The sequence below is a fragment of the Streptomyces sp. x-19 genome, from assembly GCF_046549115.1.
GTDB lineage: Bacteria > Actinomycetota > Actinomycetes > Streptomycetales > Streptomycetaceae > Streptomyces > Streptomyces albulus_C.
This window is the reverse complement of sequence record NZ_JAJPWK010000006.1, coordinates 230,686-345,709: the sequence shown is the minus strand read 5'-3', so window position 1 is coordinate 345,709 and position 115,024 is coordinate 230,686. Positions and strand designations below refer to the sequence as shown.

The following is a 115,024-nucleotide window of genomic DNA, read 5'->3' as shown; positions in this document are numbered from 1 at the left end:
CTCGTGATCGAGGACCTGACCGTGCGCAACATGGTCAAGAACCGGAGCCTGGCCCGCGCCATCTCGGATGCGGCGTGGTCGGATTTCCGGAGCATGCTGGAGTACAAAGCGGACTGGTACGGGCGGGAAGTGATCGCCGTCGACCGGTGGTTCCCCTCCTCCAAACTGTGCTCCCACTGCGGCGCTTTGGCCGACAAGATGCCGCTCAACGTCCGTGAATGGACGTGCGACTGCGGAACGACCCACGACCGGGACATGAACGCAGCGAAGAACCTTCTGGCCGCCGGACGGGCGGTTGCAGCCTGCGGAGCTGGTGTAAGACCTCAACGGAGAACTCCGGGCGGGCAGTCGGCGATGAAACAGGAAGTCTCACGGCGCGAGCCGTAAGAATCTCCCCCCTTCAGAGGGGAGAGCGTCAAGGACCAAGGCTGCCAAACGGCGTCTTAGAACGTTCTTAAGGCGGCGGACGAGCGTGGCGGCCATGCGCACACCACTCTCGGTCGTGATCGGTGCGGGCGGCACCGGCGGCCACATCTATCCCGGACTCGCCCTCGCCGACGCGCTGCGTCGGGCCGTACCGGACGCGGAGATCTCCTTCGTGGGGACCGACCGCGGACTGGAGACGCGGCTGATCCCGCAGGCCGGCTACCGGCTGCACACCGTCGACATGATCCCGTTCGACCCGGCGCTGGGCGCCAAACGCTATCTGCTGCCGGCCGCGCTGCTGCGCTCGGGCGCCCAGTGCCGGGCGATCCTGCGGGAGCAGGGCGCCCAGGTCGCCGTCGGCATGGGCGGCTACCCGAGCGCCCCGGTGATCGTCGGGGCCCGGATGGCGGGACTGCCCAGCCTGATCCACGAGTCCAACGCGGTGCCAGGCCGGGCCAACAAGTTCGCCGCCCGGCTCACCCCGCACATCGCGTTGGCCTTCGACCGCAGCCGGCCCCACCTGGCGGGCGGCGAGCGGGCCGAGACGGTGGGGATGCCGCTGTCCGGGCCGCTGGCCGCGCTGGACCGGGCGGCCCTGCGGCCGGTCGCCCGCCGGGCCCTGGGCGTCCCGGAGGAGGCCCGGCTGGTCGTGGTCAACGGCGGCAGCCTGGGCGCCGCCCGGCTCACCGAGGCCGCCGTCGACCTCGCGGGCCGCTACCTGTCCCGGACCGGCCTGCGGCTGCTGATCAAGACCGGCCCGGCGGCGCTGGACGCCGCCCGGGCCGCCCTGGAGGCGAACGGCGGGGCCGCGGTCGCCACGGCGGTGCCGTACCTGGACCGGATGGACCTGGCGTACGCGGCGGCCGACCTGGTGCTGTGCCGGGCCGGTTCGGCGACCGTCGCCGAACTCGCCACGATCGGCATGCCGGCCGTCCTCGTGCCCTACCCGCACGCGCCCGGCGACCACCAGACGCACAACGCCCGGGTGCTCTCCGACGCCGGGGCGGCGCTGCTGCTGCCCGACGCGGAGGTCACCGGCGCGCGGCTGGACGCCCTGCTCACGCCGCTGCTGGCCGACCCGGCGCGGCTCGCCGCGATGGGCGCGGCCGCCGACCCCGGCACGCACGCGCGGGCCGCGGACCTGCTGGCCGCCCGGACCCTGGCGCTGGCCGGCCACCCCCACGCGCACCACCTCGTCACCACCCAGAAGGAGTCAGCATGAGCACGAGCAGCACGAGCAGCACCGCGTCCCGGTCGTGGGCCGGACGGAAGGTCCTGGTCACCGGAGCCGAGGGGTTCATCGGGTCGACGCTGGTGGACCTGCTGGTGGCGGCCGGCGCCGAGGTGCGCGCGTTCGTCCACTACAAGCCGTACGCGGAGAAGGGCAACCTCGCCCGCTACCTGGAGCCGGGCGGGCCGGTCGAGATGCTCGCCGGGGACGTCCGGGACGCCGGCCGGGTGATGGACGCCGTCGCCGGTTGCGACACGGTCTTCCACCTGGCCGCGCTGATCGGCATCCCGTACAGCTACGACTCGCCGGGCGCCTACGTGCAGACCAACGTGGTGGGCACGGAGAACATCGCGGAGGCGTGCCGTCGGCACGGGGTGCGACGGATGGTGCACACCTCCACCAGCGAGGTCTACGGGACCGCGCGGACCGCGCCGATCGGCGAGGACCACCCGCTGCAGCCGCAATCCCCGTACTCCGCCTCGAAGATCGGCGCGGACATGATGGCGCTGTCGCACTGGCACGCCTTCGAGCTGCCGGTGACGGTCGTGCGGCCGTTCAACACCTACGGGCCCCGGCAGTCCGCCCGCGCGGTGATCCCGACGATCCTGGCCCAACTGCACGCCGGCGCCCGGCAGATCAAGCTCGGCTCGCTCACCCCGACCCGGGACTTCACCTACGTCACCGACACCGCGGCGGGCTTCCTGGCGCTGGCCGACTGCGACCGGGCCGTGGGCCAGGTCGTCAACCTCGGCAGCGGCCAGGAGATCACCATCGGGGCGCTGGCCGAGGCGCTGATCGCGGCCTCCGGGCGGGACGCCGAGGTGGTGGTGGACGCCGCGCGGCTGCGGCCCTCCGGCAGCGAGGTGGAGCGGTTGCTGTCGGACAACTCCCGGGCCCGCGAGTGGGCTTCGTGGCAGCCGGAGGTCACGCTCAAGGAGGGGCTGGCGCGGACGTCGGAGTGGGTGGCCGAACACCTGCACCTGTTCCGGGCGGACCGCTACCAGGTGTGAGGCGGGGGGCCGGGCCGGCGCCGGGGCTAACGCCCCAGCCCGGCCAGGCCGGCCAGCAGCAGGGTGGTGAACTGCCGGGCCCAGCCGGTGTCCACCGGCTCGGCGCTGACCAGCAGCCGGTGCACGACGGCCCCGGCGATCACGTCGAAGATCAGTCCGACGGTGTGCTCGGCGGCGCGTTCGCCCTCGGGCCCGCCGGCGTCCGGCGGCAGTTCGCCGCGCTGTTGGGCGCGTGAGCGGCCCAGGAGCACCAGCCGCTTCTGCCGTTCGACGATCGCCGAGCGGATCCGCTCGCGCAGCGCGTCGTCGGTGGTGGACTCGGCGACCACCGCCATCAGCGCGGTCTTGGTCTCGGGCCGGGCCAGCAGCCTGCCGAACTGGAGCACCACGCCCTCGATGTCCGACTGGAGGCAGCCCCGGTCGGGGAGTTCCAACTCGTCGAAGAGGACCGCGACGGCGTCCACGACCAGTTCGCTCTTGTTGGCCCAGCGGCGGTAGAGGGTGGTTTTGGCGACCCCGGCGCGGGCGGCGACCTCGCCCATGGTGAGTCCGCCCCAGCCGACGTCGACGAGCGCGGCGCGGGTGGCGTCGAGGATCGCGTGATCGGTTTCGACGCTGCGGGGGCGGCCCGGGCGGCCTTTCGAGGGGTGGGCGGACTGGTGCATGCGGGCGACCATACCGGCCAGTAGGGGAATTGGGACCCGGGGCGTCGCCGAGGTTCGTGAGGGAGATCACCAAGCGGCCGGCGGGAAGTGGTTGCCGGCCCGGGGCGCCCCCGAGTTACGCTACGACCTGTAGCGAAAGAGCGATGACCACTGGCTGTGGGTGGGGACCCATGGCCGCACGCGCACGGCCCTTCGGGGCATCAGTCGGGCACCGGATCCCGGGCGCGCACCGCATTCCAGCGGGGCGGGCCGGCGGACGGCGGGCCCGCTTTCCGGATCGCTTTCCGGAACCGGTCGCTCAGGGGGGAGGATGGACCCATGCAGCCACGCAACATGTCCATGAGTGGAGTCGTCGACCTCGCAGCGGTGAAGGCGGCCGGGGAAGCGAAGCAGAAGGCCGAGCAGGCCCGCGCCGAGGCCGCCCGCACGGGCGCGGCGCCGGCCGGGGCCACCCGCCTGGTGTTCGACGTCGACGAGGCGGGGTTCCAGGAGGACGTCCTCCAGCGGTCCACCGAGGTCCCGGTCGTCATCGACTTCTGGGCCGAGTGGTGCGAGCCGTGCAAGCAGCTCGGACCGCTGTTGGAGAACCTCGCGGCGGAGTACGCCGGCAAGTTCGTCCTCGCCAAGATCGACGTCGACGCCAACCAGATGCTGTTCCAGCAGTTCGGGGTGCAGGGCATCCCGGCGGTGTTCGCGGTCGTCGCGGGCCAGCCGATCCCGCTCTTCCAGGGCGCGGTCCCCGAGGGGCAGCTCCGTCAGGTGCTGGACCAGCTGGTGCAGGTCGCCGAGCAGCAGTTCGGCATCGTCGGCGTGCCGGTGGACCCGGCGGCGGCCGAGCAGGCCGAGGCCGCGGCGCCGCCGCCGGTCGGCCCGTACGACGCGGCGCTGACCGCGGCGGCCGACGCGCTGGACGCCGGTGACCTCGACGGCGCCGTCCGCGCCTACCGCAACGTCCTCGCCGACGACCCGACCAATCCGGAGGCCAAGCTCGGCCTGGCCCAGGCCGAACTCCTCCAGCGGGTGCAGGGCCTCAACCCGCAGACGGTCCGGCAGGAGGCCGCGGACCGCCCGACCGACGTCCAGGCGCAGATCACCGCCGCGGACCTGGACCTGGTGGGCGGCCACGTCGAGGACGCCTTCGGGCGCCTGATCGACGCCGTGCAGCGGACGGCCGGGGACGACCGGGAGGCCGCGCGGGTCCGGCTGCTGGAGCTGTTCGAGGTGATCGGCGCCGACGACCCGCGGGTGACGAAGGCGCGCACCGCCCTGGCGCGCGTGCTGTTCTGACCCGGCCCTCCTCTCCCGCCACCTGAGTACCACCCCCAGAAGGCGGCGCTACGCGCCACTTGCCCGTGGCTCCGGCGCTTTCCTGGGGAATATCCGTCCTGGCCCGGTTCGGCCCCGCGGGAACTCCCGCATGCGCGTCCGGCAAACGGAACAGCGGCCACGCTTTACTGAAACTTGGTAAAGGTGGCCGCTGTTACTTGGAGTAAGTCCAGGCGACCAATTTGCCGGTATCTGCCACCAATTACCCCTTGTTTGGTCATCGTTAGTGACGACGGTGCGTGCGCGGATGATCTCCGAGCGTCGCGGCGTGGTTATCGGCCCGTTACCCGCAAGTAACGAGGGCCTTGTGCGGCGGCCGGGAATGCACGACGATCGGCCACGCTCGGTCCATTTCCCGCAGCCCGGCATCCGGTCGGTGCAGCGGGGTATTTGGGTCCCCACCGAGTGGGTCGGCGGCAGTGGCGCCGGCCCTGGACAGGGGGGTCTTTGCCGTTCGGCAGAGCCTGTCCGGTGAGGTTGCGCGAGAGCGTGGCCAGTGGTTGTCGCTCGGGGGTGATCGCCGGTGTTCGGAAACACGCTGTGCCTCCGAGACGGGCGCTCTCCTTCCCGAGGACGTAGCACTTCTCCCATCCCAGGTGCGGCCTCCCTCAAGTGGGGCGGTACGTACCGGAGATGTACGTCCGAGAAGGAGGAAAGTCATGGAGTCCCTGACTCGTGGCGGGACCAGATGGAAGCGGTTCGCCGTCGTCATGGTGCCGAGCGTCGCGGCCACCGCCGCGATCGGCGTCGCCCTTTCGCAGGGCGCCCTGGCGGCGTCGTTCAGCGTGTCCGGCCAGCAGTTCAAGGTCAGCACGGACCGGTTGGACGGCACGGGCTTCGTGCAGTACGGCGCGGTCGATGCCCAGAAGAACGGCAAGAACGTCCCGGTGGCGGTCTCGGCGTTCTCCAACGCCACGATCCACAATCTGTGCCAGTCCGTCGTCGTGCCGGTCCCGGTCTTCGGCGACGTGTCGATGCAGCTCCGGGCCGGTGCCGGCAAGGACCCGGTGGAGGCCAAGAACCTCTACATCGACCTCGACCAGCTGAGCGCGGACGCGACCTTCAAGAACATCAACATCGGTGTTGCCGCGGGATCGTCGACCAAGGGCCCCGGCATCAAGGAGGGCGACAAGGCCGACCCCGGCTCCTTCGCCCAGGAGGCCGACACGGCCGTCCTGACCGGCGTCCACCAGCGTGCCTGGGCCACCACGGCCGGCACCTTCAAGCTCAGTGGCCTCAAGATGAGCGTCACCAAGGGCAAGAACGAGTGCTACTGACGCACTGAGCGTGCGGGCGCGGGGTAGGCAGTCGCACGGCGTGAGCCGTTCCCCGTGCCCGTACGCCGGGTAGCGCTGAGAAGCACCCACGGATCCACCGATTTGCCAGTCCCGAGGAGCCGGACGACATGAGTGACTGGAGCATGGGGGACGCCCCGGCCGGAGGCTGGGGGAGAGTCATCAACAGGTACGCGCGGCGCGCATGCGGGACCGCCGACCGTAGGGAGGCTGCGGCATGAGCGCAGAACGACCACAGCTGAACGAGACCCTCGGCCGGAAGCGGCTGGCCTTCCGGGAGTGGCGTGGGCAACGCCCGTTCTGGGGCGGCCTGCTGACCCTTCTCGCCGGCGCCCCGATCATGTACATCCCCTACGCGAACCTCACCATCGGTTCCCTCACCGTCCGTATGGCGACCACGGCCGGCGCCGGTTCGCTGATCATCGGCGTGCTGCTGGTGGTGCTCGGCCTGACCATGTGGTTCCAGCCGGCCTCCCGGGTCTTCGCCGGTGTCGCGGCCATCCTGCTCTCGCTGGTCTCCCTGGTCGTCTCGAACTTCGGCGCCTTCCTGATCGGCTTCCTGCTGGGGCTGATCGGCGGTGCGCTGGGCGTCTCCTGGGCGCCGGGCAAGCCCGTGCAGGGCGAGGACGGGGCCGACGAGCCGGACCGCGTCGTCGGACCGGTGGTCGCCACCAACCCCGCTCCGGCGGTCGGTGGTCCCGGGTTGGGCAACGGACTGGACAACCTGTCAGGAACGAGCCCGACCAACGGAAGGAACGGGAGGCACCGTGCCGGGTGACCAGCTGCCGGTGGGGGCACCCCCGCCGGAGGCAGGGGAAGAATCCGCAGCCACCGGGGCGAGAGGCGGGCCGCGGCACGCGGCGCCCCGCAAGCCGCTGCTGACCCGCCTGCATGTGCCCGCGGGCAAGGCGATCGCCATCGCGGCGATGCCGTCGGCCGTCCTCATGGGCATGGGGCTGACGCCCCAGATGGCGATCGCCAAGCCGGCGCCGCCCGAGAGCCCCTTCAGGAACGGTCCCTGCGTCACCGCCCCGGACACGTCCGGCCAGGACGCCAAGGCCAAGGACGGCAAGGCCAAGGACGACGCCAAGGACGGCAAGGCCGCCAAGGACCAGAAGGACGCCGGCAAGGACGGCAAGCCGTCGGCGGACCCGTCCGCCGCACCCTCGCCGTCGCCGTCCGCCAGCAAGGACGCGAGCACCACCAAGCCGTCGGCGGACCCGTCCGCCTCCGCGACCCCGTCGCCCTCCGCCTCCCCGGAGAAGAAGGACGACGGCGGGCTGCTGGGCGGCATCGGCGACGCGCTCGGCGGCCTCTTCGGCGTGCACAAGAAGTCCGAGGAGCCGACGGCCTCGCCGAGCCCCTCGCCGTCCGCGTCCGCCACGAAGTCCCCGTCGCCCTCGGCCGACCCGTCCGGCGAGGACGCGTCGTCGAAGGGCTCCGGGCCCGGCCTGGACGAGGTCACCAAGCCGGTCGGCGACGCGCTGAAGAACCCGTCGAAGGCGGTCAACGACACCGTGCACGGTGCCGTCGGCACCGTCGACAACGCCCTGCCCGGTGGCGGGCTGGACGGCAAGGACGCCAGCGGCAAGCCCGGTTACCCCTGCGTCGTCGAGAACAAGCAGGCCGGCAAGAACGAGCAGACGCCGGTCACCCTGCCCGACCTGCCCTGGCACCTGGAGTCCAGCGGGCTGACCCTGCGCGGTCTGGACTACGTGGGCGTCGTCAACGTCACGACGCAGAACGGCCACACCAAGCAGGTCCTGAAGTTCACCGCCGACAGCATCGACATCGCCGACCTGCACCAGATCGTCGACGACCCGGCCTCGGGCAAGCACTACCACGTGCGCTCGACACCGGGCTCCACGTCGACCATCCGCGACGGCAAGGTGACGCTCTACACCGAGCGGCTCCAGGGCAACCTGTTCGGTCTGATCCCGATCGTCTTCGACCCGGAGCACCCGCCGCCGATCAACGTCCCGTACGCCTACTTCAGCAAGGTGAAGCTGGACCAGGCGGGCCAGTTCGGCGGCAACCTGCACATCCCCGGCATGCGGGTGTCCATCGAGGACTGACCCGGCCGGCGCCGGTCCCGACCGTGCGGCAACGGAAAACGGCGGTGGGGCGCCCCCTGGTGAAGGGGGCGGCCCACCGCCGTTCGTGCGGGGCGGGACGGCGCGTCAGGCGCGCTGGCCGCCGAGGTGGTGCACCCGGACCATGTTGGTGGTGCCGGGGACGCCGGGGGGCGAACCGGCGGTGATGATCATGGTGTCGCCCTCGCTGTAGCGCTTGAGCTTGAGCAGCTCGGCGTCGACCAGGTCCACCATGGCGTCGGTGTTGTCGACGTGCGGCACGACGAAGGAGTCCACGCCCCAGCTCAGGGTGAGCTGGTTGCGGGTGGCGACGTCGGTGGTGAAGGCCAGGATCGGCTGGGCGGCGCGATAGCGGGAGAGCCGGCGGGCGGTGTCACCGGACTTGGTGAACGCCACCAGGGCCTTGCCGTCGAGGAAGTCGGCCATCTCACAGGCCGCGCGGGCCACCGCACCGCCCTGCGTGCGCGGCTTCTTGCCGGGCACCAGCGGCTGCAGGCCCTTGGAGAGCAGCTCCTCCTCGGCCGCCTCGACGATCTTCGACATGGTCTTGACGGTCTCGATCGGGTACTGGCCCACCGAGGACTCAGCGGAGAGCATCACCGCGTCGGCGCCGTCGAGGATGGCGTTGGCGACGTCGGACGCCTCGGCGCGGGTCGGCCGGGAGTTGGTGATCATCGACTCCATCATCTGGGTCGCGACGATCACCGGCTTGGCGTTCCGGCGGCACATCTCCACCAGGCGCTTCTGCACCATCGGGACCTTCTCCAGCGGGTACTCCACCGCCAGGTCGCCACGGGCCACCATCACCGCGTCGAAGGCCATCACGACCTCCTGCATGTTGGCGACCGCCTGCGGCTTCTCGACCTTGGCGATGACCGGGACCCGGCGGCCCACCTCGTCCATGACGCGGTGCACGTCCTGGACGTCCTTGGCGTCCCGCACGAAGGACAGCGCGACCATGTCGCAGCCCATGTGCAGGGCGAACTTCAGGTCGTCGATGTCCTTCTCGGACAGCGCCGGGACGTTGACCGCGGCGCCCGGCAGGTTGATGCCCTTGTGGTCGGAGATGACCCCGCCCTCGATGACGATGGTGCGCACCCGCGGGCCGTCGATCTCGACGACCTGGAGGGCGACGTTGCCGTCGTTGATCAGGACCGGGTCGCCCTTGGAGACGTCGCCGGGCAGGCCCTTGTAGGTGGTGCCGCAGATGTGCTTGTCACCGGGGACGTCCTCGGTGGTGATCACGAACTCGTCCCCGCGGACCAGCTCGACCGGGCCCTCGGCGAAGGTCTCCAGGCGGATCTTGGGGCCCTGGAGGTCGGCCAGCACGCCGACGGCGCGGCCGGTCTCCTCGGCGGCCTTGCGGAGGCGGTGGTACCGCTCCTCGTGCTCCGAGTGGGTCCCGTGGCTCATGTTGAAGCGGGCCACGTTCATGCCGGCCTCGATCAGCGTCTTCAGCTTCTCGTAGGAGTCGACGGCGGGGCCCAGGGTGCAGACGATTTTGGAACGGCGCATGTCTCGATCCTATCGGTTTGTTTCGGAGCGGAATATTTCGCTCTGCTTCAAAGGCCCTTTAGCCGAGGAGGGGCGACGCGGGCGGAGCGGGCGGATCCCGCGGCACTCCCCGCGGGATCGCGGCTTACGAGGCGGTGACCAGGGCGTATGTCTGGCGGGCGATCTCCAGTTCCTCGTCGGTGGGCACCACGGCGACCGCCACCCGGGCGTAGTCGGGCGAGATCAGCCGCGGCTCGTCGGACCGCACGGCGTTGAGCGAGGCGTCCACCGCCATGCCCAGTTCCTCCAGACCGGCGACGGCGGCGGCCCGGACCGGGGCGGCGTTCTCGCCGACGCCCGCGGTGAAGGCCACCGCGTCGACCTTGCCGAGGACCGCGGTGTAGGCGCCGAGGTACTTCTTCAGCCGGTGGATGTAGATGTCGAAGGCGAGCGCGGCCCGCTCGTCGCCCTCGTCGATCCGGCGGCGGATCTCCCGCATGTCGTTGTCGCCGCACAGCCCGAGCAGGCCGCTCTTCTTGTTGAGCAGCTCGTCGATCTCGTCCGCGGACATCCCGGCCACCCGCTTGAGGTGGAAGGTCACCGCCGGGTCGATGTCACCGGAGCGGGTGCCCATGACCAGGCCCTCCAGCGGGGTCAGCCCCATGGAGGTGTCCACGCAGCGGCCGCCCCGGACCGCGGACGCGGAGGCGCCGTTGCCCAGGTGCAGCACGATCACGTTGACCTCCTCCGGCGCCTTGCCGAGCAGTTCGGCGGTGCGGCGGGAGACGTAGGCGTGCGAGGTGCCGTGGAAGCCGTAGCGGCGGATGCGGTGCGCGTCGGCGGTCTCCACGTCGATGGCGTAGCGGGCCGCGGACTCCGGCATCGTGGTGTGGAAGGCGGTGTCGAAGACCGCGACCTGCGGGAGGTCGGGGCGCAGCGCCTGGGCGGTGCGGATCCCGATGATGTTGGCCGGGTTGTGCAGCGGGGCCACCGGCACCAGCCGCTCGATCTCCTTGAGCACCGCCGCGTCGATCACGGTCGGCGCGGTGAACTTCAGCCCGCCGTGCACCACCCGGTGTCCGATCGCGGCCAGCTCCGGGGAGTCCAGCCCGAGCCCGTCGCCGGCCAGCTCGTCGGCCACCGCCTTCAGCGCGGCCTGGTGGTCGGCTATCGGGCCGGTGGTCTCGCGGGTCGCGCCGCCGGCGGCCAGCGGGGTGTGGGCCAGGCGCGACGTCCCCTCACCGATCCGCTCGACGAGGCCGACGGCGAGGCGCGCACCCGCGGAGTCGCCGTCCGCCGCCTTCTCCATGTCGAGCAGTTGGTACTTCACCGACGAGGAGCCGGAGTTGAGGACGAGGACGCGGGTGGCGTTGGCAGTCATGAAGGGGCTTTCCGATGGGGGGGCGGGGTCAGGCGGTGGGGCCGGCGCCGGGCCGGGCGCCCTGGGCCTGGATCGCGGTGATGGCGACGGTGTTGACGATGTCCTGGACGAGGGCGCCGCGCGAGAGGTCGTTGACGGGCTTGCGCAGGCCCTGCAGGACCGGGCCGACCGCGACGGCGCCGGCGGAGCGCTGCACGGCCTTGTAGGTGTTGTTGCCGGTGTTGAGGTCCGGGAAGATCAGCACGGTGGCCTTGCCGGCGACCTCGGAGTCCGGGAGCTTGGTCCGCGCGACCGCCGCGTCCACCGCGGCGTCGTACTGGATCGGGCCCTCGACCAGCAGGTCCGGGCGCCGCTCGCGGACCAGCTCGGTCGCCTTGCGGACCTTGTCGACGTCGGCGCCGGAGCCGGAGGTGCCGGTGGAGTACGACAGCATCGCGATCCGCGGCTCCACGCCGAACTGGGCGGCGGTGGTGGCGGACTGGATGGCGATGTCGGCCAACTGCTCGGCGTTCGGGTCCGGGTTGACCGCGCAGTCGCCGTAGACCAGCACCCGGTCGGCCAGGCACATGAAGAAGACCGACGAGACGATCTGGGCGCCCGGCTTGGTCTTGATGATCTCGAAGGCCGGCCGGATGGTGGCGGCGGTGGAGTGCACGGCGCCGGAGACCATGCCGTCGGCCAGGCCCTCCTGCACCATCAGCGTGCCGAAGTAGGAGAGGTCGGCGACCACGTCGTAGGCGAGTTCGTAGCTGACGCCCTTGTGGGAGCGGAGCGTGGCGTACAACTCGGCGAACCGCTCGCGCAGCGGCGAGGTCTGCGGGTCGATGACCTGCGCGTCCGCCAGGTCGATGGCCAGGTCGGCGGCGCGCTTGCGGACCGCGTCCTCCTCGCCCAGCAGCGTCAGGTCGCAGACGTCGCGGCGCAGCAGCACGTCGGCGGCGCGCAGCACCCGCTCCTCGGCGCCCTCGGGCAGGACGACCCGACGGCGGCCGGTGCGGGACCGCTCGATCAGCTCGTGCTCGAACATCATCGGGGTGACCCGGCCGGAGCGGGCGACCGAGATCCGGTCGGTCAGCTCGCCGGTGTCCACGTGCCGCTCGAAGAGGCCGAGCGCGGTCTCCGCCTTGCGCGGCGAGGCGGCGTTCAGCTTGCCCTCGACGGCGAACAGCTCGGCGGCGGTCGGGAAGGAGCCGCCGGGCACCGAGACGACCGGGGTGCCGGGCGCGAGGCGGGTGGCCAGCGCCATGATGTCGGGGCCGGGGCGCTCGTCGAGGGTCAGCACCACACCGGCGATCGGCGGGGCGCCGGCGCTGTGCGCGGCGAGCGAGCCGATGACGAGGTCGGCGCGGTCCCCGGGGGTGATCACCATGCAGCCGGGGGTGAGTGCCTTGAGGAAGGTCGGCAGCATCGCCCCGCCGAAGACGAAGTCCCGGGCGTCCCGGGCGAGCCCGGAGTCGTCGCCCAGCAGGATCTCGGCGCCGAGCGCCTGCACGATCTGGCCGACGGTCGGCGCGGACAGCGAGCCCTCCTCGGGCAGCGCGTAGCAGGGCACCGGCAGCCGGGCGGCGAGCCGCTCCACGACGGCCGTGCGCTGCTCGGGCGCGACGCGGTTGACGACCAGCGCGACGACGTCGCAGCCCAGCGTGGTGTAGGCGCGGTGGGCGTTGCGGGCCTCGGCGCGGACCGATTCGGCGTCCTGGCCCTGGCCGCCGACGACGGGTATCACCGCGGCGCCGAACTCGTTGGCCAGCCGGGCGTTGAGCGCCAGCTCGTCCGGCAGGCTGGTGTCGGCGTAGTCCGAGCCGAGGACGAGGACGTACTCGTACTCCCTCGCCACGGCGTGGAAGCGGTCGACGAGCCGGGAGACCAGCTCGTCGGTGCCGCGTTCGGCCTGGAGGGCGGCGGCCTCCGCGTAGCTGATGCCGTAGACGGAGTCGGCGGGCTGGGTGAGGCGGTAGCGGGCCCGCAGCAGCTCGTACAGCCGGTCGGGCCCGTCGTGGATCAGGGGCCGGAAGACTCCCACCCGGTCGACGTGGCGGGTCAGGAGCTCCATGACTCCCAGCTCGATGACCTGGCGTCCGTCGCCGCGGTCGATACCGGTCACGTACACGCTGCGCGTCACGCGTGGTCTCCGTCCATCCGATGGCCGCGAAGCTCGTGCTCGCGAGTTTTCCCTGCTCACAAGGTCAAAATGACCCGTTATTGTGGGCTTGCCCCTCTTGACAATACCTGCGCCGCTGGATAAGTCGCTCTCCCAGTTTCCCTGTGGCGCCGGGGCCGGGGACAGTGGGGGTGGTCGCTCGGGTGCGGCCCGGGCCGGCCGTCCCGTGAAACAATCGGACCGGCTCACACGAACCGACAGCGAGCACAGGAGACACAGCACGATGCGTATCGGAGTCCTCACCGCAGGCGGCGACTGTCCCGGCCTCAATGCTGTGATCCGGTCCGTCGTCCACCGTGCCCTCGCCGGACACGGCGACGAGGTCATCGGCTTCGAGGACGGCTTCAAGGGTCTGCTCGACGGACGCTTCCGCAAGCTCGACCTGGACGCGGTCAGCGGCATCCTCGCCCGTGGCGGCACCATCCTCGGCTCCGCCCGCCTGGAGCGCGCCCGGCTGCGCGAGGCGTGCGAGAGCGCCAAGGACTTCTCCCGCGAGTACGGGATAGACGTCCTGATCCCGATCGGTGGCGAGGGCACGCTGACCGCGGCGCGGATGCTCGCCGACGCCGGCATGCCGGTCGTCGGCGTCCCCAAGACCATCGACAACGACATCTCCTCCACCGACCGCACCTTCGGTTTCGACACCGCCGTCGGCGTGGCCACCGAGGCCATCGACCGCCTCAAGACCACCGCGGAATCGCACCAGCGGGTGATGGTCGTCGAGGTCATGGGCCGGCACGCGGGCTGGATCGCGCTGGAGTCCGGGATGGCCGGCGGCGCCCACGGCATCTGCCTACCGGAGCGCGAGTTCGACGTCAACGACCTGGTGAAGATGGTCGAGGAGCGGTTCGCCCGGGGCAAGAAGTTCGCGGTGGTCTGCGTCGCGGAAGGGGCCCACCCGCTCGCCGGCACCATGGACTACAAGAAGGGCGCCATCGACCAGTTCGGCCACGAGCGGTTCTCCGGCATCGGCACCGCGCTCGCCCGCGAACTGGAGCGGCGCCTCGGCAAGGAGGCCCGCCCGGTCATCCTCGGCCACGTCCAGCGCGGCGGCACCCCCACCGCCTACGACCGGGTGCTGGCCACCCGCTTCGGCTGGCACGCCGTCGAGGCCGCGCACCGCGGCGACTTCGGCAAGATGACCGCCCTGCGCGGCACCGACATCGTCATGGCCCCGTTGGCCGACGCGATCACCGAGCTCAAGCGGGTCCCGGAGAGCCGCATGGACGAGGCCGAGTCGGTCTTCTGACGCCCCGGGGTCCGTCCGGCTGCGAGCCGCCGGACGCGCCCCGCCCCGTCAACACGCCGTCGGCGGCGCACCGTTGGGTGCGCCGCCGACGGCGTTTCGGGCCACGGCCCGGTGCCTCACTGGGCGCCGATGGACTCCAGCACGTTCAGCCGGGCCGCCCGCCGGGCCGGCCACACCGCGGCCAGCACCCCGACGACCAGGGCGATCAGCAGGAACAGGCCCAGCCGGCCCCAGGGCAACAGCATCTCGTAGGTCGGGAAGGACGAGCCGACCAGGCTGCCGCCGGCCCACGCCAGGAAGATGCCCAGGACCATGCCGAGGACCGCGCCGAAGAGCGAGATCACCACCGACTCCAGCCGGACCATCTGCTTGATGCCGCTGCGGGCCAGCCCGATGGCGCGCAGCATCCCGATCTCCCGGGTGCGCTCGAAGACCGACATGGCCAGGGTGTTCACCACGCCGACCACCGCGATGATCACGGCCATCCCGAGCAGCCCGTAGACCATGTTCACGATGGTGTCGATCTGCCCGGCGGTCTCCTTGCGCAGGTCGTCGCGGTCCTGGATCTTCAGCAGCGGGCTGTCGCCGAGCGCCTTGCGGATCTCCTTGACCAGCGCGGGGGACGTGCCGTTCGCCGTCTTCACCAGGAGTTCGTCGTTGCGGAGCCGGTCCAGGTGCGGATCGACCACGGCGGTGGGCGCGAAGGACGCGCCGAGGACCTCGTTGTCCGCGTAGACGGCGCCGACCTTCAGCTCGGCCTTCTTCTTGTCGTAGAACGTCACCTTCACGGTGTCGCCGGCGTGCCAGCCGTGCTCCTTGGCGCCGCTCTCCGAGATGGCGATCCCGCCGGCCCTGACCGCGCCCAACGACCCCTGGACGACGGTCAGGCGGGTGACCTTGCCGATCTGGTCCACGTCGGTACCGCGCAGGAAACCGAACCCGCTGTCCGCCCCCGGACCGGGGGCGGTGGAGAAGCCCGCGCCGCGGAGCGGAGCCATCGCCGCGACGCCGGGGACCTCGGCCACCTTCGCCGACAGCTTCGGGTCCAGGCCGACGTAGGTCGAGGTCTTGACCTGGTAGTCGGCGATCAGCCCGCTACCGGCCATCTTGTCCATCGCCACCTGGGCGGAGTAGCCCGCCACGGTCATCCCGGTGATCAGGGTCAGGCCGATCATCAGCGCCGAGCCGGTCGCCGCCGTCCGCCGCGGATTGCGCAGCGCGTTCTCCTTGGCGAGCTTGCCGCTCACGCCGAAGAACCGCGAGGTGACCAGGCCGGCCAGCGACACCAGCGGCCGGGACAGCAGCGGGGCCAGGATGATCGCGCCGGTCAGGGTGAGCATCGACCCGACCATGGCGATCGGCAGGTCGTCGCCGGAGGTGAGGGTGGAGACCCACAGCATCACCGCGACGCCGGCGCCGCCGACCAGCGCACCGAGGACGTTGCGGACGACCAGGCTGCGCGGGGTCGGCGGCGCCTCGACGGTGCTCAGCGCCTCCACCGGGGCGATCCGCGCCGCCCTGCGGGACGGCAGCCAGGCGGCCAGGACGGTCACCAGCACCCCCACGGCCAAGGAGGCGAGCACCGTGGTCGGGCTGATCACCACCGGGCCGTCGGGGAAGCCCGCGCCGTTCGCGTCCAGCGCGGCCCGCAGCCCCACCGCGATCCCGGCGCCCAACGCGAAGCCGACGACCGAGGAGACCAGCCCCAGCAGCGCCGCCTCGACGAGCACCGAACGCACCACCTGCCGACGGGAGGCGCCCACCGCGCGCAGCAGCGCGATCTCGCGGCTGCGCTGGGAGACCAGCATGGTGAAGGTGTTGGCGATGATGAAGACGCCCACGAACAGCGCGATCCCGGCGAAGGTCAACAGGGTGCTGCTGAGCGCGCTGTTCTGGTCGGCGATCAGCCGGGACTGCTCGGCCGCCAGGGCGCTCCCGCTGGTCGCCTCCGCGCGCTCGGCGGGCAGCAGCGCCCGGACCTTCGCGGTCAGCGCCTGCTGATCGGTGCCGGGCGCGGCCGCCACCACCAACTCGTCGAACTGGCCCGGGTGCAGGTACAACTTCTGCGCGGTGGCGGTGTCGAACAGCGCCAGGCTGCCGCCCGCGGTCACCGCCGGATCGTCGGTCACCACGATGCCGACCAGCTTCTTCGTCAGCACCGGGCCGTCGGTGGCGAACCGCACGGAGTCGCCGACCCGCACCCCCGCGGCCTTCGCGGTGGTCTCGGCCAACGCGATCTCGCCGTCGGACGCCGGGCCGCGGCCCTGCACCAGCGGATAGCGGCGGTCCTTGCCGTCCGCGTCCGGCTGGTAGTTGACGGCGCGGTTCTGCCAGCCGTTGCCGATCGGCTCGCCGTCCCGGCCGGCCAGCGTGGCCTCGCCGGTGACGTCGGAGCGCACCGACGTCACGCCCGGCAGGGCGCGGATCCGGTCGGCCAACCGCTGGTCGAGGGCGGTGGCCCGCTTGCCGTCCTTGGCCGGCTCCGGGCCGGTGCCGGGGGGCGAGGTCGCCTGGACGGAGACGGCCACGTCCTTGAGGTTCTTGGCCGAGGCGTTCTTGATCGCCTCGCCGACGCTGTCGCTGAAGATCAGGGTGCCGGCGACGAAGGCGACGCCGAGCAGCACCGCGAGTGCGGTCATCAGGAGGCGGGCTTTGTGCGCGAGGACATTGCGCAAGGCAGTGGTGAACATGGTGGTGTGTCAGTCCTGGGTACGGGGCCGGGGCTCGGATGCGGGGCGGCCGTCAGCGGTCGACTCGGTTCTCCGGCAGGTCGGTTGGGGGCGGCCCACCGCCGGTCGGCCCGCGCTGCGGGGCGCGGGACCGGCGGCCGGTGGTCCGGCCGGGGTGGCTGGCCGGCTGGCGGCCGGCGGTCCGGCCTGCGACTAGCTGGTCCGGCCTGCGGTCTCGAAGCGCCGCATCCGGTCCAGCACGCTGTCCGCCGTCGGGTCGGCCAGCTCGTCCACGATCCGGCCGTCCGCGAGGAAGACCACCCGGTCCGCGTAGGCGGCGGCGACCGGGTCGTGGGTGACCATCACCACGGTCTGGTCCATCGCCCGCACCGACTCCCGCAGGAAGCCCAACACCTCGGCGCCCGAGCGCGAGTCGAGGTTCCCGGTCGGCTCGTCCGCGAAGATGATCTCCGGCTGGGCGGCCAGCGCCCGGGCCACCGCGACCCGTTGCTGCTGCCCCCCGGAGAGCTGCGCCGGCCGGTGCGAGAGCCGGCCCGACAGGCCGACCGTCTCCACCACCCGGCCGACCCACTCCTGGTCCACGCGGCGGCCGGCTATGTCCATCGGCAGCGTGATGTTCTCCTGCGCGGTCAGCGTGGGCAGCAGGTTGAACGCCTGGAAGATGAAGCCGATCTTGTCGCGGCGCAGCCGGGTCAGCTGCTTGTCGTTGAGCGCCGCCAGTTCCACGTCGCCGATCCGGGCCGAGCCGGAGGTGACCGAGTCCAGTCCGGCCATGCAGTGCATCAGGGTGGACTTCCCCGAGCCGGACGGGCCCATGATCGCGGTGAACCGGGCCCGGCCGAACTCCACGTCGACGGAGTCCAGCGCGACCACCCGGGTCTCGCCCTGGCCGTAGACCTTGCTCAGATCCGTGGCGCGGGCGGCGACGGCCGCGGTGGTACGGGAGGGGAAGGCGGGACGGGGGACGGCGGCGTGCGGCACCACAACTCCTGGGGTGACGGAAAGGACGGGCGGACAGCGTGAAAGCGCTCCGTCCATCCTCGACGCGGGCGACCGGCCCGGTCTTCGGCCGGAAGGACCGAAAGCCGGACCGGCCGGAAGTGCCACGCCCGCCGTCCGCGTCATCCTCTGGACGGACGGCCGTCCGTCCGCAGGCCGACGGGGACGCGTCAGGGTCGGGTCCTCACGGGCGTCAGGGTGCCGGCTCGCCGACCCGCCGCCAGAACTCCGCCACGATGCCGTCGAGGAAGTCCCGGCCCGCCTTGCCGGCCTCGTCCGAGGCGTCCCCGCCGGTCCAGCTGAGCGACGCCGTCATCGTCGCGTGGTACTCCTCGTGCAGTTCCTGGAGCGCCTGCTGCAACCGCTCCTTGGGCAGCGGAGCGAGCTTGCCGACCGGACGGACGTAGCCCTGCCAGCGCGTGGTGGCCGCACTGATCAGCAGCTCCGTCAGCCGCTCCTCCTGGCCGGTGAAGCGGATCAGCGCCGGCAGCGGCAGCCGCAACTCCGCCGCCAGCGCCGCCGCCTGCCGGTCGGTGCCGGTCCACCGGCCGCCGGCCTCCAACCGCTCGTAGGTCGCCTGGTCCATGCCGACGCGCCGCGCGAGGTCGGCCGCGGCCAGGCCGAGCGCCAGCCGGAACTCGCGCAGCGTGCCGGGGGCGCCGAGGAGTTCGGCGGGCGCGCACCACAGGGCGCCGGCCAGCGCGGTCAGCTCGGCTTCGGTGGGGGCGCTTTCCCCCAATTCCCAGGACGCCACCGCGGCGGGCTCCAGCCGAATTCCGTAGGCGGCCCAGATTCCGTAGGCGACATGCGCGTGGGTCATGCCCAGGGCCTCGCGCAGCCGGCGGGCGGCGGCAGCGTTGAAAGGGGGCCTGCGTGCATCCCCGTCGTGCGTGTTCACTGCCACACGGTAAGTGACGGGGTGGCTTGGCACCTATCGTGCGGATATCCAAGTTTGTGGGTTGGAGGAAGCTACGGAGCCGTCGGTTGCCCTCGGCCAGCTTTCGGTGCTTTCTCGCCAATCCCGGCCGATCATGCCGCTGGTCAGGCGCTTTGCTCCAACGAAGCGGCTCGTTGCCGCACCGCGCGGCGGGCCGCCGCGGGCCCGCCGTTTGGAGATAAGGATGGGCAGTCGGATCGTCGGTGTCGAGTACCGGATCGGGAATCCGGGGAGTTTGCCCGAATTCCTCCGCCCGGGAATTCCCCGGAAAAGCGAATTCGCCGACCCGGGCCCGGAAGTCGCTCCGACGAGAACGGCACGATGAACGGGACGGAGAAATTCCGCCACGGCCCGGTGCCGGGCGGGTCGGTGCCGGGCGGGCGTTCCGGTCGCTCGGCGGCGGGCCGGCCCGCCGCCGGTCACCGCCCCGACCAGCGGTACCGCAGCTCCGGCCGGCCCACCTGCCCGTACTGCGGCGCCCGGGCGGCGCGGCCGCCGGCCACCAGGTGTTCCAGGTACCGGCGGGCCGTGATCCGGGAGATGCCCACGTCCGCGGCGGCCTCGGTCGCGGTCAGCCCGTCGGCGGCGGCCCGCAGCACCTCCGTCACCGCCCGCAGGGTCGCCGGGGTCAGCCCCTTGGGCAGCGCGGCCGGCTGCGGGGCGCGCAGCGCCGCCAGCGCCCGGTCCACCTCGTCCTGGCCGCTGGCCTCCCCGCTGGTGGCCCGGAACTCGGCGTAGCGCAGCAGCCGGTCCCGCAGGGTGGCGAAGGTGAACGGCTTCAGCACGTACTGCACGACGCCCAGGGAGACGCCCTCGCGGACCATCGCCAGGTCGCGGGCGGAGGTGACCGCGATGATGTCCGCGCTCTGGCCGGCCGCGCGCAACGTCCGCAGCAGTTGCAGACCGTGGCCGTCCGGCAGGAAGAGGTCCAACAGCGCCAGGTCGACCGGGTGCTGGTCGAGGTGGCGGCGGGCGCCGGCCCCCGAGTGCACGGTGCCGGACACCGCGAAGCCCGGCACCCGCCCCACGTACAGGGCGTGCGCGGCCGCGGCGACCGGATCGTCCTCGACGACCAGCACCCGGATGGTCCCGGTGCTCATCGGACTCCCGTCCCTTCCGCCGCCCGCAGGGGCAGCCGCACGGTGAACCGCGCACCGCCCTGCGGCCCCCGGGTGAGCCCGACCGTGCCGTCGTGCCGGTGCACCGCCTGCCGCACCAGTGCCAGACCCAGCCCCCGGGCCCCGCCGCCCGCGTGCTCCTTGGTGCTCCAGCCGCGCCGGAAGACCTCCTCGGTGGTCTCCGCGGCGACCCCCGGGCCGTTGTCCGCGACGCACAGCAGCAGTTCGCCGCCGTCGGCCCGCGCGGTGACCCGCACCTGGGGTGGCGCGTCGTGCTCCTGCGGCGGCGCGGCGGCGTCCAGGGCGTTGTCGATGAGGTTGCCCAGCACCGTCACCAGGTCGCGGGCGGGCAGGTCCGGCGGGATCACCCCGTCGTCGATCCGACTGTCCTCGGTCAACACCAGCTCCACGCCGTGCTCGTTGGCCTGTGCGGCCTTGCCCAGCAACAGTGCGGCCAGCACCGGTTCGGCGACCGCGCCCACCACCCGGTCGGTCAGCGCCTGCGCCAGCTCCAACTCGGCGGTGGCGAACTCCACCGCCTCGTCCGCCCGGCCCAGTTCGATCAGCGAGACCACCGCGTGCAGTCGGTTGGCCGCCTCGTGCGCCTGCGAGCGCAACGCCTCGGCGAAGCCCCGGACCGAGTCCAACTCGCCTGACAGTGCCTGGAGTTCGGTGTGGTCGCGGAGGGTGACGACGCTGCCGCGGCGCTGACCTCCGGAGACCGGCGAGGAGTTGACGACCAGCACCCGCTCGCCGGTCAGGTGCAGTTCGTCGACCCGGGGGCCGGCCGCCAGCAGCGCCGCGGTCAGCGGCTCCGGCAGCCCCAGCCCGTCCACCGGCCGCCCCACCGCGTCCCCGGTCAGGCCCAGCAGCTCCCGCCCGCCGTCGTTGATCAGCGCGACCCGGCCGGCCCCGTCCAGCATCAGCAGCCCCTCGCGGACGGCGTGCAGCGCCGCCTCGTGGTAGTCGTACATCCGGGCCAGCTCGGCCGTGTTCATCCCGTGGGTGTGCCGGCGCAGCCGGGCGTTGACCACGTACGTGCCCAGGCCGCCCAGCGCCAGCGCCGCCGCGGCCACCCCCACCAGCGCCAGGACCTGGTCCCGCAGCTGCTCGCTGATCGTGGCGATGGTGATGCCGGAACTGACCAGCGCGGTGATCGCGCCGCCCCGCTCGGGGTCGCGGACCGGGGCGACGACCCGCACGGACGGGCCGAGCACCCCCATGTGCGTCTCCGGGAAGACCTCGCCGCGCAGCGCCGGGCCGATGTGGCCGAGGTACTTCCCGCCGATCGCGGACGGCTCGGGGTGCGTCCAGCGCGTCCCGTCCGGCGCCATCACCACCACGAAGTCCACCCCGGCGTCCCGGCGCAGCCGCTCGCTGTACGGCTGGAGCGCGGCGGTCGGGTCCTTCGTGCGGGCCGCGGCCACCACGGCCGGGGAGTCGGCGACGGCGGTGGCCGCCGCGGTCGCCTGCCGCCGCGCGGTCTCCTCCGCCTGCCGTTCGGCGCTCACGTACGCGAAGACCGCGCAGCCCAGGACCACCACCGCCACCAGGACCACCTGCATGGCGAAGAGCTGCCCGGCGAGGCTGCGGGGGCCGCGCAGCCGCCGCGGCGGGCGGGAACGGGGGAGGTGCATGCAGAACAGTCTGCACGGTCACTTTTACGTGAACGAAATGTACGTAAGGGTGACGGGCGCCACAGCGCCGTGCATAGTCGCCGGGACCTGTTGTGCGCCGTGAGCCGCTTCACCGGCGCAGAACCATGGCCCCCGTCAGAAAGGTGGCAGCCGTGGCTGCACAGACCCCGTCGTCCCGGGGCACCGCCGAGGACGCTCCGCCGGCCAAGCGGGACCGGACCCACTTCCTCTACCTCGCCGTGATCGGCGCGGTCCTGCTCGGCATCGCCGTGGGCTTCGCCGCGCCCGGCGTCGCCGTCGAGCTCAAACCGCTCGGCACCGGGTTCGTCAACCTCATCAAGATGATGATCTCGCCGGTGATCTTCTGCACGATCGTGCTGGGCGTCGGCTCGGTCCGCAAGGCGGCCAAGGTCGGTGCGGTCGGCGGGCTGGCGCTCGGCTACTTCATGGTGATGTCCACGGTGGCGCTGGCCATCGGCCTCCTCGTCGGCAACCTCCTCGACCCCGGCTCCGGCCTGCACCTGACGGAGGCGCTCCGGCACGCCGGGCAGGCCCAGACCGCCGGCGGCCACGAGTCCACCACCGACTTCCTCCTCGGCATCATCCCGACGACGCTGGTCTCCGCGTTCACCCAGGGCGAGGTACTCCAGACCCTGCTGGTGGCCCTGCTGGTGGGCTTCGGGCTCCAGGCGCTCGGCCCGGCGGGCGAGCCGGTGCTGCGCGGCATCGGCCATGTGCAGAAGCTGGTCTTCCGGGTGCTGTCGATGATCATGTGGGCGGCGCCGGTGGGGGCCTTCGGCGCGATGGCCGCGGTCGTCGGCGCCACCGGGCTCGGCGCCCTGAAGTCGCTGGCCGTCATCATGGTCGGCTTCTACCTGACCTGTCTGCTCTTCGTCGTGGTCGTGCTCGGCGCGCTGCTCCGGCTGGTCGCCGGGGTGAACGTGCTGGCGCTGCTGAAGTACCTCGGCCGCGAGTTCCTGCTGATCCTGTCGACCTCCTCCTCGGAGTCGGCGCTGCCGCGGCTGATCGCGAAGATGGAGCACCTCGGCGTCAGCCGCCCGGTCGTCGGCATCACCGTCCCGACCGGCTACAGCTTCAACCTCGACGGCACCGCCATCTACCTGACCATGGCCTCGCTGTTCGTCGCCGAGGCGATGGACAAGCCGCTCTCCCTCGGTCAGCAGGTCTCGCTCCTCGTCTTCATGATCATCGCGTCGAAGGGGGCGGCCGGGGTCACCGGCGCGGGCCTGGCGACGCTGGCCGGCGGACTCCAGTCGCACCGGCCCGAACTCGTCGACGGCGTCGGCCTGATCGTCGGCATCGACCGCTTCATGAGCGAGGCCCGGGCGATGACCAACTTCGCCGGCAACGCGGTGGCCACCGTCCTGATCGGCACCTGGACCAAGGAGATCGACAAGGCCCGGGTCGCCGAAGTGCTCGCCGGCCGGCTGCCGTTCGACGAACGGACGCTGAACGCCGACGGCCACGGCGCCCCGTCCGACACCGGGGCGCCGGCACCGGCCGACGGCGGCAAGGCGCCCGCCGCGGTCTGACGCTCCGCCGGTCGACGCCGGCCGAGCGCCTCGGGGGCGCAGGAGGGGAGAAGGGGCGGGCGCCCGTGGCGCCCGCCCCTTCCGCGCGCCGCCCGCCCGGCCCCGCCCGGCTAGGCGGGCACCAGCCAGACGGTGGCCAGCGGGGGCAGCACCACCGCGATCGAGGTGCGGCGGCCGTTGGCGGCGACCGGCTCGGTCTTCAACGGATCGGGGTTGGTGACGCCGCTGCCGCCGAAGCGCGGATCATCGGTGTTGAGGACCTCGCGCCAGACCGGGACGTCCCCGGGCACCCCCAGCCGGTAGGCGTGCCGCACGACGGGCGAGAAGTTGCTGAGCGCGATCAGCGGGCTGCCGTCGGCGGCGTGGCGCAGGAAGGAGAAGACGTTGTCCTCGCTGGCGTTGCCGTCGATCCAGCCGAAGCCGGCCGGGTCGGTGTCGCGCTCCCACAGCGCGGGGGTCGCCGCGTAGCGGTGGTTCAGCTCCCGGACCAGGTCCCGCACGCCCCGATGGTCCGGCTCCGCCTCGTAGGACGGGTCCAGCAGCCACCAGTCCGGGCCGTGCTGCTCCGCCCACTCCGCACCCTGGGCGAACTCCTGCCCCATGAAGAGCAGTTGCTTGCCCGGATGGGCCCACATGAAGCCCAGGTACGCGCGGTGGGTGGCGCGCCGCTGCCACCAGTCGCCGGGCATCTTCGAGACCAGCGCCCGCTTGCCGTGCACCACCTCGTCGTGCGAGATCGGCAGCACGTAGTTCTCCGAATAGGCGTAGACCATGGAGAACGTCATCTCGCCGTGGTGGTACTTGCGGTGCACCGGCTCCTTCTCGACGTAGCCGAGCGAATCGTGCATCCAGCCCATGTTCCACTTCAGCCCGAAGCCCAGCCCGCCGAAGCCGTCCGGCCCCACGTGGTGCGTGGCGCGGGTGACGCCGTCCCAGGCCGTGGACTCCTCGGCGACCGTGACGACGCCGGGGCAGCGGCGGTAGACCGTCGCGTTCATCTCCTGGAGGAAGGCCACCGCGTCGAGGTTCTCCCGGCCGCCGTGGACGTTCGGCGTCCAGCCGCCCTCCTCGCGCGAGTAGTCGAGGTAGAGCATCGAGGCCACCGCGTCCACCCGCAGCCCGTCGATGTGGAACTCCTCGCACCAGTACACCGCGTTGGCGACCAGGAAGTTCCGCACCTCGGTGCGGCCGTAGTCGAACTCCAGCGTCCCCCAGTCCGGGTGGGCGGCCCGCGCCGGGTCCCCCGGCTCGTACAGCGGCCGTCCGTCGAACTCCGCCAGCGCCCAGGCGTCCCGCGGGAAGTGCGCCGGCACCCAGTCCATCAGCACCCCGATCCCGGCCCGGTGCAGGGCGTCGACCAGGAACTTGAAGTCGTCCGGGGTGCCCATCCGGGCGGTCGGCGCGTAGAAGCCGGTCACCTGGTAGCCCCAGGAGCCGCCGAAGGGGTGCTCGGCCACCGGCATGAACTCGACGTGGGTGAACTCCAGGTCCTTGACGTACGCGGGCAGCTGCGCAGCCAGTTGACGGTAGGTCAGGCCGGGTCGCCAGGACGCCAGGTGCACCTCGTAGACGGAGAACGGCGCGGCGTGCACGGGGCGCGCGCCGCGCCGGGCCATCCAGTCGGCGTCCTGCCACGCGTGGTGCGAGGCGTGCACCACCGAGGCGGTGGCCGGCGGACACTCGGTGCGCCGGGCCATCGGGTCGGCCCGGACCGTCCTCGACCCGTCCGGCCGGGTGATCTCGAACTTGTACAGCTCGCCCTCGCCCAGGCCCGGCAGGAACAGCTCCCACACCCCGGACGAGCCCAACGACCGCATCGGGGTGCCGGTGCCGTCCCAGTGGTTGAAGTTCCCCACCACCCGCACGCCCCGGGCGTTGGGCGCCCACACGGTGAACCGGGTGCCGCTCACCCCCTGGTGCGTCATGACCCGCGCCCCGAGCGCCTGCCACAACTGCTCGTGCCGGCCCTCGGCGAACAGATGCAGGTCCAGCTCCCCGACCGCCGGCAGGAAGCGATAGGCGTCCGGCACGGTCACGGTGGTGTCGTCGTACTCGACCAGCAGCGCGTACGCGGGGACCTCGGCGAGCGGCAGCACGCCCGCGAACAGCCCGTCCCCCTCGGAGTGCAGGGGTACCCGCAGCCCCGGAGCCACCACGGTGACGGCCCGGGCGAACGGCCGCAGGGCCCGCACCAGCAGCCCGCCGGACACCGGGTGCGCGCCGAGCAGGGCGTGCGGGTCGTGGTGCGCCCCGGCGAGCAGCCGCCCGCGGTCCTCGGCGGCCAGCGGCGCGGCCCGGCCCGCACCGGCCGGGGTCGGGCGGGTCGGGCGAGTCGGTCGGGCCGGGCCGGGCGGGGCGGCGCCGGATGCGGGCTCGGGGGCGGCGGAACGGGGGCGACGGGCGGTCACGGGTGGGCCTCCTCGGGGCGGGGGTCGATCAGTCGGTTCCGGCGGACGCGGTGCGACGGACGGCGGGGCGGGCGGGGCCGGCGCCCACCGCCCCGCGGGCGCGGGCTCAGCCGGACCCCTGCTCCCCGCAGGACGCCAGCCGCCGGATCGCCGCCATCGGCACCGCCAGCCAGTCCGGCCGGTGCCGGGCCTCGTACAGCACCTCGTAGACGGCCTTGTCGGTCTCGTAGGCCCGCATCAGTTCCGGCGCCGAGCGCGGGTCCAGGCCGCCCGCCTCGGCGTAGCCCAGGCAGTACGCGGCGCGGGTGCGGCGGGCCCACTCCAGCGCCCACGGGTCGCTGCCGGCCGGGCCGCTGCGCGCCGCGTAGTCGAACGAGCGGAGCATCGCGGCGACGTCACGGACGGCCGGCTGCGGACGGCGCCGCTCGGCCAGCGGCCGGGCCGGTTCGCCCTCGAAGTCGATCAGCGCCCAGCGGCCCCCTTCGACGGACCGCAGCGTCTGCCCCAGATGCAGGTCGCCGTGGATGCGCTGGGCGGCCCAGCTGCGGCCGTCGTGGCCCATCGCGGCAAGCGCGTCGAAGGCGGTCCGCAGCCGCCCCCGGTAGGGCTGGAGCACCGGCACCGCGCGGGCGGTGGCCTCCAGGCGTTCGTTCATCTGGGCGGCGATCGCGTCCAGCTGCGGGCGGCGCAGCTCGGTGGTGGGGAGCGCCTGGGCGAGCGCGGTGTGCACCTCGGCGGTGGCGTGGCCGAGGGCGCGTGCCGAACGGGTGAAGTCGGCGCGCACCGCGAGCGCGTTCAGGGCCAGCTGCCAACCGTCGCCGGAGCCGGCCAGGAAGGGCTGGAGGACGCCCAGTGTCGTCGCCTCGCCCGCCTCGTCGGGGGCCGCGGCCTCGAACCACGCGGCGGGCGCCGGCACCCGGGCGCACTTGGCGCCGGCCAGCGCCCGCGGCAGCTCCAGATCAGGGTTGACCCCGGGCTCGATCCGCCGGAAGACCTTCAGGATGAACGTATCTCCATAGACGATCGAGGAGTTGGACTGCTCCACCGCGATCGGCCGGGCCGGCAGTCCGGAGGGGATGTCGACGTCCGGTTCGCGGCAGAAGCGCAGCGCCCCGATCCGGCCGGGCACCCGCAACCGCTCCAGCAGCAGCGCGCACAGCCGGTTGTCCAGCAGCGCGTCGTAGACGGTGCGCCCGCGCAGCGGGCCGCCGGTCGGGCGGCCGACCACCGCGGGCGCCAGGTGGGGCGGCGGCGCGGGGTGGGTGCCCAGCAGCAGCTGGTAGCAGTCGCCGCCGGCCGGGGTGCGGCTGGGCGGCGCGCTCTGTTGGGCGCGGACGAGCAACTGGAGCAGGCCCGGCGTGCTGCCGCTGCCGGTGCACGGCAGTAGTTCGGTGGCCGCGACCAGCGTGAAGCCGGTGAGCAGCCGTCCCTTGCCGGCGAACCAGCGTTGGCGCGGTACCCACTCGGCCAGCAGTGGCGCCAGCGAGGAGAGCAGATCGGGTGCGGCGACGAGCGAGCGGTCAGGGGTGAGGCGGGTGGCACGGGTCGAGGCGGTGTCCGACATGGCGTCGCGTCCTTTCCCCGGGCACACGACAGACTGGGCAAAGTGTCCCGGAATGCGGCCTTTACGAGGCGGCCGTGCGGAACGTGTCGGGCGAGATCGTCCGTACGGCGTGGCGTTTTCGGCGTTTCTCGGCGTTCGCTTCGCTGTGCGGCGGTGCCTCCCCGAGCTCTGACGAGCAGGGGACCCTCACCCGGGTCGGGGGCCGGCATGGGCCCTGCGGACCACCCGGCCCGTGAGGTAGTAGGGAGGTTGCCCGAGCGAAAGGTCGAAAAACGCCCGTACGCGCCGGAGGGTCGCGTACGGGCGGGATTTCCCGGGGTCCGGTGGCGGCGCGGTCGCGGTCGCGGTGGCTCGTGGCCGGCCGCGCCGGCTCCACCGGACGGCCCTAACCGGCGTGGTGCGCGGTCCTGCGGAGCCGGAACCAGTAGAAGCCGTGGCCCGCCAGGGTCAGCAGGTACGGCAGCTTGCCGATCGCGGGGAAGCGGACGCCGCCGATGAGTTCCACCGGATGGCGGCCGCTGAACGCCTGGAGGTCCAGCTCGGTGGGCTGCGCGAACCGCGAGAAGTTGTTCACGCACAGCACCAGGTCGTCGTCGGCGTCGTCCTTGCCCGGGGATTCCCGGAGGTAGGCGAGCACCGCGGGGTTGGACGACGGCAGCTCGGTGTAGCTGCCGAGTCCGAAGGCGGGGTTCTGCTTGCGGATCTCGATCATCCGGCGGGTCCAGTGCAGCAGCGACGAGGGCGAGCTCATCGCGGCCTCGACGTTGGTGACCTGGTAGCCGTAGACCGGGTCCATGATGGTCGGCAGGAACAGCCGGCCGGGGTCGCACGAGGAGAAGCCGGCGTTGCGGTCCGGGGTCCACTGCATCGGGGTGCGCACGGCGTCCCGGTCGCCGAGCCAGATGTTGTCGCCCATCCCGATCTCGTCGCCGTAGTACAGGATCGGCGAGCCGGGCAGCGACAGCAGCAGCGCGGTGAACAGCTCGATCTGGTTGCGGTCGTTGTCGAGCAGCGGGGCCAGCCGGCGGCGGATGCCGATGTTGGCGCGCATCCGCGGGTCCTTGGCGTACTCCGCGTACATGTAGTCGCGCTCTTCGTCCGTGACCATTTCGAGGGTCAGCTCGTCGTGGTTGCGCAGGAAGATGCCCCACTGGCAGCCGGACGGGATCTGCGGCGTCTTGGCGAGGATCTCCGAGACCGGGTAGCGCGACTCCCGGCGGACCGCCATGAAGATGCGCGGCATGACCGGGAAGTGGAAGGCCATGTGGCACTCGTCGCCGCCGACCGCGTAGTCGCCGAAGTAGTCGACCACGTCCTCCGGCCACTGGTTCGCCTCGGCCAGCAGCACGGTGTCCGGGTACTGCGCGTCGATCTCGGCGCGCACCCGCTTTAGGAAGGCGTGCGAGGCCGGCAGGTTCTCGCAGTTGGTGCCCTCCTCGGCGTAGAGGTACGGCACGGCGTCCAGCCGGAAGCCGTCGATGCCCAGGTCGAGCCAGAAGCGCAGGGCGGAGATCATCTCCTCCTGGACCGCCGGGTTCTCGTAGTTGAGGTCCGGCTGGTGGGAGAAGAAGCGGTGCCAGTAGTACTGCTTGCGGACCGGGTCGAAGGTCCAGTTGGAGACCTCGGTGTCGACGAAGATGATCCGGGCGTCGGCGTACTGCTTGTCGTCGTCGGCCCAGACGTAGTAGTCGCCGTACGGGCCGTCCGGATCGGTGCGGGACTCCTGGAACCACGGGTGCTGGTCGCTGGTGTGGTTCATCACCATGTCGATGATGACCCGCATCCCGCGCTGGTGGGCGGCGTCCACGAACTCCACGAAGTCGGCCAGGTCACCGAACTCGGGGAGCACCGCGGTGTAGTCCGCGACGTCGTAGCCGCCGTCGCGCAGCGGGGATTTGAAGAACGGCGGCAACCAGAGGCAGTCCACCCCCAGCCACTGCAGGTAGTCGAGCTTGGCCGTGATGCCCTTGAGGTCCCCGATTCCGTCACCGTTGCTGTCCTGGAAGGACCGGACCAGCACCTCGTAGAAGACCGCCCGTTTGAACCAGTCGGGATCGCGGTCCTTCGCCGGGGTGTCTTCGAACGTGTCGGGAACGGGCTCATTGACGATCAATTGGGTGACCCTCCGATCGGTGAGGACGGTCGCAGCGACAGCACATGGGCCGGCGCGAGCGAGCTGCCCGGCTCCAGGCGCACATAGTTGTCCCTGCCCCAGTGGTAGGTGTCGCCGGTGAGCTCATCGCGCACCGGGAAGGACTCAAGCCGGCCGAGGCCGAGTTCCGGCATGTCCAACGACACCGTCGCCTCGTGGGTGTGGTGCGGGTCGAGGTTGACCACCGTGAGCACCGCGTCGTTGCCCGCGCGCTTGGAGTACGCGAGGACGGCGTCGTTGTCGACGCGGTGGAAGTGCAGGTTGCGCAGCTGTTGCAGGGCGGGATGGCGGCGACGGATGCGGTTCAGGGCGGTGATCAGCGGGGCGATGGTCCGCCCCTCGCGGGCCGCGGCCTCCCAGTCGCGGGGCCGCAGCTGGTACTTCTCCGAATCCAGGTACTCCTCGCTGCCGGGCCGCACCGCGGTGGCCTCGCACAGCTCGTAGCCCGCGTACAGGCCCCAGCTGGGGGAGAGGGTGGCGGCCAGGACGGCGCGGGACGCGAAGGCCGGGCGGCCGCCCTCCTGGAGGTGCGCGTGCAGGATGTCGGGTGTGTTCACGAAGAAGTTGGGCCGCAGGTAGGCGGCGCCCTCACCGGTCAGCTCGGTGAGGTAGTCGGTCAGTTCCTGCTTGGTGTTGCGCCAGGTGAAGTACGTGTACGACTGCTGGAACCCGATCTGGGCGAGGGTGTGCAGCATCGCCGGACGGGTGAACGCCTCCGCCAGGAAGAGCACGTCCGGATCGGTGCGGTTGATGTCGCTGAGGACCTTCTCCCAGAACGCCACCGGCTTGGTGTGCGGGTTGTCCACCCGGAAGATCCGGACGCCCTTGGCCATCCAGAAGCGCAGCAGGCGCTCGGTCTCCCGGACCAGCCCGCGGAAGTCGGCGTCGAAGGCCACGGGATAGATGTCCTGGTACTTCTTCGGCGGGTTCTCCGCGTAGGCGACCGAGCCGTCGGCGCGGTGGTGGAACCACTGCGGGTGCAGGGTGACCCAGGGGTGGTCCGGGGAGCACTGGAGGGCGAAGTCCAGCGCCACCTCCATCCGCAGGTCGCGGGCGGTCCGCACGAAGTGGTCGAAGTCCTCGAAGGTGCCCAGGTCCGGGTGGAGCGCGTCGTGGCCGCCCGCCGGCGACCCGATGGCCCAGGGGGAGCCGACGTCGTGGGCACCGGCCGAGAGCGCGTTGTTGGGGCCCTTGCGGTGGCTGGTGCCGATCGGGTGGATCGGGGGGAGGTAGACCACGTCGAATCCCATCGCGGCGACCGCGGGCAGCCGCTCGGCGGCGGTGCGCAGGGTGCCGCTGACCAGCGTGCCGTCCGGGCCGGGCACGGCGCCCTCGGAGCGCGGGAAGAGCTCGTACCAGGAGCCGTACAGGGCCCGGCGGCGCTCGACGACCAGCGGCATCGGGCGGGAGACGGTGAGCAGTTCGCGCAGCGGGTGGCGGTCCAGCGCCTCGGTGACCTGCGGGGCGAGCGCGGTGGCCAGGCGGGTGGCGGCCGGCAGGGTGGTGTCCCGCAGTGCGTCGACCGCGGCCAGCACCGCCTCCCGGCCGTCGCTCTTGGGGACCTCGGTCGCGGCCCGCTCGTGCAGCGCGGCGCCCTCGGTGAGGACCAGCTCGGTGTCGATCCCGGCCGGGACCTTGACCGCCGCGTGCCGGCGCCAGGTGGCGACCGGGTCGGACCACGCCTCCACGGTGAACGTCCAGCGCCCCTCGATGTCGGGGGTGACCTCGCAGACCCACCGGTCGGTGCCCGGTGCCTGCTCCCGCATCGGGGTCCACGGGCCGCAGCGGCCCGCCGGGTTGCGCAGCACCACGTTCGCGGCGACCGCGTCGTGGCCTTCTCGGAAGACCGTGGCGGAGACCTCGAAGGTTTCGTCCACCACGGCCTTGGCCGGGCGGCGACCGCAGTCGATCTGCGGGCGGATGTCCAGTACAGGGATGCGACCGATCATGGGCTCACCTGGGTTTGTGGTGCTTTGAGGGGTTTTGTCCTTTCTATCCGCTCCACGGTGAGGGGGCGGGGTGCGGGCATGGGCACTCCTGTCCGCTTTCACTCTGCTGGCGCATGGTGCGGCGGGCCGGATCGGCTCCCGCCGGCCGGTTGCGCGCGACGGCGCTCTTGGTGAGCCTTCCCGCGCACACGCGGGCTGAATGCCGCGGGAATGTGAACTACCGATGTGTAGCCCCTCACGCCGTGCGCTCCGGTGGGCGAGGGCCGCCGCTCTGGTGGGCGGCTGCGGCTCGGTGCTGACACGGTCGACGTTCGCCTCCTCAACTCGGTGTGATCACAGCGGAGTTGCGGTGTGCGGAAGTCCGTTGCCGCGCCGGGGCCCGTCGGCGCCACCCTCGCAGCCTCTCGCCGCGCGGGTGTCCGTACAAGAGCGCCTGAGGGGGTGGAATTGGCCATATCGACGGACCGGGCAGTACGGGGCGGTGGTCGCCGGTCAGCGTCGTGCGGCGGGCGACCCGCCGTCGGCGCGCGGGACGGCCCGACCGGCGACCGCCGCCGACCGGGGGCGGGGGTGCGCCGTGCGTCGGGTGGCCGGTGGGGTGCGCGGTCCGGAGTGTGGTGCGCCGGCGGGGCGGTGGGCCCGCGGGACAGGGGGCCGGCCGGGCGGAGCTGGCCGAAAAAAGCCGGCGTGGCCGGGGGAGTGTTCCCCCGGCCACGCCGGTGCGGTGCGGCCAACCGGCCGCGGTGGTGCCTTACTTGACGTTCACGCCGGTCCAGGCCGACTCGACGCCCTTGACCTCGGCGCTGTCCGCGCCGTAGAGGTCGGTGGCCGCCTTGACGGTCGCCTCGCGGGCCGCCTTGTAGTCGGTGGTCGAGGTCATGTACGCGGTCAGCGCCTTGAACCAGATCTTCTCGGCCTTGTCCCGGCCGATGCCGGTGACCTTGGAGCCGTCCGCGGTCGGGCTGTCGTAGTGGTCGCCGTTGGCGTCCTTCGGGCCGCTGCCCTCGGACAGCAGGTAGAAGAAGTGGTTGGCGATGCCGGAGGAGTAGTGGACGTCGACGTTGCCGGCGTCGGCGCTCCAGTTGTCCAGGGACTGGCCGTCCTTGGAGGGCTTGTCCATGTAGCGCAGCGGCTTGCCGTCGCCGTTGATGTCGATCTTCTTGCCGATGAAGTAGCTGCCCGGCTCCTCGGGGTTCTTCGCGTAGAACGCGACGGAGGCGCCGAAGATGTCCGACGTGGCCTCGTTCAGGCCGCCGGACTCACCGCTGTACTCCAGACCCGCGGTGGCCGAGGTGACGCCGTGCGACATCTCGTGGCCCGCGACGTCGAGGGCGGTCAGCGGCTTGTTGTTGCCCTCGCCGTCGCCGTACGTCATGCAGAAGCAGCTGTCGTCCCAGAACGCGTTGACGTAGTTCTGGCCGTAGTGGACGCGGGACGTGGCACCCTTGCCGTCGCCCTTGATGCCGCTGCGGCCGTGCACGTTCTTGTAGTAGTCCCAGGTCTCCTGGGCGCCGTAGGCGGCGTCGACGGCGGCGGTCTGCGGGTTGCTGGGCTTGCCGTCGCCCCACGTGTCGGTGGAGTTGGTGAACAGCTTGCCGTCGCCGCTCTCGCTGCCGCCCAGGTCGAACGTCGCGTGGCCGCCGCGGGAGTCGTCGGTCAGCTCGTAGCCGTTGGCGCCCTTCTTGGTCGTGAGGTCGACCTTGCCGGCGTACTCGCTGTTGCCGACGCCGTTCTCGATGCCCTGGTACTGGTAGAGCTTCTTGCCGGTGTCGGCGTCGGTGATGACGTGCAGCTGGTTGGGCGTGCCGTCCTTCTGGACGCCGCCGACCACGGTCTCGTAGGCCAGCACCGGGGTGCCCTTGGCGGCCCAGATCACCTTGTGAGGCGCCGGCGCGTCGACCTTCTTGGCGCCGATGGTCTTGGTCGCGGTCGACTCGGCGGCCAGCGCGGCGGCCTTCGGGGCGATCTTCGCGGTGGTGGAGGCGACCGCGACCTTCGCCTTGGTGGCCTTGCTGACGCCCTTGACGGCGCCGCCCTTGGCGGTGTGCACGACCAGGTCGCCGCCGAGCACCGGCAGGCCGGCGTAGGTGCGGTCGTAGCGGGTGTGCACGGTGCCGTCGGTGTCCTTGATGACGTCCTTGACGACCAGCTTCTCCTGCGCGCCCAGGCCCAGCGTCCTGGCGGTCTGCGCCGTGGCGGCCTGCGCGCCCTGCACCAGCTCCGCGTGGTGCGAGGTGCTGAGCGCGAGCGGGGCGCCGCCGTGGGGGGCGGGGGCGGCACCGGCGGTACCGGCGGCCGTGATGCCGGCGACGAGCAGGGCCGCGGCGGCGGCGACCGAACCGGTCACACGGGTCTTACGGGATATGTGGGGGGTCACGCGTGCTCCTTCAACTTTGCCAAGTGGTGGGGGTGCAAAGCGATGCGGGTGTGACATGCGTCGGGAAGACTGCCATTCGAACGCGTGCATGTCAGGGGGATGTTCGGAGGTTGGCCGAAAATCGTCCGTACAGAGGTGCTCGATGTCCGGATAACGGAGCGGGGCGCCGCTCCCGGGGATCCGGGGGCGACGCCCAACTCGACTGCTTGGTGGATCAGTTGTCCCGATCAGCGGGATATGTTCGGCTGGCGGCCTGCTCTGTCACATCGGGATGACGGGCATATTGCCGGTTGCTGTCAGAACGTCAGCTTCCAGCCGTTGAGGGTGCCCGAGTCGCCCGCGTAGACGTCCTGGACACGCAGCTTCCAGGTGCCGTTCGCGGCCTTCGTCGAGGCGTTGACGGTGTACGTGGCCTTCACGTCGGCGGCCGAGTCCGCGATGCTGGAGCTCTTCAGCCGGTACGCGGTGCCGTCCGGGGCCAGCAGGTCGATGACCAGGTCACCGCGCCAGCTGTGGGTGATGTCCACCGTCACCTTGAGGCCGCTGGGGGCGTTGCCGCTGCGGCTGACCGGGATCGGTGAGGTGATCGCCGCGCCGCCGTCCGGGATGGCGACCTTGGTGTTGTTCTCGAAGACGCTGCCGCCGCCGACCGGGTTGACGGTCCAGGTGAAGGACGTGGTCCCGGTCTTCTTGGCCGCGTCGGTGACCGTCACGGTGACCGTGGCGGTGCCGGCGGTGGTCGGGGTGCCCGAGATCAGGCCGGTGCCGGCGTTGAGGGACAGCCCGGCGGGCAGTCCGGTCGCCGCGTAGGACAGCGCGCCGGTGGTGCCGCTGTTGGCCTTGATCTGGAGGCTGGCCGCCTGGCCGACGGTGCTGGTCTGGTTGCCGGGGTTGGTGACCGAGACCCCGCCGTCGGAGACCCGGGAGCCGACGTTCACCGCCGCCCAGGTGTTGGCGACCGTGTTGTACGTGGCGCTGCCCTGGCCGAACAGGTCGGCGGCGGCCTGGAGGGTGGCGGTGCGCGCGCCCGCGTAGTTGGTGTTGGCGCTCATGTACTGGCTGAGCGCCTTGAACCAGACCTTCTCGGCGTTGGCCCGGCCGATGCCCGGCACCGGCTGGTTGTCGTAGGTCGGGCTGTCGTAGTGGACGCCGCCGATGTCCTTGGCGCCGCTGCCCTCGGACAGCAGGTAGAAGAAGTGGTTGGCGACGCCGGAGGAGTAGTGCACGTCCTTGTTGCCGACGGTGCTCGACCAGTAGTCGGCGGAGGCGCCGTCCTTGGAGGGCTTGTCCATGTAGCGCAGCGGGGTGCCGTCGCCGTTGATGTTGATCTTCTCGCCGATGAGGTAGTCACCGGGGTCGGCCGGGTTGTTGGCGTAGAACTCCACGGCGGCGCCGAAGATGTCCGAGGTGGCCTCGTTCAGGCCGCCGGACTCGCCGCTGTAGGTGAGGTTGGCGGTGGCCGCGGTGACGCCGTGCGACATCTCGTGGCCGGCCACGTCCAGGGCGGTCAGCGGGTCGGCGTTGTTGGCGCCGTCGCCGTAGGTCATGCAGAAGCAGCCGTCGTCCCAGAAGGCGTTGACGTAGCTGTTGCCGTAGTGCACGCGGGAGTAGGCGCCGACGCCGTCCCCGCGGATGCCGGTGCGGCCGTGCACGTTCTTGTAGTAGTCCCAGGTCTCCTGGGCGCCGTAGGCGGCGTCGACGGCGGCGGTCTGCGGGTTGCTGGCGGTGCCGTCGCCCCAGGTGTCGTCGGCGTCGGTGAACAGCGAACCGGTGCCGGACGAACCGTGGTTGAGGTTGTACGTCTTGTGGCCGCCGCGGGTGCCGTCGGTCATCGTGAAGTTCGGCGCGGAGCCGGAGGTCCCGATGGTGACCTTGCCGCTGTACTCGCTGTTGCCGATGCCGTTCTCGATGCCCTGGTACTGGAAGATCTTCGCGCCGGTGGTGGCGTCGGTGATGACGTGCAGCTGGTTGGGCGTGCCGTCGTCCTGGAGGCCGCCGACCACCGTCTCCCAGGCCAGTCGTGGGGTGCCGTCGGCGGCCCAGACGACCTTGCGCGGCGCCTGGTCGGCCGCGGTCTTCGTGGAGCCGAGCGACTTGGCCGCGGAGACCGCCTTGCCCGCGGCGGTGGCTGGGGCGACCTTGGCGGTGGTGGAGGGCACCGCGAGGGCCTTCTTGAGGGCCTTGGTGGTGCTCTTGACCGCACCGGTCTTCGCGGTGTGCACGACGAGGTCGCCGCCGAGTACCGGCAGGCCCTCGTAGGTGCGCTCGTAGCGGGTGTGCACGGTGCCGTCGACGTCCTTCTCGACGTCCTTGACGACCAGCTTCTCCTGGGCGCCGAGCTGGAGCCGCCGGGCGGTGGCGGCGGTGGTGCCGTTCGCCGTGCGGATCAGTTCGGCCCGCTGGGACGGGGAGAGCTTGGCGGGCAGCGCACCGGCGGCGGGGACCGCCTGCGGGCCCGGGCGGGCGGCGGGAGCGCCCTGCGGGCTGGCCGCCGCGCCGGTACCGGCCTGGACGCCGACGGCCAGCAGTGCGGTGACCGCGACCAGCGCGCCGGTCGCCACGGCGCGCCGCTGCGGGGTGGATCTATGGGGGGTGCGTCTCACACTGACTCCTTCTGCGGGGCCGCGACATGAGGGGGGCGGCCAAGGGGGACCGGGCGGCGGAGCGGCCGTCCGGGCAGAGCGAGGCAGAACTCGTGGAGCGTGTGTGGGGGGTGCGGTGCTGGTGGAGCTGGGGCGCGGCCGCCCGGCGCGGTGCCGTGGGGTCCGGGTGGCGGCTGCCGGGAAGAGTGCCACCACTGGCGAGTGGTTGTCAGGTGCTCATCAACTAAATGGCCGGAAAACGTCCGTTGGGCGAAATCCACGTCCGGAAAGCGGACGGGCGGGCGGGGTGTTCGGCCGAGGGGATCCGGGGCGCTCCGGTGCCTCCGGCGCGGCCGCCGGGTCAGCCCACGCTCTCCCGCCAGGCCCGGTGCAGCGCCGCGTACCGGCCGTGGCCGGCGGCCAGCGCGGCCGGGGCGCCGTCCTCCACGATCCGGCCGTCCGCCATCACCAGCACCCGGTCGGCGGACTCCACCGTGGACAGCCGGTGCGCGATCACCAGCGCCGTCCGGCCGTGCAGCACCGCGCCCATGGCCCGCTGCACCGCCCGCTCACCGGGGATGTCCAACGAACTGGTCGCCTCGTCCAGGAGGAGCACCGCCGGATCGGCCAGCAACGCCCTCGCGAATCCGACGAGTTGGCGCTGGCCGGCGGAGAGCCGGCCGCCGCGCTTGCGGACGTCGGTGTCGTAGCCGTCCGGCAGGGCGGCGATGAAGTCGTGGGCGCCGATCGCCCGCGCGGCCCCCTCGACCTCCGCACGGTCGGCGTCCGGGCGGCCCAGGGCGATGTTGTCGGCGACCGTGCCGGAGAACAGGAACGCCTCCTGGGTGACCATCACCACCGCGCGGCGCAGCGCGGCGCCGGACAGCTCGCGCAGATCGACCCCGTCCACCTCCACCCGGCCCTCCGAGGGGTCGTGGAAGCGGGCCAACAACCGGGCGAGGGTGGACTTGCCGGCGCCCGTGGCGCCGACCACCGCGACGGTGCTGCCGGCCGCCAGCGTCAGATCGAACCGCGGCAGCACCTCGCCGCCCGTGCGGTACCCGAAGCGCACGCCGCGGAAGGCCACCTCGCGGCCGGGCCGGCCCGGGGTCACGGGCGGCAGCGCCCGGGGCAGCGCCGGCTCGGGCACCGACGGCCGCTGGGCCAGCAACCCGGCGATCTTCTCCAGCGAGGCGGCCGCCGACTCGTAGGAATTCAGGAACACGCCCAGCCGGTCGATGGGGTCGTAGAGCCGGCGCAGGTAGAGCGTCGCGGCGGCCAGCACGCCCAGGGCGAGCGCACCGGTGGCGACGCGGTAGGCGCCCCACAGGACGAGGGCGGCGATCGCGACGTTGGCCGTCATGCGGGAGCCGACGACGAAGCGCGCCATCGCCAGGATCGCATCGCCGTTGAACTGCCGGTGGCGGGCGTTGAGGTCGGCGAAGGCCGCGTCGTTGGCGGGCTCGCGGCGGAACGCCTGCACCGGACGAATCCCGCCCAGCGTCTCGGTGAACCGCACGATGACGGCGGCGATGGCGGTGGACTTGGCGCGGTAGGCCCGGTGCGAACTCCGCTGGAACGCACGCACGAGGAGCGCCAGCGGCACCGCGGAGAGCAGCGCCGCGACGCCCAGGCCCAGGTCCAGCCAGAGCAGCAGCGCGCTGATGTAGAGCGTCGACAGGACGACCGTGACCAGCTCCTGGAGGCCCTCCTCCAGGAGTTCGCGCAGCGCCTCCACGTCGGTGGTGGCGCGGGATATCAACCGGCCGGAGGTGTAGCGCTCGTGGAAGTCCAGGCCGAGGTCCTGGGCGTGCCGGAAGATCCGGCCGCGCAGGTCCAGCAGCACGTCCTGGCCGGCCCGGGCGGACAGCCGGACGAAGACCCACTGGAGGCCGCCGGCGACCGCCGCGGACAGCGCCGCCGCCACGGCCAGGACCAGCAACGGACCGCGGTCGCCCGCCCGCAGGGCCGGCACCGCCCGATCCAGGGCGTAGGCGACCAACAGCGGGCTGGCCTGCGCGGCGGCCTGCTGGAGCAGCAGGGCGACGGTGGCGGCCCACACCCGGCCGCGGTGCGGGGCGAGCAGCGAACCCAGCAGGGCGCGCGAGGCGCCCTTGGGGGTGGGCAGCAGGTCCGCCTCGAAGGCGTCCGGGGCGCCGCCCGGCGGGACCGGCCGCCCGTCCGCGGCGGGCGGTGCGGCCGACGGGCCGGTGCCGCAGCCGTCGCCTCCCGGGCCGTCGACCGGTCGGCCGGTCTCCGTCGTCGTCATCGCCCGTCCTCCCCCTCGTGCCGCTCCGTGGCGCGCGCCGGGCCGCCGGACATCAACGCCGCGTAAAGCGCGTTCTCCCGCAGGAGTTGGTGGTGGGTGCCGACGGCGACGATCCGGCCGCCCGACAGCAGCGCCACCCGGTCGGCCAGCAGCACCGTGGACGGCCGGTGCGCGACCACCAGCGCGGTGGTGGTCGCCAGCACCTCCCGCAGCGCCGCCTCCACCCGGGCCTCGGTGTGCACGTCGAGCGCGGAGAGCGGGTCGTCCAGGATCAGGCAGCGCGGCCGGCCGACCACCGCGCGGGCCAGCGCCAACCGCTGCCGCTGCCCGCCCGACAGGGTCATCCCCTGCTCGCCGACCCCGGTGGCGGTGCCCTGCGGGAGGGCGGCCACGAACTCCTCGGCCTGCGCCACCCGCAGGGCCCGCCGCAGCGCCGCGGCGCGCTCCGCCGCCGGTCCGTCCGCCCCGCCCATCAGGACGTTCTCCGCCACCGTCGTGGAGAACAGGGTCGGCTCCTCGAAGGCCACCGCGACCAGCGTGCGGGCCTCCTGGCGGGTGAGCGTCGCCAGGTCCCGCCCGTCCAGGGTGATCCGGCCCGCGGTCGGGTCGTACAGCCGGGGGACCAGCGCCGTCAGGGTGGTCTTGCCGCTGCCGGTGGCCCCGACCAGCGCCATCGTCTCCCCGGGCCGCACGTGCAGGTCGACGCCCCGCAGCGTCGGCGGGGAGCCCGGGGGCGCGTCGGGGTAGCGGAACTCCACCGCTTCGAAGACCAGGCCCCCGCCGGGTCGTTCGCCGTCCGCGGTCCGGCCGCCGCGGGCGGCGCCGTCCTCGGCCACCGGCGGCTCGTCCAGCACCTCGAAGTACCGGTCGGCCGCGGTCGCCGCCGCACTGCTCATCGCCAGCAGGAAGCCGATCGAGTCGACCGGCCAACGCAGCGCCAGCGCCGTCGACAGGAACGCGACGAGGGTGCCCGCGGAGAGTTGCCCGTCGGCCACCTGGACGGTGCCGAGCACCAGCGCGGCGCCCAACGCCAGCTCCGGAAGGAGGGTGTTGACGCCCCAGATGGCGGCCAGCAGACGGGCCTTGCGCAGCTCGGTGCCGCGGACCGCGCCGGCCAGCTCGCCGAACGCCCGGGCCTGGGCGCGGTGGCGTCCGAACCCCTTGACGATCCGGATGCCGAGCACCGACTCCTCGACGACCGTGGTCAGGTCGCCGACCTGGTCCTGGGCCCGGCGGGCGGCCTGCCCGTACCGGGCCTGGAAGACCGAGCACACCACCATCAGCGGCAGCACCGGCGCCAGCAGCACCAGTCCGAGCGTCCACTGCTGGACCAGCAGGAGCACTCCGCCCACCACGATCGTCGCGCCGTTGACCAGCAGGAACGTCATCGGGAAGACCAGGAACAGGCGTAACAGCTGGAGGTCGGTGGTGGCCCGGGAGAGCAACTGCCCCGTGGCCCAGCGGTCGTGGAAGGCGACCGGCAGCCGCTGCACGTGGCGGTAGAGCGCCTCCCGCATCGCCGCCTCCACCGCGGCCGTCGGCCGGGAGACCAGCCACCGCCGCAGCCCGAAGAGCAGCGCCTCGGCGACCCCGAGCAGCAGCAGGTACCCGCCGCCCCGCCACACCCCGCCGGTGTCCCCGTGCGACACCGGCCCGTCCACCAGCCACTTGAGCACCAGCGGGATGACCACCGAGAGGCAGGACGCCACCACCGCCACCCCGGCGGCGAGGAACAGCCGCACCCGCACCGGGCGGACGAACGGCCACAGGCGGAGCAGCGAGCGCACCGCGGAGCGCCGTACCGCTCCGGTCCGCTCGCCGGGCGAGGTCGAACACGTGGTCGTGGCCATCACCGCGAGCGTACGGCGTGCCACTGACAGCGCTCACGTGGTTTTCGCCGAGGCGTCCGGAACGGGGTCGGGGCGGGGCCGGTTCCCGTCCTCGGCCCAAGTGGTGCTGATCTCCCGTCAGTTGGCACGGAAGTGGACGATGGCGCTCACCCCGGCACCGCCCGGAACAGCAGCACGGTCCGCCCCGGCACGGTGAGTTCGCCGCCGGCCGCGCACGTCGCCCGCTCCGGCGGCGGTTCGGCCTCCCCGTCCGGCGGCGGTTCGGTCGAGGTGTCCACCAGGAGCTCGTAGGAACCGGCCCACGGCAGGCCGGGCAGGACCACCGTCCGGGGCGCGGCGTCGGCGTGCAGCACGGCGAGGAAGCTGTCGTCGGTGACCCGGACGCCGCGGGCGTCGCGCTGCGGGATGTCGTTGCCGGAGAGGTACATGGTCAACGTGGCGCCGGGTGCGTACCAGTCCGCTTCGGTCATCTCGGCGCCGTCCGCACCGAACCACGCCAGGTCGCGCAGCCCGCCGCGGTGCTGCGGGCGGCCGGAGAAGAACGCCCGGCGGCGCAGCACCGGGTGGGTGCGGCGCAGCGCGATCAGCCGGGCGGTGAGCCCGGCCAGGGCACGCCAGTGGGGGTCGGCCAGCAGCGACCAGTCCACCCAGCCGGTCGGGTTGTCCTGGCAGTAGGCGTTGTTGTTGCCGTGCTGGGTGCGGCCCATCTCGTCGCCGGCCACCAGCATCGGCACGCCGGTGGACAGCAACAAGGTGGTCAGCAGGTTGCGGAGCTGGCGGCGGCGCAGCGCGGTGACGTCCGGGGCGTCGGTCTCGCCCTCGGCGCCGCAGTTGAAGGACCGGTTGTCGTGGGTGCCGTCCCGGTTGTCCTCGCCGTTGGCCTCGTTGTGCTTGTGCTCGTAACTGACCAGGTCGCGCAGGGTGAACCCGTCGTGCGCGGTGAGGAAGTTGACCGACGCGTACGGACGCCGGCCGCCCCAGGCGTAGAGGTCGCTCGACCCGGAGAGCCGGTAGCCCAGGTCGCGGACGTCCCCGGTGGCGCCGCGCCAGAAGTCCCGGACGGTGTCCCGGTAGCGGTCGTTCCACTCCGTCCACAGCGGGGGGAAGGCGCCGACCTGGTAGCCGCCGGAGCCGACGTCCCACGGCTCGGCGATCAGCTTGACCCGGCGCAGCACCGGGTCCTGGGCGATCACCGCGAGGAACGGCGAGAGCATGTCGACGTCGTGCATGGAGCGGGCCAGCGCGGCCGCCAGGTCGAAGCGGAAGCCGTCCACGCCCATTTCGGTGACCCAGTAGCGCAGCGAGTCGGTGATCAGCCGCAGCACGTGCGGCTGGACGACGTGCAGGGTGTTGCCGCAGCCGGTGTAGTCGGCGTAGCGGCGCGGGTCCCCCTGGAGGCGGTAGTAGCCGCGGTTGTCGATGCCGCGCAGGGAGAGGGTCGGGCCCCGTTCACCGGCCTCCGCGGTGTGGTTGTAGACGACGTCGAGGATCACCTCGATGCCGGCGTCGTGCAGCGCCCGCACCATCCGCTTGAACTCGCCGACCTGCTGCCCGCGGGTCCCGGTGGCGGCGTAACCGGCGTGCGGGGCGAAGTAGCCGAGGGAGTTGTAGCCCCAGTAGTTGCGCAGCCCCCGGCGCACCAGGTGGTCCTCGTGCGCGAACTGGTGGACCGGCAGCAGCTCGACGGCGGTCACCCCCAGCCGGGTCAGGTGCGCCAGTGCGGCCGGGTGGGCGAGCCCGGCGTAGGTGCCGCGCAGCCGCTCCGGGACGCCCGGGTGGCGCATGGTGAACCCGCGCACGTGCAGCTCGTACAGGACGGAGTCCGGCCACGGCGTCTTCGGGCGCCGGTCGTCCCGCCACTCGTCCTGCCCGTCGTCCTCCTCGCCGACCACCACGCCCTTGGGGACGTACGGTGCCGAGTCGCGGTCGTCCCGCACGGTGTCGGCGACCTGCTGCTCGGGCCAGTCGCGGACGTGCCCGTACAACGGGGCGGGCAGCGCCGGACCGCCCGGGCCGGTCTCGGTGCGGGCGCCGAAGTCCCCGTCCACGGCCCGGGCGTACGGGTCCAGCAGCAGTTTCGCCGGGTTCCAGCGGGCGCCGGTCCAGGGGTCCCAGCGGCCGTGCACTCGGTAGCCGTAGCGCTGCCCGGGGTGGACGCCGGGCAGGAAGCCGTGCCAGATCTCGTGGGTCAGCTCGGTGAGGGGGTGGCGCATCTCCGCCCCCTCGTCGTCGAAGAGGCACAGCTCGACGGCCTCGGCGCCGCCCGCCCACAGGGCGAAGTTGGTGCCCGCCGCCCCGTCCGGCCCGGTGCGGTAGCGGGCCCCCAGGGGCGTCGGGGTGCCGGGGCGGACGTCCGCGGGCGGGGCGAGCGGTTCGTCCGCCACCGCCTCCTGCTCGGGTGCGCTGGACACGTGCCGGCCTCCTGCGGCTCAAGGGCTCGTCGGGCGGCGGCGTCCGGGCCCGGGGGAGCCTTCCCCGCGCGAGCCGGGGGAGTGTCCCGGCCGGGTCCGGGGCCGTCGCCCGCGGTGCGGTGCATGAGGGTGCACCGTTGTTCTGCCCGCAACCGGGCGTTGCCTCACGCTTTCCGTCGTCGCGGACTCCCGTTGCCGCAGAGCGGCGCGGGCGGGCCCGGCGTGCGCCCCGCGCGCCCGCCCGGCCCACGGGACGGCGCAGCGATGACATTCCGTTTCGCGGCATACCGCCCAACTTGCGAATCATCCGTCACAATCCGGCGTATGACCGGCCATCACCAGCACCGACCAGGGGACGACACCGGCGGCCGCACCGCGGACCGCGCACCGGCGGCCGGCCGCGCGCCCCGCGGCACGACGACGCACCCGCCGTCCCGCCTCCGCCGCGCCGCCCGCACCCTGCTGGTCGTGCTCACCGGCGTGGCGGCGCTGGCCGGCTGCGGCGACCGGGACGTCCTCTTCGGCGGCGGACCGCCCAGCCCCGAGGAGATGATCCGGATCCTCCCGGGCGACGGCGCGCGCGGCGTACGGGCCAACGGGCGCCTGGAGGTCCGGGTCCCGGACGGCAAGCTGGAGCGGGTCGAGGTCAGCCGCACCGGCAGCGCCGGCCGGCAGCCGGTCGCCGGCCGGATCTCCCGGGACGGCACGATCTGGCGGCCGATCACCGACTCCCTCGAACTCGCCTCCCAGTACACCGTCGACGCGGTCGCCCGCGACGACACCGGCCGCCGCACCACCCGGCACACCACCTTCAAGACCTTCTCGCCCCCGCACCGGGTCATCGGCTACTACTCGCCGGAGAGCGGCGCCACGGTCGGTACCGGCCTGATCTTCTCGCTGGTCTTCAACCGGCCGGTCCTGGACCGCGCGGCGGTGGAACGCGCGGTCACCGTCAGCGCCCGCCCCGCCGTCGAGGTCGCGCCGCACTGGTTCGGCCCCCGAAGGCTGGACTTCCGGCCCCGCGAGCGCTGGCGGCCGGGCACCCGCCTCACCGTCGACCTGCGCCTGCGCGAGGTGCGCACCGGGCCGGGCGCCTACGGGATCCAGCGCAAGACCCTCCACTACCTGGTGGGCCGCGACCAGGTCAGCACCGTCGACGCGGCCCGGCACACGCTGACCGTCCGCCGCGACGGCCGGGTGGTGGCCACCCTCCCGGTCACCGCCGGCAACGCCGAGAACCCCACCTACAACGGGACGATGGTGATCCTGGAGCGGCACGCGGTGACCCGGATGGACGGCGACACCGTCGGCTTCGGCACCGAGTACGACATCCCGGACGTGCCGCACGCCATGCGGCTGACCCGGTCCGGCACCTTCCTGCACGGCAACTACTGGGCGCGGCCGGAGGTCTTCGGCGGCCTCAACACCAGCCACGGCTGCGTCGGACTGCGGGACGTCCGCGGCGGCGGCCCGGACACCCCCGCCGGCTGGCTCTACCGGAACTCGATCGTCGGCGACACGGTGGAGGTCCGCAACTCCCCGGACCGCACCGTCGCCCCCGACAACGGCCTGGGCGGCTGGAACCTGCCGTGGGCGGCCTGGCGGGCGGGCAGCGCGCGGCACTGAACCGGCCCGCGCCCGCGCGCGAGCGCAACACCCCCCGGCGCTCGTACGCATGCCCGCGCGGCCACCCGCGGCCCGGGACTAAACCCCTGTCCCCAGGGGGAGTTCACTGTCGGTGCGGTGTGGTTATCTAGCGGCACGCACCCGGCCGACAGCGTCCGGGCGCGGGGCACCGCGGGCCGTGCGAGGGGGAAGGGGCCAGTCGTGAACGTCCGATCGATGGCGGGGGAGCCGGAGTACCGGCGGCGGGTGCGCCGCCCGGGCGCGCCACTCGCCCTGTTGCTCGCTCCGCTACTGCTGTTGCTCGCCGCCTGCGGGGGCGACAGCGGCGCAGCGCCCTCCCGGCGGACCGGGGAGGACGCCGCCGCCTCACGGGCCGCCGTGGTGATAGCCCCCCGGGACGGCTCCCGCGACGTGACGACGAGCGGCGCGCTGCGGGTGACCGCCCAGAAGGGCAAGCTGCGCTCCGTGAGGGTCACCGACGCCAAGGGCCACGCGGTCGACGGGAAGATATCCGGCGACGGCGCCCAGTGGCAGCCCGCCGGCCACCTCGGCGCCTCGACGCGGTACACCGTCGACGCGGTCGCGGTGGACGATCGGGGCCGACAGGCCGCCGAGCACGCCACGTTCACCACGCTCGTCCCGAAGAACACCTTCATCGGCCAGTACACCCCGGAGAACGGCCAGCGGGTCGGTGTCGGGATGCCGGTCTCGATCCGCTTCACCCGCGGCATCACCGACCCCCGGGCCGTGGAGCGGGCCGTCACCGTCACGGCGCGGCCCGCCGTCCCGATCGCCGGCCACTGGTTCGGCAACGACCGCCTCGACTTCCGCCCGGAGAAGTACTGGGCGCCCGGCACCAAGGTCACCCTCCGGCTCGACCTCGACGGCGTCGAGGGCCGCCCCGGCGTCTACGGCACCCAGGCCAAGGAGGTCTCGTTCACCGTCGGCCGCAGCCAGGTGAGCACCGTCGACGCCCGGTCGAAGCAGATGACCGTGGTCCGCGACGGCAAGACCCTGCGGACCGTCCCGATCACCGCCGGCGCCCCGGGCACCGAGACCTACAACGGCCAGATGGTGATCAGCGAGAAGCACCCGGTGACGCGGATGAACGGCCAGACCGTCGGCTACGGCGGCGAGTACGACATCAAGGACGTCCCGCACGCCATGCGGCTGAGCACCTCCGGCACCTTCATCCACGGCAACTACTGGTCGGGCCGGGCGGCGTTCGGCACCCGCAACGCCAGCCACGGCTGCGTCGGCCTCTACGACCAGCGCGGCGGCGGCGACCCGGACACCCCGGCGGCCTGGTTCTACCGGAACTCCCTCATCGGCGACGTGGTCATCGTCAAGAACTCCCACGACCGCACCGTCCAGCCGGACAACGGCTTCGGCGACTGGAACCTCTCCTGGGAGAAGTGGCGCTCCCGGTGAGGCGGCGGCCCGAGCGGAAGGCCGGCCGGTGGCGGGGCGGCGCGCGACGTTAACGCGTACTAACCTGCCGGCATGACTGTGCATCTTGAGGTCGCCGACGGCGTCGGCACCATCCGCCTGGACCGCCCGCCGATGAACGCCCTGGACGTCGCCACCCAGGACCGGCTCCGCGCACTCGCCGAGGAGGCGAGCCGCCGGGACGACGTCCGCGCCGTCGTGCTCTGGGGCGGCGAGAAGGTGTTCGCGGCCGGGGCGGACATCAAGGAAATGCAGGCCATGGACCACGCCGCCATGGTGGTGCGGTCCAAGGAGCTCCAGGACTCCTTCACGGCGGTGGCCCGGATCCCCAAGCCGGTGGTCGCCGCGGTCACCGGCTACGCCCTCGGCGGCGGCTGCGAACTCGCGCTCTGCGCCGACTTCCGGATCGCCGCCGAGAACGCCAAGTTGGGCCAGCCCGAGATCCTGCTCGGCCTGATCCCGGGCGCCGGCGGCACCCAGCGCCTGGCCCGCCTGGTGGGTCCGTCCAAGGCCAAGGACCTGATCTTCACCGGCCGTCACGTCAAGGCCGCGGAGGCGTTGGCCATCGGCCTGGTGGACCGGGTGGTGCCCGCCGACGAGGTCTACGCGCAGGCGCACGCCTGGGCGGCGCGGCTGGCGGCCGGGCCGGCGTTGGCACTGCGGGCCGCCAAGGAGTCCGTCGACGCCGGCCTGGAGGCGGACATCGACACCGGGCTGACGATCGAACGCACCTGGTTCGCCGGGCTGTTCGCCACCGAGGACCGGGAGATCGGCATGCGCAGCTTCGTCGAGGAAGGCCCGGGCAAGGCCCAGTTCCGCTGAGCCGTGACCAAGTTCTGCTGAGGTCAATGGTGTTGATGGGATGTTTGGGGTTTGGCCGGTACGCCATGCCTCGTGTGGGCGAATTGCGGAAAACTTAATTACGCCTTAAAGAGGCCGGGTTGACGACTCCTGGTGGTCCGTCGCCCGTTCGAGGTCTGTGCAGGTCAGCGCCGTGTGGTCGCCCCCGGCTGCCGTTGGCATATGTCGCGCGGGGGGTGTGGAGCCACTGATTCCGGACAACGGATTCCCGAGGTTCCGCCCCCCGGTGCGGTAAGGGGCGGCCATTATGGAGGGCATGGCGGGCCTCGAAGGAATGGAGCAGCCGCAGCCGCGGAGTGAGGCGGCTGCCGCGCACGGGGAGTGCCCCGGTGTCGACGCGGAGACGGTCCCGGCCCCGGTCGGTCCGGCACCTGCCGCCCCCGACCTGGTCGGCGATCCGACCCTGGGCGAGGTCAGACTCCCCTCGCGCCCCCAGTCCGCGCGCACCGCGCGCCGGTTGACCGCCGCCATCCTCCTCAAACAGTGGACCCTCTCGCCGCAGCTCGCCGAACACGCGGTGCTCCTCGTCTCCGAGCTGGTCGGCAACGCGGTGCGGCACACCGGGGCCCGCACCTTCGGGCTGCGGATACTGCGCCGTCGCGGCTGGATCCGGGTGGAGGTGCGCGACCCCTCGCGCGGACTGCCCTGTCTGATGCCGGTCCAGGCGCTGGACGTCAGCGGCCGGGGGCTCTTCCTCGTCGACAAACTCTCGGACCGCTGGGGCGTGGATCTGCTGCCGCGCGGCAAGACGACCTGGTTCGAGGTCCGGGTCAACGACCGCTGACCCGGCCGGCCGCCCCTCGGGAAACGGCACTGGACCCCTCCCGTGAACGGGACTGGGGCCCTCCCGCGGGATGCCGCGGGGTGAGCCCCAGTGCCCGGCCGTGCGCGGGCGGAAGGGGTAGCCCGCGCGGCCGGCGGCGACCGGCCCGCCGTCGGCGGGGGCGCCGCGGACGACTATGGCAGGCCGGACCGCCGACGACCAAAGCCGACACATCGGGCATAAGGGGGCGCATCGGGATCAAATTCGGCGCGTTCTCGGGTGAGCTATGCCACCGCCGTCGCCCGGCGCCGGCGATCCGTAGGATAAGAGGTTCCCGACGACACGGACCGACAGCGAGGGGGAGGGACCATGCACCGGCTGCGCCGCTCGGCGACGCTGACCCTGCTGCTCCTCCTCGCGGTCGCCTTCGGACCGTTGCTGTGCCGGATCGGCGGCGACCAGGCATGGCTCGCCGGCCGCGCGGCCGCCGCCGCCGAGACCTGGCGGACCGGCCCCGCGGGCCCCGCGGGCCCCGCCGCGGCGTCCGCCGCGCGCCCCGCCGCCACCGCGCCGATCGCGGTGGCCGACGCCGTCAAGAACTGCTCCGGGCGGCACGCCCCGAGCCAGGGCGAGGCCGCCCCGCTGCCCGCCCCGCACCGCGCCGAGCTGCCCGCCCCGGACGCCACCGCCCCGGGGCCGCTCGCCGCCGACCTCCCCCACCGGTTCGCGCTGGCCCGCCCGCCCACCGGCGCCGCACCGGCCACGGACCACACCGCACTCCTGCCCGTACTGCGGATATAGGACGCCCGGCCGGCACTCCGGCCGCCCGCCCGTCCACACCCCTCCCGTACGACAGGAGCTTTCGCATGCCCACGTCCGCCTCACCCACCCGCAAGGTCGCCGCCGTCGGTGCGGTCCTCGCGCTCGTCGTCGCGGTGATCGCCATCGCCGTCGCGGTCGGCAAGGCCGTCGAGAACGGCCGGGACGCCTCCGCCGCGCCCACCGCCCCCGGAGCCGCCTCCGTCGAGCCGCAGGAGGACGCCGGACAGCAGAAGCTGTACGACGACCTCGCCGCCCGCACCAGCCGGCGCACCGCCGGTGACCCGCTCGCCGTCGGCAAGCCGGACGCCCCAGTCGTCCTCGTCGAGTACGCCGACTACCAGTGCTCGTTCTGCGGCCGGTTCACCCGGGAGACCCAGCCCGCGCTGGTCAAGAAGTTCGTCGACGCCGGCACCCTGCGCATCGAGTTCCGCAACTTCCCGGTCTTCGGCGCCGACTCCGAGCGCGCCGCCCGCGCCTCCTGGGCCGCCGGCCAGCAGGGGAAGTTCTGGCAACTGCACGACGAGCTCTACGCCGAGACCCGCAAGGGCGACGCGCTCGCCGAGGACAAGCTGGTCGAACTGGCCCGCACCGCCGGCGTCCCGGACCTGGCGAAGTTCCGGGCCGACCTCGGCGGCCCCGCGGCCCAAGCGGCGCTGAAGAAGGACCAGGACGAGGGCTACCAACTGGGCGTGCAGTCCACCCCGTCCTTCCTGGTCAACGGCCGGCCGATCGCCGGGGCGCAGGAGACCCAGGTCTTCGAGCAGGCGATCGAGCAGGCCGCTGCGCAGGCCGGCAAGTCCGGGAAGCACGGCGGTGCGGGGGCCGGGAAGTGACCACCGACATCGGCTACCTCGCCGCCTTCCTGGGCGGCGCACTGGCGCTGGTCAGCCCGTGCAGCGCCCTGCTGCTCCCGGCGTTCTTCGCGTACTCGCTGGCCAGCCCGGGCCGGCTGCTGGCCCGCACCGGGGTGTTCTACCTGGGGCTGGCCACCACGCTGGTGCCGCTGGGCGCGGCCAGCACGGCCGCCAGCCGGCTCTTCAACGGCCACCGCGACCTGCTGATCGCGGTCGGCGGCTGGGTCGTCATCGCGCTGGGACTGGCCCAGATCCTCGGCCTCGGCTTCGCCTCCCGGCGGGCCCAGGCGGCGGCCGCCCGGATCACCCCGCGCACCGCCCTGTCCACCTTCCTGCTCGGCTGCGTCTACGGTCTGGCCGGCTTCTGCGCCGGACCGATCCTCGGGGCGGTGCTGACCGTGACGGCGGTCAGCGGCTCCCCGCTCTACGGCGCCTCGATGCTCGCGGTCTACGCGCTGGGCATGGCGCTGCCGCTGTTCCTGCTGGCCCTGCTCTGGGACCGTTTCCGGCTCGGCACCCGGGGCTGGCTGCGCGGCCGCGAGCTGACCCTGGGCCGGCTGCGGCTGCACACCACGTCGCTGATCTCCGGACTGTTCTTCCTCGGCATCGGCGTGCTGTTCCTGAGCTTCAACGGGACCAGCGCGCTGCCGGGGATCCTGGACGCGGACACCGAGGCCGACCTGGAGGGCTGGGCCGCCCGGCTGGGCAACGGCGTACCGGACGCGGTGCTGCTCGCCCTCGCGGCGCTGGCCGTCGCCGCGGTCCTCGGCCGGATCGCCCTGCGGCCGGAACGCAAACCCGGCGGCGCCGAGGACCCCGGCCATGACCCGTCGGACACGCCCTAGGCGCCGCTAAGCGCTCAGCCGCCGGTGCCAGCCCGGGTGCGGCCGGGGGCGCGGGCGGGCGTGCGGGCGGACGTGCGGATGCTGCGCGTCCGCCCGGCGCCGGCGGTCGTTGCACAGCAGGCACTTGCCGTAGCCCGCCGGCAGCGGGTCTTCGGGGTCGCCGTGGAGCGGGTCCACCGCGCCGTTGGGGTGCAGTGCGCACCCCGTCGGGCCGGTGGTCAGGGCCCCCAGCGAACTGGCGGCGGTCAGCGCCTGGCGCAGGACGTCGACGAGGTGGTCGGCGTCGCGCCGGGACGGCGCCGCGCGCAGGGCGGAGGCGAGGTCGGAGGCAGTGGTCAGCGCGGTCTGGAGTTCGTGCAGGCGTGCGTCACCCATGCCGTGGAGAGTAAGCGGCCCCACTGACAGTTGATCTTCCGATCGCACTTCGTGGCTTCCCATGGCCGCATGCATGCCCGCTGCGGCCCACGGTTTAGCACCGGGCCGGTGACCGCTCCCTGGCCGGCGCATGACCGGACGGTGCGGGGCGCGACCGAGCGCGCCCCGCCCGGCTCAGGGCGCGAGCGGCAGGGCGCGCTTGTGGGCGGTGAGGCGGTACCGCCGCACGATCGCCTCGAAGGCGGCGTCCTCGACGGGCCGGCCCTCCAGGAAGTCGTCGATCTGGTCGTAGGTGACACCGAGGGCGTCCTCGTCGGGCTTGCCCGGGTCGAGGGTCTCCAGGTCGGCGGTCGGGACCTTGTGGACCAGTTCGGCCGGGGCGCCGAGCGCCTCGGCGACGGCCCGCACCCGGCGCTTGGTCAGCCCGGTCAGCGGGACCACGTCGGCCGCGCCGTCGCCGAACTTGGTGAAGAAGCCGGAGACCGCCTCGGCCGCGTGGTCGGTGCCCACGACCAGGCCGTTCTCCGCGCCGGCCACCGCGTACTGGGCGATCATGCGCTGCCGGGCCTTGATGTTGCCGTGCACGAAGTCCTGGTGGTGCGCGTCGCGGAAGGCGACGCCCCCGGCCACGGCCGCGGCCAGCGCCGCGTCACTGGCCGGCCGGACGTCCACGGTCAGCAGCCGGTCGGCCCGGAGGAACTCCACCGCCCGCTGCGCGTCCTTCTCGTCGGCCTGCTCCCCGTAGGGCAGCCGCATCGCGAAGAACGTCGCGTCGTGCCCCTCGGCGCGGGCCCGCTCCACCGCGAGCTGGCAGAGCCGGCCCGCGGTGGTGGAGTCGACCCCGCCGCTGATGCCCAGCACCAGCGAGCGCAGGCCCGTGGAGGTGAGCTGCGCTGTGAGGAAGGACACCCGGCGCTCGATCTCCCGTGTGGCGTCGAACTCCGCGGGCACCTGGAGTTCGCGGGCTATCTCCTGTTGCAGGGCCTTGGCCGCCGGGTCCGTCACGGGTGTTCCTCCACGCTCTTCGTCACGCACTGTCCGCCAGCCGCGCGATCGTGTCACGCGGAGTGTCCGCCAGGCGCATCCGGGTACTGCCGGAGAAGTTTATGCGGGATGCGCCCACTTCTTGAGCTCGGCATGGCTGCCGAAAGCCGCGACGTCCTTGTCGAGGGGCGAGTCGGTGTACTGGTGGATGCGCCACTTCGCCTTGATCCGCGGATGCCCGGCGGCGACGTAGTCGGCGATCCACAGTCCGTCCGCCGCGTACGACGTGTGGTCGCGGTTCAACCAGAAGTCACGGTTGCAGTAGAGCAGCACGCGGTGGGTGGGCCGGAGCTTCTTGACCTCCAGTAGGAACTGGTCCTTCTGCGCGTTGCTGGCGTAGGTGCCGGCACCGGTGGTCTCCCAGTCGGCGGCCAGCACGTCGCCCTGGGCCGAGGCGCACTTCTCCACGAAATAGCGGGCCTGGGCGGCGATGTTGCCCGGCCACAGGAAGTGGTAGAAGCCGACCACGGCGCCCGCCTCGCGGGCCCGTGCCGCCTGGGCGGACTGGTGCGGATTGACGTAGGAACGGCCTTCGGTGGCCTTGATGAAGACGAAGTCCAGACCCTTGGCGGAATATCCGGTGTTGTAGGAGCTGACATCGACACCGTGCAGCATGAGCGGCCCCCTGTCCGTCGGAGTTTCGGAATGCGAAGCGTCATCTGCTCGAAGTGGCAGTCGCCCCCTCAGCAGTTCAGCATGTTCACGACCGGAGACGCCAGATCGCCGCGCCGAAGTTCCGCTGGGCGCCGGCGAGTTGAGTAACGTACGGCACGGATGGGGCGGGAGGTGTGCAAGGGGCGGGAGTCCGGTTACACGGCGGGCGTCCGGCCGTTCAGGCCCGCTCGTTCCCCCGGGGCCCCGTGCGCAGGCGCAGCCCGATGCCGCCGAGCGCCCGGCGCACGGCCCGGGCCCGGCGGGTGGTCCGCAACTCCTCGAACAGCACCTGGTAGCGCGCGGCGGCCGGCCCCGGGCCGTGCCGGCGGGCGCTCTCCAGCGCGGCCGCCCCCAGGGCCCGCCGGCGCTCCGGGTCCTCGACCAGGTCCAGCAGCGCCCCGGCCAGTGCCCGCCCGTCGTCGCACGGCACCAGCACCCCGCCACCGCCCTGGAGGAGCTCCGTGGGGCCCGGCGGCCGGCCGGTGCCGACGACCGGGACGCCGCGCAGCATCGCCTCGACCAGGGCCGGGCCGGACGCCTCGGCGTCCGAGGCCGAGGCGGCGATGGACGCCCCGGCGAACTCCGCGCCGTCCGGTGACCGCGGCCCGGCCAGCTCGGCCCGGTCGGCCAGCCCGAGGCCGTCGATCAGGCTCCGCAGCCGGGCGCGTTCGGGGCCCTCGCCGTGAATCCGCAGCCGCCAGTCGGGGTGCTTGGCGCAGACCGCGGAGAACGCCTCGACCAGCAGGTCGAAGCGCTCGTCGGGGGCCAGCCGGCCGGCCGCGACGATGGTCCGCGGGGCGGTGTCGGCAGCTGCCCCGGGGACGGGCTCGGGCGCGGAGGCGGCCGCGGTGTCGGGGCGGGCGCCGTTCGCCGGCGGGCCGGGCGGATCCGCGGGCGGCGGGACGACGGCCGGTGCCGCCAGCACCCGCACGCCGGGCAGCGGCCGTCGGGTCCGCCAGTGGGCCGCCGCCTCGGCGGTGGTCACCAGGGCGTCCAACGCCCGGTAGGAGTGGGCGAGTTCGGCCCGCAGCAGGTCCTCGTGCGCGTCGTGACGGGGCGCCTCCTGGGCGATCCGGAGGGCGCGGCGGGGGCCGAAGCGGGCCAGGTAGGCGTTGATCCCGGGGCGGGTGCCGATCAGTACGTCGGCGTCGGTGCCGCGCAGGAACTCCGCGGCCCGCAGGTCGACCAGCCGGCTGTACTGGTGGTGGCGCCGGTCGGCGGTCGGGAAGTCCAGCGCCGGTTCGCCGAACAGCGGGTGCGCCATGTCGTCGCTGCCCACCCGGGTGTCCACCAGCGGCACCAGCCGCAGCCGGGGGTCCACCGCGCACCGCGGGACCTCGCGGTGCCGCAGCATCGAGACCACTTCGACGTCGTGCCGGTCGGCGAGCGCGGCGGCCAGGGCGAGGGCGGCGCGCAAGGGGGCGCCGACGGCGTAGGCGTTGTGCAGCAGGAGCGTGATCTTCATGCGGTGTCTTCCGGGTGGTGCGCCCACGGGTGGCCCGGGCGGTGCCCGGTGCCGGGCCGTCGTACTGCCGGCCGGACCGGTTCCGCGGCCGGTCCCCGCGGTCGGCCCGTCCGGCACCGGCCACCGTGGCGGGAGCGGGTAAGTCGAGGACGTGGCCCGGGTGAGAGACGGGTAAGAATGCGCCCCGCGGGCCGTCCGTCCGGGGGGACCGCACCCGCCCGCGGGAGCCCTTGGCAGACTTGCCGGGTGACTCACTCCGTGCTGCTCGCCGAGGACGACCGCCCCATCCGCACCGCGCTGGAACGCGCCCTGACCCTGGAGGGGTACCGCGTCACCGCCGTCGCCGACGGCATCCAGGCGCTGGCCGCCGCCCACCGCGAGCGGCCCGACGTCATCCTGCTGGACGTGATGATGCCGGGGATCGACGGGCTCCAGGTCTGCCAGGTGCTGCGCGCCGAACAGGACCGCACCCCGATCCTGATGCTGACCGCCCGGGTCGAGACCGCGGACCGGATCGCCGGCCTGGACGCCGGCGCCGACGACTACGTGGTCAAGCCGTTCGAGGTCGAGGAGGTCTTCGCCCGCCTGCGGGCGCTGCTGCGGCGCACCGCGCCGCCGGCCGGGGACGGCACCGGGACCGGTGAGGCCGGAGAGGGCCACGACCCCCGGGCGGCCGACAGCGGGCTCGTCGAGGCGGCCGACCTGCGGATCGACGGCCCCTCGCGGCGCGCCTGGCGCGGGACGCGCGAACTGGAGCTGACCCGCACCGAGTTCGAACTCCTGGAGCTGCTGGCCCGCAACGCCGGCATCGTCCTGGACCACTCCACGATCTACGACCGGATATGGGGCTACGACTTCGGCCCCGGCTCGAAGAACCTCGCGGTGTACGTCGGCTACCTCCGGCGGAAGGTCGACGTGCCGGGCAGCCGCCCGCTGATCCACACGGTGCGCGGCGTCGGCTACGTCCTCCGGGAGGACTGAGTGTCCGGGCGCCGCATCCCCCTCGTCCGGCCGTCGGCGGTCCGCCGGGCCGCGCGGTGGTCGGCGGCCTGGTTGCGCGCCCGCAAACCGGCCAGCCTGCGCACCTCCTTCGCGCTGGCCTTCGCCGCCGGCGCCGCCGGGGTGACCGTCCTGGTCGGCTTCCTCAGCTACGACTCGGCGGCCCGGCTGGTGCGGTTGGACGAGAAGTCCGTCTTCTCCGAGGTCGTCCGCGACCTGCGGGCCCAGGTGCGGGAGCGCCCGTACGTCCCCGCCGACTACACCGCCGACGCCGCCGCCGACTCCGGTGGGCCGCGCGACGAACTCGCCGGCGCCAGCCGCACCGACGTCCAGGTCCTGTCCGCCGGCGGGCGGATCGTCGAGGTCGGGCACCCCGCGCTGCCGGCCGGGGACCGCGAACGGCGGGTGGCCGCCCGGCCGGCCGCCGGGGACCACGAGGAGCGGGTGGTCGTCCTCGGCGACGCGGAGTACCACGTCGCCACCGTGGCGCTCGGCGGCGGGCGCGGCGCCGTCCAGGTCGCCCGCAAGCTCAGCGGCACCGAGGACCTGCTCTCCGCGCTCCAGCAGCGCACCGTGCTGCTGGCCGCCGGGGTGATCGCGCTGGCCGGCGCGGTCGGCTGGTGGCTGGCCCGCCGCATCACCGGGCGGCTGGTCCGGCTGACCGCGGTCGCCGAGAGCGTCGCCGCACGCGGTCGGGTGGACGTCGACGTGCCCGTCGAGGGGCGGGACGAGGTCGGCCGGCTCGGCCGGGCCTTCGACGACATGCTCGGGCGGCTGACCACCGCGGTCCACGACCAGCAGCGGCTCGTCCAGGACGCCGGACACGAACTGCGCACCCCGTTGACCTCGCTGCGCACCAACATCTCGCTGCTCAAACGGTTCGACGAGCTGCCGGCACCGGCCCGCGAGGAGCTGCTCGCCGACCTGGCCGGCGAGGCCAGGGAGCTGACCGACCTGGTCAACGAACTGGTCGCGCTGGCGGCCGGGCAGCGCGACGACGATCCGGCGTCGGACGTCCACCTGGCCGAAGTCGCCGACCGCGCGGCCGCCTCGGCCCGCCGCCGCACCGGCCGGCCGATCACCGTCCGCACCGAGCGCCCGGCGGTCGTGCAGGGGCGCCCGGCGGCCCTGCACCGGGCGCTCAGCAACCTGCTGGAGAACGCCGCCAAGTTCGACGCCGAGGGCACCGCGCCCATCGACATCGTCGTCACCGGGGCCCGCGTCGAGGTCCTGGACCGCGGCCCGGGCATCGCCGACAGCGACCTGCCCTACGTCTTCGACCGCTTCTACCGGGCACCGGCCGCCCGGGGCCTGCCTGGTTCGGGGCTCGGCCTGGCCATCGTCCGGGAGGTCGCGGTCGCGCACGGCGGCGGTGCCTTCGCCGCCGCCCGCCCCGGCGGCGGCGCCCGGCTGGGCTTCACGGTGGGCGCGGCCGGCCCGGAACCGGCCTCCGACGGGACGGCCGGCGGCACCGGTGGCCCGCGGTGACGCCCGGCCGCCCGGAACCGGGCCGTCCCGGCGCCGCTAGCGACCCGGTTGCTCGCCCTGGGCCGTTTCCACGGTCTGGTGCAGATCCGCCGCCGCGTCCACCGCGCCCGCCGCGGAGAAGGCGACGCAGGCCAGCAGAGCGGCGGCTATCAGTCGGCGGCCGACGGGCAGCAGCCGGCCGCGGGGGCGGTCGGCCGGCCGGTCGGGGCGGAGCAGCGCGGCGACCCGCCGCGGCACCGGGCCGCTGGTCGCGGCCGGGGCCGTACCCGGCCGTGGGGCGGCCGCGGCGTGCGTCCGGGCGGCCAGCGCGGCGCGGCCGATGGCCCGGGCGGTGAGCTGCCGGTCGCCCACCCGGGCGGCGGCGGACTCGTCGGCCCAGCGCTCCAGGGCGTACGCCAGCGGGGCGCGCAGCCCGCGGAGCAGCGGATGGCAGGCCCCGGCCAGCGCGGCGGTCAGCAGGAAGAGGTGGTGGCGGCCCACGAGGTGGGCGCGCTCGTGGGCGAACAGCGCCTCCCGTTCGGCCGGCGGCAGCGCCCGCAGCATCCCCGCGGTGACCACCACCCGCCCCGGGCGGCCCGGCAGGGCGTAGGCGTCGGGCTCCGCGTCCGGCAGGACGCAGAGGTCGCCGGCGAGGCCGTGGCCGTCGGCGGTGCGCCGGGCGGCGCGCAGCTCGGCGCGGTGCCGCAGGGCGCGGCGGGTGACCGCGACCGCGCAGCAGGCCAGCAGCGCGCCGGCAACCGGGGCCGCCGGGACGGTCACGGCCGCGTCGGTGCCCGGCAGGGCCCGCTCCAGATGGCCGAAGGCCGCGACCGGCGGCAGCCGCAGCGCCCCGGCGACCGCGAGCAGCCCCAGCGCCGCGGCGGTGCAGGCGGCCAGCGCGGCGGCGCAGCAGGCCAGCAGCCAGGCCGCGGCGCGCGGCGGCAACGACTCGGCGAGCCGACGGGCGGTCGGCACCGCCAGCAGCGGCATCACCAGCGGGAGCCAGACGGCGATGATCATGGGGTGGTCCCGGAGCCGGGGAGCGGGCCGCCCGCGGCGCCCGGCGCGTCCGCCTCGTCCAGCAGCGAGCGGAGCAGTTGCTCGTCCTCGCTGGTCAGCTCGGAGACGAAGCGGGCGAGCGCGGTGGTGCGGTCGTCCTGCTTGTCCAGCTCGCTGCGCATCCGCCGGGCGGTCAGGCCGGCGGAGTCGTGTATCGGTGAGTAGGCGAAGCCGCGGCCGGCCCGGGTGCGGGAGACCGCGCCCTTGTCGTGCAGCCGGCTGAGGATGGTGGTGACCGTCGTCCGGGCGAGCCGGCCGCCCAGTTCGCCCTGCACCTCGGCGGGGGTCAGTGGTCCCGCCGCCGCCCACAGGGCCGCCAGCACGCTCGCCTCCAGCTCGCCGGCGGGGCGGCGGGCCGCGGGTGAAGTCTCCGACATGGAACGCCCTCCACCATTCCTTCGTCTACAGTGCCGTAGACCGTCTACTGGTCTGTAGACGGTGGGAGTCGGCCGCTCGGCGGACACCCGCAACCCATTATGGGAGGGGCCACCGACATGGCCGTAATGGCCGCGGCACTGCACGCCAGCACCGTCACCGAGGCGGTCAACGTCCTCGACGCCGGTTCGCTGCTCGCCGCCTTCGGCGCGCTCGGCGTCGCCGTCGTCCTGTTCGCCGAGACCGGCCTCCTGGTCGGCTTCTTCCTGCCCGGCGACTCCCTGCTGTTCACCGCCGGACTGCTGTGCGCCCCCGGCGTCGGCGGCGCCGTCCACCTCGCCCTGCCGCAGGTGCTGACCGCCGCGGTCGTCGGCACCCTCATCGGCTCGCAGACCGGCTACTGGATCGGTCGCCGCGGCGGCCGGGCGCTGCTCGACCGGGGCCGGTCCCGCAAGCTCCAGGAGGGCGCCGCCCGCGCCGAGGAGTACCTGGCGCGCTACGGCCACGCCAAGGCGATCGTCCTGGCCCGCTTCGTGCCGATCGTCCGCACCGTGCTCAACCCGCTGGCCGGCGCACTGAACGTGCCGGCCCGCACCTTCGCCCTCTGGCAGGTCGTCGGTGGCCTGATCTGGGCGATCGGCCTCACCCTCGCGGGGTACGCCCTGGGCTCCTCGGTGCCCAACGTCGACCGCTACCTCCTGCCGGTCGTCGCCCTCGTGATCCTGGTGTCCCTGACCCCGATCGCCGTGGAAGTGCTTCGCAGCCGCAAGCAGCGCGGCACCGACGGGGCGGCCACCGAGCCCACCGATGCGCCGGATCACGCCACCGCGCCACCGGCACCCTGAACGACCCGGCACACTTGCTGGAGCGCACCGCGGCCGGCGCACCACCAGGGCCGCCCCGGCATCCAGCCCGCGCACCCCGCACCAATCCGCCAAGGAGTAAGCCCAGTGACCGACCTCGCCTTCGGCGGAGCCTCGATCGACGGCGGCCTGTACACCTCCGTGACCGGCTTCGCCCAGCAGATGCCGCACTTCCTCAACGTCCTGGTCTCCTACTGGACCGACCTCGGACTGAGCGTCTTCGCACTGCTGATGCTGGTCGGCTGGTGGCGCGCCCGCACGCGCCTCGGCGGCAGCACCCGCCGCCGGCTCGCCCGCAGTGAGGGACGCCACACGCCCGCCGTCCAGATGGCCATGGCCCTGGCGGTCCCCGTCATCGTGGTCCTGGCCTACGTGGTCAACGACGTGGTCAAGAGCTTCTTCCACGAGCAGCGCCCCTGCCAGACGCTGCACGTCGTCACGGTCGAGCCGTGCCCGGGGATCGGCGACTGGTCGTTCCCCAGCAACCACTCGGTGATCGCCGCCTCCGCGGCCATCGCACTGCTTCTGCTGGACCGCCGGCTGGGCGCCATCGCCGTCCCCGCCGCGCTCCTGATGGGCGCCTCGCGGGTCTGGGTCGGCGCCCACTACCCGCACGACGTCGTGGTCGGCCTGATCGTCGGCACCCTGGTCGCCGCGGTCCTGACGCCGCTCGCCCGGCGTGCCGCCCCCCTGGTCGACCGGGTCCGGGAGACCCCGTTGCGCCCGTTGGTCGCCGCCCGGTGACGCCCCCGGGGGTGCCACCGGAGCCGGCCGACGGCGCGCGCCGCGGCCCGCGCCTGGGTGCGCCCCCGCTCCGCCTGCTGCGCGCCGCGGCCCTCGGCGCCGCGCTCTTCGCCGCCGTCGCCGTCGTCATGGCCGTCCGCGACGGCGCCCCGCTCGCCCCCGAACGGGCCGCCCTGCACTGGGCCACCGCCCACCGCGGCGAACCGCTGCGCTCCCTGGCCACCGCCCTGACCGCCACCGGCACCGGCGTCGTGCCGTACCTGATGGCGCTCCTCGCCGGCCTGCTGGCCGGCCGGCGGGCCGGTGGCCGGATCCGCGCGGCGCTGGCCGCGGTGCTCGTCCTCGCCGCCTGCCAGGCGCTCCGCTACGGCCTCATGGAGCTCTTCGCCCGGCCCCGCCCGCCGGTCGCCGACTGGGCCGCCCGGGCCACCGGCCACTCCTTCCCCTCCGGCCACGCCACCACCTCCGCGCTGGCCGCCGGCCTCCTGGCCTGGGGCGTGCTGCACCACACCCGCCCCGGTACCGGCCGCGGGTGGTGCGCACTGCTCGCCCTCTGGGCCGTCGGCGTCGGCCTCACCCGCGTCTACCTCGGCGTCCACTGGGCCGGCGACGTACTGGCCGGCTGGCTGCTGGCCGCCACCCTGCTCGCCCTCGCCCTGCTCCTGGACCCCCTGGCCGTGCCGCCCACGGACCGTCCCGGAAGCTCCCCGCAGGGCTTGGACATGATTCGCTGACGAACGCCCCAGGTCTTCCCCAAGGCCGCATGGACCCCCGCCGCGGCGAGCACCACTGACGTGGGCACCGGTGACCGCGCCCGCCGTCACCGGTCCGCCTCCGCACCCGTAACCGCGCAGCACCAGGGGGACTGCCATGCACCAGTCGACGAGCGCCCCGCCCGCCGCCCGCCCGGCCACCCGGACCGCCGCCCACGACCGCTGCCCCGCCGCCGCGGCCGCCGACCCCACCCCGTGCGACGGCCCGCCCGACGCCGCCACCCTCGTCGACCGCGAAGGCCGGGAAGTGGCCGGCTGCATCCAACACTGCGCCCGCCTCCTGCCCGGCCTCGACGGCGCCCGCGTCCACCCCTTCGCCCCCACCGCCCGGGCCCTGGACATCTACTTCCGGGCCAGCGAACTCCCGCCGTTCGCCTGGGAGATCGGGCGGTAGCGGGCGTCGCCCACCCACACCAACGCCCCGGGCCCGCGCGACAGGAGTCACGCGGGCCCGGGGCGTCGTGGAGCGGGCCTCAGCACTCGATGATGTTCACCGCGAGGCCGCCGCGGGCGGTCTCCTTGTACTTGACGGACATGTCGGCGCCGGTCTCCTTCATGGTCTTGATGACCTTGTCGAGGGAGACGTGGTGGCGGCCGTCGCCGCGCAGCGACATCCGGGCGGCGGTGACGGCCTTCACGGCGGCCATGCCGTTGCGCTCGATGCACGGGATCTGGACGAGGCCGCCGACCGGGTCGCAGGTCAGGCCGAGGTTGTGCTCCATGCCGATCTCGGCGGCGTTCTCGACCTGTTCGGGGCTGCCGCCGAGTACCTCGGCCAGGCCGCCGGCGGCCATCGAGCAGGCGGAGCCGACCTCGCCCTGGCAGCCGACCTCGGCGCCGGAGATCGAGGCGTTCTCCTTGAAGAGCATGCCGATGGCGCCGGCCGCGAGCAGGAAGCGGACGACCCCGTCCTCGTCGGCGCCGGGGACGAAGTTGACGTAGTAGTGGAGCACGGCGGGGATGATGCCGGCCGCGCCGTTGGTCGGGGCGGTCACCACCCGGCCGCCGGCGGCGTTCTCCTCGTTGACGGCCATGGCGTAGAGGGTGACCCACTCCATGGCGCGGGCCGCTGCGTCGCCCTCGGAGCGCAGGGCGCGGGCGGCGTTGGCGGCGCGGCGGCGGACCTTCAGGCCGCCGGGGAGGATGCCCTCGCGGGACATGCCGCGGGTGGTGCAGGCCTCCATGACCCGCCAGATCTCCAGCAGGCCGGCGCGGATCTCCTCCTCGGTGCGCCAGGCCTTCTCGTTCTCCAGCATCAGGGCGGAGATGGACAGGCCGGTCTCGCGGGAGAGCCGCAGCAGTTCGTCGCCGGTGCGGAAGGGGTGCGTCAGGACGGTGTCGTCGAGCTTGATCCGGTCCTCGCCGACCGCGTCCTCGTCGACGACGAAGCCGCCGCCGACCGAGTAGTACGTCTTCTCCAGCAGGGGCGCGCCGGCCTCGTCGTAGGCGAAGAGCGTCATGCCGTTGGCGTGGTACGGCAGCGAGCGGCGGCGGTGCAGGATCAGCTGCGTGGGCTCGTCGAAGTCGATCTCGTGCGCGGTGCCTATCTCGGCGCCGAGCAGGCGCAGCCGGCCGCTGGTGCGGATGCGCGCCACCTCGTCGTCGGCGGATTCGACGTCGACGGTGCGGGGGGAGTGGCCCTCCAGGCCGAGGAGCACGGCCTTGGGGGTGCCGTGGCCGTGGCCGGTGGCGCCCAGCGAGCCGAACAGCTCGGCGCGCACCGAGACCGTCTGGGCGAGCAGACCGTCCTTCTTGAGCCGCCGGGCGAACATCCGGGCGGCGCGCATGGGGCCGACCGTGTGCGAGCTGGAGGGGCCGATGCCGATGGAGAAGAGGTCGAAGACGGAGATGGCCACGGGGGCTGACTCCCTTGTCTGCTCGTGGTGGACGGTGGAGCACATCGGGGCAGGATGGGGTGTTTCCGGCCCGACTCTTGAGCGTAACCCGCTCGTGGGGGATTGCCGCCGGCCGGGGAGCGGCGGGCGGGCGAAGGAGAGGTGAAGCCGGACGGCGCGGCGCCGGTGGGCGGGGAGGGGCGTCCGGGAAGGGAAGGGCGGCGGGGCGGGGCGGGCCGGGGCGGCCCGGCCGTGGGCCCGGTGTGCGGCGGCGGGCCGGAGGACCGGCCCGCCACCTGGTCACCGGGGGCCGTGACGCCCCGGTGACCGGCCCGTCACAGTGACGGGTACAGCGGGAACTTCTCGGCCAGGGCCGTGACCCGGGCCTTGAGGGCCTCGCGGTCGTAGGTGGGCTTGAGCGCCTCGGCGATGATGTCGGCGACCTCGCGGAAGTCCTCGGCCTGGAAGCCGCGGGTGGCCAGGGCCGGGGTGCCGATCCGCAGGCCGGAGGTGACCATCGGGGGCCGCGGGTCGTTCGGGATGGCGTTGCGGTTGACGGTGATGCCGACCTCGTGGAGGCGGTCCTCGGCCTGCTGGCCGTCGAGCGCCGAGTCGCGCAGGTCGACCAGGACGAGGTGGACGTCGGTGCCGCCGGAGAGCACCGAGACGCCGTGCTCCTTGACGTCGTCCTGGACCAGGCGCTCGGCCAGGATCCGGGCGCCCTCAAGGGTGCGCTGCTGGCGCTCCTTGAACTCCTCCGACGCGGCGACCTTGAAGGACACCGCCTTGGCCGCGATCACGTGCTCCAGCGGGCCGCCCTGCTGACCGGGGAAGACCGCGGAGTTGATCTTCTTGGCCAGCTCGGCGGTGGAGAGGATCACGCCGCCGCGGGGGCCGCCCAGCGTCTTGTGCGTGGTGGTGGTCACCACGTGGGCGTGCGGCACCGGGGAGGGGTGCAGCCCGGCGGCCACCAGGCCGGCGAAGTGCGCCATGTCGACCATGAGGTACGCGCCGACCTCGTCCGCGATCCGGCGGAAGGCGGCGAAGTCGAGCTGGCGCGGGTAGGCGGACCAGCCGGCGACGATCAGCTTGGGCCGGTGCTCCTTGGCGAGGCGCTCGACCTCCTCCATGTCGACCAGGTTGGTCTTCTCGTCGACGTGGTAGGGCACCACGTTGTACAGCTTGCCGGAGAAGTTGATCTTCATGCCGTGGGTCAGGTGCCCGCCGTGGGCGAGGTTCAGACCCAGGATGGTGTCGCCCGGCTTGATCAGCGCGAACATCGCGGCGGCGTTGGCCTGCGCACCGGAGTGCGGCTGGACGTTGGCCGCCTCGGCGCCGAAGAGCGCCTTGATCCGGTCGATGGCGATCTGCTCGACGACGTCGACGTGCTCGCAGCCGCCGTAGTAGCGGCGGCCGGGGTAGCCCTCGGCGTACTTGTTGGTCAGGACCGAGCCCTGGGCCTCCATGACGGCGACCGGAGCGAAGTTCTCCGACGCGATCATTTCGAGGGTGGACTGCTGACGGTGCAGCTCGGCGTCGACGGCGGCGGCGACGTCGGGGTCGAGCTCATGGAGGGAGCTGTTCAGAAGCGACATGGGACTTCCTGGAGAGAGGGGGCGGGCGGGGCGCCGTGGCCCCGCCGGTGCGGTGGCGGGGCCGCGGGCGCTCCCAGCGTGAGCTGGGGGAGTCAGCCGGCGGTGAAGGCGGTGTACGCGTCGGCCGTGAGCAGGTCCTCCGGCTCGCCGGTGATCTTCACCTTGAACAGCCAACCGCCCTCGAACGGGGCGGAGTTCACCAGCGAGGGGTCCGCGACGACGTCGTCGTTGACCTCGGTGATCTCACCGTTCACGGGCGAGTAGAGGTCGCTGACCGACTTGGTCGACTCCAGCTCACCGCAGGACTCGCCGGCGGTGACGGTGGCCCCGACCTCGGGGAGCTGCACGAAGACGACGTCGCCGAGGGCGTTGGCCGCGTGCTCGGTGATGCCGACCGTCGAGACGCCGCCCTCGGCGTCCGACAGCCACTCGTGCTCCTTGCTGTAGCGCAGCTGCTGGGGGTTGTCCATGGCTCGATTCTCCTGTACGCGCGGGTGTGATGGTGAATGGGGTCTTGCCCAGTGAGATGCGTGTGTCGGACGCGACGGCGCAGGTCCACGGCGGGCGCCGCGGACCGGCCGGCGCCGGCGGCTACTTCTGCCGCTTGTAGAAGGGCAGCGCGACGACCTCGTACGGTTCGTGCGAGCCGCGGATGTCCACCCGGACGCCCGCCGTGCCCGGCGCGGCGTGCTCGGCGTCGACGTAGGCGATGGCGATCGGCTTGCCCAGCGTCGGGGACGGCGCCCCGGAGGTGACCTCGCCGATCACCGTGCCGTCGGCCGCCACGACCGGGTAGCCGGCGCGCGGCACCCGGCGCCCCTCGGCGACCAGGCCGACCAGCTTGCGCGGCGGGGCCTGCTCGGCGCGCTCGGCGGCCGCCGCCAGCGCCGTGCGGCCGACGAAGTCGCCCTCCTTCTCGAACTTCACGACCCGGCCCAGGCCCGCGTCGAACGGGGTGAGCGCGGTCGTCAGCTCGTGTCCGTACAGCGGCATCCCCGCCTCCAGGCGCAGGGTGTCGCGGCAGGACAGGCCGCACGGGACCAGGCCGACGTCCCGGCCGGCCTCGGTCAGCGCCTCCCACACGGTGACCGCGTCCGCCGGGCGGACGAACAGCTCGAAGCCGTCCTCACCGGTGTAGCCGGTCCGGGCGATCAGCGCCTCGACGCCGGCGACCGTCCCGGGCAGTCCCGCGTAGTACTTCAGCCCGTCCAGGTCGGCGACGGGGGCACAGAGCTTCTTGAGGATGCCGGGGGACTCCGGGCCCTGCACCGCGATCAGTGCGTAGGCGTCCCGGTCGTCGCGGACCGCGGCGTCGAAGCCGGCCTGCCGCGCGGCCAGCGCGTCCAGCACCACCTGGGCGTTGGAGGCGTTGGCGACGACCATGAACTCCCGCTCGGCGAGGCGGTAGACGATCAAATCGTCGAGGATGCCGCCGTCGGGGGCGCAGATCATGGTGTAGCGGGCCCGCCCGACCTTCAGGGCGCCGATGTTGCCGACCAGCGCGTGGTCGAGCAGTGCACCGGCCTGGGGACCGGTGACGGTGATCTCGCCCATGTGGGAGAGGTCGAAGAGGCCGGCGCGGGTGCGCACCGCGACGTGCTCCTCGCGTTCGCTGCTGTAGCGCAGCGGCATGTCCCAGCCGGCGAAGTCGGTCATGGTCGCGCCGAGCGCGCGGTGCGTGGCATCCAGCGCGGTGCGGCGGGGGGCATCAGTCATCGTTCTGGGCTCCCAGGCATGGGTGACAAGACGGTCTCCCCATCTGTCATCGGAACCTGAGAGGTTCACCGGGAGTCCGCGCACGGACCCGGTTTGCACCTTGGGTGGAGCCGCCCCCTTCAGCCGGGCCGCGACTCGCTTTTCAGATCTGCCTCGCCCGCGCGGTATAGGGGCCTGAGAGATTCAAGGGAGGACTTGCTCCTTCGGCGCCCCGCCGTGGCGGCCGGGGACTCTCCCGCGCGGATTCAAGCGGCCGGTATGCAATTGGCTGGCTGTGCACGAGTGACCAGTGGTGGGCCCGTGGCGGCCACATCATTGCACGGGATCGCCGGATGCAGGAGTCCCGGCCGTCGCTCCGCGGCCGGTCACCCGTGCTCCGCGCGGCCCGCGGCCCCCGGCGCCGAGTCGCCCGACGGCGTCCCCGGACCGTCAATTCCGGTGCTGCGCTTGGCAATCGCCTTGCTGCTCATTACCTTTTCTTGACACTCTGCGGAAAGGTCGGGTCCTGATATCCGACCTGATCCGACGGGGAGGGGCGATCACGGTGCACAGCGAAGCGGCGTACGCGACGACGGCGGGGGCCGCCCCGCCGGAGCCCGCCCCGGTACCGGCGCCGATCGCGCCCCGGGCGACGCGCCGCCCCGCCGGCCGGCCGACCGCCGGGCCGCGGATCACCGACCTGCGCGGCGCCGACCGCACGCCGCGCACCGCGCTCCGCTTCCCGCCCGGCGACCTGATCGTGGTCTCCGGCCTGCCGGGCAGTGGCAAGAGCACCCTGATGGCCCGGGTGGTGCCGTGCCGCGACGGCCGCGGCGCCCGGGTGCACCGCGTGGACTCCCAGGACGCCCGGGAGCGCTGGCAGCGCGGCCGGCTGCGCCGCCTGCCCTACGCCCTGTACCGCCCGCTGGTCCGGGTGGCGCACTATCTGGCGTTGCGCCGCGCGGTGCGCTCCGGCGCGAGCGTGGTGGTGCACGACTGCGGGACGTTGGCGTGGGTGCGGCGCTGGCTCTCCCGGGCGGCGCTGCGCGACGGCCGACGGGTGCACCTGGTGCTGCTCGACGTGCCGCCCGAGGCGGCGCTGATCGGCCAACGGGCGCGGGGCCGGCGGGTCTCGCGGTACGCCTTCGCCCGGCACCGCAGGGCGGTGCGCCGGCTGGTCGCCCGGGCCGAGGCGGCCCGGCTCCCGTCGGGGTTCGGCTCCGCGGTGCTGCTGGACCGGCCCGCCGCCGGGGCGTTGGAGCGGGTCGCCTTCGGCTGAGCCGGTGGTGGACCGCCCGCGTCCGGTTCGGCTCCGGCGCACATCGGGGCCGCCGCCGGCTTCGGCGTGCGGCGCTTTCCCGGTTAGGGTCTGATCCACCGGGCGGGTCCGCGGGTCCGCCCCCAGGGTCAGGGGCCGGGGAGCGCGGCCAGTAATGGGTGGGTGAGATGAACTATCCGGACAATTACCCGCAGCACGGTGGTCCGGTGCCGGGGTGCGTCCCGGACGCGGGGATACCGCAGTTGGCCTGGCCGGCCAACGAGCTGGAGCAGGTGCTGGCCGCGTCGGTCGGACACCCCGAGGCCGGGGGACGGATCGTCGAGGTGCTGGGCCGCAGCCAGGTGTGGGTGCCGCTGCCCGAGGGCGGCGGCCCGGACAGCGCGGGTCCCGGGGCGGGCGGCCTCGACCTGCCGACCGTCGAGATCGGCGGCGCCGCGTACGTCCCGGTCTTCAGCTCCGAGCAGGAGTTCCTGAAGGCCGTCGGCGCGCACATGTCGTACACCGTCGCACCGGCCCGGGAGTTCGCCCGCGGGCTGCCGCCGCTGCTGGGCGTCGCGGTCAATCCGGGCGGCACGGTGGGCGTTCCGCTGCCGCCGCCCGCAGTGGCCGAATTGTGTCGGTCCGGGCGGTCGGATCTGGACGGCCCGCCGGCCGGCGGCGCCCGGGTGCGGCTCTTCGAGCCGGACTGGCAGGACGAGCCGGTGGACTTCCTCGCCGCCGCCGGCCTGGCGTTCTCGGCCGCCGGGTGCGTGCTGACCGCCCGGCGCGCGCTGGCCAGCGTCGAGGGTGACACGCCGGCGCTCTTCGTCGGAGTGCAGCTCGACGTCGCCCCCGAGCGGCTGCACGACGGAAGCGCCCGCGACGAGGCCCTGCACGCGTTGGGGCAGGCGCTGGGTCAGGTGCCGGTCGCCTGGCCGGTCCAGCTGGTGCTGCTCGACATCGCCCAGGGCGATCCGGTCGCCGACTGGATGCTGGAGCGCGTGCGGCCCTTCTACACCCGGGACCACTCGTAAGCTGGGGGAACGACGGGCGGGCGCAGGCCCTGCCGGCAGAAGGGACGGACCACGTGAGCGCGGGTGCGCATCAGGGAGCGGCGGCGGCCGACCAGGTCGAGCAGATGCTGCGGCAGGTCTCGCCCGGGCGCTACGACGCCTACGAGGCGTTGCTGGGGGCCCTCGCGCACGGGCAGGTCTGGATGCTCCTGTGGCACGGCCGGGCCGGGCAACCCGACGCGCAGTACGGCAACATGGAGGTCGACGGGCTGGGCTACGCGCCCTGCGTGACCTCCGCGGCCGAGCTCGCCGCCTCCGGCTGGACCCGTGACCACGAACTCGTCAGCGGCCCCGAGATCGCCGCCTCGCTCTTCCCGGACCGCTGGGGCCTGTGGCTGAATCCGCACGCTCCCGGCGGCGGGGTCGGCGTCCCCTGGCTCGACCTGCGCCGGATCGCCGCCGGCCTCGACCGCCTGCCGGCCGGGCCGCTGCGGATCTCCGAACCGGTCATCGACATCCCGCAGTTCTACGCCCTGCTCGCGCAGAACGCCCACCGGACGCCCCCGGTACGTTCGTTGCGCCGGGCATGGGTGCAACCCGCCCTCGGTGCCCCTTATCTGGCGATCGGCCTGGATCTGTACGACACCGGGCAGCCGTCGGTGGACGCCGCGCGGATGATGATCCAGCAGTCGATGGGCGCGGTGCCGGACGGACTGCCGGTCTCCACGGTCGCCATGAACGACGAGTACGACCCGGTGGGCATGTGGATGCGGGCCTGCGCCCGCCCGTTCTTCGACCGCGACGGCTACGCCCAGCCGCCCGCGCCCGGACCCACCTACGGGTACGGCTACCCCCGCCCCTACTGACGCCGGCGGGCGCCCGGACGGGCCCCGTCCGCCGTCGGCCTTGCGCCGAATTCCCCTCATCTGCACGCCGGTTGACGCCCCTCCCGAGCGCCCGGCGCACCGCTCAGTCCGCCCTGCTGTTCGTATAACGGAAAGCCGCGGACCACATCACAGTTGCGCATCCATTCACCGTCAGGGCTGGTGAGTGATCGCGACTCGGATGAAGACTCCCGGCATCGAGGACCTCGGTCCTTTGTACGAGCGTCGTCCCCGCCGTTGTCCTGCGCACCTTTGATCCGTCCGCAGTGCCAACTCCCGCGAGACCCGGAGGAGATGGCGGCAGGGGAACACCAGCGAGGTTACAGACCAGGCCGCTACCGCGGCGGGCACAGGCCGGCCACCGTCGGCCGGGAGGGGTTCTGAAGCACCGTGACCGCACCGATTGAGACCACCGGGGCGGCTGCTGAGGCGCAGCCGGAAGCGGTGCTGGAGGGCGTGGAGAGCAAGCGCATCGAGGGGCGCTCGCTGGGCCAGATCGCGTGGCTGCGCTTCCGCCGCGACAAGGTCGCGATGGCGGGTGCCATCGTTGTCATCCTGCTCATCCTGACCGCCGCGCTGTCCCGTCCGTTGCAGCACCTGTTCGGCCTGGACCCGAACCAGCCGCACCAAGACCTGATCGACCCCAACACCACCCTGCCCAAGGGCGACTTCGGCGGGATGAGCGCCGACCACCTCCTGGGCGTGGACCCCAAGTTCGGCCGCGACCTGCTCTCCCGGATCCTCGAAGGCTCCTGGGTGTCGCTGCTCGTGGCGTTCGGCGCGACGCTGCTGTCGGTGGCCATCGGCACCGTCTTCGGCGTGGTCGCCGGCTTCTACCGCGGGCGGGTGGACGCTTTCATCAGCCGGATGATGGACGTCTTCCTGGCGTTCCCGCTGCTGCTGTTCGCCATTGCGATCTCCGCGTCGTTGCAGGGCGGTGCGTTCGGACTGGACGGCCTGCCGCTGCACATCTCGGTTCTGATCTTCGTGATCGGCTTCTTCAACTGGCCCTACATGGGCCGGATCGTGCGGGCCCAGACCCTGTCGCTGAGGGAGCGGGAGTTCGTCTCCGCCGCCCGCGGGTTGGGCGCCCGCGGGCCGTTCATCCTCTTCCGGGAACTCCTGCCCAACCTCGTGGGACCCATCATCGTCTACTCGACGCTGCTGATCCCTTCCAACATCCTCTTCGAGGCGGCGCTGAGCTTCCTGGGCGTCGGCATCCAGCCGCCCCAGTCGTCCTGGGGCGGCACGCTCACCCAGGCGGTCAAGTACTACGAGGTCGATCCCCAATACATGATCGTCCCCGGCCTCGCGATCTTCGTCACCGTGCTCGCGTTCAACCTGCTCGGTGACGGTCTGAGGGACGCGCTGGACCCGCGCAGCCGGTGAGCGGCTGCCCGTCCGGACACCTCACCTTCTAGCCGTTTCGATCTGACGTTTCACGACGAACGAAGGGGTCACCGAGCATCATGCGAAGGTCACTTCCGGTCGCGACTGTCGCGGCCATCACCAGTGCGGGCCTTTTGCTGGCCGGCTGCAGCGGAAAGGGTTCCTCCGACAGCTCGGCCGGGGCCAACGCCGCCACCAAGGGCGTCGTCAACGCCTCGGACGAGAAGGGGGGCACCCTCACCTACGCGATGAGCGACGCCCCGGAGTCCTTCGACCCGGGTAACACCTACTACGCCTTCGTCTACAACTTCAGCCGCCTGTACGCGCGTCCGCTCACCACCTTCAAGCCCGGTGCCGGCACCAAGGGCGAGGAGCTGGTCCCGGACCTCGCCGAGTCGATGGGCAAGGCCAGCGACGGCGGCAAGACCTGGACGTACAAGCTGCGCAAGGGCGTGAAGTTCGAGGACGGGAACCCCGTCACCTCCCAGGACGTCAAGTACGCGGTCGAGCGCAGCAACTTCGCCCGCGACACCCTCTCCCTGGGCCCGAACTACTTCCAGCAGTTCCTCCAGGACAACGACGGCGGCTACAAGGGTCCCTACAAGGACAAGGGCAAGGAAGGGCTCAAGTCCATAGAGACGCCCGACGCCCAGACGATCGTCTTCCACCTGAACAAGCCGTTCGCCGAGTTCGACTACCTGGTCAGCGCGCCGCAGACGGCACCGGTGCCGCAGGCCCAGGACAAGGGCGCGGACTACACCAAGCACGTGATGTCCACCGGCGCGTACAAGTTCGAGAGCTACCAGGAGGGCAAGAAGCTCACCCTGGTCCGCAACCCGCAGTGGTCGGCCGCGACCGACCCGCTGCGCAAGCAGCTCCCGGACAAGATCGTCCTCAACCTGAAGGTCGCCCAGTCGACCATCGACAAGGACCTGCAGTCCGGCAACACCATGGTCGACATGGCCGGCCGCGGCGTCGACGGTCAGACCCAGGCCCAGTTGCTGACCGACCCGACGCAGAAGTCCCACACCGACAACGCGCTCGGCCAGCGCCTCGTCTACACGGCGATCAACACCAAGGTGGCGCCGTTCGACAACGTCGAGTGCCGCAAGGCCGTCGAGTACGCCATCGACAAGAAGTCCGTGCAGACCGCGCTCGGCGGCCCGATCCGCGGTGACATCGCCTCCACGGTCCTGCCGACGGACATCGCCGGCTACCAGAAGTTCGACCTGTACCCGCAGAAGTACGACGGCGACAACCTGGACCTGACCGAGGCCAAGGCGCACTGGAAGAAGTGCGGAGCCGGCAACGTCAACACCACGATCCTGGCCCGCAACGACCGGCAGGACGAGATCGACGCGGCCACCTCGGTGATCGGCTCGCTGAAGAAGATCGGCATCAACGCCAAGATCCAGTCGTACCCGACCAGCAAGTACTTCTCGGACTACGCCGGCGTGCCGGAGTTCGACAAGTCCAACAACGTCGGTCTGATGATGATGCAGTGGGGCGCCGACTTCCCGACCGGCTACGGCTACCTCCAGCAGATCCTGAACGGCAAGGCGATCAGCCAGTCCGGCAACTCCAACCTGTCCCAGCTGGACGACCCGGAGATCAACAAGCTGCTCGACGGCGCCATCGCCAACACCGACCAGGCCGCCCGCGAGAAGGCGTACGGGGACATCGACCGCAAGGCGATGGAGCAGGCGGCGATCGTCCCGCTGACCTACTTCAAGGTCCTGATGTACCGCTCGCCCAAGGCCACCAACCTGGTGTCCACCTCGGCCTTCAGCGGTGAGTACGACTACCTCAACATCGGCGTCAAGAAGTAGCAGCCCTGGAAGGCAGGTGAAGGCATTGGTGTCCGTGGGCCGGTCGCTCCCGGCCCGCGGCACCGGCGCCGCATCCCCGTGTTCTCGTACATCATCCGCAGGTTGATCAGCGCAGTGATCCTGCTGCTGATCGTCAGCGCGGTCACTTTCGGCATCTTCTTCCTGCTGCCGAAACTGGCCGGGCAGAGCACCGACCAGCTTGCCCAGCAGTACATCGGCAAGGCCCCCACGCCGGCGGACATCGCCGCGGTCAAGAAGAACCTCGGCCTGGACAAGCCCGTGTACGAGCAGTACTGGGACTTCCTCAAGGGCATCTTCGTCGGCGTCGACTACAAGTTCGGGCCCGAGGCGGCCCGGTGCCACGTGCCGTGCTTCGGGTACTCCTTCAAGACCCACCTGGAGGTCTGGCCGGAGATCCAGTCCCGGCTCCCGGTCACCCTGTCGCTGGCCGCCGGCGCCGCGGTGCTGTGGGTCCTCTCCGGCGTCGCCACCGGCGTGCTCTCCGCGCTCCGCCCCGGTTCGATCTTCGACCGGATGGCGATGGGCGTCGCCCTGGCCGGCGTCTCCCTCCCCATGTTCTTCACCGGCGCGCTGGCCCTGGCCCTGTTCACCTACCAGTGGCCGATCTTCGAACGCAGTGATTACGTCCCGCTGTTGGACGATCCGTTCGGCTGGGCCCGGACGCTGGTCCTGCCCTGGGTCACCCTGGCCTTCCTCTACTCCGCGCTCTACGCCCGGCTCACCCGGGCCGGCATGCTGGAGACGCTGAGCGAGGACTACATCCGCACGGCCCGCGCCAAGGGCCTGCGGGAGCGCCGGGTGGTCATCCGGCACGGTCTGCGGGCCGCGCTCACGCCGATCATCACCGTCTTCGGCATGGACCTGGGCCTGCTGCTCGGTGGCGCGCTCATCACCGAACAGGTCTTCTCGCTCAAGGGAGTCGGCGCCTTCGCGGTGGACTCCATCAACGCCAACGACCTGCCGAACATCCTCGGCGTCACCCTGCTCGCCGCGTTCTTCATCGTCATATGCAACCTGGTGGTGGACGTTCTGTACGCCGCCGTCGACCCGCGGGTGAGGCTCTCGTGACCGACTCTTCCGAGGACAAGACCACGGCGGCCGGGCAGCCCGCCGCCGAGGGGACCGCGCCGGCCGAGGCGTCCGGGGCAGCCACCGCCAAGGCGGCAGCGCCCGAGGCTGAGGTGCCCGAGGCCGAAGTCCCCGAGGCCGAAGCGCCCGAGGCAACCCCGTCCAAGGCGGCAGCGCCCGAGGCTGATGCCTCCGAGGCCGAAGCGTCCGAGACCGACGTGACCCCGGTCGAGGCCGAGCCCGAGGCCGAGCCCGAGGCCGCGCCCGAGCCGAAGGCCGAGGCCGCCCCCAAGCCCGTCGCCGAGCCCGTCGCCGCGTCCGGGGGCACCCCGTCCGCCTTCCTCGAAGTGCGGGACCTGAAGGTGCACTTCCCCACCGACGACGGGCTGGTGAAGTCCGTCGACGGGCTGACCTTCCGGTTGGAGAAGGGCAAGACGCTCGGCATCGTCGGCGAGTCCGGCTCCGGCAAGTCGGTGACCTCGCTGGCGATCATGGGCCTGCACCGGGCCTCCCGCCAGCAGCGCAGCAAGGTCCGGATGTCCGGCGAGATCTGGCTCGACGGCAAGGAACTCGTCTCGGCCGAGCCCGACGAGGTGCGCCGGCTGCGTGGCCGTCAGATGGCCATGATCTTCCAGGACCCGCTCTCCGCGCTGCACCCCTTCTACACGGTCGGCAGCCAGATCGTGGAGGCGTACCGGGTCCACCACGACGTCGACAAGAAGACCGCGCGCAAGCGGGCCGTCGAGATGCTCGACCGGGTCGGCATCCCGCAGCCCGACAAGCGGGTGGACGACCACCCGCACCAGTTCTCCGGCGGTATGCGCCAGCGCGCCATGATCGCGATGGCGCTGGTCAACAACCCCGAGCTGCTGATCGCGGACGAGCCCACCACCGCTCTGGACGTCACCGTCCAGGCGCAGATCCTGGACCTGATCCGCGATCTGCAGAAGGAGTTCGGCTCGGCGGTCGTCATCATCACCCACGACCTCGGCGTGGTCGCCGAACTCGCCGACGACCTGCTGGTGATGTACGGCGGGCGGTGCGTGGAACGGGGCCCCTCGGACAAGGTGTTCGCCACCCCGCAACACCCCTACACCTGGGGCCTGCTCGGCTCGATGCCGCGGATCGACCGTGACCAGACCGACCGGCTGATCCCGGTCAAGGGCTCGCCGCCCAGCCTGATCAACGTGCCGTCCGGCTGTGCCTTCAACCCCCGTTGCCCGTACGCGGACGTCCCCAAGGACAACGTCACCCGCACGGTGCGCCCCGAACTGCAGCAGGTCGACGGCCGGCACTACTCGGCCTGCCACCTGCCGCAGGAGGAGCGGCAGCGTATCTGGACCGAAGAGATTGCGCCGAAGCTGTGACCGAGACCCCCGAGACGACCGAGACCCCCGAGACCACCGGGACGCACGAGAAGGGCGAACCGGCCGCGAAGCCCGCACCGGCCGCCCAGGACCGGCCGCTGCTCAGGGTCCGCGGCCTGGTCCGCCACTTCCCGATCACCAAGGGCCTGCTCAAGCGCAAGGTCGGCGCCGTCCAGGCGGTCGACGGCATCGACTTCGACGTCTTCCCCGGTGAGACGCTGGGCGTCGTCGGCGAGTCCGGCTGCGGCAAGTCCACGATGGGGCGGCTGATCACCCGGCTCGACGAACCGACCGCCGGGGCCGTCGAGTTCGAGGGCCGGGACATCACCCACCTGTCCCCGGGCAAGCTGCGCCCGTTGCGCCGCGACATCCAGATGATCTTCCAGGACCCGTACGGTTCGCTGAACCCGCGGCACACCATCGGCGGGATCGTCTCCACCCCCTTCCGGCTCCAGGGCGTCGAGCCCGAGGGCGGGGTCAAGAAGGAGGTGCAGCGGCTGCTGGAGCTGGTGGGCCTGAGCCCTGAGCACTACAACCGCTACCCGCACGAGTTCTCCGGCGGTCAGCGTCAGCGCATCGGGATCGCCCGGGCGCTGGCCCTCAAGCCCAAGCTGGTGGTCGCCGACGAGCCGGTCTCCGCCCTCGACGTCTCCATCCAGGCCCAGGTCGTCAACCTCATGGACGACCTCCAGGAGGAGCTGGGCCTGACCTACGTGATCATCGCGCACGACCTCTCGGTCATCCGGCACGTCTCGGACCGGATCGCGGTGATGTACCTCGGCAAGATCGTCGAACTGGCCGACCGGGACGCGCTCTACGCCTCGCCCCGGCACCCGTACACCAAGGCGCTGCTCTCCGCGGTACCGGTGCCGGACCCCAAGCGGCGCACCAAGCGCGACCGGATCCTGCTCAAGGGCGACGTGCCCTCGCCGATCAACCCGCCGTCCGGCTGCCGGTTCCGCACCCGCTGCTGGAAGGCGACCGAGGAGTGCGCCACCACCGAGCCGCCGCTGGTCCAGTTGGCGACCGGGCACCAGGTGGCCTGCCACCACCCCGAGGAGGCGGACGGCGGAGTCGACGCCAACCCGGGCGCGGCGACCGAAAGTTCGGACGGTAAGGCACCAACCGGGCAGTAACTCCTGACGACTTGGCAAAGTCGCCGGTGGAGCCGGGCGGGAGAGTGCAGAGTCGGCGCGGTTGTTCTTCCCGCATCCGCGCAACCGAAGGGACGGCTCATGGCACTCTCCCGTTCTGCCCGTCGCTCCTCCCGCTGGCTCGCCCTGGCCACCGCGGTGGCCTCGGCCGCCACCATCGCCGCGGCCCCCGCCGCCACCCCGGGCGCCCCCGGGATCGGTGACCCCTACTTCCCCGGCCTGGGCAACGGCGGTTACACCCCGCTCCACTACGACCTGGGCGTCAGCTACCACCCCGACTCGGGTCGGCTCGACGGCCGGGCCACCGTCTCCGCCCGTGCCACGCAGGACCTCTCCTCCTTCGACCTGGACCTCCAGAAACTGACCGTCGACCAGGTCCGGGTCGACGGCCGGCCCGCCCGCTTCTCCAGAACCGGCGACGAACTCGTCGTCCGGCCCGGTCGCCCGCTCGCCCGCGGCGAGCGCTTCGCGGTCACCGTCGTCTACCACGGCGTCCCGCAACCGCTCAGCGGCCCGATCGTCTTCGGCTCCCAGTACGGCTGGATGAAGACCAAGGACGGGGTGTTCGTGGCCTGCGAGCCCAACGCGGCCTCGACGTGGTTCCCCTCCAGCGATCACCCGGACGAGAAGGCCACCTACGACATACGGATCGACGCCCCCAAGGGGCTGACCGGGGTCTCCAACGGGCGGCTGGTCGGCTCCGGCGAGCGCGGCGGCCGGTCCTGGTTCCACTGGCGCGAGAGCCGCCCGATGGCGCCGTACCTGGCCACCGCCACCATCGGGAAGTTCGACGTGCGCACCGGCACCACCCCGGGCGGCACCCCGATCTACGTCGCCACCGACCCGAGCCTGCCGACCGGCAAGGTCGACGTCTACGGCATCACCGCCGAGGCCACCGACTACTGGTCGAAGCTCTTCGGGCCGTACCCGTTCGAGGAGACCGGCGCGATCGTGGACGACATGCCGCAGGCCGGCTTCTCCCTGGAGGTGCAGTCCAAGCCGGCCTACTCCGCGGTGCGCAACGAGGGCACCATCGTCCACGAGCTGGCCCACCAGTGGTTCGGCGACTCGGTGTCGGTCCGGCAGTGGAAGGACATCTGGCTCAACGAGGGCTTCGCCACCTACGCCCAGTGGCTGTGGTCCGAACACCGCGGCACCACCACCGCCCACGACGCCTTCCGCAAGGCGTACCGGGCCGCCCCGGCCGACGACGCGTTCTGGAAGATCAAGGTCTCCGACCCGCAGCGGGACACCATGTTCTCCGACGCGGTCTACGAGCGCGGGGCGATGGCCCTCCAGGCGCTGCGCGAACGCATCGGCGACCGGGCCTTCTTCCGGCTGCTGCCCGCCTGGACCGCCCGGCACCGCTACGGCAACGCGGACACCGCCGACTTCATCGCGCTGGCCGAGAAGATCTCCGGGCAGCGCCTGGGCGACCTCTTCCACACCTGGCTGGACACCCAGAGCCGCCCCGCGCTGCCGGGGGAGTGACCGGCTAGTCGGCCTGCTTGCCGCCCCGGGCGCGCAGTTGCTGCGGTCGGGGCAGGTGCAGCCCCAGATAGAGGGCGCCCATCCGGAGCGCGAACACCAACCCCGCCGAGACCACCGCGGCGGGGTTGGCCCCGGCGCCGAGGCGGTCCATCAGCAGGTAGCAGCAGGCGCCGGCCAGCGCCGCGATGGCGTAGACGTCCTCCCGCAGCAGCAGCGGCGGGAACTCCCCGCACAGCACGTCGCGCAGGACCTCCCCGGCCACGCCGGTCAGCACCGCCAGGATGACCACCGCGAGCGGGGTGGCGCCCGCCGAGATCGCCGCCCGGGCACCGATCACGGTCACCACGGACAGTCCGATCGCGTCCACCACCAGGAGCGACTTGCGCGGCAGGGACCAGAAACGCAGGTAGACCATGGTGCCCACGCCGACGCAGATGATCACCGTCAGCAGCACCCAGTCGTGCGTCCAGTACAGCGGCCGCCGGTCGAGGATCAGGTCGCGCAGCGTTCCGCCGGAGATGGACGCGGCGAACGCGAGGACCAGACCGCCGAACGGGTCCATGTTGGCGCGGTAGGCCGCCAGCACGCCGCTCGCGGCGAAGGCCGAGACGCCGACCAGGTAGAGCACATGAAGCATGCGGTCATGATGGCAGCCGCGGAGTCGATCACTCCGGGCGCGTGCCGAGTCCGACTCCCGTCCCGTTCCTTGAAATTGACACTACCGGTCGGTAATGGATCCGTGTAGCGTGCCGCCATGGCATCGGTGACCGCAGGAAACAGCGAGTTCGACCGCGACACCGCGGTCACCCGGCGCGCCCCGGGCGTCTACGACGCCCACCTCTCCGCGGGCTGGACGATCATCAACGCCGTCAACGGCGGCTACCTCCTCGCCCTGCTGGGCCGCGCCCTGGGCGACGCGCTCCCGCACCCGGACCCGCTCACCCTCACCGCGCACTACCTGACGGCCTCCGCCCCCGGCCCCGCCGTCGTCCGCACCGAGGTGGTCCGCACCGGCCGCACGCTGTCCACCGGCACCGCCACCCTGGTCCAGTTCGCCGACGACGGCACCGAGGTCGAACGGATCCGGGTGCTCGCCACCTACGGCGACCTCGCCGCCCTTCCCGACGACGTCCGCACCACCGCCAAGCCGCCGGCCATCCCGCCCTACGAGCACTGCCTGGGCACGGACAGCGCCCCCGGCGACCGGCCGGCCATTCCCGGCAGCACCGCGATCACCGAGCGCCTGGACATCCGGCTGGACCCGGCGACTGTGGGCTGGGCGGTGGGCGCGCCCTCCGGCAAGGGAGAGATGCGCGGCTGGTTCGGCCTGGCCGACGGCCGCGAGCCCGATCCGCTCTCCCTCCTCCTGGCCGTCGACGGCCTGCCGCCCACCGCCTTCGAGATGGGCCTGAGCGGCTGGGTCCCCACCGTCGAGCTGACCTGCCACGTCCGGCACCGCCCGGCCCCCGGTCCGCTGCGGGTCTCCATCGTCACCCGCAACCTGGCCGGCGGCTTCCTGGAGGAGGACGCCGAGGTCTGGGACTCCGCCGACCGCCTGGTCGCCCAGTCCCGCCAACTGGCCCGCACGGTCCTGGCACAGTAACCGCCCGCCGGCCCCGGCGCGCCGGACCGCCCCGCGAACTCCCGCAACGCCACCGACCGTTCGCCCGGTGCCAGCCCCTGCATGAGCCGGCCCGCGCCCCCGATCGGCCGCAGCCGCGCCCCGGGGGCGCGGGCCGCCAAGGCGTGCCCCTTGGTGGCCGGGGCGACGGGCGCGGTGTCCCGTGCAGCAGCCCCACCGGCGCCGCCGCTTCGCCTCCGTCCCCGAGGACGGTCCACCGCACCTCGCCCGGGCACTGGGGAAAGTTCGGTCCGCGAGCCACTGTGTCATGAGCGTCAGGTGGGTGACTGCTTATCTCGGGTGTCGAGGGGTGGGTGCAGCGTGCGCCCTGGGGGATGCGCCCCCGCGCGGGGCACGCGCCCCCGGGGGGCTCGTAGAATCGGCGCACCATGGTTTACCTCGACCACGCCGCCACCACCCCGATGCTTCCGGAGGCGGTGCAGGCGATGACCGCCCAGCTGACCGTCACCGGCAACGCCTCCTCCCTGCACGCCGCCGGCCGGCGGGCCCGGCGCACCGTCGAGGAGGCGCGGGAATCACTCGCGTCCTCCCTGGGTGCCCGCCCCAGCGAAGTCGTCTTCACGGCGGGCGGCACCGAGGCCGACAACCTCGCGGTGAAGGGCCTGTACTGGTCCCGCCGGGCGGCCGATCCGGCGCGGACCCGGATCCTGGCCAGCCCGGTCGAGCACCACGCCGTCCTGGACGCCGTCGAATGGCTCGCCGAGCACGAGGGCGCCACCGTCGACTGGCTGCCGGTCGACGCCCTCGGCCGGGTGCACGCCGAGGCGCTGCGCGAGGCGCTCGCCCGCAACCCCGCCGACGTCGCACTGGCCACCGTGATGTGGGCCAACAACGAGATCGGCACGGTCCAGCCGATCCGCGAACTCGCCGAGGTGGCCCGGGAGTTCGAGGTCCCGCTGCACGCCGACGCGGTCCAGGCCGTCGGCCAGCTGGACGTCGACTTCGCCGCCTCCGGGCTGGCCGCGATGACCGTCTCCGGCCACAAGATCGGTGGGCCGTACGGGATCGGCGCGCTGCTGCTGGGCCGCGAGCACGCCCCCGTACCGGTGCTGCACGGCGGCGGCCAGGAGCGCCACGTCCGCTCCGGCACCCTCGACACCCCGGCCATCGCCGCGTTCGCCGCGGCCGGCCGGTACGCCGTCGCGCACCGGGCGGAGTTCGCCCGCGAGATCGGCGCGCTCCGCGACGACCTCATCAAGGCCGTGCGGGCCGCCGCGCCCGACGCCCTCCTGGGCGGCGACCCGGACCCGGCCGGCCGGCTGCCGGCCAACGCCCACTTCACCTTCCCCGGCTGCGAGGGCGACTCCCTGCTGCTGCTGCTGGACGCCCAGGGCATCGCCTGTTCCACCGGCTCCGCCTGCACTGCCGGCGTCGCCCAGCCCAGTCACGTCCTGCTGGCCACCGGGATGTCGCAGGACCTCGCGCGCGGCACGCTGCGCTTCTCGCTGGGCCACACCTCCACCGCCGAGGACGTCGCGGCGCTGGCGGAGGTCATCGGTCCGGTGGTGGAGCGGGCCCGCGGCGCCGGACTCAGCTAGCGGGGCCGGGCCGGCCGGGCGTCACGCCCGGCCCGCCGGCCGGCGCAGCTCCGCCCGGACCAGCGCCAGGTAGCGGTCCCAGTCCCAGTGCGGCCCGGGGTCGGTGTGGTCGGTGCCCGGCACCTCGACGTGCCCGACGACGTGCTCGCGGTCGGCCGGGAAGGCGTACCGGCGGCAGATCCCGGCGGTCAGCCGGGCCGACGCGGCGTACATGTCCGCGGTGAAGGACTCCGGCCGGTCCACGAACCCCGCGTGCTCGATGCCCACGCTGCGCTCGTTGTAGCCGCGGTTCCCGGCGTGGAAGGCCACGTCCAGCTCGCGGACGGTCTGCGCGACGTGCCCGTCACCGCGGACGACGTAGTGCGCCGACGCCTCGTGGAAGGGGTCCTGGAAGACCTTCAGCGCGGTGGCGAAGCTGCCCTGCACGACGTGCACCACCACCCGGTCGACGGTGTAGTCGTCCGGCCGGCTGGCCTGCCGGTAGTTGGCCGGGGACGCGGCCGACCACTGCGCCCCGGCGAAGTCCACCTCGCCCTCCTTGCGGGGCCGGCCGTTCCCCGGCAGCCGCCACCACCAGTACGCCAACTCCTCGCGGGCGGCGACCGCAGCCGCCCCGGCGGCCACCGCGGCACCGCCGCCGAGCAGCAGCGCCCGCCGCCGGGTGAGCCGCCGCCCGGCCGGCCGGGCGGCGCCCCGTTCCCCGTCTGCGGGCTGTCGTTCCCCGGCCGCAGGCCGTCGTTCCTCGCCCCGCGCCTCATCCGTCGCCGCCATGCCCTCCACAACGCTTTTCGGGCGCGTTCCGGTTCCGTCTACTCTTGAGGGGCTATGACTGATGCCGCCGCCCCCCGCCGTCTCCGCGTCCTCGCCGCCATGTCCGGCGGTGTGGACTCCGCCGTCGCCGCGGCCCGCGCCGCCGAGGCCGGCCACGACGTCACCGGGGTCCACCTCGCGCTGTCCGAGAACCCCAAGTCGTTCCGCACCGGCGCCCGCGGCTGTTGCACCATCGAGGACTCCCACGACGCCCGCCGCGCCGCCGACGTGATCGGCATCCCGTTCTACGTCTGGGACCTCGCCGAGCGCTTCCGCGAGGACGTGGTCGAGGACTTCGTCGCCGAGTACGAGGCCGGCCGCACGCCGAACCCCTGCCTGCGCTGCAACGAGAAGATCAAGTTCGCCGCCCTCCTGGACAAGGCGCTCGCCCTGGGCTTCGACGCGGTGTGCACCGGCCACTACGCCCAGGTGATCCTGCGCGAGGACGGCTCCCGCGAGCTGCACCGCGCCGCCGACATGGCCAAGGACCAGTCCTACGTCCTCGGCGTGCTCGACGACCGCCAGCTGGCGCACGCCCTGTTCCCGCTCGGCGACACCCCCACCACCAAGTCCGAGATCCGCGAAGAGGCCGCCCGCCGCGGCCTGTTCGTCGCCAAGAAGCCCGACAGCCACGACATCTGCTTCATCGCCGACGGCGACACGCAGGGCTTCCTCGCCAAGCGCCTGGGGGCCGCCGAGGGCCCCATCGTCGACGAGTCCGGCGAGGTCCTGGGTACCCACGACGGCGCCTACGGTTTCACGATCGGCCAGCGCAAGGGGCTGCGCATCGGTACCCCGGCCGCGGACGGCAAGCCGCGCTACGTCCTCGACATCTCCCCGGTGGACAACACCGTCACGGTCGGCCCGGCCGCCTCCCTCGACGTGACGGCGCTCACCGCGATCCGCCCTCGCTGGTGCGGCCGCCCGCCGGCGTCCGGCCCGGCCGGCTACACCGCACAGCTCCGCGCCCACGGCGGCGAGACCGAGGTCAGCGCGGAGGTCGTCGACGACACCCTGCGCGTCACCTTCACCGAACCGGTCCGCGGCGTCGCCCCCGGCCAGGCCGTCGTCCTCTACGACGGCACCCGGGTGGTCGGTTCGGCGACGATCGCCACCACCACGCGCCGCCCGGCCCCCGCCGCGGCGGCGCCGCAACAGGCCGGCTGACCCCACCGACACCACGGGCCGCACCAGGCCGTCCCACACCAGGGCCCCGGCCCGGCACTGACAAATGTCACCGCGAAGACGGGACGGCCGGGACTGCCGGCCGGGTGCCACGCTGCCGGAAGCTTGGGACGTCCGACACGGCGCACCCGGCGCCGTGCGGAGCCCAACTCGGGGGAGTCCGTGGTGAGTCAGCAGCAGTCCGCCGGCCGTCAGCTCGTGCAGGCCCTCACGCCGCTGGTGGTCGACGCCGGCATTCCGACGGCCGCGTACTACGTCCTCAGCGGCGGCTTCGGCATGTCCGACGTCGCCGCGCTGGCCTGGAGCAGCGTGGCCCCGGCGGCCCGCACGGCCTGGGGCCTGGTCCGCGAGCGCAGCGTCAACGGCCTCGCGCTGCTGATCCTCGTCGTCAACGCGGTGGGGCTGGCGACCAGCACCCTGACCGGTGACGCCCGGCTGATGATGGCCAAGGACAGCGGCGTCAGCAGCGTCGTCGGGATCGCGGTGCTGGTCTCGGTGGCCGCCGGCCGGCCCCTGATGAGCGCCGGGCTCAAGCCCTGGGTGACGAAGGGCGGCCCGGCGGCGGAGGCGGCCTGGGACCGGCTGCGGGGCGGGAGCGCGCGCTTCCGGCAGTTGGAGCGGCGGTTCTCGACGATCTGGGGGAGCGTGCTGCTGACCGAGTGCGGGGTCAAGATCGTCGGCGTCTACCTCCTGCCGGTCCACACCATGGTCTGGCTGGGCACGGTGCTCACGGTGGTCGCGCTGCTGCTGGCCATGGTGATCGCCGGCGGAGCCAGCGCAGCGCCGATGGAGCAGCTGGTCACGGCCGAGGCCGAGGCGGCGAACGGCCCCGGGGCCGGCTCCGGCACGCCCGGGGAGGCACCGCCCGCGCCGGCCGCCGCGCCCGCCGTCGTCTGAAACGGAGCGGCGCGGGAGTTGGGGAAATCGCGTACAGGTTGGCGTGGCGGGTACCCCCGCCCTCGATCCTCCGGGGCTCGGCGCATAAAGTCGGCGCAGCGCGACGGGACATCCAAGGCCCCGCGTCGACGGTTCAACGGCGATCCGGACGGCACGCGGCTTTCGTCGGCCACGAAGGGAACGGAAGTCATGTCGACTGTTCAATCTGAGGTCAAGCACGGTGGTCTGACCACCGGGCTGGCTTCCCTGCACGCCGAGTTGATCCGTCGGAACCCCGGCGAGGCGGAGTTCCACCAGGCGGCTCTGGAGGTCCTGGAAACCCTGGCGCCGGTGCTCGACGCCCGGCCCGAGTTCGCGGACGCCAAGGTTCTGGAGCGGCTGGTCGAGCCCGAGCGGCAGATCATGTTCCGGGTGCCCTGGCAGGACGACGCCGGGCGGATCCGCGTCAACCGCGGCTTCCGGGTGGAGTTCAACAGCGCCCTCGGCCCGTACAAGGGCGGCCTGCGGTTCCACTCCTCGGTCAACCTCGGCATCGTGAAGTTCCTCGGCTTCGAGCAGATCTTCAAGAACGCCCTGACCGGGCTGAACATCGGCGGCGGCAAGGGCGGCAGCGACTTCGACCCGCACGGCAAGACGGACGCCGAAGTGATGCGCTTCTGCCAGTCCTTCATGACCGAGCTCCAGCGCCACCTCGGCGAGCACACCGACGTGCCCGCCGGCGACATCGGCGTCGGCGGTCGGGAGATCGGCTACCTCTTCGGCCAGTACCGGCGGATCACCAACCGCTGGGAGGCCGGCGTGCTGACCGGAAAGGGCCTGGAATGGGGCGGTTCCAAGGCCCGCACCGAGGCCACCGGCTACGGCAACGTGCTCTTCACCGAGGAGATGCTCAAGCAGCGCGGTGAGGAGCTGGACGGCCAGCAGGTGGTGGTCTCCGGTTCCGGCAACGTCGCCATCTACACCATCGAGAAGGCCCAGGCGCTCGGCGCCAACGTGCTGACCGTCTCCGACTCGGGCGGCTACGTCGTCGACGAGAAGGGCATCGACCTCGCGCTGCTGAAGCAGATCAAGGAGGTCGAGCGCGGCCGGGTCAGCGACTACGCCGAGCGGCGCGGCGCCTCGGCGAAGTACGTCGCCGGCGGCAGCGTCTGGGACGTCGCCTGCGACGTGGCCCTGCCGTCCGCCACGCAGAACGAGCTCGACGCGGACGCCGCCCGGATCCTGGTCCGGGGCGGCGTCAAGGCGGTCTCCGAGGGCGCCAACATGCCCACCACCCCGGAGGCGGTGGCGTTCCTGAAGGAGGCCGGCGTCGCCTTCGGCCCGGGCAAGGCCGCCAACGCCGGCGGCGTGGCGACCAGCGCGCTGGAGATGCAGCAGAACTCCGCCCGTGAGGCGTGGACGTTCGAGCGCGCGGAGGGCGAGCTCGCCGCCATCATGCGCGGGATCCACGACACCTGCTTCCAGACCGCCGAGCGCTTCGGGCTGCCCGGCGACTACGTGGCGGGCGCCAACATCGCCGGCTTCGAGCGGGTCGCGGACGCGATGCTGGACCAGGGCCTGATCTAAAGGTCCGGTGCCGGGCCCGACCGCGGGGACCCCCGTGGCCGGGCCCGGCACCGTTCCCGCCCCTGCGGGGCGCCGGTACCACGCCCCGTAGGCTGAACGGCATGAACATCTGCGTCTTCTGCTCCGCCGCCGACCTCGACGACCGTTACGTGCAGCCCGCCCGGAAGTTCGCCGAGGCGATCGGCGAGGGCGGTCACGCCCTGGTGTGGGGCGGTTCGGACACCGGCCTGATGAAGGTCATGGCGGACGGCGTCCAGGAGGCCGGCGGCGCGCTCCTCGGCGTCTCCGTGGAGTTCCTCGCGCACAAGGTGCGGGCCGGCGCCGACGAGATGGTCGTCACCAAGGACCTCGCCGAGCGCAAGGCGCAGCTGCTGGCCCGTGCCGACGCCATCGTGGTGATGGTGGGCGGCACCGGCACCCTGGACGAGGCGACCGAGATCCTGGAGCTGCGCAAGCACGGGATGCACACCAAGCCGGTGGTGCTGCTGAACACCGCCGGTTTCTACGACGGGCTCAAGGCCCAGTTCGAGCGGATGGAGGCGGAGGGCTTCCTGCCGATCCCCCTCTCCGACCTGGTGTTCTTCGCCGACGACGGGGCGGCGGCGCTGGCCTACCTGGAGGAGCAGGTGCGCGTCCGGAAGTGACCCGCCGTCCCCCGGGCACGCCGTAGGATCGCTGCCATGGGTACGCACTTGATCACGGGCGCCGGATCCGGCATCGGAGCGGCGGTCGCACGGCGGCTGGCCGAGCGCGGCGAGGAACTCTGGCTGTTGGCCCGGGACCTCCGCCGGGCCAAGGAGCTGACCGAACAGTTCCCCGGGGCGCAGCTCCTCGTCGGCGACCTCGCCACCCCCGAGAAGCTCGACTGGGCGCTCGGCCACCAGAAGCTGCCGACCCGCCTCGACTCCATCCAGCACGTCGCGGGCGTCATCGAGTTGGGCGCGGTCGGCGACCTGCCGGCCAAGGCGTGGCAGCGGCAGCTCGCCGTCAACCTCGTCGCGCCGGCCGAGATCACCCGCCTGCTGCTGCCGCTGGTGCGGCTGGCGCAGGGGCACGTGGTCTTCGTCAACTCCGGGGCCGGGCTGGAGGCGCACGCCAACTGGGGCGGGTACGCGGCGAGCAAGCACGGCCTGAAGGCGCTCGCCGATGCGCTGCGCGCCGAGGAGCACGGCAACGGCGTGCGGGTCACCTCGGTCTACCCGGGGCGCACCGCCACGCCCATGCAGGAGAGCACCCACCGCCAGGAGGGCAAGGACTACGACCCGACCCGGTGGATCGACCCGGAGTCGGTGGCCACGGCCATCCTCACCGCGATCGACCTGCCGCGGGACGCGGAGCTCAAGGACGTGGTGGTCCGGCCGGGCCGGTGACCGTCTGCGGCCCCGGGGTCCCGGGACCCCGGGACGGCTCCGGCGGCCCGGCCGCCCCTCGCCCCCGTGCACCGCACGGGGGCGACGTACGCTTTCGGGGTGACCACGTCTAGGGCGAGCACCGAAGCGAAGACCTCCGCCGCGGCGGGGTGCGGGTTCCGGGAGATCCGGGGGCTCGTCACCGAGTTGGGCCGCCGCCTGGACGCCCACCAGCGCAGCCGGATCGCGGAGCTGGACCTGACGCCGACCCAGGCCAAGGCACTGGAGGAGCTGGGCGAGCCGAAGACCGCGCGGGAGCTGGCCGCGGTGCTGTGCTGCGAGCCGCCGAACGTCACCTACGTCATCTCCAAGCTGGAGAAGCAGGGCATGGTGGTGCGCCGCCCGCACCCCGCGGACGGCCGGGCCAAGCAGCTGGTGCTGACCGAGGCCGGTCGCGAGCTGCGGCTGGACCTGCTGCGGCGGATGGGCACCGCGTCGCCGCTGGACCACCTCTCGCACGACGAGCGCGGCGCGCTCCGCGACGAACTGCTCAGGGCGCTGGGCAGGATCGCCGGCTAGCCCGCTCCTCACCGGCCCCCGGGGCGCACTCCGGGGGCCTTTGGTATGCCTTCAGTAAAGTTATAGCTGTAACTATCACGGCGGCAATTAGATACAGCTATAACTAATTGCATGATCACTGAGACAGCGGCGCCGCGCGGCACGGCGAGCACCCCGACCCGTCCCGCGCCCGCCCGCGGCGGCGTCCAACTCGTCGTCCTGGCACTCGGGTTCGTGATGGCGAGCCTGGACACCGGCATCATGAACGTCGCCGCGCACGACCTCCAGGCCCGACTCGGACTGACCATGTCCGGCCTCACCTGGGTCGTCGACGGCTACGTCCTCTCCTTCGCCGCGCTGCTGCTGCTCGCCGGCTCGCTGGCCAAGCGGTTCGGCGCCCGGCGGACCTACCTCGCCGGGCTCGCCGTCTTCACCGTCGCCTCCCTGCTGGGCGCCGCCGCGCCGGGCGGCGGCGCGCTGGTGGCGGCCCGCCTCGCCCAAGGCGCGGGCGCCGCACTCTTCATGCCCAGCTCGCTGTCGCTGCTGATGAACGCCTTCCCCGAGCCGGCCCGCCGGGCGAAGGTGCTCGGCATCTGGTCCGCGATCGTCTCCACCTCCGTCGGACTGGCCCCGACCCTCGGCGGCCTGCTCGTCGGCACCCTCGGCTGGCGCAGCATCTTCCTGGTCAACCTCCCCATCGGCATCCTGGGACTGCTGCTCACCCGCCGGGTGATCACGCCGGTCCCGGGCACCGGCGCACCCCTCGGCGGCAGCGGCCACGTCCTGGGCCTGCTCGCCCTCGGCGCCCTCAGCTACGCGCTCATCGAGGGCCCCGCCACCGGCTGGACCGCGCCCGCCGTCCTCGCCGCCTTCGCGGTCACCGTCCTCGCCGCCGCCGGGTTCGTACTCCGGGAACGGACCGCCCGCACCCCCGTCCTGCCCGTCGCGCTCTTCGCCGACAGCCGTTTCAGCGCCGCCAACGCCGTCGGCTTCCTCTTCAACTTCGCCTTCTACGGCGCCCTGTTCGTCCTCGGCCTCTTCCTCCAGACCGGACGCGGCGCGAGCGCGGTGACGGCCGGCCTGCAGATGCTCCCGGCCGTCCTGGTCCTCCCGCTCGGCAACGTCCTCTACACCCGGATCGCCCCGCGCACCGGCAACCGGACCGCGCTCACCGCCTCCCTGGCCTTCTCCGCCGCCGGCTACCTGCTGCTCTTCCTCGTCCTGTCGCCGTCCCTGCCGTACGGGGTGATCGCCGCGGTGCTGGCCGTCACCAACCTCGCCGGCGGCATCAGCTCCCCGGCGATGACCGGCGTCCTGATGGAGGCCGCCGGCCGCGAGCACGCCGACATCGGCAGCGCGACCCTCAACGCCAACCGGCAGGTCGGCTCGCTGGTCGGCATCGCCGGCATGGGCGCGGTGCTGACCGGCGCGGGTGGCGCCTACCAGGGGACCGGATACGCCTTCGCCCTGACCGCCCTGGCCCTCGCGGCCGCGGCGCTGCTCGGCTGGCTCGGCCTCCGCCGGCGGAGCTGACCGCCCCACGGACCGGCCGGTCCCACCACCGGCGGACCGGGTGCGGGCCGGGTGCGGGCCGGGTGCGGGCCGGGTGCGGGCCGGGTGCGGGCCGGACGGGGCTGGGGCAGCCCGCCCGGCCCGCCGCCGCATACCCTTCCTGGGTGAGCGAGAACACCAGGCACAAGTGGGCCGCGGGCGCGGCGACCGGCATCGGATCGATGCCGGGCGGCGACGCGCGCGAAGCGGCGAAGACCGTCACCGGATCGCTGGAGGACTTCCCCCATCTGCCCGAACTCCCCGCCCGGGGGCCCGGCGCCGACATGATCGGGCGGACCCTGGGCCTACTCGTCGAGCTCTACGCACACGTGGAGCCCAGCGGCTGGCGGATCAGCGACCGGCCCGGCCGCGACACCCGGCGCTCGCGCTCCTGGCTCGGCGAGGACCTCGACGCCCTGGAGGAGTTCACCCAGGGCTACACCGGACCGCTGAAGGTCTCCGCGGTCGGTCCCTGGACGCTGGCCGCCGCCCTCGAACTGCGCAACGGCGAGGTGGCGCTCGGCGACCCCGGGGCCTGCCGCGACCTCACGGAGTCCCTCGCCGAGGGGCTGCGCGGCCACCTCGCGGAGGTCCGGCGCCGGGTGCCGGGCGCCGAGGTGGTCCTGCAACTCGACGAGCCGTCACTGACCGCGGTGCTCCAGGGGCGGGTGCGGACCGCGAGCGGTTACCGCACCCACCGGGCCGTGGACCGCGCGGTCGTCGAGGGCGCGCTGCGCGACCTCGTCGGGGTCGCGGACGGCGCACCGGTCGTGGTCCACTCCTGCGCCCCCGAGGTGCCGTTCGCGCTGCTGCGGCGGGCCGGCGCCACCGGCGTCTCGTTCGACGCCGCGCTGCTCACCGAGCGTGAGGACGAGGCGCTCGGCGAGGCGGTCGAGGGCGGGACCGCACTGTTCGCGGGCGTGGTGCCGGGCGTGGACGGTCGATTGTCAGACCCTGCCGGTAGCGTCATGGGTGTCCGGACGCTGTGGCGCAGGCTGGGGCTGGCACCGGGGCTCCTCGCGGAGTCCGTGGTGGTCACCCCGTCGTGCGGTCTGGCGGGCGCCTCGCCCGCCTACGCCCGAGAGGTCCTCGCCCACTGCGTCCGGGCGGCGAGGTCACTCGCGGACAACCCTGAGTGACCGCCCTGACAGGACACGGGAGGACAAGACGGTGGCTGGCGAACAGCACGCAGCGGCATCCGAGGTGCCCGCCGCGGCACGGGAGGAGCACGCGCAGCTCGCTGAGCAGATCGAGGAGCACCGCTTCCGGTACTACGTGAAGGACGCCCCGGTCGTCAGCGACGCGGAGTTCGACAAGCTGCTGCGCGCCCTGGAGGCCCTGGAGGAGACCCATCCCGGGCTGCGCACGCCGGCCTCGCCGACCCAGAAGGTCGCCGGCTCCTACGCCACGGAGTTCACCGAGGTCGCGCACCGCGAGCGGATGCTCTCGCTGGACAACGCCTTCGACGACGAGGAGCTGTCGGCCTGGGCCGAGCGGATCGCCGGCGAACTGGGCGGCGACCCGAAGGGCGCCGGCTACCACTTCCTGTGCGAGTTGAAGGTCGACGGCCTCGCGGTCAACCTCACCTACGAGCACGGCCGGCTCACCCGCGCCGCCACCCGCGGCGACGGCCGCACCGGCGAGGACATCACGCCCAACGTCCGCACCATCGCCGAGATCCCGCACCGCCTCACCGGCGACCGGGTCCCCGCACTCGTCGAGGTCCGCGGGGAGGTCTACTTCCCGATGGAGAAGTTCCTGGAGCTCAACGAGCGCCTGGTGGCCGACGGCAAGCCCCCGTTCGCCAACCCCCGCAACGCCGCGGCCGGTTCGTTGCGCCAGAAGGACCCCAAGGTCACCGCCACCCGCCCGCTGCACATGGTCGTGCACGGCCTCGGCGCCCGCGACGGCCTGGAGATCGACCGCCTCTCCGAGGCGTACGACCTGCTCCAGGAATGGGGCCTGCCCACCGCTTCGCACAACCGCGTCGTCGACTCGCTCGCCGCGGTGCGGGAGTTCATCACCCACTACGGCGACCCCGAGACCCGCCGCACCGCCGTCGAGCACGAGATCGACGGCGTCGTGGTCAAGCTCGACGAGATCCGGCTCCAGGGCCGGCTGGGCGCCACCTCGCGGGCGCCGCGCTGGGCGATCGCCTGGAAGTACCCGCCGGAGGAGGTCAACACCAAGCTGGTGGACGTCCGCGTCGGCGTCGGCCGCACCGGCCGGGTCACGCCGTACGCGGTCGTCGAACCGATCACCGTCGCCGGGTCCGAGGTGGAGTTCGCCACCCTGCACAACCAGGACGTGGTCAAGGCCAAGGGCGTCCTCATCGGGGACACCGTCGTCATCCGCAAGGCCGGCGACGTCATCCCGGAGATCCTGGGCCCGGTGGTGGACCTGCGGGACGGCACCGAGCGGGAGTTCGTGATGCCCGCCGAGTGCCCCGAGTGCGGATCGGCGCTCCAGCCCGCCAAGGAGGGTGACATCGACCTGCGGTGCCCCAACGCCCGGTCCTGCCCCGCCCAGATCCGCGAGCGGCTGTTCTACCTCGCCGGCCGCAAGTGCCTCGACATCGAGAACTTCGGCTACGTCGCCGCCACCGCGCTCAGCCAGCCCCTGGAGCCCGCCGAGCCGCCGTTGACGGACGAGGGCGGCCTCTTCGACCTCTCCATCGAGCAGTTGCTGCCCATCAAGTCCCACGTCCTGGACCCGGACACCGGTCTGCCCAAGCGCGATCCGAAGACCGGTGAGGAGAAGGTCGTCACCTTCTTCGCCAACCAGAAGGGCGAGCCGAAGAAGAACACCCTCGCCATGTTGGAGAACATCCAGGCCGCCAAGGAGCGCCCGCTGGCCCGGATCCTCACCGGCCTGTCGATCCGTCACGTGGGCCCGGTCGCGGCGCAGGCGCTGGCCCGGGAGTTCCGCTCGATCGACCGGATCCGGGACGCGAGCGAGGAGGAACTGGCCGCCGTGGACGGTGTCGGCGGCACCATCGCGGCGTCGCTCAAGCAGTGGTTCGCCGTGGACTGGCACCAGGAGATCATCGAGCGCTGGCGGGCCGCGGGCGTCCGGATGGAGGAGGAGCAGACGGGTGACGCGGGCCCGCGTCCATTGGAAGGCGTCACCGTCGTGGTAACGGGCACACTTCAGTCACACACGAGAGATGGCGCGAAAGAAGCGCTGCAGGCTCTCGGAGCGAAGGTGACCGGATCCGTTTCCAAGAAGACCGGATTCGTAGTGGTGGGCGACAACCCCGGTTCGAAGTACGACAAAGCCATGCAGTTGAAGGTCCCCGTGTTGGACGATGATGGCTTCGCTGTGCTGCTGGAGCAGGGTCCCGAGGCAGCACGAGCGGTAGCTGTCACTCCGCCTGAGGAGGAGTGAGGTGTCACCCCATCGGCGCATACCAGATTGATCCGGGAGGCCGGGTCGCATTCGGGCAACCGCTGCGGATCGCTGCCCGCAACAGCCTTCCGCGGCCTACTGTTGACGTGTGCGCCTGCCGTGGCGCGGGCACAGCCGGCTGTGAGAGGGATCGGAATGAAACCGACCGACAGCGCCGCTCCGGCGTCGCGGCTCCGCCGGCTCGTGGTGCCCGCGTTGCCCGCGGCCCTCGTCATGGCGGCGGGCGTGACGCTCGCCGCGGGAGTGCTGTACACCCTCGGCGGCGGCGAGCCGCTGTTCCCCTCCGGGCCCGTCGGTTGGGCGCTGGCCGTCCTGACCGGCGTCCTCGTCGGCCACCTGGTCGCCCTCGGCCGGGACCGGTGGTGGGGCGGCACCGGCTCCGGAGCCGCCCTGGCCCTCGCCGTACTGCTCCTCTACGGCTGGGTGCCGGCCGTCCTGGTGAGCCTCTCCGTCGTGATCCTGGTCGGCGTCGCCCGACGCCAGCGCTGGCGACAGGCCCTGGTCCACGGGGCCGTTGACGTCCTCGGCATCGGTGCGGCGGCGCTCGGCCTGGCCGTCTGCGGGGTCCACCCCGGCGTCCGCCAGCCCTGGACACCCGAGGCGTGGGACCTCTCGGTCCTGCCCGAGGTCGTCGTGACGGCGGGCGGCTACCTCCTCGTCAGCCGGGGGCTGCTCTGGTGCAGTCGGCTGCCGCTCGACGGCGGCCTGCCGGCCATCGCCCGCACGGCGGTGGTGCGCCAGGCCCTGGTCGGCGTCGCCCTGCTCGGCATCTCGCCGCTGATCGCGGTCTGTGCGGTGGGCGCCCCGCTGCTGCTCCCGCTGTTCGCGGTCCCACTGATCGCGTTGGACTCCACGCTCTGGATAGCCCGGGCCAGGGCCGAGGAGCAACTGCGCGACCCGCTCACCGGCCTGCCCAACCGTCAGTGGCTGCTGGAGCGCACCTGGACGGCCCTGGACGAGGCCGAGCGGGCCGGTACCCGGGCCGCCCTCGTCCTCATCGACCTCGACCGCTTCCGTTCCGTCAACGACACCCTCGGGCACCTCGCCGGCGACCGCCTGCTCCTGCAGATCGCCGACCGGCTGCGGCACGCGCTCCCGCGCGGCGCCGAGGCCGCGAGGCTGGGCGGCGACGAGTTCGCGGTCCTCCTGCCCGCCACCGACTCCCTGACCAGTTCCCAGCGGGTGGCCCGCAACCTCGTCGCGGCCCTCAGTTCCCCGCTGGACCTCGACGGACTGACCCTCGTGCTGGAAGCCAGCGCGGGGGTCGCGGTCTACCCCGAGCACGCGCTGGACGCCGAAGGGCTGCTGCGCCGCGCGGACGTGGCGATGTACCAGGCCAAGCGGGACCGCAGCGGCGTCGAGCTCTACGAGGCCAAGCGGGACGGCAACACCCCCGACCGGCTCGGCCTGCTGGGCGACCTGCGGCGCGCCCTGGACGCCGGCGACGTGGAGCTGCACTACCAGCCCAAGGTCCGCTTCGACGGCCACGTCTCCGGACTGGAGGCGCTGGTGCGGTGGGTCCATCCGGACCGCGGCCGGGTCCCACCGGACGAGTTCATCGCCATCGCCGAGTCCTCCGGCCTGATGCCCCGGCTGACCGAGTACGTCCTGGAGACCGCGCTCGCCCAGGTGGCGCGCTGGCGGGCGATGGGCCTGGAGGTGCCGGTCGCGGTGAACGTCTCACCGCGCGACGTGCACTCGCCGGGCTTCGCCGGTGCGGTCGCCGCCCGACTGGCCCGACATCGGGTCCCACCGGGCGCCCTCCAACTGGAGATAACCGAACACGTCCTGTTGGAGGACCCGCAGCGGGCCGCCGACACCCTGGCCGGGCTCACCGCCCACGGCGTGAAGATGTCCCTGGACGACTTCGGCACCGGCTACAGCTCACTGGTCCACCTGCGGCGCCTCCCGGTCAGCGAGCTGAAGATCGACCGGTCCTTCGTGGCTCGGCTGGCCGTCGACACCGAGGACGCCGAGATCGTCCGCTGCACCCTCGATCTCGCCCACTCGTTGGGCCTCCTGGTCGTCGCGGAGGGCGTCGAGGACGACGAGACCTGGGAGCGGCTGCGCGACCTCGGCTGCGACGCCGTCCAGGGCTGGCTGGTGGCGGCCGCGATGCCACCGGACGAGACCACGGCCTGGCTACGGGCCCGCGGTGAGCACGGGTGGCGCCGTGCGTCGGAGATGACCGCCCTCGCGGCGGAGAAGGCAGCCGAGCGCCCTTCGGGACAGGTCGTCAACTGACCCGGCCTCCGGCCGTCCCAACTCCCCGCTCCGACACCGCCGCTCAGCCCCCCGCCCCGGACCAGCCGGTCCCGGACCCGCCCGCACCGGACCGACCCGCCCCCGATCACCGCGAACCCGACCACGGCGCATCCGACCACCGCGCATCCGACCTACGCGAACCTGACCCACGCGAACCCGACCGAGCCGAACCGGACCGAGCCACGACCGGCGCAGCGCGACCCGACGAAGCGGCACCGAGCGAGCCGCCGGCCGGCACGCCGGCGGTGCCCGGGGCGGCGGACCCCGTGCCGGACGTCCCCGAGCCGGACGGTGCGGACTCGGACGGTGCGGACTCGGACGGTGCGGACTCGGACGGTGCGGACTCGGACGGTGCGGTACCGGACCGTCCCGGGCCGGACGCGCCGGGCGGTCCGGCACGAGCGCCGGCCCGTCCGCAGGAACCCGGTGCGGTCGGGGCGAGGACAAACGATCCGCCTCCGGGCGTCCCGGCGGCGGACACCGCCGTTCCGCCGGGTGACGAGCCCGGTCCCGCCGGCCTGGACGGGGGCCCTGGCGGCGGGTGAGGAGGCGCCGCGCGGGGCCGCGGGCGGGCCCCGTCGTCCGGCCCCGCGGGGCGCCGCCGTCCGGCCGTCCGAGCCCCCGCGGGGCGGTCGGGCGAAAGCGTTTCGCGGCAGCGTTCCCGTACGCCATAGGATTGGGCCGGAATACTCCGCCGGAGAATTCGCCCAGAAATCTCCTTCCGGAACACTCCGCCCAGAATTTTCGCCGAAAACACCAGAGGATCGCTGCATGCCTGGCATCACGCGCGAGGAGGTCGCCCACCTCGCCCGGCTGGCACGTCTGGAGCTGAAGGACGAAGAGCTCGACCACTTCGCCGGACAGCTCGACGACATCATCGGCGCGGTCGCCCGCGTCTCCGAAGTCGCCGGCCAAGACGTCCCTCCGACGTCCCACCCGCTGCCCCTGACCAACGTGATGCGGCCGGACGAGGTTCGTCCGTCGCTCACCCCCGAGCAGGCGCTCTCCGGCGCCCCGGCCCAGGAGCAGCAGCGTTTCAAGGTGCCGCAGATCCTGGGGGAGGAGTGACCGACATGGCTGACCTGATCAAGCTCACCGCCGCCGAGATCGCGGCGAAGATCGCCGCCGGCGAGGTCACCGCCGTCGAGGTGACCGAGGCCCACCTGGCGCGCATCGAGGCCGTCGACGAGAAGGTGCACGCCTTCTTGCACGTGGACCGGGAGGGCGCACTGGCCCAGGCCCGCGCCATCGACGACAAGCGCGCCCGCGGCGAGAAGCTCGGCCCGCTGGCCGGCGTCCCGCTGGCGCTGAAGGACATCTTCACCACCCAGGACATGCCGACCACCGTCGGCTCGAAGATCCTCGAAGGGTGGATGGCGCCGTACGACGCCACGCTGACCAAGAAGCTCAAGGACGCCGACGTCGTCATCCTCGGCAAGACCAACATGGACGAGTTCGCCATGGGGTCGTCGACGGAGAACAGCGCCTACGGGCCGACCGGCAACCCCTGGGACCTCACCAAGATCCCCGGCGGCTCCGGCGGCGGCTCCTCCGCCGCCCTGGCCTCCTTCCAGGCCCCGCTCGCCATCGGCACGGACACCGGCGGCTCGATCCGCCAGCCCGCCGCCGTCACCGGCACCGTCGGCGTCAAGCCCACCTACGGCGGGGTCTCCCGCTACGGCATGGTGGCCTTCTCCAGCTCCCTGGACCAGGGCGGCCCGTGCGCCCGCACGGTGCTGGACGCGGCGCTGCTGCACGAGGCCATCGCCGGCCACGACCCGCTGGACTCCACCTCCATCGACGCCCCGGTCCCGGCGGTCGTCGAGGCGGCGCGCAACGGCAGCGTGGACGGCATGCGGGTCGGCGTCGTCAAGCAGTTCCGCGGCGAGGGCTACCAGGCCGGTGTCCTGCAGCGCTTCGACGAGTCGGTCGCGCTGCTCACCGAGCTGGGCGCCGAGATCGTCGAGCTGGACTGCCCGTCCTTCGACCTGGCGCTGGCCGCGTACTACCTGATCGCGCCCTCCGAGTGCTCCTCCAACCTCGCCCGCTTCGACGCCATGCGCTACGGCCTGCGGGTCGGCGACGACGGCACGAAGTCCGCCGAGGAGGTCACCGCCCTGACCCGCGAGGCCGGCTTCGGCCCCGAGGTCAAGCGCCGCATCATGCTCGGCACGTACGCGCTCAGCTCCGGCTACTACGACGCGTACTACGGCAGTGCCCAGAAGGTCCGCACGCTGATCACCCGCGACTTCGAGCGGGCCTTCGAGCAGGTCGACGTGATCATCTCGCCGACCACGCCGACCACCGCGTTCCCGATCGGCGAGCGCACCGACGACCCGATGGCGATGTACCTCGCCGACGTGTGCACCATCCCCGCCAACCTGGCGGGCAACGCCGCCATGTCGCTGCCCTGCGGACTGGCCCCCGAGGACGGGCTGCCGGTGGGGCTGCAGATCATCGCCCCGGCCCTGGCCGACGACCGGCTCTACAAGGTCGGTGCCGCGGTCGAGTCCGCGCTCACCGAGAAGTGGGGCCACCCGCTCATCGAGGAAGCGCCGGCGCTGTGAGCGGAGCTGTCAACGACCTGCTGGAGGAGACGCTGTGAGTGGAAAGCTGGCCAAGGCCAAGAGCTTCAAGAAGTCCAAGCCCGGCACCTACCTGTCCATCGGCACCACGCTGTTCGGCGCGGTGAGCGTCGTCAAGCAGGCGAAGAAGGCCAAGGGGGAGCACGACACGCTCCAACTGGTCGACGCCGTCGTCTCCGCCGCCGCCATCGTCACCGGTGTCGCCCTGCTCGTCCGCGAACTGCGCCGTCTCAACGACGACGACGTCCTCGCGGGCTGACCGGCGCCGGACCTGAGAGGTTAGTTTCACCGTGACTGTCACCGACCTGGTGCCGTACGAGGACGCGCTGGCCACCTACGACCCCGTGATGGGGTTGGAGGTGCACGTCGAACTCGGCACCCACACCAAGATGTTCTGCGGGTGCGCAACCACCCTGGGCGCCGAGCCCAACTCGCAGACCTGCCCCACCTGCCTGGGCCTGCCCGGCTCCCTCCCGGTCGTCAACGCGACCGGCGTGGAGTCCGCCATCAAGATCGGCCTGGCCCTGAACTGCACCATCGCCGAATGGTGCCGCTTCGCCCGGAAGAACTACTTCTATCCGGACATGCCGAAGAACTTCCAGACCTCCCAGTACGACGAGCCGATCGCCTTCGACGGCTACCTCGACGTGCAGCTGGAGGACGGCGAGGTCTTCCGCGTCCAGATCGAACGCGCCCACATGGAGGAGGACACCGGCAAGTCCACCCACATCGGTGGGGCGACCGGCCGGATCCACGGCGCGCAGCACTCGCTGCTGGACTACAACCGCGCCGGCATCCCGCTCATCGAGATCGTCACCAAGCCGATCGAGGGCGCCGGCGAGCGCGCGCCCGAGGTCGCCAAGGCGTACGTGGCCGAGCTCCGCGAGCTGATCAAGGCGCTGGGCGTCTCCGAGGCCCGCATGGAGATGGGCCAGATGCGCTGTGACGTGAACCTCTCGCTGCGCCCCCTGGGCACCGAGAAGTTCGGCACCCGCTCGGAGACCAAGAACGTCAACTCGCTGCGCTCCGTGGAGCGGGCCGCCCGGTACGAGATCCAGCGGCACGCCGCGGTGCTCTCCTCCGGCGGCACGATCATCCAGGAGACCCGGCACTTCCACGAGGACGACGGCTCCACCACCTCCGGCCGGGTCAAGGAGGAGGCGGAGGACTACCGCTACTTCCCCGAGCCGGACCTGGTGCCGGTGGCGCCGGCCCGCGAGTGGGTCGAGGAGCTGCGGGCCACCCTGCCCGAGCTGCCGCGGGTCCGCCGCAACCGGCTGCGCGAGGAGTGGGGCGTCTCCGCGCTCGACATGCAGTCGATCCTCAACGCCGGGGCGGTCGACCTGATCGTCGCCACCACCGACGCCGGCGCGGACGCCGCCTCGGCCCGCAAGTGGTGGATGGGCGAGCTGGCCCGCCGCGCCAACGAGGACGGCGTGGAGCTCGGCGCGCTGCCGATCACCGCGGAGCAGGTCGCCCGGGTCGCCGCACTGGTCGCCGAGGGCTCGCTCAACGACAAGCTGGCCCGGCAGGCCATCGAGGGCGTGCTGGCCGGCGAGGGCGACCCGGACGCGGTCGTCGAGAAGCGCGGCCTGAAGGTCGTCTCCGACGAGGGCGCGCTCGGCACCGCCGTGGACGAGGCGATCGCCGCCAACGCCGCGATCGCCGACAAGATCCGCGGCGGCAAGGTCGCCGCCGCCGGTGCCCTGGTCGGTGCGGTCATGAAGGCCACCCGCGGCCAGGCCGACGCCGCCCGGGTGCGGGAGCTGATCCTGGAGAAGCTCGGCGTCGAGGGCTGATCCCGGCACGTCCTGCTCGCGCAGCGGCCGTTCCTCTTCGGAGGGGCGGCCGCTGCGCCCTATGCGGCCCGGGACGACGCCGCGGCTCGTGACCGGGCGGCCCGTGCCCCGCGCCGGTCCCGCCCTCCGGACGAACTCCCGATCTTCCTCCGCCGGCGAGGAATGCCACGGCCGCCGGGGACGCTGTCACTGGAAAAGGATCACCGGATGCGGACGCCCCCGGGGGCACCGTCCGCCGGACAGCGGAGGAACGAGCAATGGCGCAGCAGGACACACCGGTTCAGGACCCGCGTGCGATCGCCGGACGCCTCGGCCGGGTCGGAGTCTGGCACGGCGGACTCGGCCGGGTGTCGGCGGCGACGGAACGGGAGTTCGCGGCCGAGGTCGAGCAACTGGGGTACGGCGCGCTGTGGTTCGGTGAGGCGCAGGCCACCAAGGAGGCGTTCGCCCACGCCGGGCTGCTGCTGGCCGCCACCGAGCGACTGACCGTCGCCACCGGCATCGCCAACATCTGGGTCCGCGACGCCACCGCGATGAACGCCGGCGCGCACACCCTCGCCGAGGCGTACGACGGCCGGTTCCTGCTGGGCCTGGGCGCCAGCCACGCCCCGCAGGTCAACGGGCGCGGCCACGCCTACGCCAAGCCGCTCGCCGCGATGCGCTCCTACCTGGCGGCGATGGACGCGGCCACGTACGAGGGCCCGGTGGCCACACCGCCCGCCCGGGTGCTCGCCGCGCTGGGCCCCAAGATGGTGGAACTGGCGGGGGAGCGGGCCGCGGGCGTGCACTCGTACTTCGTCACGCCCGAGCACACCGCCGGCGCCCGCGAGATCCTGGGCGACACCCCGCTGCTCGCACCCGAGCAGGCCGTCCTGTTGGAGACCGACCCGGCGACCGCCCGGGCCCTGATCCGCGAGCACCACCTCGGCTTCTACCTTGCGCTGCCCAACTACGTGAACAGCCTGCGGCGGCTGGGCTTCGGCGACGACGACTTCACCGGCGGCGGCAGCGACCGCCTGGTCGACGCGATCGTGGCCTGGGGCGACGTGGACGCGATCCGGCGGCGGGTGCAGGAGCACCACGACGCGGGCGCCGACCACGTGTCGCTTCAGCCGGTCGCCGCCAACCGCGGCCTGGGCATCGACCAACTCCGGGAACTTGCACCGGCGTTGCTCGCCGACTGAGCTGCCGCGGGCCGGTGCCCCGGTCAGTGCCCGAGGCGGGCCAGGGCGGCGAGCGGGTAGCGCTCCCCGGCCACCGCGCCGTCGGGCACGGCCGCCCGGAGCCGGTCCGCCTGCTCCGGGTTGAGCACGAGGTCGGCCGCGGCGGCGTTCTCCTCCAGGTACGTCCGGCGCTTGGTACCGGGGATCGGCACGAGGTCCTCGCCCTGGGCGAGCAGCCAGGCGAGGACGGCCTGCGCCGGGGTGCAGCCGAGGGAGTCGGCGGTGGCGCGGATGGCCCGCACCAGCGCCAGATTGCGCGCGATGTTCTCGTCCGCGAACCGCGGCCAGCGGCGCCGGGCATCGTCGGCGGTGAGGTCGTCGCGGGAGGCCAGCGCGCCCGTCAGCATCCCGCGCCCGAGCGGTGCGTACGCGACGACGCCGACGCCCAACTCCCGGCAGGTCGCCAGCATCTCGCCCTCCAACACATCGCGGGTGAAGAGGGAGTGCTCCAGCTGGACGGCGCTGATGGGGTGGACGGAGTGGGCCCGGCGCAGCGTTTCCGGACTCACCTCGCTGAGCCCGAGATGGCGCACGGAACCCTCCGCGACCAACTCCGCCATGGCGCCGGCCGTCTCCTCGATGGGGACGGCCGGGTCGCGCCGGTGCATGTAGTAGAGGTCGATCCGGTCCGTGCCGAGGCGGCGCAGCGACGCGTGGCACGCCGTGCGCACCCAGGCGGCGGAGGTGTCGACCTCGTTCACCCGCCCGGTGGCCGCGTCGTGCCGCAACCCGAACTTGGTCGCGACGACCAGTCCGTCCCGCAGGGCGGCCGACCGGCTGCCCAGCCACCGCCCGAGGAACTCCTCGTTGGCGCCCCGCCCGTACGCGTCCGCGGTGTCGAGCAGCGTCACGCCGAGCTCGACCGCGCGGTCCAGGGTGCGGACGGACTCGGCGTCGTCCGGTACGCCGTACGACGTCGACATCCCCATGCAGCCCAGGCCGAGCGCGGAGACCGTCGGTCCGTGGGAGCCGAGCCGCCGCCGCCTCACGACCGCACGACGTCCGCGACGAACGCGCCCCAGGCACCGGCCGGGAGGGTGAGCACCGGCCCGTCGGGGGTCTTGGAGTCGCGGAGGTGGATGGTGGTGGTGCGGTCGCCGGGGGAGGGGCAGGTGGCCACTTCGAGGCAGTTGCCGCCTTCGTCGCTGCTGTAGCTGGACTTGAACCAGGCCAGATCGCTCATGCCTCTCCCGCCAGTTGGTCGAGCAGGCTGACGCTGTCTTCTGGTGTGAGTGCCTGCGATCGCAGCATCCCATATTTCTGTTGGAGCAGACTGACCTCATCTGGGGCGTCCACGAGGTAGCTGACGCGTTGACCTTCGATATAAGCCAGTTGGCCATGGTCCGATGTTTCGAGCAGGACGATCGGGCCGGCCAAGCCCGCATGCTTCTTGCGGCACGTGGCCATGACCTGGAGGCCGATGAACGGCAACTCCGCACACTGCCGCAGGTGCCTGATCTGCTCCCGCAGCACCTCCGCATCGCCGATCGGCCGACGCAGGACCACCTCCTCCAGGATGAAGTTCAGGACCGGCGGCGGGGTCCGTTGCAGCAGTCGCTGACGGTCGAGGCGGGCCGAGAGTCGTTCGGCGGCATCGGCTTCGCTGATGGGCGGAAAGAGGCACGAGAAGACGGCCTGTGCGTAGTCCGGCGTCTGGAGCAGGCCGGGCATGACGTGGTTCTCGTACGAGAGCAGGGAGATCGCGTCCGCCTCGTACTCGACGAAGTCCTGGACGAAGGCCGGAAAGCGCTCCCTGCCGGGGACTTTCTCCACCGCGACCGCCAACGCCCCCTTCGTGCCCAGGATTTCGTCGAACGCCTCGGCCAGGTCGATCTTCAGGGCTCTGCGGCCCTGTTCGATCGAGCCGATGGTGTCCTCGTGTACGCCCACGGCCTCGGCCAGTGCCGGTTGCGTCAACCTGGCGGCCTTGCGGAAGTGGCTCAGCTGGGCGCCGATCACGTGCCATGACGTGATCCGCTTCGGTTTGTTCGCCTGGTGCATGCGGCTTGCCTTCCCCCCGTCGTGACCGTCTGATGCGGCGTGAAGTCGTACATCGCATCTGTACGACTTCACGCTGTGGTCCAGCGTAGTCACGGGCAGTGACATTGGTGGCATGGAAGAGGAGATTCAGGCCGTCCGGGTCCGCACGGCGTTCTCTCGGCGGGAGCGCCGTTCCGTGTCGCTGGCCAGGGAGTTCGCGCGCAGCGCGCTCGCCGACTGGGACCGCGAGCGCGGGGCGGACGAGGTCGTGCTCTGCGTGAGCGAATTGGCCACGAACGCGGTGCTGCACGGGGTCCCGCCGGGGCGCGGATACCGGTTGTGGCTGGCGCTGGGGGCGGAGGACGGAGTATTGCGGGTGGAAGTGCACGACAGCGGGGACGGGGAGCCGCGGGTGTCGGAGCGGGGTGGCGCGGAGGACGCGGAGTGGGGGCGCGGGCTGCTGTTGGTGTCGGCGCTGGCAGACGCGTGGGGCGTCGAGGAGCGGGTGCCGGGCAAGATCGTGTGGTGCGAGTGGCGGTCGGCTGGGGGAGCCCGGGGCCTTCCGTGAGGGGGGCGCCGGCGAGCTGTTCCCAAAGATGTCACCCCGATACCTGTCGGATGTCACGGCGGTCCATTACCGTCCCCGTCGCACCATCTCAATGGGCCGACCGAAGACCATTGGAAGGCCGTTGACTGTCGACTGGGAGGTCGGGCGTGGCACCGGAGGTATCTCGTAGACGGGTACTGGGAGTTGGGGCGGCGGCGGCCGGCGCGGCGGTGGCCGGGTCGCTGCTGCCGCCGTCGCTCCAGCAGGCGCTGGCGCAGGACGCGGCCCGCCCCGCGTGGCACCGCGGGGGCGGGCTCCGCGACATCAAGCACGTCGTCGTGCTGATGCAGGAGAACCGTTCCTTGGACGGTCGGAGCCTCCTGGAAGCATAGACCGAGCGGCTGACCGGCACACAGAAGTGCCCCGCCCGAGCGCCAAGGTGCAGCGCAGGGACGGGGCTGGTGAGGGCGTCAGTCTTCAGGCGGGATGATGAAGCCCCGCGCAGGACCCGACTGTCGCTTCCCGGGCGGCTCCGGATTGGCCTCCCTGAACTTCGCCACGAAGGCGGCCAGGACGTCAGCGGTGATGTCCTGTCGGGTCGCGGGATCGGCACTGTCGTACACCCGCCACTTCCCCGCAGCGCGCTCCGGATCCTCCGGGCCAACAACTCCCAGGATGCCCAGCCGCCGGAGTGTGGCGTCCACCTGCCGGGCCTCTTCCGCGTTCATGAGCTCACCCTTCCGCCGTGCGTCCGGGGAGCCTAGTCACCATCCCCGCCGTGCGTGGCGCAGTTGCCGGGGTTGATCGGTCCGCAGCCTCCCGGCTGTGGCGTGTGGGAGCAGTTGGCCGCGACGGCCACCAGGGCTTCGGTCGGGCCGGTCCACAGTTCGTGGTCCACCTGATGTCCGGCTTCCTCGATCAGGGCCACCGTGCGTGTGAGCGCCTGCGGATCGTGGCGTTGGGCGTCGGGTCGCTCCGGGTAGTGGTGCACGAAGCGCCCCAGGCCGTTGCACAGCTTGGCGTACGGCCCGGTGTGCAGGATCAGGGCGTGCCAGCCCTCGTCCACCACGTTCGACGGTGTGATCCTCATGGTGGGGAACCTGGCGGCCGTGTGGACGAACTTCAGTGCTTCCGTGCTGATCCGGACCGCCGTAGCCTCGTCCATGCCGGGGTTGTTGTCGCGCACCGTTGCGACGACACCCCCGAAGGCGGCAGGGGTGCCGCGTCACGGCGCCCGGGGAGACCAGCCATTCGACGCCGCCACCCTCGGGGCGCAGGAAAGCGGTGGGGCGCTTACGGCGCCTCTGCGGCGGGTCGGCCGGGTCCACGTAGTCGGTGATCACGTCGCGCAGTACGCCGACTCTGCCCGATGTGTCCCCCACACGTCGGCCGATGTCCGCTTGGGTGATCACTTGTGCCCCTCGGGGTGCTTGCGGATGAGGACGTTGCAGTCGGTCACCGTCGTCATGTCGCCTCCGGCCCGCGCACGGTCGCGGACCTCGGCCAGTTCGGCGCATCCCGCGCAGCCCTTCATCGGAGCGGGCTCACGGCCCAAGGGAAGCGGCGGCTCAACGGCTTCCACGCGGTAGCGCGTCGGTTCGGTCATGACGGGATCGTGTCTCACCCTGGGGGACGTATTGGGCCCGCGCAGCGGGCAGTTGGGACGTTGGGCGCTACGGATCGGAGAAAGCCCAAAAGGTCGAGGCAGGGGGATTGACTTGAACGCTGCTCTTCAGTCAGCCATGGATGACGCGGGCCTGTCACCGCGTCAGCTTGCCTACCGGGTGGGGGTATCCGTGAAGCGGGTGGAACGATGGCTGGGCGACGCTGAACTGAGACCACACACAAGGAGTCGAGCGGACGCCTGCCGGGCGCTGGGAGTGGACGAAGAGATGTTGTGGCCAAAGGCCGTACAGGACCGCATGAAGACCGGCAGTGACCGTGAACTGGTCCACAGTTACCCCTACCGGTCCGCGTGCCCGTCAACGATCTGGACCGAACTGGTGGAGTCCGCGAGCACCGAGATCTTCCTCGCCGGCTACACGAACTACTTCTTCTGGACCCAGGTGCCCCACTTCGCGGACACGATCCGACGCAAGGCCGAATCCGGTTGCCGCGTGCGCTTCCTGGTCGGAGATCCGGACGGCGAGGTGACCCGCCAACGTGAGGAGATCGAAGACGTCGCGCTGTCCGTCTCCACGCGCATCCGGATCACACTGGAGCACCTGGACCGCCTCGGGCACGTGGAAGGGCTCGAAACTCGCATCTCCGCCCCACTGGACGCCGTCAACCACGTCGGCCTGTCGGTGTTCCGCTTTGACGACGCCGCCTTGGTCACGCCTCACCTCGCGCGCCTGGTGGGACACGACTCCCCTCTGCTCCACCTGCGCCGCCACGGAGACGGTGGCATGTTCGACCGCTTTGCAGAGCACGGCGACGAACTCTGGGAACGGGCGTCGGCGCGGGTACCTGAGACCCGCGCGTGAGCAACACTGCCAGCCAGGCATCCAAGGCGTGTAGCCGGTCGCGACATCGACCGCCCGCTGTCCGCTGGTACGTCTCCATGAGCGTCACGCGGGCCGCCTCCGCCGCGTCCTCTCCGGCCGGCTCCCGCTCCAGCTCCACCCGGGCCCGCCGTCGGGCGCCCTCCGTGGTGAGGAACCACCGCTTCGCAATGGGGTGCCAGCCGCCGGACGCCCCGGGAATCGTCGGGGACTTACCGGCCTCCGCCTTCACCAGGGTCGGACCCTCCGGTTCGTTGCGCCTCCCGCGCTGATCGCTTCGCTTCGGGACAGGGCCCGGCAAGGTGTCACCTCCATCAGCGCGAATCCAGAAACTGAGCGCTCGTCTGTGGTCAGCTCGGCATACCGGGACAGCGCAAGAGGCAGCGGCCCGCTGTGCATGAGGAGATCACTTCCGTACGAAAGAAACGTGATGAAGCTGGCTAATGCGGCAATGATCCGAGGCTTGCAAGGCATAGACGTCAAATTTTCCTGAGAGCGTATGCCCTGGTCAGCGCCTACCTCGCGACGATTCGCCATGTTTCGCCAGGGTGTGCCAGATGGCTTGCCACCGGTGGCCCGGGGTGAGATTTGCAGTACATCGCCCGAAGGGGGACCCATGACCACTCGCCGTGCAGACCAGCAAGACACGAGCCCACAATTCGAACTTCGCCTGGGTGGGCTCCACTTGACGATCCAACGCATTCCGGCATGGCTGCTCACACTGGTGGCCACGGCAACAGGTAGCGGAGTCGCTTGGTGGACCCGCTGATGAAGCAGGGTGGGCTGACCCCAACTGTCGCTACCACCGTCCCTCATGTCGACGGGAAGCCGCGCCTACTGGCACAGGGCGCGCGGTTGCACCGCGTCCGTGGCGACCTTGGAATCCGTACAGAAGCCGAGCCGCTATCACGCTTCGGTCTCCCTGCCGGACCGGAAGGGGTATCCCCCAGGTCGGGCCGCCAGCACTCCCTGTAGTTCTCACTCTGGAAGCAGAACGCGACGAAGACGCCGCGGATACCTCAGCCCAGCTCACCCGGATACCGCCCGACCGGCCGTCACCTGGACACCCACCTCCGCCGAGCCGCCGCACCCTCCGGGGACGACTTCCCCGCGTGATGCCAGCGGCGCAACGCTTGAAGGTTCGCCGGGTCGTGGTCGTCGCCGGGGACGATGTGGTCCACGTCGGTCGCCGGTGCCGTACACCGCGCCCCCGTGTCCCGCAGGATGGCCCGGCGCTGGAAGCCGTCCCGTTTCAGGACGGACAGGCGCCGGACCGGCCAGTCCGCGGGGAGGCGGGAGCGTCGGCTGCTGCCATGCCAGGACATGACGAACTCCTTCCCCAACATCCCGGAAGCGGGGGCAGCGGCCCGTATCGCGTCGTGACGGGCACCGGTCCGACCGCTTGTGAGATGGTGCAATCCTGGCTTACGAGAGCTGCCCGCGGAGGTCCATCGGGGCCTATCCCGTTGCAGCATGGATGCATACTCGAAAGGGTTTAACAAATGGCCAAGGCGACCGCACGTCACATTTTGGTCCCCAGCGAAGACAAAGCGAACGAGCTGAAGGCGCAGATCGAGGCGGGAGCAGATTTCGCAGAGGTAGCCAAGGTCAACTCCACCTGCCCTTCAGGTCGTCAGGGTGGTGACCTCGGATCTTTCGGTCCCGGGCAGATGGTCAAGGAATTTGACGCAGTCGTCTTTTCCGCACCGACCGGAACTGTTCAGGGGCCTGTGCAGACGCAGTTCGGCTACCACCTTATTGAGGTAACCAGCCGTCAGGACTGACGTGGCGTTCCGGGGCTGCGTCCCTGTGGCGCGGCCCGGTTTACCCACGCAAGGACCGGAATCCGACAGCCCCACAAGCGACCCCGACCGGAATCGAACCGGCGACCACCCGACCGACGATCGGGCACTCTCCCACTGAGCTACGTGGCCAGGGGCTCAACTCCCGCGCGGCATCCCGGAAGACACCGGGGCGCGCGGGAGGAGCCGGGGCAGGCGGAGTGCTCACGCCTCCACGTCGAACGCTGGAGTCCGGGGCACGGGCCGGCCTTCGCATGCATTAGCTGGGGGTCGTGACAGCCTTGTTCGCCAACGGGTCGGCCTCGCTTTCCTTGAGGGTCAAAAAAGCTGCCCTTTACTCCTTCTTTTTCGTGTGAGTCATAAGAAAGAAGGAGCAAAGGGCAGCTTTTTTGACCCCTAGACCTCTGGCCTGGCGACGCACTGTCAGTGCGCAACCGCAAAGAGGGAAGGGGGTCGAATCCGTGGTGGCTCCGACCCCTCCCTCGCTAATGTTGTGGACGTGAACACGTCGCACTTGTAGTCAGTTGATCAAGCCTTGCTGAGGCTGATGTGCTGAATAGCTGCCGGCTGCGGGAACGCATGCGCCACTCGCATGGTGGCCTTGATGGCGACCTGGTCGCTGGTGAACCGGGCGTGCTTGGACACGTCCAGGGTCACGTTCCGGCGCATGACGACCGTGACGCGGTCACGCGGGATGCCTCATACGGTTCCGGGAGTCACGGTGTTGGAGACGTACAGCGGGACGCCGAGGACGGTTCGCCTGGTCGGGGTGGTCGGGTCGCTGCCCAGCAGTGGGACGTTGCTGTCCTTGGCCTGCTTGAGCTTGGCCAGTGTCAGGGCGTCCGCAGGGTTCGCGGCGAACGCCGTGATGGTGGCGCCCACGTCTTCCGCGCGGTTGATGGCTTCCTGGAACGCATCCAGGTTGGAGAACGTGGCCCCGGCGTCCACGGTGCCCACGCCGTCGACGTTCTCCAGTCCTTTCGGAGCGCGGGCGGGCAGGCTGTTGAAGAACGAGTGGTCCAGGACGCGGGCGATCGACCGGGCCAGGCCGTCGCCTAGGAGCTTCTGGGCGTCCGGGTCGCTGTCCTCCGCCAGTTCGGAGGAGACGATGGACAGGCCGGCGCACGTGGCGGGCCTGACTTCCAGCTCTCCCATGGTGGCGTCCGTGGGAGCGATTTCATCGCCTTCCAGCACGAATGAGGCGCCCGCGTCGGTGTGGACCATCGGGATGTGCACCTTCGTGCTGTTGGTCTTGAGGGTGCTGGCCACTTGGAGCGCGACGCTCTGCCGTTCCACGGGTTGGACGATCAGCGGGCCGTAGTCATCGGGGGTGATGCCGGAGACACCGGCGGTGGTGGTGAAGAGTGACAAAAAGGTTCCTTTGCGTCGGAGTTGGCGAGATCAGAGGGCGGAGCGGAACAAGCCGTCCCAGGTGGCCCGGCGCTCCTGGGCCGGGGTGAGTCCACCGCGTCCCATTCCCGGTGGGTTCAGGGCCGTGTGCATGGCTTGGTTGATGGCAGCGGCCACGGCCTCCACACGGTCCGCAGGGAGGTCTTCGGGGAGGGATTGGACGATCTCCTCCGAGATGTAGTGAAAGCGGCGCACGGCAGCTGTCAGGGTCTCCGAGCGGAACCGCTCGGCCTTCTCTGCTGCCAGTTGGTCCCGCTCCGCCTCCAGCTCCCGTACGCGCGGCCGGCCCCGCCCTTGGAGGCGCGCCGCACTCTGCCCGGTAAGGGGTATTTGGCACGGTATTTGACGGTAGTAACCGGCCCATAAGCAGGCGAGGTTGCCTCCGGCGCCGTCTCTGTGGGGAAGTCCACAAAGAGGACAAAGGATCTCTTCCGGCTGACACTCTGCACTCGGAAGCGGGGCCCGGGCGCCGGCGACGACCGCCGCGGTCCCGCGCCGTCCCCCTTCCCCGACCCCGTCCGTCCGCGTTCGGCACCACCCGCTCCCGGGAGATATCGGCGCACGACCCGGAAGCAGCCCGTGACCGCTCTGGCTCGCTGGTGCCTCAGGCGCCGCCTCCTGGTGATCCTGCTCTGGCTCGCCGCCCTCACCGGGACGGCCGTCGCCGCGGGCGTCGCCGGGAGCGCGTACTCCACCGACTACGCGGTCCCCGGCACCGAATCCGGGCAGGCCGGTGCCCTCCTGGCGAAGGCGTTCCCGGACCGCGCCGGCGACGCCGACACCGTCGTCTGGCACACCCCGGACGGCACCGTCCGCGCCACCGCGGTCCGCACGACCATGACGCGGACGCTCGCCAAGGTCGCCCGGCTGCCGGGCGTCGCCGACGTCCAGGGCCCCTACGGGCCGGGCGGCGCCGGGCAGATCAGCCACGACGGGCGCACCGCCTACGCCACGGTGACCTTCCGCAGTTCGCCCGACGACCTGCCCGCGGCGCAGGCCCGTGCGGTCGTCAGCACCGCCCGGGCGGCGGCCGGCCAGGGCCTCCAGGTGGAGTCGGGCGGCAGCGGCGCCGCCCTCACCCAGACCCCGCACGAGCGGCTGCCGGAACTCATCGGCCTGGCCGTGGCGGCCGTGGTGCTCTTCCTCGCCTTCGGGTCGCTCGCCGCGACCCTGCTGCCGCTCGTCACCGCGCTGGCCGCCGTCGGCACCGCCGCCTCCGGCATCAGCCTGCTCGGCCACGTGATGACGGTGGCGGACTTCGCCCCGATGCTGGGCATGCTGATCGGCCTCGGCGTGGGCATCGACTACGCGCTGTTCATCGTCACCCGTCACCGCAAGGGGCTGCGTGCCGGACTCGGTGTCCAGGAGTCCGCCGAGCGCGCGCTGGCGGTGTCCGGGCGGGCGGTGGTCTTCGCCGGAGCCACCGTCTGCATCGCGCTGCTCGGCATGCTCACCCTGCGGCTGGACTTCCTCAACGGCGTCGCCCTGGCCGCCTCGCTCACCGTCGTCCTCACCGTCGCCGCCGCCGTCACCCTGCTGCCCGCGCTGCTCGGCGTGATCGGCACCCGTGCCCTGGGCCACCGCGAGCGCCGCCGACTGGCCGCCGAGGGACCCCGACCCGACCCGGGCACCGGTCCGGCCGTCCGCTGGGCCGGCTTCGTCGAACGCCACCCCCGCCTGCTCGGCGCCGTCGCGGCGGCCGTCATGCTCACCCTCGCGCTGCCCACCCTCGGCCTCCGCCTGGGCACCTCCGACCAGGGCAACGATCCGGCCACCGCCACCACCCGCAAGGCGTACGACCTGCTGGCGGACGGTTTCGGGCCCGGCTTCAACGGGCCGCTGACGCTGGTCGGTTCGCTCGACGGCGCCACCGACCGGCTCGCCTTCGACGAGCTCCCGCACACCCTCCGCGACACCCCCGGCGTCGCCCGGGTCAGCGGTCCGGAGTTCGGCGCCGGCCACGCCACCGGCGTGATCACCGTCGTGCCGGACAGCGCACCGCAGTCCGAGCGGACCTCCGACCTGGTCGACCGGCTGCGCACCACAGTGCTGCCGGCCGCGGCGGACGGCACCACGCTGAAGGTGCGGGTCGGCGGCGTCACCGCCGGCTACGACGACTTCGCCGCCGTCATCGTCGGCAAGCTGCCGCTCTTCATGGGCGCCGTCATCGGCCTCGGCTCGGTCCTGCTGCTGCTCGCCTTCCGCAGCATCGGCATCCCCCTCAAGGCCGCGCTGATGAACCTCGCCGCGGTCGCCGCGTCGTTCGGCATCGTCGTCGCGGTCTTCCAATGGGGATGGGGAACCGAGGCGCTGGGCCTGGGCAGCGCCGGCCCCATCGAGCCGTTCCTCCCGGTCATCATGGTCTCGGTGCTCTTCGGGCTCTCCATGGACTACCAGGTCTTCCTGGTCAGCCGGATGTACGAGGAGTGGCGGCGCACCGGGGACAACCGGCGGTCGGTGCGGGTCGGCCTCGCCGAGACCAGCCGGGTGATCAACTCCGCCGCGGTGATCATGATCGCGGTGTTCGGGGCCTTCGTCCTCAGCGGCGACCGGATCATCGCCATGTTCGGCATCGGCCTCGCCGCCGCCGTCGCCCTGGACGCCTTCGTCCTGCGCACGCTGCTGGTCCCGGCCCTGATGCACCTGCTGGGCGGCGCCAACTGGTGGCTGCCGGCCTGGCTGGACCGCCGACTCCCGCGGCTGAGCATCGAGCCGCCGGCGGAGCCCACCGCGGAACGGACGGTCGGGCGGAGCGACGCGCGGGCACCCCAGGAGGTCTAGGGGCGGGCCCGTCCCCCTCAGAGTTCGTCCGCGTGCGGTGGGTTTTTCCCCGCCGACCGCCCCGACGCCAGCCAGGACCGGGCGGGCCGGGCCGCACGGGCGGTGTCCACAGTGAGGTGGAGGCGGGTTCCGCCATCGTTGCCCGCCGGGTAGCTGCGCTGTTCGGTGGTCGCGTAGTTGCGGCGCAGGTTGTCGGCGACCCGGCGCGCGGCCTCCGGTGTCGCGGCGACGATGCGGACCTCGGCCTGGCTGCTCCGGGGCAGGGGCTCGGCGGACTTCGTGGCGGCCTCGTGGTCGGGGGGCGGTGAGCCGGCGGCGTCGGCCGGGGGCGTCAGCACCCTGCCGCGGTGGAACGTCGCGCTCCGGGCGCTCGGCCCGACGCCGAGCAGTTGGATCAGGAAGCCGGCAGCGATGATCATGACGATGATCGCGGTCACCGTGACGGTGTTCGTCATGTCCTCACGTCCTTCGGGCGGTGTGCGGGATCCGGGACCGGCTGTGCGTGCACGCTCGCGGCGCAGCCGCCGCCGCACGGCCCTCCGGCTCCCACGTCGGCTCGCGCCGCGTCCCGCGGGACGCACGGGACGCACGGGACGCCGAGCGTGCGGACACGCTCCCCGGTGGTGCCGCACGGTCAGTGATCAGAGTCATGGCGCGAACCCGTCCCCAGGCCCGCTCCCCGCCACGGCCCCGGTGTCGTCGCTCGCCGGAAACGACACCCGCTGCGGAGCCGGTGTACGACGTGCCTCCGGTTTTTCCACCGTACTCCGGCACGGCGTGCCGGCTGCCTGTCTGGGCAGCGCCCCTTACCGGGACGTGCCCGCGGAGTACGGTGAAGCCACCGAGACTTCCCGACGTCGGCAACCCCGCCGGCGGGGCACGGGCGAACGGCGGCACATGTACCTGTACCGCAGGCGGGCGGACCACCATGACCGGCAACACGGACACCCCGGACACGCCGAAACTCCTACCGGATGCGCTCGATCAGACTGTCGAACCCGGTACGGCCCTGCTGAGGCTGGCGACCACCCGGTCCCGCGAAGGGATCCTCGACGGTGCGTGGTGGCCGCGCTCCCGCGACATCGGCGCCGAGTTGCCCGGCCTGATCACCGCACTGACCCGGCACCTGGGACCCGTGTTGCGCGTCGGTCTGGACGCGAGCGCCTGGGAGGATCTGCCGACCCGGCTCACCATCGATGACCGGATCGTCCACATCGACTCGTTCCCGATCGGCGACGACACCGCGCTCATCACCCGCGGCGACCGCGACCACTTCTCCCTGCTGGTGGTCCCGCCGGAGACCCCGCCGGACGCGGCCCGCGCCGCGATGGGCCGGGCCGTCCGGGCGGACAACGTCACCGAGGCCCAGCAGATCCTGATCGACACCACCACCGGAGCGGCCCGCCAGCGCCCCGTGCAGGGCCCGCGCACCGACCGGGACCACGGCCAGATGGCCTGACGGCCGGCGGTCAGGCCAGGGACCGGCGCCCGCCGCCCCTGTTATTGAGCCATTCCCCGCTCGGCACCCCTCGCGCGCAGCGGCTCTCATACGACTCTCAGACGCGGCCCCTACGGTCGCGCCCATGGGAACGACGACCGACAAGCGAACCGACGACGAGACGACCGGCGCCGAGGACACGGGGACCGCGGCGGCCGGAAAGGCCACGGAGACCACGAAGACCACGAAGACCACGAAGACCACGGGGCAGACCCCGCAGGCCGGGGCAACAGCCGCGGCGGAGGAGAAGCCGGAGGCCGGCGGGGAACCCGAGACCACCGGGGCATCCGTGACCGGTGATGCGGCCGACGCGGCGGAGGCCGGGAGCGGCGCCGCCGAGGACGACCAGGAGGAAGCCGGCGACGAGACCGCCGACGAGACCGCGGCCGACCCCGCCGGAGCCCCCGCCACCGGTGCGGCCGCCGGCGCCGGTGCCGTGGTCGCCGCCGGACTCGGCCTGGCCTCCGTCACCGGCACCTGGCTGAGCACCCTGCTCGCCGAACGGCAGACCCTGCTGGGCCAGATCAAGCTCCAGTCCGGCAAGGCCACCGACCAGATCGCCGCCGTCTACGGCGCCCCCTGGCACACCACCGCCCTGGTCAACGGGGTGTTCGCGGTGCTCGCCATGCTCGTCGCCGCGGTGGTGCTGACCGGACGGCGCCCCGCGTGGGTGCGGGCCGTCGCCTGGGGCGGACTGGTGCTCGGCCTGCTCGGGCTGGTCATCTCGGCGGGCATGTACCTCGACCTGTTCGCCAGCATGCCCAGCCTTCCTAAGGGGGCCGGCGGCGGCGCCTGAGCCCTCCTGAGGACCGCGGCGGGCACCGCCTAAGGACCCCCGCGCGTTCCGGAGCGTTTCTAAGGCGCCGGGTGGCCGGGACGCGCGTTCCTAAGCTCCCGGCCGCCCACCGCCCCGGAACCCGGGCCCCGAACCGGCCCGAAGATCGGGAACCCGCCCGATGTGGCGGACCCCCCTGCGCAACGAGAGTGGAGGCCATCGGCGCCCGGCGAACGGACCGGGCACCGCCACCACCTCACCCAGGGGGAACCACCATGTACACCTCCGAACTGGAGATCCGGATCCGCTACGAGGAACTGCGCCGCGAGGCCGACCGCCGCCGTCTGGTGCGCGAGGCCACCCAAGGCGCGCGCGGCGCCGCCGTCTTGGCGAGCGACGACCCCGAAGGGCGGGTGAGACCCTCCCGGGCCCGGCGCTGGCGCGTGCGCCGCGCCGCCGCCTGACCGGCCCGCCGCCGCCAGGACCCGCGCACCATGACCGTGCGGACCAGCGGGAACGGCCCCGGTGTGCCGGAAACCACTGCCGCAGTGTCGGACCCCTGTGCGATGCTCGGCACCGTGGAGAGCAGACCCATCAGCCCCGTCTTCGTCGGCCGCGCGCCCGAACTCACCGAGTTGGGCGACGCGCTGGCGCGGGCCGGCGCGTCCCGCGAGCCCCAGGCCCTGCTGATCGGCGGCGAGGCCGGGGTCGGCAAGACCCGCCTCATCGAGGAGTTCTGCGAGACGGCCCGCGGCAGCGGCGCGCAGGTCGCGCTCGGCGGCTGCATCGAAATCGGCTCCGAGGGCCTGCCGTTCGCCCCGTTCTCCTCGATCCTGCACACCCTCAACGCCCACCTGCGCGACGAACTCGCCGCGGCCGTCGCGGGCCAGGAGGGCGAACTGGCCCGCATCCTCCCGGAGCTCGGCGAGACCGCCGGGGAGATCAGGGACGAGGAGATCGGCCGGGCCCGGCTCTTCGAGCTCACCGCCCGCCTGTTGGAGCGGCTCGCCACCCACCGCACCCTGGTCATCGTCGTCGAGGACCTCCACTGGGCCGACCGCTCCACCCGCGAACTGCTCGCCTACCTCCTGCGCGCCCTGCACGACGCCGGCATCGTCCTGATCGCCACCTACCGCTCCGACGACATCCACCGTCGCCACCCACTGCGCCCCTTCCTCGCCGAGATCGACCGGATGCGCACCGTCCGCCGCATCGAACTGGGCCGCTTCAACCGCGACGAGGTCCGCTCCCAGATCGCCGGGATCCGCGGCAGCGAGCCCGCGGAGGACACCGTCGACCGCGTCTTCAAGCGCTCCGAGGGCAACGCCTTCTTCGTCGAGGAACTGGCCCGCGGCCTCGCCGACGGCTGCCTCTACGGCCTCAGCGACCCGCTGCGCGACCTCCTGCTGGTGCGCGTCGAGGCGCTGCCCGAGGACGCCCAACGGGTGGTGCGGATCGCCGCCGAGGCCGGCTCCACCGTCGAGCACGAACTCCTCGCCGCCGTCTGCCAGATGCCCGAGGACGACCTCATCGAGGCGCTCCGGGCCGCCGTCGGCAGCAACACCCTCGTCCCCACCCAGGACGGCACCGGCTACCGCTTCCGGCACGCCCTGGTCCGCGAGGCCGTCGTCGACGACCTGCTGCCCGGTGAGCGCACCCGCCTCAACCGCCGCTACGCCCAGGCACTGGAAGCCGACCCCGGCCTGGTCCGCGCCGAGGTCGGCGCCACCCGCCTGGCCAGTTACTGGTACAAGGCCCACGACGCCGCCAAGGCACTGCCCGCCGTCCTCGCCGCCTCCGTGCAGGCCCGCCGCCGCCACGCCTACGCCGAGCAACTGCGCCTGCTGGACCGCGCCCTGGAGCTGTGGGACGACGCCCCGCCGGAGGTCCGCCGGGGCGTCCGCCCGCTCGACTACGCCGAGGGCTACCCGGCCTGCGGCTGCGACGACGACGCCCTGCGCTTCCTGGACCTGCTCGCCGAGATCGCGGTGGCCGCCCGCCTGTCCGGCGACAGCGAGCGCGCCTTCATGATCACCAAGCGGGCGCTGCGCCGACTGCGCACCGAGAACGACCCCCTGCGCACCGCCTGGTTCCTGATGCAGCGCTCCCGGCTCTGCCAGGGCACCGGCCGCGGCGACGGCTGGGAGGACCTGGGCCGCGCCCAGGAGCTGATGCGCGGACTGCCGCCGTCCTCCGTGCACGCCACCGTGACGGCCGCCGTCGCCAGCTGGCAGATGCTCCACGAACCGGGCCCCGGCACCTTCACCACCGCCGAACGGGCCGTGGAACTGGCCCGATTGGTGGGCGACGAGGAGGCCGAGCTCAACTCCCGGGTGACGCTCGCCGGACTGTCGGTGGACGCCGGGGACGTCGAGGCGGGCCTCACCGAGTTCCGCACCGCCCTCGACCGGGCCGTCGAGCGCGGCTACTTCGCCGTCATCGGCCGCGGCCACGTCAACCTCCCCGGCACCCTGGAGGGCGTCGGCCGCTCCCGCGAAGCCGTCGAGGTCACCGACCAGGGCACCGAACTCACCACCCGCTACGGCCTGAAGAACTCCACCAGCTGGGTGCTGAGCAACCGCTCCGAATCGCTCCAGTCCCTCGGCCGCTGGCCGGAGGCCGGGCAGGCGGCCACCGAAGCCCGCCGCCTCGCCCAGAACTCCCTCGCCCTCGCCCTGGCCGCCAGCCGCCTCACCGTCCTCGCCCTGGACACCGGCGACCTCACCGCAGCCGAGCGCGAACTGGCCTTCGCCCAGGAGCACTACGGCACCCACGACCCCCAGCCACAGCACGCCCTGCCCATGGTCCGGCACGCCCTGCGGCTGGCCGCCCGACAGGGCCGGATCCTCGACGCCCGCACCCTCCTCGTGCGCTCCGCGCTGGACGC

General features: G+C 72.7%; 94 protein-coding genes, 1 tRNA gene, 2 pseudogenes and 1 riboswitch (2 of these 98 running past the window's edge). Of the genes and pseudogenes, 57 read left to right on the top strand and 40 right to left on the bottom strand.

Features of this window, described 5'->3' with window-relative positions; all coding sequences use genetic code 11:
• The 3 genes from ACLJT4_RS18585 to ACLJT4_RS18575 form a co-directional block, all read left to right on the top strand.
• Positions 1-387 carry the 3' end of an RNA-guided endonuclease InsQ/TnpB family protein gene (locus ACLJT4_RS18585; RefSeq protein WP_411123381.1) on the top strand. Its footprint begins 810 nt before the window's first position, so the window shows 387 of its 1,197 coding nt (coding positions 811-1,197); its start codon lies beyond the left edge, outside the window; it ends in the stop codon at positions 385-387.
• A gap of 94 nt (positions 388-481) precedes the next feature.
• The gene (locus ACLJT4_RS18580) at positions 482-1,648 is read left to right on the top strand and encodes a UDP-N-acetylglucosamine--N-acetylmuramyl-(pentapeptide) pyrophosphoryl-undecaprenol N-acetylglucosamine transferase (RefSeq protein WP_411123380.1); all 1,167 of its coding nucleotides are present in this window, start codon (positions 482-484) and stop codon (positions 1,646-1,648) included.
• Positions 1,645-2,667: a GDP-mannose 4,6-dehydratase gene (locus ACLJT4_RS18575; protein WP_411123379.1), complete on the top strand. Its 1,023-nt coding sequence runs from the start codon at positions 1,645-1,647 to the stop codon at positions 2,665-2,667. The genes ACLJT4_RS18580 and ACLJT4_RS18575 overlap by 4 nt, the downstream gene beginning before the upstream one ends.
• 26 nt (positions 2,668-2,693) lie before the next feature.
• Here ACLJT4_RS18575 and ACLJT4_RS18570 read toward each other — a convergent pair whose 3' ends face one another.
• A complete protein-coding gene (locus tag ACLJT4_RS18570; protein WP_411123378.1) occupies positions 2,694-3,332 on the bottom strand; it encodes a TetR/AcrR family transcriptional regulator in 639 nt (212 codons plus the stop codon).
• A gap of 318 nt (positions 3,333-3,650) precedes the next feature.
• On the opposite strand from ACLJT4_RS18570, the gene ACLJT4_RS18565 reads away from it, so the two are divergent.
• The 4 genes from ACLJT4_RS18565 (at position 3,651) to ACLJT4_RS18550 (ending at position 8,028) form a co-directional block, all read left to right on the top strand.
• Entirely contained in the window at positions 3,651-4,619 is a 969-nt protein-coding gene (locus tag ACLJT4_RS18565) for a tetratricopeptide repeat protein (RefSeq protein ID WP_411123377.1), read from the top strand.
• Between the two features lie 698 nt (positions 4,620-5,317).
• Positions 5,318-5,935, top strand: a complete 618-nt coding sequence (locus ACLJT4_RS18560; protein ID WP_411123376.1) for a DUF6230 family protein — start codon at positions 5,318-5,320, stop codon at positions 5,933-5,935.
• A 235-nt stretch (positions 5,936-6,170) separates the two neighbouring features.
• On the top strand, positions 6,171-6,731 hold the full coding sequence (locus ACLJT4_RS18555) for a DUF6114 domain-containing protein (RefSeq protein WP_411123375.1): 561 nt from the start codon (positions 6,171-6,173) through the stop codon (positions 6,729-6,731).
• Entirely contained in the window at positions 6,721-8,028 is a 1,308-nt protein-coding gene (locus ACLJT4_RS18550; protein WP_411123374.1) for a hypothetical protein, read from the top strand. Before ACLJT4_RS18555 ends, ACLJT4_RS18550 begins: the two co-directional genes overlap by 11 nt.
• 105 nt (positions 8,029-8,133) lie before the next feature.
• Here the strand turns inward: ACLJT4_RS18550 and pyk are convergent, their stop codons facing one another.
• From pyk to pta, 3 genes are all read right to left on the bottom strand, one after another.
• On the bottom strand, positions 8,134-9,561 hold the full coding sequence (pyk, locus tag ACLJT4_RS18545) for a pyruvate kinase (protein ID WP_016578696.1): 1,428 nt from the start codon (positions 9,559-9,561) through the stop codon (positions 8,134-8,136).
• Positions 9,562-9,685: 124 nt separating this feature from the next.
• Positions 9,686-10,921 (bottom strand): acetate kinase, encoded by a 1,236-nt coding sequence (locus ACLJT4_RS18540; protein ID WP_411123373.1) that lies wholly within the window; start codon positions 10,919-10,921, stop codon positions 9,686-9,688.
• Positions 10,922-10,949: 28 nt separating this feature from the next.
• On the bottom strand, positions 10,950-13,043 hold the full coding sequence (gene pta, locus ACLJT4_RS18535; protein ID WP_411123372.1) for a phosphate acetyltransferase: 2,094 nt from the start codon (positions 13,041-13,043) through the stop codon (positions 10,950-10,952).
• Between the two features lie 262 nt (positions 13,044-13,305).
• Here pta and ACLJT4_RS18530 point away from each other — a divergent pair, with 262 nt between their 5' ends.
• A complete protein-coding gene (locus tag ACLJT4_RS18530; protein ID WP_016578699.1) occupies positions 13,306-14,331 on the top strand; it encodes an ATP-dependent 6-phosphofructokinase in 1,026 nt (341 codons plus the stop codon).
• Between the two features lie 116 nt (positions 14,332-14,447).
• Here ACLJT4_RS18530 and ACLJT4_RS18525 read toward each other — a convergent pair whose 3' ends face one another.
• From ACLJT4_RS18525 to ACLJT4_RS18505, 5 genes are all read right to left on the bottom strand, one after another.
• Positions 14,448-17,021 carry an ABC transporter permease gene (locus ACLJT4_RS18525; RefSeq protein ID WP_411123371.1) on the bottom strand — a complete coding sequence of 858 codons (2,574 nt, stop codon included), beginning with the start codon at positions 17,019-17,021 and terminating at the stop codon, positions 14,448-14,450.
• Between the two features lie 192 nt (positions 17,022-17,213).
• Positions 17,214-18,002, bottom strand: a complete 789-nt coding sequence (locus ACLJT4_RS18520) for an ABC transporter ATP-binding protein (RefSeq protein WP_411123370.1) — start codon at positions 18,000-18,002, stop codon at positions 17,214-17,216.
• 211 nt (positions 18,003-18,213) lie between these two features.
• Entirely contained in the window at positions 18,214-18,924 is a 711-nt protein-coding gene (locus ACLJT4_RS18515) for a helix-turn-helix domain-containing protein (protein ID WP_411123369.1), read from the bottom strand.
• Between the two features lie 452 nt (positions 18,925-19,376).
• Positions 19,377-20,057 carry a response regulator gene (locus ACLJT4_RS18510; RefSeq protein WP_411123368.1) on the bottom strand — a complete coding sequence of 227 codons (681 nt, stop codon included), beginning with the start codon at positions 20,055-20,057 and terminating at the stop codon, positions 19,377-19,379.
• Positions 20,054-21,712, bottom strand: a complete 1,659-nt coding sequence (locus ACLJT4_RS18505; protein WP_411123367.1) for an ATP-binding protein — start codon at positions 21,710-21,712, stop codon at positions 20,054-20,056. Before ACLJT4_RS18505 ends, ACLJT4_RS18510 begins: the two co-directional genes overlap by 4 nt.
• Positions 21,713-21,864: 152 nt before the next feature.
• Here ACLJT4_RS18505 and ACLJT4_RS18500 point away from each other — a divergent pair, with 152 nt between their 5' ends.
• Positions 21,865-23,265 (top strand): cation:dicarboxylate symporter family transporter, encoded by a 1,401-nt coding sequence (locus ACLJT4_RS18500; protein WP_411123366.1) that lies wholly within the window; start codon positions 21,865-21,867, stop codon positions 23,263-23,265.
• 110 nt (positions 23,266-23,375) lie between these two features.
• Here ACLJT4_RS18500 and glgB read toward each other — a convergent pair whose 3' ends face one another.
• The 9 genes from glgB to glgX form a co-directional block, all read right to left on the bottom strand.
• Positions 23,376-25,673 carry a 1,4-alpha-glucan branching enzyme gene (gene glgB / locus ACLJT4_RS18495; protein WP_411123365.1) on the bottom strand — a complete coding sequence of 766 codons (2,298 nt, stop codon included), beginning with the start codon at positions 25,671-25,673 and terminating at the stop codon, positions 23,376-23,378.
• Positions 25,674-25,779: 106 nt separating this feature from the next.
• Positions 25,780-27,237 (bottom strand): maltokinase N-terminal cap-like domain-containing protein, encoded by a 1,458-nt coding sequence (locus ACLJT4_RS18490; protein WP_411123364.1) that lies wholly within the window; start codon positions 27,235-27,237, stop codon positions 25,780-25,782.
• 385 nt (positions 27,238-27,622) lie between these two features.
• Complete coding sequence (gene treS / locus ACLJT4_RS18485; RefSeq protein WP_411123363.1) at positions 27,623-29,350, bottom strand: maltose alpha-D-glucosyltransferase; 1,728 nt, start codon at positions 29,348-29,350, stop codon at positions 27,623-27,625.
• Positions 29,347-31,338 carry an alpha-1,4-glucan--maltose-1-phosphate maltosyltransferase gene (locus ACLJT4_RS18480; RefSeq protein WP_411123362.1) on the bottom strand — a complete coding sequence of 664 codons (1,992 nt, stop codon included), beginning with the start codon at positions 31,336-31,338 and terminating at the stop codon, positions 29,347-29,349. Before ACLJT4_RS18480 ends, treS begins: the two co-directional genes overlap by 4 nt.
• A 751-nt stretch (positions 31,339-32,089) precedes the next feature.
• On the bottom strand, positions 32,090-33,715 hold the full coding sequence (locus ACLJT4_RS18475) for a M4 family metallopeptidase (protein ID WP_411123361.1): 1,626 nt from the start codon (positions 33,713-33,715) through the stop codon (positions 32,090-32,092).
• Between the two features lie 296 nt (positions 33,716-34,011).
• The gene (locus ACLJT4_RS18470; RefSeq protein WP_411123360.1) at positions 34,012-36,276 is read right to left on the bottom strand and encodes a M4 family metallopeptidase; all 2,265 of its coding nucleotides are present in this window, start codon (positions 36,274-36,276) and stop codon (positions 34,012-34,014) included.
• A gap of 382 nt (positions 36,277-36,658) precedes the next feature.
• Positions 36,659-38,566, bottom strand: a complete 1,908-nt coding sequence (locus ACLJT4_RS18465; RefSeq protein ID WP_411123359.1) for an ABC transporter ATP-binding protein — start codon at positions 38,564-38,566, stop codon at positions 36,659-36,661.
• Positions 38,563-40,416, bottom strand: coding sequence for an ABC transporter ATP-binding protein (locus ACLJT4_RS18460; protein WP_411123358.1), 1,854 nt, complete (start codon positions 40,414-40,416; stop codon positions 38,563-38,565). Before ACLJT4_RS18460 ends, ACLJT4_RS18465 begins: the two co-directional genes overlap by 4 nt.
• A gap of 146 nt (positions 40,417-40,562) precedes the next feature.
• Positions 40,563-42,827, bottom strand: a complete 2,265-nt coding sequence (gene glgX / locus ACLJT4_RS18455; RefSeq protein ID WP_411123357.1) for a glycogen debranching protein GlgX — start codon at positions 42,825-42,827, stop codon at positions 40,563-40,565.
• 324 nt (positions 42,828-43,151) lie between these two features.
• On the opposite strand from glgX, the gene ACLJT4_RS18450 reads away from it, so the two are divergent.
• The 7 genes from ACLJT4_RS18450 to ACLJT4_RS18420 all read left to right on the top strand — a co-directional run bounded on the left by ACLJT4_RS18450 (position 43,152) and on the right by ACLJT4_RS18420 (position 50,047).
• Positions 43,152-44,453 (top strand): Ig-like domain-containing protein, encoded by a 1,302-nt coding sequence (locus ACLJT4_RS18450; protein ID WP_411123356.1) that lies wholly within the window; start codon positions 43,152-43,154, stop codon positions 44,451-44,453.
• Positions 44,454-44,654: 201 nt separating this feature from the next.
• Positions 44,655-45,884, top strand: coding sequence for a L,D-transpeptidase (locus tag ACLJT4_RS18445; protein WP_411123355.1), 1,230 nt, complete (start codon positions 44,655-44,657; stop codon positions 45,882-45,884).
• A 72-nt stretch (positions 45,885-45,956) separates the two neighbouring features.
• Positions 45,957-46,724: an enoyl-CoA hydratase/isomerase family protein gene (locus ACLJT4_RS18440; protein ID WP_233658394.1), complete on the top strand. Its 768-nt coding sequence runs from the start codon at positions 45,957-45,959 to the stop codon at positions 46,722-46,724.
• A 295-nt stretch (positions 46,725-47,019) separates the two neighbouring features.
• Entirely contained in the window at positions 47,020-47,547 is a 528-nt protein-coding gene (locus ACLJT4_RS18435) for an ATP-binding protein (protein ID WP_411123354.1), read from the top strand.
• A 348-nt stretch (positions 47,548-47,895) separates the two neighbouring features.
• Entirely contained in the window at positions 47,896-48,327 is a 432-nt protein-coding gene (locus ACLJT4_RS18430) for a hypothetical protein (protein ID WP_411123353.1), read from the top strand.
• 65 nt (positions 48,328-48,392) lie between these two features.
• Complete coding sequence (locus tag ACLJT4_RS18425) at positions 48,393-49,181, top strand: DsbA family protein (RefSeq protein WP_233658398.1); 789 nt, start codon at positions 48,393-48,395, stop codon at positions 49,179-49,181.
• Positions 49,178-50,047, top strand: coding sequence for a cytochrome c biogenesis CcdA family protein (locus tag ACLJT4_RS18420; RefSeq protein ID WP_411123352.1), 870 nt, complete (start codon positions 49,178-49,180; stop codon positions 50,045-50,047). Before ACLJT4_RS18425 ends, ACLJT4_RS18420 begins: the two co-directional genes overlap by 4 nt.
• A gap of 6 nt (positions 50,048-50,053) precedes the next feature.
• Here the strand turns inward: ACLJT4_RS18420 and ACLJT4_RS18415 are convergent, their stop codons facing one another.
• The 4 genes from ACLJT4_RS18415 to ACLJT4_RS18400 form a co-directional block, all read right to left on the bottom strand.
• Positions 50,054-50,422 (bottom strand): hypothetical protein, encoded by a 369-nt coding sequence (locus ACLJT4_RS18415; RefSeq protein ID WP_411123351.1) that lies wholly within the window; start codon positions 50,420-50,422, stop codon positions 50,054-50,056.
• Positions 50,423-50,596: 174 nt separating this feature from the next.
• Positions 50,597-51,427, bottom strand: coding sequence for an ammonia-dependent NAD(+) synthetase (gene nadE, locus ACLJT4_RS18410; protein WP_411123350.1), 831 nt, complete (start codon positions 51,425-51,427; stop codon positions 50,597-50,599).
• Positions 51,428-51,526: 99 nt separating this feature from the next.
• Positions 51,527-52,081, bottom strand: a complete 555-nt coding sequence (locus ACLJT4_RS18405) for a GH25 family lysozyme (RefSeq protein WP_411123349.1) — start codon at positions 52,079-52,081, stop codon at positions 51,527-51,529.
• Between the two features lie 217 nt (positions 52,082-52,298).
• Positions 52,299-53,585, bottom strand: coding sequence for a glycosyltransferase (locus tag ACLJT4_RS18400; protein ID WP_411123348.1), 1,287 nt, complete (start codon positions 53,583-53,585; stop codon positions 52,299-52,301).
• A 246-nt stretch (positions 53,586-53,831) separates the two neighbouring features.
• Here ACLJT4_RS18400 and ACLJT4_RS18395 point away from each other — a divergent pair, with 246 nt between their 5' ends.
• The gene (locus ACLJT4_RS18395) at positions 53,832-54,566 is read left to right on the top strand and encodes a response regulator transcription factor (protein WP_411123347.1); all 735 of its coding nucleotides are present in this window, start codon (positions 53,832-53,834) and stop codon (positions 54,564-54,566) included.
• Positions 54,567-56,072 (top strand): ATP-binding protein, encoded by a 1,506-nt coding sequence (locus ACLJT4_RS18390; protein ID WP_411123346.1) that lies wholly within the window; start codon positions 54,567-54,569, stop codon positions 56,070-56,072.
• Positions 56,073-56,108: 36 nt separating this feature from the next.
• Here ACLJT4_RS18390 and ACLJT4_RS18385 read toward each other — a convergent pair whose 3' ends face one another.
• A complete protein-coding gene (locus tag ACLJT4_RS18385; protein WP_411123345.1) occupies positions 56,109-57,071 on the bottom strand; it encodes a M56 family metallopeptidase in 963 nt (320 codons plus the stop codon).
• The gene (locus ACLJT4_RS18380) at positions 57,068-57,487 is read right to left on the bottom strand and encodes a BlaI/MecI/CopY family transcriptional regulator (RefSeq protein ID WP_016575105.1); all 420 of its coding nucleotides are present in this window, start codon (positions 57,485-57,487) and stop codon (positions 57,068-57,070) included. Before ACLJT4_RS18380 ends, ACLJT4_RS18385 begins: the two co-directional genes overlap by 4 nt.
• Positions 57,488-57,613: 126 nt before the next feature.
• On the opposite strand from ACLJT4_RS18380, the gene ACLJT4_RS18375 reads away from it, so the two are divergent.
• The 4 genes from ACLJT4_RS18375 (at position 57,614) to ACLJT4_RS18360 (ending at position 60,259) form a co-directional block, all read left to right on the top strand.
• Positions 57,614-58,330 (top strand): DedA family protein, encoded by a 717-nt coding sequence (locus tag ACLJT4_RS18375; protein ID WP_411123421.1) that lies wholly within the window; start codon positions 57,614-57,616, stop codon positions 58,328-58,330.
• 105 nt (positions 58,331-58,435) lie between these two features.
• The gene (locus ACLJT4_RS18370; protein ID WP_411123344.1) at positions 58,436-59,092 is read left to right on the top strand and encodes a phosphatase PAP2 family protein; all 657 of its coding nucleotides are present in this window, start codon (positions 58,436-58,438) and stop codon (positions 59,090-59,092) included.
• An 11-nt stretch (positions 59,093-59,103) separates the two neighbouring features.
• Entirely contained in the window at positions 59,104-59,826 is a 723-nt protein-coding gene (locus ACLJT4_RS18365) for a phosphatase PAP2 family protein (RefSeq protein WP_411123343.1), read from the top strand.
• A 136-nt stretch (positions 59,827-59,962) separates the two neighbouring features.
• The gene (locus ACLJT4_RS18360) at positions 59,963-60,259 is read left to right on the top strand and encodes a hypothetical protein (RefSeq protein ID WP_411123342.1); all 297 of its coding nucleotides are present in this window, start codon (positions 59,963-59,965) and stop codon (positions 60,257-60,259) included.
• A gap of 79 nt (positions 60,260-60,338) precedes the next feature.
• Here the strand turns inward: ACLJT4_RS18360 and ACLJT4_RS18355 are convergent, their stop codons facing one another.
• The 4 genes from ACLJT4_RS18355 to gcvT all read right to left on the bottom strand — a co-directional run bounded on the left by ACLJT4_RS18355 (position 60,339) and on the right by gcvT (position 65,011).
• Complete coding sequence (locus ACLJT4_RS18355; RefSeq protein ID WP_411123341.1) at positions 60,339-61,721, bottom strand: L-serine ammonia-lyase; 1,383 nt, start codon at positions 61,719-61,721, stop codon at positions 60,339-60,341.
• Positions 61,722-62,035: 314 nt separating this feature from the next.
• Positions 62,036-63,295, bottom strand: coding sequence for a serine hydroxymethyltransferase (gene glyA / locus ACLJT4_RS18350; RefSeq protein ID WP_038521861.1), 1,260 nt, complete (start codon positions 63,293-63,295; stop codon positions 62,036-62,038).
• 92 nt (positions 63,296-63,387) lie between these two features.
• On the bottom strand, positions 63,388-63,765 hold the full coding sequence (gcvH, locus tag ACLJT4_RS18345) for a glycine cleavage system protein GcvH (RefSeq protein WP_016578057.1): 378 nt from the start codon (positions 63,763-63,765) through the stop codon (positions 63,388-63,390).
• 121 nt (positions 63,766-63,886) lie between these two features.
• Complete coding sequence (gene gcvT / locus ACLJT4_RS18340) at positions 63,887-65,011, bottom strand: glycine cleavage system aminomethyltransferase GcvT (RefSeq protein WP_411123340.1); 1,125 nt, start codon at positions 65,009-65,011, stop codon at positions 63,887-63,889.
• Between the two features lie 152 nt (positions 65,012-65,163).
• Positions 65,164-65,259, bottom strand: a riboswitch (glycine riboswitch).
• A 296-nt stretch (positions 65,260-65,555) separates the two neighbouring features.
• Here gcvT and ACLJT4_RS18335 point away from each other — a divergent pair.
• The 9 genes from ACLJT4_RS18335 to ACLJT4_RS18295 all read left to right on the top strand — a co-directional run bounded on the left by ACLJT4_RS18335 (position 65,556) and on the right by ACLJT4_RS18295 (position 76,464).
• On the top strand, positions 65,556-66,269 hold the full coding sequence (locus ACLJT4_RS18335; protein WP_411123339.1) for an AAA family ATPase: 714 nt from the start codon (positions 65,556-65,558) through the stop codon (positions 66,267-66,269).
• Positions 66,270-66,436: 167 nt separating this feature from the next.
• Entirely contained in the window at positions 66,437-67,282 is an 846-nt protein-coding gene (locus ACLJT4_RS18330; RefSeq protein ID WP_411123338.1) for an enhanced serine sensitivity protein SseB, read from the top strand.
• Between the two features lie 53 nt (positions 67,283-67,335).
• Positions 67,336-68,127 (top strand): enhanced serine sensitivity protein SseB C-terminal domain-containing protein, encoded by a 792-nt coding sequence (locus ACLJT4_RS18325; RefSeq protein WP_016571849.1) that lies wholly within the window; start codon positions 67,336-67,338, stop codon positions 68,125-68,127.
• Between the two features lie 408 nt (positions 68,128-68,535).
• The gene (locus ACLJT4_RS18320; RefSeq protein ID WP_411123337.1) at positions 68,536-69,534 is read left to right on the top strand and encodes an ABC transporter permease; all 999 of its coding nucleotides are present in this window, start codon (positions 68,536-68,538) and stop codon (positions 69,532-69,534) included.
• Positions 69,535-69,614: 80 nt separating this feature from the next.
• A complete protein-coding gene (locus ACLJT4_RS18315) occupies positions 69,615-71,363 on the top strand; it encodes an ABC transporter substrate-binding protein (RefSeq protein WP_411123336.1) in 1,749 nt (582 codons plus the stop codon).
• A 78-nt stretch (positions 71,364-71,441) separates the two neighbouring features.
• Positions 71,442-72,452, top strand: coding sequence for an ABC transporter permease (locus tag ACLJT4_RS18310; RefSeq protein ID WP_411123335.1), 1,011 nt, complete (start codon positions 71,442-71,444; stop codon positions 72,450-72,452).
• Entirely contained in the window at positions 72,449-73,819 is a 1,371-nt protein-coding gene (locus ACLJT4_RS18305) for an ABC transporter ATP-binding protein (protein ID WP_411123334.1), read from the top strand. Before ACLJT4_RS18310 ends, ACLJT4_RS18305 begins: the two co-directional genes overlap by 4 nt.
• Positions 73,816-74,955: a dipeptide ABC transporter ATP-binding protein gene (locus ACLJT4_RS18300; protein ID WP_308401758.1), complete on the top strand. Its 1,140-nt coding sequence runs from the start codon at positions 73,816-73,818 to the stop codon at positions 74,953-74,955. Before ACLJT4_RS18305 ends, ACLJT4_RS18300 begins: the two co-directional genes overlap by 4 nt.
• A gap of 99 nt (positions 74,956-75,054) precedes the next feature.
• Complete coding sequence (locus ACLJT4_RS18295) at positions 75,055-76,464, top strand: M1 family metallopeptidase (RefSeq protein WP_411123333.1); 1,410 nt, start codon at positions 75,055-75,057, stop codon at positions 76,462-76,464.
• Positions 76,465-76,468: 4 nt separating this feature from the next.
• On the opposite strand, the gene ACLJT4_RS18290 is transcribed toward ACLJT4_RS18295, so the two are convergent.
• Complete coding sequence (locus ACLJT4_RS18290; protein ID WP_037635628.1) at positions 76,469-77,101, bottom strand: trimeric intracellular cation channel family protein; 633 nt, start codon at positions 77,099-77,101, stop codon at positions 76,469-76,471.
• A 117-nt stretch (positions 77,102-77,218) separates the two neighbouring features.
• Here ACLJT4_RS18290 and ACLJT4_RS18285 point away from each other — a divergent pair, with 117 nt between their 5' ends.
• On the top strand, positions 77,219-78,067 hold the full coding sequence (locus ACLJT4_RS18285; protein WP_038521873.1) for a thioesterase family protein: 849 nt from the start codon (positions 77,219-77,221) through the stop codon (positions 78,065-78,067).
• 407 nt (positions 78,068-78,474) lie between these two features.
• A complete protein-coding gene (locus ACLJT4_RS18280) occupies positions 78,475-79,644 on the top strand; it encodes a cysteine desulfurase family protein (RefSeq protein WP_233658428.1) in 1,170 nt (389 codons plus the stop codon).
• 21 nt (positions 79,645-79,665) lie between these two features.
• On the opposite strand, the gene ACLJT4_RS18275 is transcribed toward ACLJT4_RS18280, so the two are convergent.
• Entirely contained in the window at positions 79,666-80,415 is a 750-nt protein-coding gene (locus tag ACLJT4_RS18275; protein ID WP_411123332.1) for an N-acetylmuramoyl-L-alanine amidase, read from the bottom strand.
• Positions 80,416-80,469: 54 nt separating this feature from the next.
• Between ACLJT4_RS18275 and mnmA the strand changes: the two genes are divergently transcribed.
• The 15 genes from mnmA to ACLJT4_RS18200 all read left to right on the top strand — a co-directional run bounded on the left by mnmA (position 80,470) and on the right by ACLJT4_RS18200 (position 98,801).
• Positions 80,470-81,621, top strand: a complete 1,152-nt coding sequence (mnmA, locus tag ACLJT4_RS18270; RefSeq protein WP_411123331.1) for a tRNA 2-thiouridine(34) synthase MnmA — start codon at positions 80,470-80,472, stop codon at positions 81,619-81,621.
• 183 nt (positions 81,622-81,804) lie between these two features.
• Positions 81,805-82,536, top strand: coding sequence for a VC0807 family protein (locus ACLJT4_RS18265; RefSeq protein ID WP_411123330.1), 732 nt, complete (start codon positions 81,805-81,807; stop codon positions 82,534-82,536).
• Between the two features lie 189 nt (positions 82,537-82,725).
• On the top strand, positions 82,726-84,102 hold the full coding sequence (gene gdhA / locus ACLJT4_RS18260) for an NADP-specific glutamate dehydrogenase (protein ID WP_411123329.1): 1,377 nt from the start codon (positions 82,726-82,728) through the stop codon (positions 84,100-84,102).
• A 101-nt stretch (positions 84,103-84,203) separates the two neighbouring features.
• Positions 84,204-84,746, top strand: a complete 543-nt coding sequence (locus ACLJT4_RS18255) for a TIGR00730 family Rossman fold protein (protein WP_411123328.1) — start codon at positions 84,204-84,206, stop codon at positions 84,744-84,746.
• Between the two features lie 36 nt (positions 84,747-84,782).
• Positions 84,783-85,472, top strand: coding sequence for an SDR family oxidoreductase (locus ACLJT4_RS18250; protein ID WP_016571834.1), 690 nt, complete (start codon positions 84,783-84,785; stop codon positions 85,470-85,472).
• A 99-nt stretch (positions 85,473-85,571) separates the two neighbouring features.
• Entirely contained in the window at positions 85,572-86,030 is a 459-nt protein-coding gene (locus ACLJT4_RS18245) for a MarR family winged helix-turn-helix transcriptional regulator (RefSeq protein ID WP_411123327.1), read from the top strand.
• Positions 86,031-86,141: 111 nt separating this feature from the next.
• Positions 86,142-87,542 carry an MFS transporter gene (locus ACLJT4_RS18240; RefSeq protein ID WP_411123326.1) on the top strand — a complete coding sequence of 467 codons (1,401 nt, stop codon included), beginning with the start codon at positions 86,142-86,144 and terminating at the stop codon, positions 87,540-87,542.
• A 143-nt stretch (positions 87,543-87,685) separates the two neighbouring features.
• Positions 87,686-88,699 (top strand): methionine synthase, encoded by a 1,014-nt coding sequence (locus tag ACLJT4_RS18235; protein WP_411123325.1) that lies wholly within the window; start codon positions 87,686-87,688, stop codon positions 88,697-88,699.
• 31 nt (positions 88,700-88,730) lie between these two features.
• Complete coding sequence (gene ligA / locus ACLJT4_RS18230) at positions 88,731-90,947, top strand: NAD-dependent DNA ligase LigA (RefSeq protein WP_411123324.1); 2,217 nt, start codon at positions 88,731-88,733, stop codon at positions 90,945-90,947.
• Between the two features lie 156 nt (positions 90,948-91,103).
• Positions 91,104-93,212: a putative bifunctional diguanylate cyclase/phosphodiesterase gene (locus ACLJT4_RS18225; protein WP_411123323.1), complete on the top strand. Its 2,109-nt coding sequence runs from the start codon at positions 91,104-91,106 to the stop codon at positions 93,210-93,212.
• 792 nt (positions 93,213-94,004) lie between these two features.
• Positions 94,005-94,301: an Asp-tRNA(Asn)/Glu-tRNA(Gln) amidotransferase subunit GatC gene (gene gatC, locus ACLJT4_RS18220; RefSeq protein WP_016573597.1), complete on the top strand. Its 297-nt coding sequence runs from the start codon at positions 94,005-94,007 to the stop codon at positions 94,299-94,301.
• 5 nt (positions 94,302-94,306) lie between these two features.
• Entirely contained in the window at positions 94,307-95,800 is a 1,494-nt protein-coding gene (gatA, locus tag ACLJT4_RS18215) for an Asp-tRNA(Asn)/Glu-tRNA(Gln) amidotransferase subunit GatA (protein ID WP_016573598.1), read from the top strand.
• A 34-nt stretch (positions 95,801-95,834) separates the two neighbouring features.
• Positions 95,835-96,077 carry a hypothetical protein gene (locus ACLJT4_RS18210; RefSeq protein ID WP_411123322.1) on the top strand — a complete coding sequence of 81 codons (243 nt, stop codon included), beginning with the start codon at positions 95,835-95,837 and terminating at the stop codon, positions 96,075-96,077.
• 31 nt (positions 96,078-96,108) lie between these two features.
• Positions 96,109-97,617 (top strand): Asp-tRNA(Asn)/Glu-tRNA(Gln) amidotransferase subunit GatB, encoded by a 1,509-nt coding sequence (gene gatB / locus ACLJT4_RS18205; protein ID WP_016573600.1) that lies wholly within the window; start codon positions 96,109-96,111, stop codon positions 97,615-97,617.
• Positions 97,618-97,874: 257 nt separating this feature from the next.
• Positions 97,875-98,801, top strand: coding sequence for an LLM class F420-dependent oxidoreductase (locus ACLJT4_RS18200; RefSeq protein WP_411123321.1), 927 nt, complete (start codon positions 97,875-97,877; stop codon positions 98,799-98,801).
• A gap of 23 nt (positions 98,802-98,824) precedes the next feature.
• Here the strand turns inward: ACLJT4_RS18200 and ACLJT4_RS18195 are convergent, their stop codons facing one another.
• Genes ACLJT4_RS18195 through ACLJT4_RS18185 form a run of 3 tightly spaced genes read right to left on the bottom strand, consistent with a single transcriptional unit; the run spans position 98,825 to position 100,841 of the window.
• Positions 98,825-99,829 (bottom strand): aldo/keto reductase, encoded by a 1,005-nt coding sequence (locus ACLJT4_RS18195; protein ID WP_411123320.1) that lies wholly within the window; start codon positions 99,827-99,829, stop codon positions 98,825-98,827.
• Positions 99,826-100,023 carry a DUF397 domain-containing protein gene (locus tag ACLJT4_RS18190; RefSeq protein WP_411123319.1) on the bottom strand — a complete coding sequence of 66 codons (198 nt, stop codon included), beginning with the start codon at positions 100,021-100,023 and terminating at the stop codon, positions 99,826-99,828. Before ACLJT4_RS18190 ends, ACLJT4_RS18195 begins: the two co-directional genes overlap by 4 nt.
• Entirely contained in the window at positions 100,020-100,841 is an 822-nt protein-coding gene (locus ACLJT4_RS18185; protein WP_411123318.1) for a helix-turn-helix domain-containing protein, read from the bottom strand. The genes ACLJT4_RS18190 and ACLJT4_RS18185 overlap by 4 nt, the downstream gene beginning before the upstream one ends.
• Positions 100,842-100,953: 112 nt before the next feature.
• Here ACLJT4_RS18185 and ACLJT4_RS18180 point away from each other — a divergent pair, with 112 nt between their 5' ends.
• Together ACLJT4_RS18180 and ACLJT4_RS18175 are read left to right on the top strand one after the other, a co-directional pair.
• Positions 100,954-101,388, top strand: a complete 435-nt coding sequence (locus ACLJT4_RS18180) for an ATP-binding protein (protein ID WP_411123317.1) — start codon at positions 100,954-100,956, stop codon at positions 101,386-101,388.
• A 146-nt stretch (positions 101,389-101,534) separates the two neighbouring features.
• Positions 101,535-101,735: pseudogene (locus ACLJT4_RS18175) on the top strand (twin-arginine translocation signal domain-containing protein); the annotation flags it as partial.
• Between the two features lie 102 nt (positions 101,736-101,837).
• Here ACLJT4_RS18175 and ACLJT4_RS18170 read toward each other — a convergent pair.
• The 3 genes from ACLJT4_RS18170 to ACLJT4_RS18160 form a co-directional block, all read right to left on the bottom strand.
• Positions 101,838-102,095, bottom strand: a complete 258-nt coding sequence (locus ACLJT4_RS18170) for a hypothetical protein (protein WP_411123316.1) — start codon at positions 102,093-102,095, stop codon at positions 101,838-101,840.
• A gap of 32 nt (positions 102,096-102,127) precedes the next feature.
• Positions 102,128-102,532, bottom strand: a complete 405-nt coding sequence (locus ACLJT4_RS18165; RefSeq protein ID WP_411123315.1) for a glycine-rich domain-containing protein — start codon at positions 102,530-102,532, stop codon at positions 102,128-102,130.
• Positions 102,533-102,775: 243 nt separating this feature from the next.
• Positions 102,776-102,973 carry a hypothetical protein gene (locus tag ACLJT4_RS18160; protein ID WP_411123314.1) on the bottom strand — a complete coding sequence of 66 codons (198 nt, stop codon included), beginning with the start codon at positions 102,971-102,973 and terminating at the stop codon, positions 102,776-102,778.
• A 286-nt stretch (positions 102,974-103,259) separates the two neighbouring features.
• Here ACLJT4_RS18160 and ACLJT4_RS18155 point away from each other — a divergent pair, with 286 nt between their 5' ends.
• Positions 103,260-103,853, top strand: coding sequence for an XRE family transcriptional regulator (locus ACLJT4_RS18155; RefSeq protein ID WP_411123420.1), 594 nt, complete (start codon positions 103,260-103,262; stop codon positions 103,851-103,853).
• A 1,073-nt stretch (positions 103,854-104,926) separates the two neighbouring features.
• Here the strand turns inward: ACLJT4_RS18155 and ACLJT4_RS18150 are convergent.
• Positions 104,927-105,196 (bottom strand): HNH endonuclease, encoded by a 270-nt coding sequence (locus ACLJT4_RS18150; RefSeq protein WP_411123313.1) that lies wholly within the window; start codon positions 105,194-105,196, stop codon positions 104,927-104,929.
• Between the two features lie 177 nt (positions 105,197-105,373).
• Here ACLJT4_RS18150 and ACLJT4_RS18145 point away from each other — a divergent pair, with 177 nt between their 5' ends.
• Positions 105,374-105,655, top strand: a complete 282-nt coding sequence (locus ACLJT4_RS18145; protein WP_411123312.1) for a peptidylprolyl isomerase — start codon at positions 105,374-105,376, stop codon at positions 105,653-105,655.
• 78 nt (positions 105,656-105,733) lie between these two features.
• Here ACLJT4_RS18145 and ACLJT4_RS18140 read toward each other — a convergent pair.
• Positions 105,734-105,805, bottom strand: a tRNA-Asp gene (locus ACLJT4_RS18140).
• Between the two features lie 396 nt (positions 105,806-106,201).
• Positions 106,202-107,044 (bottom strand): annotated as a pseudogene (locus tag ACLJT4_RS18135) (phage major capsid protein).
• Between the two features lie 618 nt (positions 107,045-107,662).
• Between ACLJT4_RS18135 and ACLJT4_RS18130 the strand changes: the two are divergent.
• A complete protein-coding gene (locus ACLJT4_RS18130) occupies positions 107,663-109,864 on the top strand; it encodes an MMPL family transporter (protein WP_411123311.1) in 2,202 nt (733 codons plus the stop codon).
• Positions 109,865-109,881: 17 nt separating this feature from the next.
• Here ACLJT4_RS18130 and ACLJT4_RS18125 read toward each other — a convergent pair whose 3' ends face one another.
• On the bottom strand, positions 109,882-110,319 hold the full coding sequence (locus ACLJT4_RS18125) for a hypothetical protein (RefSeq protein WP_411123310.1): 438 nt from the start codon (positions 110,317-110,319) through the stop codon (positions 109,882-109,884).
• A gap of 473 nt (positions 110,320-110,792) precedes the next feature.
• Here ACLJT4_RS18125 and ACLJT4_RS18120 point away from each other — a divergent pair, with 473 nt between their 5' ends.
• From ACLJT4_RS18120 to ACLJT4_RS18105, 4 genes are all read left to right on the top strand, one after another.
• Positions 110,793-111,323, top strand: coding sequence for a DUF5994 family protein (locus tag ACLJT4_RS18120; protein WP_411123309.1), 531 nt, complete (start codon positions 110,793-110,795; stop codon positions 111,321-111,323).
• A 124-nt stretch (positions 111,324-111,447) separates the two neighbouring features.
• Positions 111,448-112,158, top strand: coding sequence for a hypothetical protein (locus tag ACLJT4_RS18115; RefSeq protein WP_411123308.1), 711 nt, complete (start codon positions 111,448-111,450; stop codon positions 112,156-112,158).
• Positions 112,159-112,412: 254 nt separating this feature from the next.
• Positions 112,413-112,601 carry a hypothetical protein gene (locus ACLJT4_RS18110; protein ID WP_411123307.1) on the top strand — a complete coding sequence of 63 codons (189 nt, stop codon included), beginning with the start codon at positions 112,413-112,415 and terminating at the stop codon, positions 112,599-112,601.
• A gap of 102 nt (positions 112,602-112,703) precedes the next feature.
• Positions 112,704-115,024, top strand: the 5' portion of a protein-coding gene (locus ACLJT4_RS18105; protein ID WP_411123419.1) for a helix-turn-helix transcriptional regulator. 781 nt of this gene lie beyond the right edge of the window; only the first 2,321 of its 3,102 coding nucleotides appear in the window; its start codon is at positions 112,704-112,706; the stop codon falls past the right edge of the window.

What these genes read in the sequence shown, in the direction of transcription:
- ACLJT4_RS18580 (WP_411123380.1), top strand. Translation starts at nt 482, where the DNA reads ATGCGCACACCACTCTCGGTCGTGATCGGTGCGGGCGGCACCGGCGGC.
- ACLJT4_RS18575 (WP_411123379.1), top strand. Translation starts at nt 1,645, where the DNA reads ATGAGCACGAGCAGCACGAGCAGCACCGCGTCCCGGTCGTGGGCCGGA.
- ACLJT4_RS18570 (WP_411123378.1), bottom strand. Translation starts at nt 3,332, where the DNA reads ATGCACCAGTCCGCCCACCCCTCGAAAGGCCGCCCGGGCCGCCCCCGC.
- ACLJT4_RS18565 (WP_411123377.1), top strand. Translation starts at nt 3,651, where the DNA reads ATGCAGCCACGCAACATGTCCATGAGTGGAGTCGTCGACCTCGCAGCG.
- ACLJT4_RS18560 (WP_411123376.1), top strand. Translation starts at nt 5,318, where the DNA reads ATGGAGTCCCTGACTCGTGGCGGGACCAGATGGAAGCGGTTCGCCGTC.
- ACLJT4_RS18555 (WP_411123375.1), top strand. Translation starts at nt 6,171, where the DNA reads ATGAGCGCAGAACGACCACAGCTGAACGAGACCCTCGGCCGGAAGCGG.
- pyk (WP_016578696.1), bottom strand. Translation starts at nt 9,561, where the DNA reads ATGCGCCGTTCCAAAATCGTCTGCACCCTGGGCCCCGCCGTCGACTCC.
- ACLJT4_RS18540 (WP_411123373.1), bottom strand. Translation starts at nt 10,921, where the DNA reads ATGACTGCCAACGCCACCCGCGTCCTCGTCCTCAACTCCGGCTCCTCG.
- ACLJT4_RS18530 (WP_016578699.1), top strand. Translation starts at nt 13,306, where the DNA reads ATGCGTATCGGAGTCCTCACCGCAGGCGGCGACTGTCCCGGCCTCAAT.
- ACLJT4_RS18525 (WP_411123371.1), bottom strand. Translation starts at nt 17,021, where the DNA reads ATGTTCACCACTGCCTTGCGCAATGTCCTCGCGCACAAAGCCCGCCTC.
- ACLJT4_RS18510 (WP_411123368.1), bottom strand. Translation starts at nt 20,057, where the DNA reads ATGAGCACCGGGACCATCCGGGTGCTGGTCGTCGAGGACGATCCGGTC.
- ACLJT4_RS18505 (WP_411123367.1), bottom strand. Translation starts at nt 21,712, where the DNA reads ATGCACCTCCCCCGTTCCCGCCCGCCGCGGCGGCTGCGCGGCCCCCGC.
- ACLJT4_RS18490 (WP_411123364.1), bottom strand. Translation starts at nt 27,237, where the DNA reads ATGTCGGACACCGCCTCGACCCGTGCCACCCGCCTCACCCCTGACCGC.
- ACLJT4_RS18480 (WP_411123362.1), bottom strand. Translation starts at nt 31,338, where the DNA reads ATGATCGGTCGCATCCCTGTACTGGACATCCGCCCGCAGATCGACTGC.
- ACLJT4_RS18465 (WP_411123359.1), bottom strand. Translation starts at nt 38,566, where the DNA reads ATGACGACGACGGAGACCGGCCGACCGGTCGACGGCCCGGGAGGCGAC.
- ACLJT4_RS18460 (WP_411123358.1), bottom strand. Translation starts at nt 40,416, where the DNA reads ATGGCCACGACCACGTGTTCGACCTCGCCCGGCGAGCGGACCGGAGCG.
- ACLJT4_RS18450 (WP_411123356.1), top strand. Translation starts at nt 43,152, where the DNA reads ATGACCGGCCATCACCAGCACCGACCAGGGGACGACACCGGCGGCCGC.
- ACLJT4_RS18440 (WP_233658394.1), top strand. Translation starts at nt 45,957, where the DNA reads ATGACTGTGCATCTTGAGGTCGCCGACGGCGTCGGCACCATCCGCCTG.
- ACLJT4_RS18435 (WP_411123354.1), top strand. Translation starts at nt 47,020, where the DNA reads ATGGCGGGCCTCGAAGGAATGGAGCAGCCGCAGCCGCGGAGTGAGGCG.
- ACLJT4_RS18430 (WP_411123353.1), top strand. Translation starts at nt 47,896, where the DNA reads ATGCACCGGCTGCGCCGCTCGGCGACGCTGACCCTGCTGCTCCTCCTC.
- ACLJT4_RS18425 (WP_233658398.1), top strand. Translation starts at nt 48,393, where the DNA reads ATGCCCACGTCCGCCTCACCCACCCGCAAGGTCGCCGCCGTCGGTGCG.
- ACLJT4_RS18415 (WP_411123351.1), bottom strand. Translation starts at nt 50,422, where the DNA reads ATGGGTGACGCACGCCTGCACGAACTCCAGACCGCGCTGACCACTGCC.
- ACLJT4_RS18405 (WP_411123349.1), bottom strand. Translation starts at nt 52,081, where the DNA reads ATGCTGCACGGTGTCGATGTCAGCTCCTACAACACCGGATATTCCGCC.
- ACLJT4_RS18400 (WP_411123348.1), bottom strand. Translation starts at nt 53,585, where the DNA reads ATGAAGATCACGCTCCTGCTGCACAACGCCTACGCCGTCGGCGCCCCC.
- ACLJT4_RS18385 (WP_411123345.1), bottom strand. Translation starts at nt 57,071, where the DNA reads ATGATCATCGCCGTCTGGCTCCCGCTGGTGATGCCGCTGCTGGCGGTG.
- ACLJT4_RS18380 (WP_016575105.1), bottom strand. Translation starts at nt 57,487, where the DNA reads ATGTCGGAGACTTCACCCGCGGCCCGCCGCCCCGCCGGCGAGCTGGAG.
- ACLJT4_RS18375 (WP_411123421.1), top strand. Translation starts at nt 57,614, where the DNA reads ATGGCCGCGGCACTGCACGCCAGCACCGTCACCGAGGCGGTCAACGTC.
- ACLJT4_RS18360 (WP_411123342.1), top strand. Translation starts at nt 59,963, where the DNA reads ATGCACCAGTCGACGAGCGCCCCGCCCGCCGCCCGCCCGGCCACCCGG.
- glyA (WP_038521861.1), bottom strand. Translation starts at nt 63,295, where the DNA reads ATGTCGCTTCTGAACAGCTCCCTCCATGAGCTCGACCCCGACGTCGCC.
- gcvH (WP_016578057.1), bottom strand. Translation starts at nt 63,765, where the DNA reads ATGGACAACCCCCAGCAGCTGCGCTACAGCAAGGAGCACGAGTGGCTG.
- gcvT (WP_411123340.1), bottom strand. Translation starts at nt 65,011, where the DNA reads ATGACTGATGCCCCCCGCCGCACCGCGCTGGATGCCACGCACCGCGCG.
- ACLJT4_RS18330 (WP_411123338.1), top strand. Translation starts at nt 66,437, where the DNA reads ATGAACTATCCGGACAATTACCCGCAGCACGGTGGTCCGGTGCCGGGG.
- ACLJT4_RS18315 (WP_411123336.1), top strand. Translation starts at nt 69,615, where the DNA reads ATGCGAAGGTCACTTCCGGTCGCGACTGTCGCGGCCATCACCAGTGCG.
- ACLJT4_RS18295 (WP_411123333.1), top strand. Translation starts at nt 75,055, where the DNA reads ATGGCACTCTCCCGTTCTGCCCGTCGCTCCTCCCGCTGGCTCGCCCTG.
- ACLJT4_RS18290 (WP_037635628.1), bottom strand. Translation starts at nt 77,101, where the DNA reads ATGCTTCATGTGCTCTACCTGGTCGGCGTCTCGGCCTTCGCCGCGAGC.
- ACLJT4_RS18285 (WP_038521873.1), top strand. Translation starts at nt 77,219, where the DNA reads ATGGCATCGGTGACCGCAGGAAACAGCGAGTTCGACCGCGACACCGCG.
- ACLJT4_RS18280 (WP_233658428.1), top strand. Translation starts at nt 78,475, where the DNA reads ATGGTTTACCTCGACCACGCCGCCACCACCCCGATGCTTCCGGAGGCG.
- ACLJT4_RS18275 (WP_411123332.1), bottom strand. Translation starts at nt 80,415, where the DNA reads ATGGCGGCGACGGATGAGGCGCGGGGCGAGGAACGACGGCCTGCGGCC.
- mnmA (WP_411123331.1), top strand. Translation starts at nt 80,470, where the DNA reads ATGACTGATGCCGCCGCCCCCCGCCGTCTCCGCGTCCTCGCCGCCATG.
- gdhA (WP_411123329.1), top strand. Translation starts at nt 82,726, where the DNA reads ATGTCGACTGTTCAATCTGAGGTCAAGCACGGTGGTCTGACCACCGGG.
- ACLJT4_RS18255 (WP_411123328.1), top strand. Translation starts at nt 84,204, where the DNA reads ATGAACATCTGCGTCTTCTGCTCCGCCGCCGACCTCGACGACCGTTAC.
- ACLJT4_RS18250 (WP_016571834.1), top strand. Translation starts at nt 84,783, where the DNA reads ATGGGTACGCACTTGATCACGGGCGCCGGATCCGGCATCGGAGCGGCG.
- ACLJT4_RS18240 (WP_411123326.1), top strand. Translation starts at nt 86,142, where the DNA reads ATGATCACTGAGACAGCGGCGCCGCGCGGCACGGCGAGCACCCCGACC.
- ACLJT4_RS18225 (WP_411123323.1), top strand. Translation starts at nt 91,104, where the DNA reads ATGAAACCGACCGACAGCGCCGCTCCGGCGTCGCGGCTCCGCCGGCTC.
- gatC (WP_016573597.1), top strand. Translation starts at nt 94,005, where the DNA reads ATGCCTGGCATCACGCGCGAGGAGGTCGCCCACCTCGCCCGGCTGGCA.
- gatA (WP_016573598.1), top strand. Translation starts at nt 94,307, where the DNA reads ATGGCTGACCTGATCAAGCTCACCGCCGCCGAGATCGCGGCGAAGATC.
- ACLJT4_RS18200 (WP_411123321.1), top strand. Translation starts at nt 97,875, where the DNA reads ATGGCGCAGCAGGACACACCGGTTCAGGACCCGCGTGCGATCGCCGGA.
- ACLJT4_RS18190 (WP_411123319.1), bottom strand. Translation starts at nt 100,023, where the DNA reads ATGAGCGATCTGGCCTGGTTCAAGTCCAGCTACAGCAGCGACGAAGGC.
- ACLJT4_RS18185 (WP_411123318.1), bottom strand. Translation starts at nt 100,841, where the DNA reads ATGCACCAGGCGAACAAACCGAAGCGGATCACGTCATGGCACGTGATC.
- ACLJT4_RS18180 (WP_411123317.1), top strand. Translation starts at nt 100,954, where the DNA reads ATGGAAGAGGAGATTCAGGCCGTCCGGGTCCGCACGGCGTTCTCTCGG.
- ACLJT4_RS18170 (WP_411123316.1), bottom strand. Translation starts at nt 102,095, where the DNA reads ATGAACGCGGAAGAGGCCCGGCAGGTGGACGCCACACTCCGGCGGCTG.
- ACLJT4_RS18165 (WP_411123315.1), bottom strand. Translation starts at nt 102,532, where the DNA reads ATGGACGAGGCTACGGCGGTCCGGATCAGCACGGAAGCACTGAAGTTC.
- ACLJT4_RS18160 (WP_411123314.1), bottom strand. Translation starts at nt 102,973, where the DNA reads ATGACCGAACCGACGCGCTACCGCGTGGAAGCCGTTGAGCCGCCGCTT.
- ACLJT4_RS18155 (WP_411123420.1), top strand. Translation starts at nt 103,260, where the DNA reads ATGTTGTGGCCAAAGGCCGTACAGGACCGCATGAAGACCGGCAGTGAC.
- ACLJT4_RS18150 (WP_411123313.1), bottom strand. Translation starts at nt 105,196, where the DNA reads ATGTCCTGGCATGGCAGCAGCCGACGCTCCCGCCTCCCCGCGGACTGG.
- ACLJT4_RS18145 (WP_411123312.1), top strand. Translation starts at nt 105,374, where the DNA reads ATGGCCAAGGCGACCGCACGTCACATTTTGGTCCCCAGCGAAGACAAA.
- ACLJT4_RS18125 (WP_411123310.1), bottom strand. Translation starts at nt 110,319, where the DNA reads ATGACGAACACCGTCACGGTGACCGCGATCATCGTCATGATCATCGCT.
- ACLJT4_RS18120 (WP_411123309.1), top strand. Translation starts at nt 110,793, where the DNA reads ATGACCGGCAACACGGACACCCCGGACACGCCGAAACTCCTACCGGAT.
- ACLJT4_RS18115 (WP_411123308.1), top strand. Translation starts at nt 111,448, where the DNA reads ATGGGAACGACGACCGACAAGCGAACCGACGACGAGACGACCGGCGCC.
- ACLJT4_RS18110 (WP_411123307.1), top strand. Translation starts at nt 112,413, where the DNA reads ATGTACACCTCCGAACTGGAGATCCGGATCCGCTACGAGGAACTGCGC.